We start from the raw sequence: 96,221 nt of genomic DNA on the forward strand, positions 1-96,221 counted from the left end.
GCGAGCCTTTGTGGCGAGGGGGTTTACCCCCCCGCTGGGTCGCAAGGCGGCCCCAGTATTTCATTCGCAATGTGCATTTACAGGACTGATAAGAACAAGTTGAGTAGTGCGTACGTCCAAGGTACAGCCTGCTACGGTATGGACATCGAATCAGTTTGCCGGAGGTCATACTGGCAACGCTTGAACGCATCCGGTACGTGCCACATTATGTTGAGACCATAGCGGGCAAACCCAAATACGAATCCAGTAGCAGCCGACCTGCTATCGAAGGCGTGCCGCAAATCTTCTGGGCTGACTGCAAGCCTTGGAGGGAGGCCCGTAGAACGCATAAGCATCGGCAATACCTCACTGAAGACCGTTGGCGATTTGAAATGAACAACCACTTCATGATCGTTTGCTACAGTGAAATCAATCCCTGTGCCAACGCCACGCCTACCGCTTGCCGACGGCTGAAAGAGCCCAGTTTTCGACTCGCATTGGCGATATGAAAATTGATGGTGCGTTCAGAGCAGCCCAGGATGCAGCTCATCTCCCAAGTCGTTTTACCCACCCCGGACCATTTCAGCACTTCAGACTCTCGCAGGGTCAGGCTGCAGAATTGCTCGCCTGGTTCTTTCAAGTGTTTCTGTGAGCCTTCCAAAAGGAACGGAATCAGCATGAATAGCTTCCCCAGGGGGGCATTCAGGCCATCGTCGAACTCATCATTAGAATTCATGCATTGAGCGACATTGAGTGACCCGGCCATTTCGTTACACCGCAGAGGAATGCTAACCCCTTGTAAAAGGCCATACCCCTCGCGTGCCTTCCAGAATTCATTGGACCTGCCTCGCGCCTGCCTCCGTGCGGTCCCCCAAAAGAGCGGCACAAAGTGGTGACGGCAATGCCTGATTATCGGGTCCACCTGAATAAAGCTCTCCTCCTTGTATCGTCTGAGCCAATCAGAAGGGTAAGTCGTCATGATCCTATTGGAGGGGGCATTCGTTGTAGAGGAACCCATGCTCAGTAAGTAACTGTCATAGCCGATTCGACGCAGTACCTTTCGTAAATGGCTTTCCCAGTCACGCCGATGCAAATCCTTGGCCAGAACGGAGAAGTCGTCCAATACCTCTTCGAAGTTAATCCTCAGGAGCACTTCTTTTTTTCTATATCTATATAAGTCATCCACGATGAATCCCTGCCACTCATAGAAGCTTTTTTTTCGATACGATGCAACATTTAAGACACGGATTGTGGTACAGACAAGCCGTTGTCCGTCGCTTATATCTCTGGTTTGCGACAGTGCTGCCCTATAAAACTTTTAAATATTCCAAGGCCATCCTCCGTCAAAATGCTTTCGGGATGAAACTGGACACCTTCTATCGGATGCTCAAGATGCCGCACTCCCATGATGTATCCGTCATCACTTGAGGTTGATGTCACCACCAGCTCCTCGGACAGGTCTTTGTTATCGATAATCAGCGAATGGTAGCGTGTCGCCTTGATCGACTTGCCATCGGTATGGGCGTAAACACCGCGGCCATCGTTGTTTATCGTGCTGATCTTTCCATGCATGACATGGGCAGTCCGAATAACCGAGCCACCGAAGGCCAGGCCAATAGCCTGATGCCCAAGGCATACGCCCAAAATGGGCAAGCGCCCTTTAAAGTGTTGGATTACCTCGATATAACCGGCGTCCTGTGGATGACCGGGCCCAGGTCCCAGCACGCAAAAGTCCGGGGCATACATTTCAATCCTTTTAATCAAGTCCGGAACATCATTACGCTCTACATGAGTTTCCAGCCCCAACTGCTCAAGGTACTGACTGATAATGAATACAAAGCTGTCATAGGCATCAATCAGGAAAACTTTCATTGCAGCACCTCCTTTCCGGTAACGGCGCGATAAACAGAACCCATTTTGTAGAATGTTTCAGTCCATTCTTTATCCGGAACCGAGTCTGCGACGCCCCCTGCGGAAGCCCTCAAGTAATAGGTGCCCTCTTTATGAACTGCTGACCGAATACACAAAGCCGTATTGACGCTACCGTCGAATCCGATCAGACCGACCGCTCCGGCATATATCCCGCGACGGTTGTTTTCCATACTTTCGATAATCTGCATCGCCCGAATCTTCGGTGCGCCCGTCATGGTTCCCGCCGGAAAAGACGCCTTGATAACATCAAAGGCATCAAACCCTTTTCGCAATAAACCGCGTACGTTTGACACCATGTGATAGAGGTGGGAGTACTCCTCGACCAACATCAACTCGTCGACCTCAAGTGATCCTGGCTGACAGACGCGACCGATATCGTTTCTGCACAAGTCCACTAACATTAGGTGCTCCGCTCGCTCTTTTTCAGAGCGTGTCATGCTCAAGATCAACTCGCTGGAGGGTATACCGGGTGTTTTGCCCACGGTTCCGGCGATGGGTCTCATCTCGATCAGATCGTCCTTGATCCGGACAAACAGTTCGGGGCTGGCGCCGATCAGGTCGACCCCGCCCAGATTGGCCAAGTACATGTAGGGTGACGGGTTGTTTTTGCGCAATGCCCGATACACATCAAAGGGTTTGACCGGTGTATCAACCTGCACTTCGTGACCCAATTGAATTTGATAGATATCGCCTTGGCGAATGTGCTCCAGCGCCTTCTCGACCCAGCCAAGGAACTGCTCTTTTTCCACGGTATCGCGAGCAACCGTAACGGACGGGTAAACAATCGGCGCGTCAGAGGCCGGAATGCCCATGGCATCGGCCAACAGCGCGGCATAGTCATCGGTGCTGCGGAACTTCCATAGAGAACAATTGTTAACCATGACATCCACAGTTCCGTTGGCGTGGAAATACACCAGCGTCTGAAACACCGTCAAGGCAATGATCGGATAGTCATTGGTCCGCTCGGTCAGGTCCGGAATATCTTCGACAAACCGGACACTGTCATAAGAGAGGTAACCAAAAAAAGCGAGGCTGGGATTAGGCTGGCGCGGAACATCAAAGGGTGTTTGTAACGCACGCAACAAATCCCATACGGCATCGTTCGAATCGATGCCGACACGTCCATTGTCGTCCAGAATGATTCCCCGTTCCGACAGCGAACTTCTTAAATGAGCTATCAGTCGCTCATTACCCTCAAGTGTCGCGTACCCCTCATAAATCTTTACCGACAGTAATGGCTCCATCCCGATGATAGTCGCCTTACGATCGCGGCTGGGGCCAGACAGCGATTCAAGAATAAAGGTCCTATCGGGTCCTAATGCTTTTGCAGCCGCTTCATATACAGCCAGCGGATCGCATTTCAAGCGTTCAGTGTGCAGGTGAACACTGACGGGGGCGGTTATCCCACTCATGACATCACTCCTTTATTATTACCAACCGCTCACACAGATGAGCGTCGAACGCACAGGCCGACGCCCCAAACTGCCAAGCAGTTCAATCAGCTTAATTATTGATTTAAAGGATCCGTCAATCAGGCGGGTGCGCGGGTCGCGAACGGGCATAACACCTTGCTGAGCGGTTCCCAACTGCACCGTCAGGCTGTGCAGTTGTACGGTATCGAGAGAAGAGGTAGAAATCATGGCGTCGACTCTGCCAGATTCTCTATTCGGGGTATGTCAGACCTGTCCTTTAAAACATGCGGATTACTCCGTCAGACCCAAGACGCTGCCAGGGAAGTCCGATAACCAACGCCTGAAGTTGCTCGGAACTCAGCTTTAGCTGCGACCCATGTCGGTTGCTCGGCCAGACAAATCGACTTAGTGCATGCGACGTGCCGCCAGCCAACTTACGGCACACGGGTTCACGCAAAGAGCCACCTCGAAAAAGAGACAGAACTTTACCGCACCATTTAGGCAAGAAAGCGCTGGATGGCATCCAGGGTCTGCTCGCCACACTCCAGATACGGAACATGCCCCGCACCCTCAATGATGCAGACACTTGCCTGCGGCAGGAGGCTGTTGACCTCATCCAGGCAGGAAACATCAAACACGCGATCATTGCTCCCCCACACAATCAACGTCCGGGCCTGGACGTCAGCTAGCCGCATTTGAAGCGGGTACAATCCGGCGCTCTTGAAGTCCCCCAGTATTTTCCCGACCCTCTCATAGCGAAACGCGCCCTTGATAGCCAGAGCCTTTGCCAGAAACGCCGGGACCTTGGGCGCTCGAGTAAACACGATATCCCAAAGCCCCTGCATTTCACTGACGGTCCGGTAGCCAAACGGATGCTTGCCAGACTCAAGAAACTGGCTCATGGCCGGACTAAGCCTTGCAGCCGGCAAGCCGGCAGGCGCCATTGCGATTAAACGGGACACCTCTGCCGGATAAGTGGCGGCATAAAGGCAGGCAATGCAGCCACCAATGGAGCTGCCAATCAATACGATGTCCTTGATGGACTGCGCATCGAAAAAAGCCTTCAGCCGCTGCACTTGAGCCACAGGACTGTAGCTTTGCGCTCCGTCAAATGTGGATTCCCCCTCACCTGGAAGGTCCAAGAAAACGCAGTTGTAAGCGTCCACCAACGAGTAAATCTGCGGCCCCCACTGATCTTTACTGGTCCCTAATCCATGGAGAAACACCAGGGTGGGTCCGGCCTCGCGGCCGTTCGAGTGCAAATAGGCGATCTCATACCCATCTGTTTTCCAGCGCCAGACTTTGAGCCTGTAGCGAAACCGGTTTTGCTGACGCAAGGCGAGCAGTACCAACTGACCTAGCCACTTCATGGAAAACAACCTCTCAACAGGTTCGTCGATCAATCAGCTGGGTTGTTGCCTGCACAAGCCTGCCGGGGCAGCAGGCGGACCTGGCAAAGCCCGACACCGACCAAAACCGCCACACCGCCGACAACAAGGCTCAACGACAGACCTTCTTTTAAAAGAAGCTGGCTGACCGCGACCGCAAACACCGGCACCAATAACAGAAACGGCGTCAGGCGCTGGACAGGGTGTCTGCCCAAAAGCCAATACCACAGGCCAAATCCAATCAGCCCGCCGCTGACGGCGGTATACAGCACGGCAGCCCAGGCCGTCGGACTGGCCGTCAGGACAGAACCCCACGCCTGCCCCTCAACCGCAGCCGAAACAATCAGCAACTCCGGCGCAGCAATCAATGCCGTCCACGCGCTTATCGCCACCGGGTTGAAAGGTCCCCACCGCTTGGTGAGCAACGTTCCCACGGCGAAGACAAAAGCCGCAGCAATCACCAGCAATATTCCCGACAACGCACCGCCCTTGCCTACGCCACCCAACACCGTCAGCACGCCAAGCAACGCGATGACAATTCCCCCCACGACGGGTAATGCGATGCGCTCCCCCAATACCGCAAAGGCCAGCAACAGAGTGAAAGGTGTCGCCAGTTGGTAAGCGACAGCAGACGTCGAAGCATCCACTCGCGAAATGCCGCAATACAGCAATCCGAAATGAAGCGCCCCCACCAGGGAAGCGATCCAGAACACTTGAAGCAGTTCGCAACGCTTGGGAATCCCGCAAAAAGGTACTAATACAGCCGCCATCAAGGCGAAGCGCATCGCGACCATGAGGATCGGCGGAAGCTCTTGCCCGCCAATTTTAACCGCCGTCACTTGTGCGCCCCACAGGAACGCCACTAGTACGGCTATCAATGAATCTCGAATAGGCATTTATCCATCATCCCGTTTGAAATTGGACTTGCTTGAGCAGGCGCAAACGCTCGGCGCCGCGACGGGGGCGTTCGTTCAACTTGTGATAGTGCTCCACGAGGCGGTCCAGAGTTTCCCGCAATGCCTGTTCCGCTTCCGGGTCCTGCACCAGTTGTGTGTTGAACGTGGCCGGAAACCCCGAGCCGACCAACACCATTTTGTTCAACAGGACATTGAGCACCACCTGGCCAAATACCGCCGTGTGACCGTATCGACGCCCCACCACCGCCACCGCTGCAAGCTTGTCTCGCAGTGGCCGCTCTCGCGGACGCATAAAGCCATACCCCACCCGCTCCAGAAACGCCTGGAAACGGCTATTGGTTCCATAGGCATGCATTACTGGCAGGTACAGGATGGCGTCCGCCTTGACCATTTCATCGACGATCGCTGCGACATCGTCTGGCAGGGAACAATCGATGTGTGAACAGGCGTTGTCGGCATCGCAGTAGTCAATACGGTAATCGCGAAGCCATAGATCTTCGACCGAGGCGCGCCCTGCCAGGTGGCGTCGAATCAACGACACCACCCGACTGCTGACCCCGTGTGCCCGGCTTGACCCGACAATGACGATCAGCTTCATCAGTTCAGGACGCCTTGGCCAATGGCACGTCGACGAGACGCTCATATTCCAACAGCGACTCCTCCAGCAACTGACCGGTGAGGTACAACGTCACCTTCGCCACTTCTTTGATCAGTGCTCGCTCTTCATCGGTCTTCACCGCACGTTGCATCGCTAGGCGAACTTCTTCGGAGTGTTTTTCATCGATGGTCGAATGGGCGACAAAGAACGTCATCTGCTCGTCTTTAAGTCCCAGGTCTACGCGGAACTTGTTCAGGATGGGCTGGATGTGGTCATACACCTCTTCCGCCCAATAGCTGTACCCCAAGCGGGCAATCGGTCCAAGGCGGATGGCCACATCGTTCAGATAAGCGATCAGCGCCTGAGTGGGGGGAAGCGGCGCAGGCAACGACGCAGGCAACGCACCGATGGACTCCAGGTCACGAATGACCATTTTCTCGTGGCCCAGCTCTTCAAGAGCGTGCTTGTAAACGAAGCGCAGCAGCGTTGTCTGGCCCGGATGCGCGCTGAATGCACAAGCTGCCTGATTGATCGAGTTGAACCGGGTGTAATGGTAAATCTGGAGCATCACCTGCTGATAAAGCTCGACCGTAATCGGCTGCTCAAGACTGTGACTCCAATAGCGACCTTTTTTGATTTTGGCCCAGCCGCTGTCGACAATAGCATCCAGTTCTTTGAAGAAATTATCCATGAGCTACTTTCCCTTTTATGGTGTTAAAGACGGCTTCCAGCTCCAGGTATACCAAACTGTAGTCACGTGACGAGTCACGGCTCGTCCAAGTAATGTCATCGGCTAGAACATGCCCTCCGATATCGACATACAAAGCAGCCAGGCGTCCCCGGCACAAAGCCGAGATGTATCGAAACTGCGTATTGGCCTTCAACCAAATGGCTGTTTGCAGAAGAAAGAACCTCAAGTGCAAACCGCCTCTGTATTTCTCATCCAACACCAGCCGATTGGCGTCAAACGAATCCATTGGATGAGCGAAGTAATGCCCCACATTAACGACCCGTTCGACGAAACTCATGCCATGTCCCAACGGAGTAATCCGGATCGCACCGACAATCTCGTCTCCATCCAGATAAGCCATGTGATACGAGCACGTATCACGTAATGCCTCGGCATCGGGAAAACTTTCTTCACTGGCCGGGTTGTCACCAATGTAGCGAGACCTCAAAACACACACTTTCTGGAACAATTTATTTTTCACCGACACGATTTGCACGGACATGCTCATACAGTGCCCTCGCCTATCGGTTACGCTGATCGACAATCCGCGCTTCTTTCCAACTGAACCAACTGCCCAGGTTTACGTGATCATCAAGGTCATCGACCATCATGATTGTCGCCTCGACCCCCAGGCGCTCGCGTACGCGCTCACGAATCAGCAACGTCAAGTGGCTGCGATCACCTTGGTAAAACCTGGACATTTCCACTTTGGCGATCACCGTATCCCTGCCATCCACGCAGTTGATGACGATTTGATAACCTAGGCACTGCTCGACACCTTCAAGCAGTGCCTGTTCGATATGGCCAGCCGTGAAAGCCTTGCCGTTAAGGGTCATCGCATCTTTGACACGCCCGACCACTTTCATTACTTGCGCCAGGGCGATCGGGGTTTTTGCCGTTTTTTGAATGCAGACCAAGTCGCCCGTGCGATAGCGAATCAACGGTTTCACGCCGTCGATCAGCATGGTGACGCACAACTCCCCTTCACCACTGTCACCCAGACTTTCGCCCGTTTGCGGGTTCAACACCTCAATGATGTAATTGAGTCGATGGGGCATCAGTTGGTCGCTGGTATTGGCAGCGGCAATAATCATCGCTTCTTGCGAGCCATACAGGCTGTTGTAAGATTCACAACCCCAAAGGCTGTACAAGTTGTTCTTCAAGGCTGGCGTACAGAGCTCACCGCTCATCATGAGCGCCCGCAAATGAAAGTCGTCGCGCGGGTTGAAGCCCAGCCGCTCGGCCTCCTTGGCCAATGCCAGCAGCAGTCCCGGGGCCGAGGCGACGACGCCAATACGCAAATCCTTCATCAACTGGAGCGTCTTGGGGTAGCCGATGACCGGGGAATGCGGCCAGATTTTGGCGTTACAGACACCCAGTTGATGACAGACATCACCCACGGTATCGCCGAAGGAATGCACCTCAGTCGGTCCCATGACGCCTACAACGGTTCTCTCTGCGGGGAAATGTTTCTCCAGCATCGCTTGGTAAGCCATAGCGAGTTGTTTGTTACTTGCATAACTTTCTTTTTTATCTCGCGGACAAGGGGTCGCCAGACCGGTCGTGCCGGTGGTTTCATAATAATAAATACTGTCTTCCAGTGTGCCGGACAGGATGTCCAGCATGGACTCTCTCAAATCACCCTTGGTAGTAAAAGGCAGTGAAGAAAGATTCGCCAGCGTGACGCCTTCGATATCAATATCTTTAAAGTGCTTGCTGTAGAAAACGGATTTGCTTTTGACGTGACGCAGAACTGTTTTAAGCCGTTCTTCATGCCAGTGTTGAAGGTCGTCTTCACTTAGCGTATTGGTCCAGTACGCCATATGGATATCGTCATACTTCACGGTAAATTCATCAAACACCTTTCTCGCACCCATGAATTGCTCCCTCATCGACATTTATGTTCTTCGCCATTACGGCTGCTCTCTATGGATGCAGACACTAACAAGCCAAGAAAAACCATATACCTGTCTACTGAATCAGTTGTCGGCGTGAAAAATATATGCTAACGCCGACTTATCAAGAGGGGATGCTTGCCTGTGTAAACGACCAACGACCCTCAACGAGGGGTGCTGGCGTTGTACCTGGCAGGAAGGAGGGATGGTCGGTGGTGTCGAAGGTCAGGCGGTCGAGCTTGTGCAGCAGCTCAACCGGCGCCTGCCGCAAGCAAGAATCCCGACGTCAAGTTGCACCTGAACGACGAACTGCGCGCCGCCGCGCAATTGATCCTGCAAGACGTGATCGACGACTTCGCCCCGCACATCGAAACCGAGATCAAGCGACGGTTGGATGCTCGAATGGAGCGGCTGCTCAGCCAGTACGAATAATCTCCATCTCCCAATGTAGGAGGGGCCGCCCCGTCTTCGACGCCGCGCTGTCGCGCAGAGAACTAGGGGCGCTGCATTGATCCTGAAAAGGAGTAAAAAATTTCCTTTTTAGGATCAATGGTTTAGCGGTTGTTCTATAAGAGCTGCCGCAGGCTGCGATCTTTTGACGTTGATCTTCAGTGTTCTTAAAGACGCCAAAAGATCGCAGCCTGCGGCAGCTCCTACAAGGGAAGCCACCTCGCCATAGATTGCCGCCACATTTGATCTGCGCCCTGTCCGCCCCTGCTCGCCCTTCGCCCCATGCCCCGCTATACTTCCCGGCTTTTCCTGAATAAATGCCAATAGGGTCCCGCCGCGCATGGATAAGACCTACCAGCCGCACGCCATTGAAACTTCCTGGTACAACACCTGGGAGTCAGAGAATTACTTCGCCCCGCAAGGCGCGGGCGAGTCCTACACCATCATGATCCCGCCGCCGAACGTCACTGGCAGCCTGCACATGGGCCATGGCTTCAACAATGCGATCATGGACGCACTGATCCGCTTCCGCCGCATGCAGGGTCGCAACACCCTGTGGCAGCCGGGCACCGACCACGCCGGTATCGCCACGCAAATGCTGGTGGAGCGTCAGCTCGAAGCCAAGGGCCAGAATCGCCACGATCTGGGCCGCGAGAAATTCCTCGAGAAAGTCTGGGAGTGGAAGGATGAGTCCGGCGGCAACATCAGCCGTCAAATCCGCCGCCTCGGCTCGTCCGTCGACTGGAGCCGCGAGCGCTTCACCATGGACGACGGCCTCTCGGAAGCAGTCAAGGAAGCCTTCGTACGCCTGCATGAAGACGGCCTGATTTACCGCGGCAAGCGCCTGGTCAACTGGGACACCAAGCTGCACACGGCGATTTCCGACCTCGAAGTGGAAAACCACGACGAAAAAGGTTTCCTGTGGAACCTGAAGTACCCATTGGCCGACGGCGCCAAGACCGCTGAAGGCAACGATTACCTGATCGTCGCGACCACTCGCCCGGAAACCATGCTCGGCGACGCTGCCGTGGCGGTTAACCCGAACGATGAACGCTACAAAGCCCTGATCGGCAAATTTGTCGTGCTGCCACTGGTTGGCCGCCGCATCCCGATCATCGCCGACGATTACTGCGACCCCGAGTTCGGCACCGGCTGCGTGAAAATCACCCCGGCCCACGATTTCAACGACTATGAAGTCGGCAAGCGCCACAACCTGCCGCTGCTGAACATCTTCGACAAGAACGCCGAGGTGCTGCCAGCAGCCCAGGTCTTCAACCTTGATGGCAGCGTCAACGAAGAAATCGACGGCACACTGCCCGCCGAATACGCCGGCCTCAACCGTTTCCAGGCCCGCAAGGAAATTGTTGCCGCGTTCGAAGCCGCCGGCCTGCTGGTCAGCGTCGACGATCACGCCCTGAAAGTACCGAAAGGCGACCGCTCGGGCACCATCATCGAGCCGTGGCTGACCGACCAGTGGTACGTGTCCACCAAACCGTTGGCCGAGCCTGCGATTGCTGCTGTTGAAGACGGCCGCATCCAGTTCGTGCCCAAGCAGTACGAAAACATGTACTTCTCGTGGATGCGCGACATCCAGGACTGGTGCATCAGCCGTCAGCTGTGGTGGGGCCACCGGATTCCGGCCTGGTACGACGAGTCGGGCAAGGTCTACGTCGGCCGCGACGAAGCCGAAGTGCGTGCCAAGCACAACCTGGGTCCGGACGTTGCGCTGCAGCAGGACAACGACGTGCTCGACACCTGGTTCAGCTCGGGCCTGTGGACCTTCTCCACGCTCGGTTGGCCGCAGCAGACTGAATTCCTGAAGAAGTTCCACTCCACCGACGTGCTGGTGACCGGCTTCGACATCATTTTCTTCTGGGTTGCCCGGATGATCATGCTCACCATGCATTTGGTGAAAAACGAAGACGGCACGCCGCAGGTTCCGTTCAAGACCGTGTATGTGCATGGTCTGGTGCGTGATGGCCAGGGCCAGAAGATGTCCAAGTCCAAGGGCAACGTGCTGGACCCGCTGGACATCATCGACGGTATCGAGCTGGAAGCACTGGTGGAGAAACGCACCTCAGGCTTGATGCAGCCGAAACTGGCGAAGAAGATCGAGAAGCAGACCCGCGACGAGTTCGCCGACGGCATCGCCAGCTACGGCACCGACGCCCTGCGCTTCACGTTCTGCTCGCTGGCCTCGACCGGCCGCGACATCAAGTTCGACATGGGCCGCGTCGAAGGCTATCGCAACTTCTGCAACAAAATCTGGAACGCCGCGCGCTACGTGCTGGACAAGGGCGAAGACTGCGGCCAGAACGGCGAAGCTTACGAGCTGTCGCTGGCGGATCGCTGGATCATTTCGCAGCTGCAACGCACCGAAGCCGAAGTAACCCGTCAACTCGACCAGTTCCGTTTCGACCTGGCGGCACAAGCTTTGTACGAGTTCATCTGGAACCAGTATTGCGACTGGTACCTGGAACTCTCCAAGCCTGTGCTGTGGGATGAAAACGCAGCCGTAGAGCGTCAACGCGGCACCCGTCGCACGCTGGTTCGCGTGCTGGAAGTCGCCTTGCGCCTGGCTCATCCGTTCATGCCGTTCATCACCGAAGAAATCTGGCAGCGCATTGCGCCGCTGGCCGGTATCGAAGGCAAAACGATCATGCTGCAACCTTGGCCAGTGGCCGTTGAGGCACGCATCGACCAGGCCGCCGAAGACGACATTGAATGGCTCAAGGGCCTGATGCTCGGCACGCGTAACATTCGTGGCGAGATGAACATCGGCCCTGGCAAGCCACTGCCTTTGTTCCTGAAGAACGTCAATGCGCAAGACCAGCGTCGCCTCACCGAGAACGAAGTCCTGCTGAAGAAGCTGGCCAAGCTCGAGTCGATCACTGTATTGGCAGCAGGCGAAGAAGCACCACTGTCTGCCACCGCGCTGGTGGGCGAGATGGAAGTGCTGGTGCCGATGGCCGGTCTGATCGACAAAAATGCCGAACTGGCGCGTCTGGACAAGGAAATCCAGCGCCTGCAAGGCGAAGTGCAGCGGGTCGGCGGCAAGCTGTCCAACGCCGGTTTCGTTGACAAGGCCCCGGCCGACGTTATCGAGAAAGAACGCGCCAAACTGGCCGAAGCCGAACAGGCTCTGGGCAGATTGGCCGAGCAGCATGCGCGGATTGCCAGTTTGTAACGGGTAAATCGCACTGAAAGAGGGAGACCCTGATGGTCTCCCTTTTTTATGCCTGCCACATTCCCCCAAACACCAAATATCCGCTTTCTGTAGGAGCAAGGCTTGCCCGCGATGAACGATGACGCGGTCTAACAGGTATACCGCATCATCGTTCATCGCGGGCAAGCCTTGCTCCTACGGGATCCCCGCACGACCATCGTCTGTGGGACAATACCCGTCACTTTTAGCCATACCCGAATCGACCCTGCCCATGAACGCCCCCCGCACACCAAGACCTGCGCGCCAAAAGCCAAAACCCGCGACCCCGGCCAAAGCCGTCGAGCCGCGCGAAAAGGCCAGCCTGCACCCGCGCAACCGCCACCAGGGCCGTTACGACTTCCCGGCGCTGATCAAGACCACGCCTGAACTGGCGAAGTTCGTGATCATCAATCCCTACGGCAAAGAGAGCATCGACTTCGCCAGCCCGGATGCAGTGCGGGTGTTCAACCGCGCGCTGCTCAAGTCGTTCTACGGCATTGCCCATTGGGACATTCCGGCCGATTACCTGTGCCCACCGGTGCCGGGGCGTGCCGACTATGTGCACTTCCTCGCGGACCTGCTGGCCAGCGTCAACGATGGCGAGATCCCTCGGGGCGCACCGGTCAAGGTGCTCGATATCGGCATGGGCGCCAACTGCGTCTATCCGTTGATCGGCTACAGCGACTATCGCTGGCACTTCCTCGGCTCGGAAATCGACCCGACGGCCGTGGCCGCCGCCAAAGCCATCGTGCAGTCCAACGGCCTGAACAAAGCCATTCAGTTGCGCCAGCAATCCAATCCCAAGCACATTTTGCTGGGCCTGCTCGAACCCGGCGAACGCTTTGACCTGACCATGTGCAACCCGCCGTTCCACGCCTCGATGGACGAGGCTACCCGCGGCAGCGAACGTAAATGGCGCGCACTGGGCCGCGCCGACCCGAAGCGCAAGCTGCCGGTGCTGAACTTTGGTGGCCAATCGGCCGAGCTGTGGTGTGAAGGTGGCGAAGCACGGTTTGTGACGCAGCTGATTGCCGAGAGCGCGCACTTCCAACACAAAGTGCTGTGGTTCAGCACCCTCGTCTCGAAAGCCTCAAACCTGCCCGCCATCCAGACCGCACTGAAAAAGGCCGGCGTACTGGAAAGCCAGGTCGTGGAAATGTCCCAGGGGCAAAAGCAAAGCCGTTTTGTCGCCTGGACCTTCCAGACTAAATCCGAGCAGCAGGTCTGGCGCGAACGCTGGGTTCGCAAGAGCTGAGTAACTGACCGACGCAGATCAACTGTGCGAGCAGGCTCGCTCCCACATTGGTTTAGTGGTGTATGAGGGTCAATCGCTGAATTGCAGGTACAAAAAAACCGTGCCCGGGTTGTCCCGGCGCACGGTTTTTTTACTGCGGTCTTACTTGTTAACAGCGTCAGTCAGGCCTTTAGCCACGACCAGCTTGATAACTTTCTTGGCAGCGATTTCGATGGCAGCGCCAGTCGAAGGGTTGCGGCCGGTACGGGCAGGACGCTCGGTCACTTTCAGCTTACCGATACCTGGCAGGGTGATTTCGCCGCCGTTTTCCAGTTGATCAGCAACGATTTGGCCCAGTTGGTCCAGAGCGTTACGCGCAGTGGTTTTTGGCGCGTCGATAGCTTCAGCGATATCGGCGATCAGTTGGTCTTTAGTAAGAGCCATGTGGTGTTCCTTCCCTATCAAATTCATATGGATTGCAGAGTGCAGTGTCAGCCATCGAGCCCGATCTTCTGGATCTGGCACCCTCGGCTACAACACCGACAGGTCGGGGTTATAGATGCCGAAATCAGGGTTTGGTTCGACCTGACAAATGCTGAATGCACGCTTAACGCAGTGACTTCGCGTAAGACCGGGCAAAACTAGCACAGAGACGGGGAAATATCCGCCTCTACCTACCCATTTGGTCAGCTTTATTGCTCTAAATCCGGAAAAAAGCGCATAAGCCCCGCCTGACACGCTTCGAACACCCTTCAAGCACCGCCAAAACCAGCAGGTGCGGTACACTGGGCACTTTTTCGGGGAGCACGCCCTCCTCCCTTCAATCAGCCGAGAAGCCCATGCCGATCCGTCATTGCATCGTCCACCTGATCGACAAAAAACCCGACGGCACACCTGCAGTTCTCCACGCCCGCGACTCGGAACTTGCAGAGTCCACGGCCATCGAGAACATGCTCGCCGACCTCAACGAGAGCTACAACGCCAAACAGGGCAAGGCCTGGGGGTTCTTCCATGCGGAGTCCGGCGCGCATCCGTTCAGCGGCTGGCTGAAGGAATACCTCGACTCTGGCCGTGACTTCACGGCGTTCAGCCGCATTGCAGTGGAACACCTGCAAAAGCTGATGGAAGAATCCAACCTGTCGACCGGCGGCCACGTGCTGTTTGCGCACTATCAGCAAGGCATGACCGACTACCTGGCCATCGCCCTGCTGCACCACAGCGAAGGCGTGGCGGTGACAGAGCAGCTCGACGTGACCCCGTCCCGCCACCTGGATCTTGGCCAGTTGCACCTGGCAGCGCGAATCAACGTCTCCGAGTGGCAGAACAACAAGCAGTCCAAGCAGTACATTTCGTTTATCAAGGGCAAGAACGGCAAGAAGGTTTCCGAGTATTTCCGCGACTTCATCGGCTGCCAGGAAGGCGTCGACGGTCCGGGCGAAACCCGCACCCTGCTCAAGGCGTTCAGTGACTTCGTCGAAAGCGAAGACCTGCCGGAAGAGTCCGCCCGCGAGAAGACCAAAACCCTGGTCGACTACGCCAGCAGCCAGGCCAAGCTCGGCGAGCCGATGGGCCTCGAAGAGTTGTCGGAACTGATCGACGAAGAACGCCCGAAAGCCTTCTACGATCACATCCGCAACAAGGATTACGGCCTGTCGCCAGAGATCCCGGCAGACAAACGCACCCTGAACCAGTTCCGCCGCTTCACCGGCCGCGCCGAAGGCCTGTCCATCAGCTTCGAAGCGCACCTGCTGGGCTCGAAGATCGAATACGACGAAGAAGCCGGCACACTGATCATCAAGGGCCTGCCGACCCAGCTGACCGATCAGCTGAAGCGTCGCAACTGATGCTTAACGGGGTACTGAAGAAATTCCTGCTGATCCTGCTGGTGGTCGTGGTCTACCAGAACTGGGGCAAGATCGAGCGGGTGTTCACCCCCTCGCAAGTGGTGTCCGAGCAGACCCAGGCCAACGCCAGGGTCGTGCTCTACGCCACCGACTGGTGCGGTTACTGCAAACTGACCCGGCGCTTTCTCGACCAGAAAGGCATTCCTTACCGCGAATTCGACATCGAGAAAAACGCCGAAGCGCGCCAGGCCTATGAAGCGTTGGGCGGACGGGGGATTCCGATGCTGGATGTGAACGGCACATTGATTCGCGGTTATGAGCCTGAAGCGATCCTCACCGCCCTCAAATAGACTGTGGCGAGGGAGCTTGCTTCCGCTCGAGTGCGCAGCGCTCGCAAACAGGCAAACCGGTTCTGTCAGGCACAACACGAACACCGCTTCTACGACTGCTTCGCCCGAACGCGGACCGGCCGACGGGAGCAAGCTCCCTCGCCACAAATGCCCGCGCTCGGCTCAACAACTGTCAGCGTGCTTCAATCCGAAAGCCAAGCCGCGGGAAGTGCACGTGCACCAGCCCGCCCCGCTCATCTTCGCGACGCAGGATCAACTCTTCGCGCCCTGCAAACAGCAACTCACCTGCGACCGGATCAACGCCATAGTCAATCGCGGCAACCACCACGTGCTGGCCGGCCTTGAAGCCGTTGGGGTCATTGAATTGTTCATCCGGCAAAGCAGCGGGCGTTGAATGACGCGAAACCTGCAGCGCCTCTTCAGAGGTCATCTCGCTGAACGCACCATGCCCGAAGCCCACGACCCGAGCCAACCACGCCGACACCGCCGGATAAACATCGACCAACGACGCCGTCACTGGTGTGCCCTTGAGGAACCACAACGGGTGAGCCATGGCGAAGTCTGCAATCGAAGGCTCGCCGAACAAATAGTCACCGTCCTCGCGCTCTAACTGCTGCTCAAGCCGCGCCATGATCGTCGGCCATTGGTGCCTGGCCTGCTCGGCCGACAACCGCGTAGCACTGCCGCCACTGAACAACCCGGCACGGTCAGCAACAAAAGCCTTGATCGCTTCTGGAGACAACTTGGCAAAACGCGCCGCCACCGACTCTGGTTGGAACACCAGGCTCACCGCGTGCTGAAACACCACCGAATCAGCCCATGCGGCGAAGCTCGCCGTGATCATCTCCTGACCTTCCGGGAACAATGCAGGCGAAGCTTTTTCCTGTTCCAGGCGGCGGGCAATCAACGCCGTGTCGCAGTAGATATCGGCGCCAATCTGCAACACCGGGGTCTTGCGGTAACCACCGGTCAATGCAGTTAAATCAGGTTTTGGCATCACTGGCGGGATCATCACGGAACGCCAGGACAAGCCTTTGAAGCCGAGCAACAGCCGGGTCTTTTCCGCGAAAGGGGAAGTCGGGTAATGGTGAAGAATCAACTCTGACATGCTGGACCCCGTCGTTGGTGTTAGGAGTCAGCAGCTTAGCGCGCAATCGAATAGCGGCCTACCCATCTGCCTGATGGGCACTTATCAGTCAGATTGATAAGCCCGCGGCGGCGCTTGCCACCAGGCATTCCTTGGCACTTTTCTTGAGTTTTTTGATCAGACGCTCCTGACGCAGTGCTTCGCTTTTATCGCGGCAGACTTCGGTGTACACCAACGCAACAGCCGGGCTGGAAAGGAAGAAACGCGCACCTTTGCCGCTTTGATGAGTGGCAAAACGCCGGACGGGATCGTCGCTGATCCCGCAGTACAGCGAACCGTTGGCCGCGCGAACCAGATAGACAAACCAGGGTTTGCTCTGCGTGGCTGGGGTTGCAGGGGCGCTGACGGAGACTTCGCTCAAGGTGTTCACGTGACGATCAAGGCTTGTAGGAAACAAGCCGCGATCTTATCAGCGACTGGCCTGAAATGCCTTCAGCCCCTTCAAGGCCTGTGCGCGAACGGCATTGCTGACCAACGGCGTCCACCCCAGCAACAGACCTTTGAAACCCAATGCCTGACGCGACCAGCGCCACAGATCGAAATGGTCGTGGTGCTCGCAGATCTTGCCGTCACGGAAAACGAACCGTGCCTGAATGTCATTGACCACCGTGTTGCCGGTCTGGCTGAACAGGTAGGTCGCCACCCAATGCGCACCGCCCGTGCGCTCGTCGGCGCGGACATTGTCGAAGGTCAGGGAAAAGTCTTTGGCGCGAGTCGTGAGCATGCGCCACATGTCGCCAACATCGCGTCCACGCAGTTCGCCAAACGCCGGATCACTGAACACCACGTCCTCGGTGTAGCAGGCACTCATGGCCTCGGCATCCAGCCGCTGAAAAGCTCGATAGAACTCGGTGATCAAGGCGCGGTTGGCATCACTCATGGACAGGCTCCCTGCATTGGTAAAAATGGCTTCGAAAGATGCCTGCACGATAATCTGCAAACGTAGGGAAAACTACCAGCATTCGCCACAGGAATACCGGTAGTACGCAAGCTTTAGAGGCGCTCGCTTTCGACCTGTACGTACAGCGAACGCCCGGCACCGAGACCGGCGACGATCGCGCCAAAGCCAATGACCCCGAAGATCCAGCCCAGCGCGGTCCAGCCACCCGTCCAGTCGTGTACCAGACCGACTGCAAAGGGCCCCATGGAAGCCAGGGTGTAACCGAACCCCTGGGCCATGCTCGACAGGTTGGCGGCGACATGGGCATCGCGCGAACGCAGCACGATCAGGGTCAGCGCCAGGCTGAACGTACCGCCCTGCCCCAGCCCGAGCAGAATTGCCCAGCTCCACAGGCCTTCGATCGGCGCATAGAGGCAGCCGAACAGCCCACTAAGGGTCAGGAGCATGACGACGACAATAGCCAGTCGCTGATCCTTGCCGCGCGTCGCCAGCCACGGCGCCGCCAATGAGCTGGCCAACTGGATGATCACCGAACCGGACAGCACCAGCCCGGCTTGGGTCGGTGTCAGGCCGCGGCCGATCAGGATCGACGGCAACCAGCCGAAGACGATGTAGGCCAGCGAGGATTGCAGGCCCATGTACAGGGTCACTTGCCAGGCCAGTGGATCACGCAGCAAACCGCGTACCCGATACGCCACATTGTGCGCGCCGTGTTTCTGGCCAACTTGCGGCAACCAGAACATCGCCGCGACCAGCGCAGGAATCACCCAGAAGCCCAGGCCGAGCGTCCAGCTTTCGTCGAAATGCTGGCTCAAGGGTACCGTCGCACCCGCCGCCATGGCCGCGCCCAGGCACAGAGCCATGGTGTAAACGCCGGTCATGGTCCCCGCGTGTTTGGCAAAGTCACGTTTGACGATGCCCGGCAGCAGCACACCGATTACGCCAATGCTCGCGCCGGCCAGAACGCTGCCGGCAAACAGGCCGATCTCACCGAACGAACTGCGCAGAATGATCCCGCCAGCCAGTGCCAGCAAAATCCCCAACACCACTCGCTCGGCGCCAAAACGCCGCGCCAGCAGCGGTGCCAGCGGCGCAAACAGCCCCAGACAAAGCACCGGCAAGGTGGTCAGCAAACCCGCCTGAGCGGCCGACAGCCCGAGGCTTTTCGACACATCGCCAAGCAGCGGCGCCATGCTCGACAGCGCCGGGCGAAGGTTCAGCGCCACCAGAATCAGCCCCAGCAGCAACAACCACGGGCGACGTAAAACCGGATGGCTTTGCTGGACCTGTTCGTCATCGGCCTCGGCATCGATCAACAGCTCTTCGAGCTCAGCCGTGCGTTTGAGTTCGGTCGTGCTGTGGGTATTCGCCTGCTGGCTGGACATGAGGTTCTCGGTTTCAAGGTTCATTGATCAACTGCCGGGAAATGGCTTTGGCCCGTTCCGGATCGCGCTGCTCGACGGCATCGAGCAGTTCGATATGCAGGTCGAACACCTCCTGACGTCTGGGAGTGATGTTGAGGGTCTGGCGCAGTTGCGCACCGATGATGCTGGAGAAATAGCGATACAACTCGCTGAGCGTCGGGTTATGCGCGGCATCCACCAAACGACGATGGAACACCAGATCGCAGGCAATGTAGCTGTCGAGATCGCCGTGGTAGTGGCTGCCGCTGACACCCAGGGCTTCACGCAGTGCGACGAGGTCTTCATCGGTACGCCGCAACGCCGCAAGGCCAATGGCCTCGACCTCAAGGATGTGCCGGGTTTCCCGGGCCTGTTCGTGGGAGCAACGGGACAAGGCTTTCATCGTGTCGAGCGGATCGACGACCGCCCGCAGGTAACTGCCGTCACCCTGACGAATCTCGATCAGGCCGGAAAACGCCAACACCCGCATGGCTTCGCGCACGGTGTTGCGGCTGATACCCAGCTCGGTCGCCAGTTCAGGTTCAGTGGGCAGGCGCTGGCCGACTGACCAGGTGCCGTTGTTGATGCGCAGGCGCAGCTGTTCAAGGGCCTGATCGACCAGAGAACGCTTCACCAGTGGAGAGGTGTCTGTCATTAAATTCGCCCTTTCATCCAATCATAGGATGAATTTTCTGACATGTTAGTCAGCTTCGTCCGAGAGGACAAGCTTCTAGGGTTAGGGGGCAGGAAAGGGAGCGGAATTTTCGATTGTTAAAATTACCCTTAAAGGGTAATTTATATCTCAAGGTGCAAGGTGTCTTATGGAAAAGAACACACCTCATTACGACCTGTCCGTGGTCAAGGCGGAGGTTGTCAGGCTAGGTTCCAAAGCGTTTACCGGTAGTGCACGGGAAGGAGGCCGAAGGCTCGATTTGAGTCTTGCCCAGATGCAGCAGATCGTCTGCGCCCTGGAGCAGAGGATGTTCTACAAATCCATGACAACTTACGCGGACTATCAGATCTGGCAGGACGTGTACCACGCAAAAATTCGTGATAGGGAGATTTACCTCAAGGTGACCTACCGCCCAGGCGGTGGTCCGCCGGTAATCTCCTTCAAGGAGAGAGACACATGAAAACACGGCAATGCTTCAGCTGCGGCACCCAGGACGGGATGCAGCATTTCGGCGGGCGAAGCTTCACCATCGACTTCAGACAGTTGACGCGTCAGGTGCACGATATTTCCGGATGGGAGTGCCAAGCCTGTAGTGAAATCGAATTCGATGACGGCAGTGCAGAACGTTACTCCGAAGCGAGTGATCAATTGCTCGAGGACTCCCGGCAGCTCATGGCGGCCGAGATGAAACGCATCCGCCGCAAACTGCACCTTACGCAAAAGGAGGCAGTGAAATTACTGTCGGGCGGCGGGCACAATGCCTTTTCCCGCTACGAGCGTGGCGAAATCGCTCCTCCTCAGCCGCTGTTTATGCTGATGCGTCTGCTTGATCGTCACCCTCACCTGATGGCTGAAGTGCAATCACTGAACGAAGGCCTGGATCTGCGCCAACGTCTGGAAATAAAGGATCAAGAACACGAAGGCATTACCACGCCTTAAACCCCGGACAAAAATAAACCCGGAACAGGTCCGGGTTTATTTCACTGCCTGGCTTTGATCAATGCAGGATCTGGCTCAGGAACAGCTTGGTGCGTTCGTTCTGCGGGTTGTCGAAGAAGTCGTTCGGCGCAGCCTGTTCGACGATTTCGCCCTTGTCCATGAAGATCACGCGGTTGGCCACGGTCCGGGCGAAGCCCATTTCGTGGGTCACGCAGAGCATGGTCATGCCGTCTTCGGCCAGGCCGATCATGGTGTCCAGAACCTCTTTCACCATCTCTGGGTCGAGTGCCGAAGTCGGTTCGTCGAACAGCATGATTTTCGGCTTCATGCACAGCGCACGAGCAATCGCCACACGCTGTTGCTGACCACCGGACAATTGCCCCGGAAACTTGTGCGCCTGCTCTGGAATGCGTACGCGCTCCAGGTAATGCATGGCAATTTCTTCGGCCTTGCGCTTGGGCATCTTGCGCACCCACATCGGTGCCAGCGTGCAGTTCTGCAGGATGGTCAGGTGCGGGAACAGGTTGAAGTGCTGGAACACCATGCCGACTTCGCGACGAATCGCTTCGATCTGTTTCAGGTCGTTGGTCAGCTCTACGCCATCAACCACGATGCGGCCCTGCTGGTGCTCTTCCAGACGGTTGAGGCAGCGAATGGTGGTCGACTTGCCGGAACCCGACGGCCCGCACAGAACGATACGCTCGCCCTGCTTGACGTTCAGGTTGATGTCTTTCAATACGTGGAACTGGCCGTACCACTTGTTCACACCCTGCATCTGAATAATGCCTTCAGGGCTCACAGGCTGTTTGATCGCTTCACTCATAAACTACGCTCCTAACGCTTGTGGCCTGTGTCCAGCTTGCGTTCCAAATGCATGGAATAGCGGGACATACCAAAACAGAAAATCCAGAACACCAGGGCCGCGAACACATAGCCTTCAGTGGCCATGCCCAGCCATTTCGGGTCGGCGGCGGCTTGCTTGACGCTGTTGAGCAAGTCGAACAGACCGATGATGATCACCAGGCTCGTGTCCTTGAACAGCGCAATGAAGGTGTTGACGATGCCCGGAATCACCAGCTTCAGGGCTTGCGGCAGTATCACCAGGCCCATGCTGCGCCAGTAACCGAGGCCCATCGCTGCTGCGGCTTCGTACTGACCTTTGGGAATCGCTTGCAGACCACCGCGCACCACTTCGGCCACGTAGGCCGACTGGAACAGGATCACCCCGATCAAGGCCCGCAACAGCTTGTCGAAGTTCATGCCTTCAGGCAGGAACAACGGCAGCATCACCGAGGACATGAACAGCACCGTGATCAACGGCACGCCACGCCAGAACTCGATGAAGGTCACGCAGACCACACGAATCGCCGGCATGTTCGAGCGACGACCCAGTGCCAGCATGATCCCCAGCGGCAACGCACCGACGATACCGACGGTGGCGATCACCAGGGTCAGCATCAGACCGCCCCATTGACTGGTCGCAACGTTGGTCAGGCCAAGCATGTCACCGTGCAGCAGGATGTAGGTAATGATCGGATAGAGCACCAGAAAACTCAGGCCGTAAACCGCTTTACGCTGAAAACGCGAGATGAACAGCGGTGCGATTCCGATCACTGCCAGAAACACGCTCAGGTCGACGCGCCAGCGCAGTTCAGGCGGGTAGTAGCCGTACATGAACTGGCCGAAACGCTGCTGAATGAACACCCAGCAAGCGCCTTCCTTGGTGCAATCGGCGCGCGTGGTGCCCACCCAGTTGGCATCAAGAATCGCCCAGTGCAGGATCGGCGGCACCACCAGATAAATCAGGTAGAACGCGAACAGCGTGAGCAGCGTGTTGATCCAGCTGGAGAACATGTGCTCGCGCATCCACGCCACGATACCGATTCTGGTACCCGGCGGTGGCATGTCAGGTTTGAAAATATGAGTCGTCATGCGCGTTTCCTCACCGCTCGATCAGCGCAATGCGCTTGTTGTACCAGTTCATCAGCAGGGAAATGCTGATACTGATCGCCAGGTACACGCTCATGGTGATGGCAATAACTTCGATTGCTTGCCCGGTCTGGTTCAGCACCGTGCCGGCAAACAACGAAACCATTTCCGGATAACCGATACCGGCGGCCAGCGAGGAGTTCTTCGCCAGGTTCAGGTATTGGCTGGTCAGCGGCGGAATGATCACCCGCAAGGCTTGCGGGATGATGACCTTGCGCAGGGTTGGGCCGTTGCGCAGCCCCAGCGAACGCGCCGCTTCGGTCTGACCGTGGCTGACCGAGTTGATCCCGGAACGCACGATCTCGGCGATGAACGCTGCGGTGTACACCGTCAGGGCCAGGGTCAGGGCCAGCAGTTCCGGAATCAGCACCCAGCCACCGACAAAGTTGAAGCCTTGCAGCTTCGGCATTTCCCAATGCAGTGGCGCACCGAAGATCAACGCGCACAAGGCTGGAATCACCAGAAACAGTGCCAGGCCGGTCCAGAACTTGTGGAACGGCACGCCGGTCGCTTCGAAACGTTTGTTGGCCCAACGGCACATCAGCACGATGGCGACGATCGCCACCACGAGGCTGATCACAAACGCCCAGAACCCGTTGGCCATCTGCGCGGCCGGCATGTTCAGGCCACGGCTGCTGACAAAGAAGGTGTCGGCGAAGTTATGGCTGTTGCGCGGCCCTGGCATGGTCAGGAACACCGCGAAATACCAGAACAGGATTTGCAGCAGCGGCGGAATGTTGCGGAAAGTCTCAACGTAAACCGTTGCCAGCTTGTTGATGATCCAGTTCTTCGACAGCCGTGCCACGCCAACGATGAACCCCAGAATCGTCGCCAGGATCACGCCGATAAAGGTCACCAGCAAGGTGTTGAGCAAACCGATGACAAACACCCGGGCATAACTGTCCGATTCGGTGTAGTCGATCAGGTGTTGCGCGATGCCGAACCCGGCGCTGCGCTCCAGAAAGCTGAAACCGGAGGTAATGCCCCGGTGTTGCAGGTTGGTTTGAGTGTTGTTGAACAGGTACCAACCCATCGAGATCACCGCGACAATCGTGATGATCTGAAACAGCCACGCACGCACTCGAGGATCGCTGAGGCTGAGCCTCTGCTTTGGTGCGCCGATTGAATTTTGCATGAAGTGCCCCAGAAATAATGGAACAGAACATCACCCGGTGGTTGGCCCACCGGGTGATAGAACCATCAGCGCACTGGTGGTGCGTATTGAATGCCGCCGTTGGTCCACAGCGCATTCAGGCCACGGTCGATTTCCAGCGGAGTGCTCTTGCCGAGGTTCTTCTCGAAGACTTCGCCGTAGTTACCGACCTGCTTGACGATTTTCACTACCCAGTCTTTCGGCAGCTTCAGATCTTTACCGTACTCACCGTCAGTGCCCAGCAGACGGGCGACGTCCGGGTTCTTGGTCGACTTGGCTTCAGCCTCGACGTTTTTCGAGGTGATACCGGCCTCTTCGGCGTTGAGCATTGCGTAACCGACCCAACGAACGATCGCCAGCCACTCATCGTCACCGTTACGTACGACTGGACCCAGAGGCTCTTTGGAGATGGTCTCCGGCAGAACTACGTAATCTTTAGGCGAAGCCAGTTTGCTGCGCTGTGCATACAACTGGGACTTGTCGGAGGTCAGCACGTCGCAACGACCGGACTCCAGCGACTTGGCGCTTTCATCGGAGGTGTCGAAGGTAATCGGGGTGTACTTCAGGCCGTTGGCCCGGAAGTAGTCGGACACGTTCAGCTCGGTGGTGGTACCGGCTTGAATACAGATGGTCGCGCCATCCAGTTCCTTGGCACTCTTCACGCCCAGCTTGCTGTTGGCCAGGAAGCCTACGCCGTCGTAATAGGTGATGAAGCCAGGAAACTTCAGGCCCATGCCCGCGTCACGGGAACTGGTCATGGTGGAGTTGCGCGACAGCATGTCGATTTCGCCGGATTGAAGCGCAGTGAAACGCTCCTTGGCATTCAACTGGCTGAACTTGACCTTGGTCGCGTCGCCGAAAACAGCAGCGGCCACAGCGCGGCAGTAGTCAGCATCGATACCGACGATCTTGCCGGTAGAGTCCGGAACCGAGAAGCCTGGCAAACCATCGCTCACGCCGCACTGCACGAAGCCTTTCTTCTGCACGGCATCCAGGGTTGCACCTGCCTGAGCGAACCCACTGACACCGAGTACTGCGGCCGCAGTCACGACTGCCAGGGTGGATTTCAACATCTTCATTCAAACCTCCAGTTTTGCTCTTGTTGTGTCGGAGCTTGAGTCCTGCCGCACCCTTATGAGGCACTGTTGACCCGTGTTGGCTTTTTGTTGGGTCAAGCGGCGTAAGACCTTAGCTATGAGTCTAGTAGGAGAAAATCCACATCATGGAAAACTCACTTCTCACCAATCGGCCGAACGGGCTGTAGCCCTTTCACGTTCGCGAAGCCCGTAGCGGTCACTGGCGAACATCCATCACCGGATTCTTTGCTATCCCACAGCCAGCAGTACACTGATAGTGTTACCGCCAGACGCAGGATTACTTGCACCGGTTTTTCCATAGCAAGGCCCGTACCAGACCGCTCGCTAAAGCGATTCAGCGAGCGGTCAAGAGAAAAACTTTCATTCTTGCGACATATTCTTAACTGACAAACCAGTCGTGCACTTTGAGCTCGCACTCAAAGAAAGCGAATGCACACATTTGGAGCAAACATGACCCAGCCCCTTATTCTCCAGCCCAGCAAGCCTGTGGACGCCTGCGTAATCTGGCTGCACGGCCTGGGCGCCGACCGCTATGACTTCCTGCCCGTGGCCGAAGCTCTGCAGGAACGCCTGCTGACCACCCGCTTCGTCCTGCCCCAGGCGCCGACCCGCGCAGTGACCATCAATGGTGGTTACGAGATGCCCAGCTGGTACGACATCAAGGCCATGAGCCCCGCCCGGAGCATCAATCACGAAGAGCTGGAAGTGTCGGCCCAAACCGTCATAACGCTGATCGAAGAGCAGCGCGCCAGCGGAATAGACGCCTCGCGGATTTTCCTTGCAGGTTTTTCCCAAGGCGGCGCAGTCGTGCTGCACAGCGCTTTCCTGAGATGGCAGGGACCGCTGGGTGGCGTACTTGCCCTCTCCACCTATGCGCCGACGTTCAGCGATGAGCTGGAGCTTTCAGCCAGCCAGCAGCGGATTCCGGTGTTGTGTCTGCATGGCCAATACGACGATGTGGTGCAGAACTCCATGGGACGCAGTGCGTACGAGCATTTGAAGACCCGTGGTGTCACCGTGACATGGCAGGAATACCCAATGGGTCACGAAGTGTTACCCGAAGAAATCCGCGATATTGGTGTCTGGCTCGCGGACCGCTTGCGCTAATACACAAACTTCCGGTAGCTGTATGAGCAACACACTACGCCGCGCCCGTTTCTTGCATTACACTGGCCGGCGTACATTCCTTAACCAATTGATGAGATGACCGTGCTCAAAGCACTCAAGAAAATGTTCGGTAAAAGCGAGGCTGAGCAGCTCGCGCCCAGCTCCAGCGCACCTTCCCACACACCCGGCAGCCGCACCGACGGTCATCAGCCTGGCCAGACCGCAGCTGTCGCGGCACCGAAACATGCGCCCGCGAACACGCCGGCCACCGAGTCTGTAGCGGAAAAACCGCGCAGCGAGACGCCAAAACCTGCGCAACCGCGCCGCGAACGTGCGCCGAAACCGCCCGTAGTCGCCTGGAAACTCGAAGACTTCGTCGTTGAGCCCCAGGAAGGCAAAACCCGTTTCCATGATTTCAAACTGGCCCCGGAACTGATGCACGCCATCCAGGACCTGGGGTTTCCGTACTGCACGCCGATCCAGGCGCAGGTGTTGGGTTTCACACTCGCCGGCAAAGACGCCATCGGTCGCGCCCAGACCGGCACCGGCAAAACCGCCGCGTTCCTGATCTCGATCATCACCCAGCTGTTGCAAACCCCGCCGCCGAAAGAGCGCTACATGGGCGAGCCACGGGCGCTGATCATTGCACCAACCCGTGAACTGGTGGTGCAGATCGCCAAGGATGCGGCCGACCTGACCAAGTACACCGGCCTCAACGTCATGACCTTCGTTGGCGGCATGGACTTCGACAAGCAACTCAAACACCTCGAAGCCCGCCACTGTGACATCCTCGTTGCGACCCCAGGCCGCCTGCTGGACTTCAACCAGCGCGGCGACGTGCACCTGGACATGATCGAAGTGATGGTGCTCGACGAAGCCGACCGGATGCTCGACATGGGTTTCATCCCACAAGTGCGTCAGATCATTCGCCAGACCCCACCGAAAAGCGAACGTCAGACTCTGCTGTTCTCCGCCACTTTCACCGAAGACGTGATGAACCTGGCCAAGCAATGGACCACCGACCCGTCCATCGTTGAAATCGAATCCGAGAATGTTGCCAGCGAAAACGTCGAACAGCACATCTACGCCGTTGCCGGCGCCGATAAATACAAGCTGCTCTACAACCTGGTCACCGACAACGGCTGGGAACGGGTGATGGTCTTCGCCAACCGCAAGGATGAAGTGCGGCGCATCGAAGAACGTCTGGTGCGTGACGGCGTCAACGCGGCCCAGCTGTCGGGTGATGTTCCGCAGCACAAGCGCATCAAGACCCTGGAAGGATTCCGCGAAGGCAAGATCCGCGTGCTGGTGGCCACCGATGTCGCCGGTCGCGGGATTCACATCGACGGTATCAGCCACGTGATCAACTTCACCCTGCCGGAAGTGCCGGACGATTACGTCCACCGCATTGGTCGTACCGGTCGCGCGGGTGCCGATGGCGTGTCCATCAGCTTCGCCGGTGAAGACGACTCCTACCAGCTACCGTCCATCGAGGCGTTGCTGGGTCGCAAGATCAGTTGCGAAACCCCGCCGACTCATCTGTTACGCCCTGTAGAGCGCAAGCGTCCGTAATTTTCGGTCGCACAGCGCTCCCCCCAAAAGAAGGCGCAGCCGGCAACGGACTGCGCTTTTTTTACGCCTGGATATTGCCAAATAGAACAATAAGTCCACAATGGACAAATTAGTTTACTAGCGAATCCACGGAGCATCCGCATGACCCGCATACCTTATGTGATCGCCAAACTCCAGGCCCGCGAACTGCTTGAGCAGGTCGACGTGCCGAAAATCCTGCGCAAGCTGTTCCGCGATCTGGCCGCGGGTCAGGCCGTGCAACCGGCTCAGCAACGGGTGGAGTTTCCGCAAGGTGCCGGTGATTTCATCAATTACCTCGGGGTGTTGGCCGAAGACGGTGTGTACGGCGTGAAAACCTCGCCCTACATCGTGCGCCAGGAAGGTCCGCTGGTGACCGCCTGGACGCTGCTGATGTCGATGCAAACCGGCCAGCCGCTGTTGCTCTGCGATGCTGGTGAACTGACCACCGCACGCACCGCCGCGACCACTGCCGTCGCCATCGATGCCCTTGCCCTGCCGCACGCCACGCGCCTGGCAATCATCGGCAGTGGCCCGGTCGCCCAGGCTCACCTGCATTACGCGAGAAACGTGCGGGAATGGCAAAGCATCAGCCTCTATTCGCCGAATCTGGCGAACCGGGACCCGCAATTGCTCGCGCAACTCTCGGCCATCGACTCGCGCCTGAAGGTGTTCGATAGCCGCGAAGCCGCGATCCAGGACGCCGACGTGATCATGCTGTGCACCTCGTCTGCCGCCCCCGTCATCGACCCGCGGACCTTGGGCAAACCGACACTGATTACCTCCATCAGTACCAACGCAGTGCGTGCCCACGAGGTGCCGCCTGCAACGCTGAGCGGGATGCAGGTCTATTGCGACTATCGCCTGACCACTCCGGATTCCGCTGGCGAAATGCTGATCGCCAGCGAGCAACACGGCTGGGACAAAAGTACGATCGCGGGCGACCTGGCCGAATTGCTGAGCGAACAGACGCCACGTCCGGCTTATGATCGCCATGTGTTCTTCCGTTCCATCGGTCTGGGCCTGGAAGACATCGCCCTGGCCAATGCCCTTTATCAGTTGCAATACCAGAACTGAAACGAAACGCTTTCCCTGTGGGAGCGAGCCTGCTCGCGATTGCATCACCGCTGTTTGTCTGACGGATTGCGGCGTCTGCATCGCGAGCAGGCTCGCTCCCACAGGGGGTCTCTACAATTTCAGCATTGCGCCCCCCCACACAGGAGACGTTCATGGTCCAGGCAGACTTCATCATCATCGGCGGTGGTATCGCCGGTGCTTCCACCGGTTTTTGGCTATCGCAAAAGGGTCGGGTAATCGTGCTCGAACGCGAATCCCACCCGGCCTATCACTCCACCGGGCGTTCAGCCGCTTTGTACACCGCCGCTTATGGTACGCCGCAAGTGCGCGCACTGACCCAGGCCAGCCGTGAGTTCTTCGATGCACCGCCCGCCGGTTTCTGCGAACACCCGCTGCTGACCCCGCGCGGCGAAATGACGGTCGACTTCACTGGCGATCCGGACGAGCTGAACAATCAGTACCTGAGCGCCAAGGCGACCGTGCCGCAGATGCAACTGCTCAGCGCCGACGAAGCCTGTGCCCGCATCCCGATCCTGCGTCGCGAGAAGGTTCACGGAGCAATCTACGACCCCACCGCCACGGACATCGACACCGACGCCCTGCACCAAGGCTACCTGCGCGGTATCCGCCGCAACCAGGGCGAAGTGCACACCGACAGCGAAGTCCTGAGCCTGACGCGCGATGCCGACAATCTCTGGCAAGTGAAAACCGCCCAACAGACCTTCAGCGCACCGATCATCATCAACGCGGCCGGCGCCTGGGCCGACCAACTCGGTGAAATGGCCGGCGCCAAGCCTCTGGGCCTGGTCCCCAAGCGTCGCGCAGCCTTCATCTTCGCCGGTCCCGAAGGGGTGGATATCCACGACTGGCCGATGCTGGTCAGCCTCGACGAATCGTTCTACATGAAGCCCGATGCCGGAATGTTCCTTGGTTCGCCGGCCAATGCCGACCCGGTCGAGCCGCATGACGTGCAGCCCGAAGAGCTGGACATCGCCATGGGCATTTACCAGATCGAAGAAGCCACCACCCTGACCATCCGCCGACCGACCCGCACCTGGGCAGGTTTGCGCAGTTTTGTCGGCGACGGTGATCTGATCAGCGGCTTCGACCCGCACGTGCCGGGGCTGTTCTGGGTCGCCGCGCAGGGCGGCTACGGCATTCAAACCTCGCCTGCCATGGGCCAGGCCAGTGCCGCGCTGGTTCGTGGCGAAGCCTTGCCGGAGCAACTCAGCCGCTTTGGCCTCAACGCCGCGATGCTCTCCCCTTCCCGCCTTGGCTGAACCTGCCTGCGGGGTGACGTCTGACCCCGATTACGGCAAACTCCCAGCGCCCTTTTTCTACGGGGCGCTGATTGCCTGGAGCAACACCCATGACCCCACCTCTTCAAGATCCCGCACTGGATAACTACCGGGCGATCGCCGACGCCATTGCCACGCTGTTTTTCCCCCACGCCGAGGTGGTGCTGCACGACCTGCGCACGCAAAAAATCGACTACATCGCCAACAACCTGTCCAAACGTGAAGTCGGTGACGATGCCGCACTGGAGGACATGCTCAGCGAAGAGATCAGCGAGCGGAATATCGGCCCGTACGAAAAACTCAATTGGGATGGGCAAAAGATCCGCAGCCTCAGCAGCGTTCTGCGCGACAGCGAAGGGCGTCCGATTGCCGTGCTGTGCATCAACCTGAATATCTCGTTGTTTGAAAACGCCAAGGCCGCGCTGGATCTGTTTCTCTCACCGAGCAAGTTGATCCCGCAACCTGACGCGCTGTTTCGCGACGACTGGCAGGAGCGCATCAACACCTTCCTGCATAACTGGCTGCGAGAGCGGCAATTGGGTCTGAATATGCTGACTCGCGAGCACAAACGTGAGCTGGTGCTGGCGTTGCACGCCGAAGGCGCCTTCAAAGGCAAAAGCGCTTCCAACTATGTGGCCAACGTGCTGAATATGGGACGGGCGACGGTGTACAAGCATTTGAAAGAATTGAAAGGCTGAAACCTTAAAAGGTTGAAATTAGCCATGTGGCGAGGGAGCTTGCTCCCGTGGGCCGGTCCGCGTTCGGGCGAAGCGGCCCTGAATTCAGGCAGTGCGCTCTGTCAGGTACAAAGCGTTTGCCAGGTTCACGACTGCTTTGCAGCCGAGCGGGAGCAAGCTCCCTCGCCACAGATCAATCAATCGCCGTAGATATCCGACTTGAAGTACTTGGCTTCAATCTTCTGGTATTCGCCGTTGGCGCGAATCCCGTCGATGGCATTGTTCAGTTGGCTAACCAATTCGGTGTTGCCCTTGCGCACCGCAATCCCGGCGCCCTCACCCACGTATTTCGGGTCCTTGAGCTCCGGCCCGACAAAAGCGTAGCCCTTGCCGCGAGGCATCGACAGGAAGTCGCTCAGCGGAATGGTATCGGCGAAAACACCGTCCAGACGCCCGGCGGCCAGGTCCATGTAGATCTCTTCATTGTTGCCATAACGCGCCACCTTGATGCCCTTGGGCTCGAAGACTTCCGTGGCGTAACGGTCGGTGGTGGTTGCTCGTTGCACACCAATGGTCTTGCCCTTGAGGCTTGCGTACTGGTCATCAACCACCGCACCGTCTTTCATCACCAGCCGCGATGAGGTGAAGTAGTACTTGTGGGTGAAGTCCACCGACTTTTTACGGTCTTCGTTAATGGTCATGGACGACAGCGCTGCGTCGATTTTCTTCACCTTGAGCGAAGGAATCAAACCGTCGAACTCGCCCTCGACCCACTCGCACTTGACCTTCATCTGCGCGCACAGCGCGTTACCGATGTCGTAGTCGAAGCCGATGATTTTTCCATCCGCGGTCTTGGAGGCAAACGGCGGATATGCCGCTTCGATACCGATGCGCAGGGTTTTCTCGGCGGCAAACAGACTGCTGCACGCCAACAGGCTCAGGGCCAGGCCACCGATCAGGGGGAGCTTCTTCATGTTCGTTTTCTCGCGGGTTGTTGTTGGTTTGGCAAGACAGAAGAAAGTGAAACGGGAAACGCCTTTTTTGTACTTATAATTCCATACTGGACTTTTATGTATTGTCCGTCAATCAGGCGTGCGCAGTTCTTTGCTCCTCTGGTCGGGCGGTGAATCAGAGAGAGTTTGGGCGCATCTGATGGACCCATCGCGGGCAAGAACTAGGCGTCCCCCCGCTCCTACAGGTGCTGAGTCGACCGCGTATTCGCGAACGACATAAAACCGTAGGAGCAAGGCTTGCCCGCGATGACGTACTCAAGAGCGCTGAGGGACTACTTCTTCCAACGATCCGCCGCAGCGTGATCACTGTCGCGCCCTTCAACCCAGCGCGGGCCGTCGCTGGTGTTTTCTTTTTTCCAGAACGGTGCACGGGTTTTCAGGTAGTCCATGACAAAGGCGCAGGCGTCGAATGCTGCCTGACGATGGGCACTCGCCGCGCCGACGAAGACGATCGGCTCGCCCGGCTCCAATGCGCCGATGCGGTGCAGCACTTCCAGTTTGAGCAACGGCCAGCGTTGCTCGGCCTCGACGACAATCTTGCCGAGGGCCTTTTCGGTCATGCCCGGGTAGTGTTCAAGAAACATCCCGGCCACATCGAGCCCGTCGTTGAAGTCTCGGACATAACCGACAAAACTCACCACCGCACCGACGCCGACATTCGCCGCGTGCATCGCATTGACTTCAGCGCCCGGGTCGAACGCCGTGGACTGCACGCGAATCGCCATGGGTCAGCCTCCGGTAACGGTGGGGAAAAACGCCACTTCATCGCCATCGACGAGCGGTTCGTCGAGCTGGCACAAGTCTTCATTACGCGCACACATCAGGTTCTGCTCGCTCAGCACCTCGGCACCCTCGCGTTGCGCCAGCAGCAAACGCACATCGTCGACCGAAGCGAAATCACCTTCGACACTCAACGAATCAACGCCCAGCGCCTCACGGTAACGGGCGAAAAACCTTACCGTCAGCTTCATTGATCGGCCACCTGATAATGCCCGCTCTTGCCGCCAAGCTTCTCCAGCAGGCGCACGGTTTCGATGACCATGCCACGGTCCACGGCCTTGCACATGTCGTAGATGGTCAACGCGGCGATACTGGCCGCGGTCAGTGCTTCCATTTCAACCCCGGTCTGCCCGGACAGTTTGCAGCGGGCGACGATGCGCACGGCATCGAGGCCTTCGGCACTGAGTTCGACCTTGACGCTGGTGAGCATCAGCGGATGGCACAGCGGGATCAAATCGGAAGTTTTCTTCGCCGCCTGAATGCCGGCAATGCGCGCCACGGCAAACACGTCACCTTTGGGGTGACCACCACTGACAATCATTTGCAGGGTTTCAGGGAGCATGCGCACTAGCGCTTCGGCCGTGGCTTCACGGAACGTCACGGCTTTTTCGGTGACGTCGACCATATTGGCGCGACCTTGGGAATCGAGATGAGTCAGCACAGCTTTACTCCTGATCAGGAGCACCGATTGTAAACCCGTGGGTCAAATTTTCGCGAGTTTGATTATCGGCTCACCACTATCTATGTGGGAGCGAGCCTGCTCGCGATGAGGTCATCACATTCAACATTGATGTCGGTTGTTACGCCGCTATCGTCGGAACGCCGCCCGGAGCCGGCTCGCTCCCACAGGGATTTGTGCCAGACACAAAAAACCGGGCGGCTTTGAGGCCGCCCGGTTTGGGTGAAGGTTACAAATGCGATTCGGCGTATTCGGCCAGAATCGAACGTGGCACCCCTTGCAGGGTGATGTGCACACCGTTGGGGAAATCCTTGAAGCGTTCAGTCAGGTACGTCAGCCCGGAGCTGGTCGCGGACAGGTAAGGGGTGTCGATCTGCGCCAGGTTGCCCAGGCACACCACTTTGGAACCGGCGCCGGCACGGGTGATGATGGTTTTCATCTGGTGCGGCGTAAGGTTCTGGCATTCGTCGATCAGGATCAGGCTTTGCTGGAAGCTGCGGCCCCGGATGTAGTTGAGGGATTTGAACTGCAACGGCACTTTGCTGAGGATGTAGTCGACGCTGCCATGGGTGCTTTCGTCATCCATGTGCAAGGCTTCGAGGTTGTCGGTGATGGCGCCCAGCCAAGGCTCCATTTTTTCCGCTTCGGTGCCTGGCAGGAACCCGATCTCCTGGTCCAGTCCCTGCACGCTACGAGTGGCGATGATGCGCCGGTAGCGCTTGCTGACCATGGTCTGCTCGATTGCCGCAGCCAGCGCCAGAATGGTTTTACCCGAGCCTGCCGCACCCGACAGGTTGACCAGGTGAATGTCCGGGTCGAGCAAGGCGTACAGCGCCAGACTCTGATAGATGTCGCGTGGTTTCAGGCCCCAGGCTTCCTGGTGCAACAGAGGTTCCTGATGCAGGTCGAGGATCAGCAGCTTATCGACCTGGATTTCCTTGATCCAGCCGACAAAGCCCTGTTCGTCGATGATGAACTCGTTGATATGCACGGCCGGCAGGTTGTCGATCAACTGGACCTGGTGCCAGGTGCGGCCATGGTCCTGACGGGTTTCGACCTTGCTCACACGGTCCCAGAACGAGCCCGTCATGTTGTGATAACCGTTGGGCAGCAACGACACGTCGTCAACCAACTGGTCAGTGCTGTAGTCCTCGGCCGCAATCCCGCAGGCCCGGGCCTTGAGGCGCATGTTGATGTCTTTGGTCACCAGCACCACACGCAGTTCCTTGTCACGCGAGTGCAGGTCGATCAACTGGTTGATGATGATGTTGTCGTTCAGGTGTTCGGGCAGAACGATGTTCGGCTCGGTACGCTTGCTCATCAGAATCGACAGCAAACCCTTGGGCCCGCTTTTTCCGCGCTGGATCGGTACACCCAGTTCAACGTCTTCGGGAGAGGCGTCGCCCAGCGTGTTGTCGATCAGGCGAATGGCCTGACGACATTCGGCCGCAACGCTGTGATGGCCGCTCTTGAGCTTGTCCAGCTCTTCAAGGACGGTCATCGGGATGGCAACGTGGTGTTCTTCGAAGTTCAGGAGCGCGTTTGGATCGTGGATCAATACGTTGGTATCGAGTACATAAAGGATTGGCAGGTTGGAGGGGCTACGTCCGTGATCATCCATACTCGGTCACCTTTGTGGGAGCCAGTCGACGCAATACCATGACGGTGCTGCGCCTCGAAGTGGCCACCGAATTCACCTGTCGTACTGAAATGAACTGCACGACTCAAGTGAACTGCACACACGGGGTCTTGGAAGACGCCACCTGTGTTGCAGGTTTCGGCGGTCTGTCTTCGTAATACTCCAAAACCTGTGACAGAAAAAAGCACTTTGACGCTTTTTTGAAGTTTATTTTTCAGAGTGACGAAAAGCCCTTGGCGCGCCGCGCCGGCGCCGTTAAAGTCGAAAGTCCGTCTGTATCGAAATCCCTCCTGAAATTCCCCCTGCCCCACTGTTTCCCGGGGTTTCGCGTTTCAGCGAAAAGCGTCCTGACAATCTTCCCAACCGATCCCGCTTTGCGCCGTGTGCGTCAACAGCCAGGGCATTGCCGTTTTCACCACGTCCTGTTTGGCGTTGAAATTGATCACCCCGTGGCGCCACAACAGCATCAATGTCAGCACCCGCTGCGCGCTCTGCTCAGCCGTGAGCTGACGACTGCCGTCCGCAGGATCGATGTCCCACAGCGCAACCTGCAACCCCTGAGCCTTGAAGAAACCCTGCGCATCGGCACGACGCTGGCCATTGGGCGGACGGAACAACGGCACGAAGCTCGAAGGCAGTTTGCTCTTCACCAGTTCGACGCTGCGAGTCACCGAATACTGCCAATCCTGCCAATGGCTGTGGGAGCGGAACTCCCAGCCCTGCACGCCGATGCATTGCTTTGAGTACAACGCTTGCAGCTCGGCCACCGAATGCTGTGCCAAGCGGTTCTGGATATCGCTGCCCAGTACAAAAAAGATCCCGCTCAGGTTCGCCTTGCGCAAGTATTCGGCCACCCACGCCGTGTTGTCCGGCGCGAGGTTGGCAGCGCTGTCGAAGCTCAGCACAAACAAGCGGTCGTTGAGCTCATCGCCGTTACGCTCGTAGTCGCCGAACAGTTCGACTTCGCTGCTGGTCTGCGGAAACAGCGCGGCCTTGCGCATTTGTTCGTCCAGATAGCGCTCATGGAAACGCCGGCTCGGCCCGGCCCATCGGGCGTAATAGGAGTCTTCGCCGAGTTCGAACTTGGCGGCCTGTTCGCGCAGGGTATCCATGTCTTCGACCAGAAAACAGAAGGACGCATCCTGATCGCAACTGCGCTGTGCAAAATTATAGTTGGCGAGCAAACGCTGCCACATGCGCGCGCGCAGGGTGTTGATCGACTCGAGGTTGATCATGCGCAACCCCAGGCGCTGCTTTAAAGCCGCCTCATCCAGCGCTTCACTGGCGAGCAAGGCCCGGGCGAAGGTGAGGATTTCCGCGCGTGAAGCGACATCGAACAGGGTCGGGTTGCCAAGTTGCTCCGGCCAGGTGCTGCGATCCAGCGTGGCGAGGTTGTTGGGCGCAGCATAGGCACCCACGCTGAACAACCAGGCACAAAACAGTAAAGCGATACGCAAAGGGATGTCTCCATAACAAAACCCGCGCGGCACTATAGCTGATCTCGCGATCTTCCCTGCTGCGCCTGCGTACCCAATGTGGCGAGGGAGCTTGCTCCCGTTCGATCGCGAAGCGGTCGCAAAGCCAGCGACCGCGATTTGCCTGACATGATGAAGTTGCAAACTTCAGGGCCGCTTCGCAGCCCAACGGGAGCAAGCTCCCTCGCCACAAAGGACTCAACACCACCGATCAGCTATCACGTCCATAACTGGAGTCAACCGGGACAACCCCCTAGAATCCCCGCACGATTAAAGGAGACGACTTCATGCTGATGGTGATTTCCCCCGCCAAGACCCTCGATTACGAAACACCGCCGGCCACCCAGCGTTTCACTCAACCGCAGTACCTGGACCATTCCCAGGAACTGATCCTGCAATTGCGCGAACTGAGCCCGGCACAAATCAGCGAGTTGATGCACGTTTCCGACAAGATCGGCGGCCTCAACGCCGCGCGCTTCGGCAGCTGGACCCCGGCGTTCACGCCAGCCAATGCCAAGCAGGCGCTGCTGGCGTTCAAGGGTGACGTGTACACCGGCATGAATGCCCAGACCTTCAGCGAAGCCGATTTCGACTACGCCCAGCAACACTTGCGCATGCTCTCGGGCCTCTACGGCCTGCTGCGCCCGCTGGACCTGATGCAGCCGTATCGGCTGGAGATGGGCACCAAACTGGCCAATGCCCGCGGCAAGGATCTGTACGCCTTCTGGGGCACGCAAATCAGCGAATGGCTGAACGAAGCCCTGGCCGCGCAAGGCGATGACGTGCTGCTCAACCTGGCCTCCAACGAGTACTTCTCGGCGGTCAAACGCAGCGCCTTGAACGCCCGGATCATCAACACCGAGTTCAAGGACCTGAAGAACGGCCAGTACAAGATCATCAGTTTCTACGCGAAGAAAGCCCGCGGGATGATGAGCCGTTTCGTGATCCAGGAACGCATCAACGACCCGGCTGCGCTCAAGCAATTTGACGTACAGGGTTACCGCTACAGCGCCGAACAGTCGAAACCCGACAACCTGGTTTTCCTGCGCGACCACGCTCCCGAATAAGGCGATTGCTGAAAAAAAGCCCCCGTCCAGCCGACTGCGCCCCCTGTCTGCAGCAGGTTGGGTGGGGGCTTTTCGTTTCTGCACGCTGGGGGGGAAACGCCCATTTAACGCGGCGTCGCCGCTACGCCATGGTCAATCACATCTACGCTTAGGTAGGATGGCCCTCTCCCCTCCCGAGGTTTCGCTACATGTTCATCGGCGTTCTGCTGGTCGTCACCTGGCTGATCCTGTTGCTGCGCTACCCGGCCAAGGCCTTGCCGGTCTCTCTGGCAGCGGCGATCGGGCTGGGGCTGGTAGCGACGTGGGTCATGTGGCTGGACAACCGCGAGATCAAGCAACTCGCGCGGCTGGAGTTGCGCATCACCTACGCACCGGAACACTGCCCGGCGGATCGCCCGCTGGAACTGAAGCTGAACAACGGCAACGACGTGCCGCTGACCGAGTTGCGCTGGCGGGTCGCCGCCTATGCGCCGGGCGATACGGTCAATCTGGCGGACAATCAATACGCCGCGCCGCGCTACCGTGGTCCCGGCGAACTACAGGCCGGCGCCACGTGGGAAGACTGTTTGCCAATGCCGCCGCTGCGTCCCGGCTATCGCCCGCAAACCCTGGAGTTTCGCGCCGAGCATTTGCAAGGTAGTTTCTCTGACTGATCCTTCTCTGCCCCCCTTCTTCTTGCACAAGGACCGCGCCATGCCCGTCGCGTTAATCACCGGTTGTTCCAGCGGCATTGGCCGCGCCCTGGCCGACGCCTTTAAAAACGCCGGTTTCGAGGTCCTGGCCACAGCGCGCAAGGCTGAAGATGTGGCGACACTCGCCGCAGCCGGGTTCACCGCGGTGCAACTGGACGTCAACGACGAACCGGCACTCGAGCAATTGAGCGAACGGATCAACCAGCAATACGGCGGCCTCGACATCCTGATCAACAACGCCGGTTACGGTGCCATGGGGCCACTGCTCGACGGTGGTGTCGCGGCCATGCAACGTCAATTCGAAACCAACGTGTTCGCCGTGGTCGGTGTCACCCGTGCGCTGTTTCCCGTGCTGCGTCGAGCCAAGGGATTAGTGGTTAATATCGGCAGCGTCTCCGGCGTTTTGGTCACGCCATTCGCCGGTGCCTACTGCGCCTCGAAAGCCGCCGTGCATGCCTTGAGCGACGCATTGCGCATGGAGCTGGCGCCGTTCGGCATCCGGGTGATGGAAGTCCAGCCCGGCGCCATTGCCTCCAGCTTCGCCAGGAACGCAGGCGTTGAAGCCGAACTGTTGATCAGCGAACAATCGCCCTGGTGGCCGTTGCGCGAGGGTATTCGCGCTCGGGCCAAGGCCTCTCAGAACAACCCGACCCCGGCGAGCACGTTTGCCGGCGACCTGCTCAAAGCCGTACAACAACCAAAACCGCCGCGCTTGCTGCGTCTGGGCAATGGCAGCCGGGCGTTGCCGCTGCTGGCGGGATTGCTGCCCAAAGGCTTGCTGGAAAGCGGGTTGATGAAGCGGTTTGGCCTGACAGGCCAGCTTTAAATGTTTAGAACAATGGCCCTCCTACCCTGCGCTCATTTCAAGGAAAGAACATGACCGACTACACCCCTTACTTCAACGAAGTGACCCAGACCCTCGTCGACATCGAGCAATGGCTTTCCGGCACGGCCGACAGAGGCGTACTGACGCAGCTGCTAGCGCGTTTCTCGCCGCAGTTTTCGATGATCGTGCCTGGCGGCAACGCGCTGGATTATCCGGGTTTGAGCGAGCTGTTCGATAAACTCGGCGGCGCCCGCCTTGGCTTGAAAATCGGCCTGAGCGAACTGCGCGGGATTGACCAACACGCAAACGGCGCCACCGTCAGCTATCGCGAATTGCAATCCGATGCGAGCGGCGTGCTGAATGATCGGCGTGCGACGGCGGTGATTGAAAGGCTGCCGTCAGGTGGGCTGTTGTGGCGGCATTTACATGAGACGTATTGCCAGGGTTGAACGATAAACAAGGGTGTTTATGTCGCGTAGCTTTTTGAAAGACAATAGCCCGCGCTTCTGAGGACGGTTCCGACACGTTTTGACGGTTGCGCCGGGTCATGAGGGACGGATAACCTTTTCGGGTCGCTGCCCATTCAGCGATCGGGTGTGGTAGCCCGGATTTCTCATAGGAGTGACTCAGCCCATTGGAGCATCACTATGTCAAAAGCTACCCACAATCCCCCTGATACCGACGGCACCTCCCCCTACGCCTCCCTCGATTCAAAAGAACTCCACGCCGCCGCGCACCGTGCGCTCGACCACTACCTGGTGCTGCCCGAGACCAAGCAGTTGTTGGCCGACCGCCGTCCCGGCTGCATTTTCGTCATTGCCCCCGACGTCGACTCTGAAACTCTGTTGGCCCACGCCTGTGAGACCCTGGCCTCGGTGAATGTCATGGCCAGCGATCTGGCGTTTGAGCTTGAAGGCCCCAAGCGCAATACCGCGCTGGCGATTCAGCAGATGATTTCCCTGGCCGAACTCGCCGTTAATCGCGCACTGGACCACCTCTACCCACCGGATTCGCCGCAGTAACAAGCAACACCTTGGGGCTCTTGTGGCGAGGGGGCTTGCCCCCGTTCGGCTGCGCAGCAGCCGCCCCCCGGCCAACGGAAACTCCTAGATACACCGCGGACACCGGTTTTAGGGTCGCTTCGCGCCCCAACGGGGGCAAGCCCCCTCGCCACAGGTTCTCGGCCGTGTCTGCGAACAACACAAAACCCGCCGCCTTTTCACAAGGCTGGCGGGTTTTGTCGTTTCAACTCAGGCGCTATTGCTGAATGGTCTGATTGACCACCACGGTACACGTAATCCCCGCCGCCAACAGCACCCCCTCCGGCACTTCATCGATGTGAATCCGCACCGGAACCCGTTGTGCCAAGCGCACCCAGTTAAAGGTCGGATTCACGTCGGCGATCAACTCGCGGCTTTCCGGGTTATCGCGGTCGTAGATACCGCGCGAAACACTTTCGACATGGCCCTTGAGCACTTCGCCGCTCATCAATTGCATGTCGGCCTTATCGCCGACCTTCACATGCGGCAGTTTGGTTTCTTCGAAGAAGCCGTAGACCCAGAACGAGTTCATGTCGACCACGGCCATTTTCGCTTCGCCGATGCGCGCATAGTCGCCGCGATAGACGTTGAGGTTGGTGACATAACCGTCCACCGCCGCCAGCACTTTGGTGCGTTTGAGGTTCAACTCTGCGGCCTCAAGCTGCGCCTGGGCCTGTTGGTAGTCGGCCAGCGCCGAGTCGGCGATGTTGCTGGCGTCGTCGCGGTTTTCCTTGGAGATCACCAGGTTGTCGAGGTCGGCGCGGCGGCGCGCGTTGACCTTGCGCATCTCCCAGGTGGCCTTGCGTGAAGCCACCAGCGACTGCGCCTGTTTCACCGCGATCTGGTAGTGCTCGGGGTCGATCTGCATCAGCAGGTCGCCCTTTTTGACCAGTTGGTTGTCACGCACCGGCACGTCGATCACTTCGCCGGTGACGTCGGCGGCGACGTTGATGATGTCGGCGCGCACCCGGCCATCGCGGGTCCACGGGGTGTCCATGTAATGCACCCAGAGGGTCCGGCCGATCCACAGTGCGAGGGCCAGTACCAACAAGGTCGCGAGCAGACTGAAGAGTTTTTTCATCGAATCGGTCTCAAGGGTAAACAGTCAGCGCAAGGGCGCCGAACAAACAGGTGAAGAGGCTCAGGCGCAACAGCGCCGGGTGCCAGAAGAAGCGGTACAGATCGAACCCGGACAAAAACCGGTCGAGTGCCCAGGCCACTGCCGCAGCGATGAAAAACATCAGGGTCATGGTCGGCATATACACGCCGTGGAAGGCGATTTCACGAGGCATGGTCAGGTCCTTGAGCGGCAGCGAGCGCTGCCAGCGGCGATTGCGGATCAAGCAACGAAGTGCGGATGAAATGCAGGTAGCTCTTCACCCGACGCAGGGCCGAAGTGTCGAAGTGCGGGGCGAACGGTTCGTCGGTGGCCTGGGTGCGGCTGATGGCGTGGTCGACCGCCACCAGGCTGCGCTCCAGATTGCTCTGGCTAGGTTGCAGAAATAGCCGCACCAGCGAGCGCCCCATGACCCGGATCGCCTGGCGCCACGGCTGGGTTTCGGCATAGGCCGGGTGCACCGGGAGGATCGCCTGTTCCTTGCGCAACTCGATGATCGCGTGGCCGACTTCCAGCACCACGAACATCCAGCGCAGCAGATCGCGTTGCACCTGAGGCTGTCCGGCGGCCAGGCCATAAGCCTGGTGCACCAGATCGCGGGTGCTGCTTTCAAAACCCGACGCTAGCCCCTTGAGTTTGCCGCTGATGGCGAACACCACTTGCCCACGCAAGTCTTGCTCCAGACGCCACCACAACCAGCGACTGTTGGGCGGCAGGATGATCGCCCCGGCTGCCGCGCACACCAGCATGCCCATGACCATCGCGATGTAGTCGTTGATGAAGGTGTAAGGGTTGTAGACCGTCAGGTTGTCCGGCACTGAACCGGTGCTGAAAAAGATCAGCAACCCCAGGCCGACGCCGGCGTACTGCGGCCGTGAGGTGAGGAACGAGCCGAGCACGATCACCGGCGCCAGCATCACGCACAACAGAGGGAAGCCGTCGATCCACGGGAAGATGAAAAACATCTCGACGAAACCGATCAGCGCCCCGAGTAACGTCCCGCAGGCCATCTGGAACGCCATGCGTTTGGGGTTTGGCGTGGCCGCCGAGAGACCGACCGTGGCGGCCGCGATCAAGGTCATGGTCGCGCCGCTCGGCCACGCGGTAGCGACCCAGTAACTGCCCAGCACAATCAGAATGAACGACGCCCGAATGCCCGCCGCGGCCGACGCCAGCCAATTGGTTTTCGGGGTGTAGGGTTCGTCCCATTGCTCGCGTTCGTGGCGGTGCTCGGCCAGCGAGGCGTGGGTCTGTGCATAGCTGTGCACTTCGTCGACGAAGCGGTAGAGCAGCTCGTACGCGGTGTGGAAATCCAGCTGTTCGGCGTCGCTCGGTTCGCTCTGCTGAAAGCTCGCCCGCAAGCTGCGCACCCGCGCCGGCAAGCCCTCTTTGTAGGCCGCCAATTGCGCCGCCAGACACGCCGCGTCGGCATGCGTCAGTGCACGCCCCGAGAAGCCATCGAGCACTTCGGCCAGGTCCTGCAACCCCGGTTTGATCGCTGCCACCACCTGTTCGGTACCGCTGCTGCGCAAGCGTTCGAGCAATTGGTGCAACGCGTTGAACCGGGTGGTGATGCCCATGAACTCGCTGTTCAAGCGACTGAGCCGACCATTGCGCCGACGCATGTGCGGGTCTTCGAATACGGTGACACTGCGCAAACCCTCCAGGCCCACGGCTTCAGCAATAAACCGCACGTTGCCGGCTTCAAAAGCCTCGCGTTGGCTGCGCCCGCGCAAGCCATCGGTCACGAACAGTGCAAACACCCCGAAGCGCTGATACAAGGCGTTGCGCATCGCGGCACTGGCGGTTTGCGGGAGGATCGCGGCGCTGACCAGGGTCGAACAGAGAATCCCCAGGGAGATTTCCAGCACCCGCCAGACCGCTGCCATGAACGCGCCGTCCGGGTGCGCCAGCGCCGGCAAGCCGACCATCGCTGCAGTGTAACCGGCGAGCACAAACCCATAGGCGCGGAAGTTGCGATAACGCGCCGCACCGGCCGTGCAGATGCCGACCCAGATCGCCAGCGAGCCGAGGAACAGTTCGGTGTTCTGCGCGAACAGGGCAATCAGCGCGACCATCACCGCCGACCCGGCCAGCGTGCCAAGGAAACGATAGAAACTCTTGGCGAACACCTGGCCACTCTGCGGCTGCATGACGATGAACACGGTGATCATCGCTGTACGCGGTTGCGGCAGTTCCAGGCGCATGGCCAGCCAGAGGGTCAGGAACGCGGCGATCAGCACCTTGAAGATGTAGACCCAGGTCACGCCGTCACTGCGTGCCCAGTCGAAAAAACCCCGGCGCCACTCAAGGGAATACAGCCAGCGCAAAGGTGCGGGCAAGGGAGTCATGAAATCCTGCTCGGTGAAATTAAGTCCAGACTCAGGACCTGTGGGAGCGAGCTTGCTCGCGAAGGCAGTGTGTCAGGCGACATGGATGCTGACTGATCCTCCCTCTTCGCGAGCAGGCTCGCTCCCACAGGGTTTGTGTTCAATTCGAGAGGCTCTGCAGAAGGGCCGGAGTTTTCGGCGCCTGGACTTTGCTGTCAGGCGGCACGTCGTTACCGGCACCGAGTCCGCCACCGAGGGCGGTGACCAGTTCGGCATGGGCACTCAAACGTGCAGCCTGAACCTGCTGTTGCACCTGCTGCTGCTTGAACAACAGGCTCTGGGCATTCAGCACATTCAGGTAATCGGTGAGCCCGCGCTGATAGGCGATCATCGCGATGTCGTAGGTTTTCTGCGCAGCCGCCACCGACTCCTCGGCGAAAGCTTGCTGCTTGTCCATGGACTCGCGGCGGATCAACTGGTCGGAAATGCTCTTGAGCGCATTGACCAGGGTCTGGTTGTACTTGGCCACGGCGATGTCATAGCCGGCCGAGGCTTCGCCCAGTTCGGAGCGCAAACGCCCCCCGTCGAAGATCGGTAGCGAGATCGCCGGCCCGACGTTGTAGTTGAGCTTCTTGCCGGTCAGGAACTCCAGCGCCCCGCCACCGGTGGCCATGTAACCAAGGCTGCCGACCAGATCGACGTTGGGGTAGAAGCCGGCGTGCGCCACGTCGATACCGCGCGCCTGGGCCGCGACTTGCCAGCGACTGGCGACCACGTCCGGGCGTTGGCCGAGCAATTGCGCGGGCAATGCCGAGGGCAGTTTCAGTGCGGTGCCAAGGGACAGCGTTGGACGCTGCAACTGTGCGCCCTCCCCTGGTCCTTTCCCTGCCAATGCCGCAAGTTGATTTCGACTCAGGGCGATTTCTTCGTCCAGAGCATCCAGTTGCCGATGGGTTTCCGGCAACGGGGTTTGTGCCTGGCTGACTTCGAAATGGGTGCCGATGCCGCCGTCCAGACGCTTTTGCGCGAGGTCGAGAATTTGCTGTTGCTGCTTGAGGGTCGCGGCCACGATGTCCCGCTGCGCGTAATGCAGCGACAGCTGGATGTAAGCGCGGACCACGTTGTTCTGCAATTCGAGCTGAGCCATGCGCGCTTCGGCGGCGCTCATGTGGGCCATGTCGACAGCACGTTCGGTGGCATTGCTTTCGCGGCCCCAAAGGTCGAGGGCGTAGCTGAAGCCGAGGGCAGCATTGTTGTCCCAGGTGGTGGTGTTGGCCAGCTCGCCCGGACCGTAGAACTGATCGGTGGGCCAGTTATGGCGTTTGAGCGTGGACTGACCATTGACCTGCAACGACTCGGCCGACTCGGCAACACCGGCCATGGATTTGGCCTGACGCACACGAGCAGCGGCCATGGCCATGCTCGGGCTGCCTTGCACGGCGAGGTCGACCCAGTGATTGAGTTGCGGGTCGCCATAGGCCTGCCACCACTGCGCGGTGGGCCAGTGAGCGTCCTTGGCGGCGCTCTGGATGGCCTCGTCGGTGGCCAATGTATTGGCATCGAATGCCTTGCCCTGCGGGGCAATACCTCCGGTTCCGATGCAGCCGCTGATTGCTAACGATAAAGCCCAAACACTGAGAGTCTTCAGCTCTCTGCTGATGCGACGCGGCACTGCTGCAAATTCCTGGAATTAGGGGAGGCACGAGGTCCTGTGGACACTGATTTAACTGTGGGAGCAGCCAGTAACGGCGTAATTCTAGGGGTGGGCCCGAGCGGCGATAAGCCGGGATTCCTGTGAATCTTTGTTACCGTTCACGAGATAATCCCTTGGTCGGGCTCACAGCACTCCGTAACTTCGTGTCACAATTTGTCATCGCACCCGAGAGCACCCCATGGACACTTTGCAAAACATGCGCGCCTTCAGCTGTGTCGCCGAAGCTGGCAGCTTCACTGCCGCTGCCGTGCAGCTGGATACCACGACGGCTAACGTCTCGCGCGCGGTCTCCAACCTGGAAGCCCACCTGCAAACCCGTTTGCTCAACCGCACTACCCGTCGCATCGCCCTGACCGAGGCCGGCAAACGTTATTTGCTGCGCTGCGAGCAGATCCTCGCCTATGTCGTGGAAGCCGAAGCCGAGGCCAGCGACGCCCACGCGCGCCCGGCCGGGCAACTCAAGGTGCACACCATGACCGGGATCGGTCAGCACTTCGTGATCGATGCGATCGCCCGTTATCGCAAGACCCACCCGGACGTGACCTTCGACCTGACCATGGCCAACCGCGTGCCGGACCTGCTGGACGAGGGCTACGACGTATCGATCGTGCTCGCCAGCGAACTGCCGGATTCCGGTTTCGTCTCGCAACGGCTGGGCATCACTTACAGCATCGTTTGCGCATCGCCGGCCTATGTGAAAGCCAACGGCTGCGCGCAGAAACCCAGCGACCTGCTGAATCACGCCTGCCTGCGCCTGGTCAGCCCGGTGATTCCGCTGGAAAAGTGGCTGTTCGACGGCCCGGAAGGCCAGGAAATGGTCACCATCAACAGCTCCCCGTTTCTGGTGAACTCCGCCGACGCCATGAAAACCGCGATTATCAGCGGCATGGGCGTCGGTGTGCTGCCGGTCTACGCTGCCATCGAAGGCCTACGTAACGGTAGCCTGGTGCGGGTCATGCCCAACTACCGCTCGCAAGAGCTGAACCTGTACGCCATCTACCCGTCGCGCCAGTACCTGGATGCGAAGATCAAGACCTGGGTCGAGTACCTGCGTGGGTCGCTGCCGGAGATTCTCGCGGCGCATCAGGCGGAATTGGCGGCGTATGAGTTGAGCGGGAGTCTGGGCGGGGCTCGGGTGGCCAATTGATCGTAAGGATTGACCCGATCCAGTGTGGCGAGGGAGCTTGCTCCCGCTCGAGTGCGCAGCGCTCGCAATCGTGTCAATGAGCTAATTCAGGCAAATCGAAATTGGAAGGCTGACGACTGCTGCGCAGCCGAGCGGGAGCAAGCTCCCTCGCCACAGGGTTTGTGTTCGCCCAAAGCCTGTGGCTCTCGCAAAAACCCGTCAGAGAATGTTAGCGTGCTTGGCATTCTCCTCCGCCTGACGAGCCTTCCCGCGATGAAAAAGACCGTACTTGCCTTCAGCCGTGTCTCGCCCGAAATGGTCGAGTCCTTGCGACACGACTTCGATGTGATCGTGCCCAACCCCAAGCTGGGTGACATCAATGCGCAGTTCAACGAAGCCCTGCCCCATGCTCACGGCTTGATCGGCGTCGGTCGCAAGCTCGGTCGGGCCCAATTGGAAAACGCCAGCAAACTCGAAGTCGTGTCCAGTGTCTCGGTCGGCTACGACAACTATGACCTGAACTACTTCAATGAACGCGGGATCATGCTCACCAACACCCCGGACGTGCTGACCGAAAGCACCGCCGACCTGGCCTTTGCCTTGCTGATGAGCAGCGCCCGACGTGTCGCCGAGCTGGACGCCTGGACCAAGGCCGGGCAATGGCAGGCCACGGTCGGTGCGCCGCTGTTTGGTTGCGACGTGCATGGCAAAACCCTGGGCATCGTCGGCATGGGTAACATCGGTGCGGCGATCGCCCGGCGTGGTCGGCTGGGCTTCAACATGCCGATTCTGTACAGCGGTAACAGCCGCAAGACCAACCTTGAACAGGAACTCGGTGCGCAGTTTCGCAGCCTTGATCAGTTGTTGGCCGAAGCCGATTTCGTCTGTCTGGTGGTGCCGCTCAGCGACAAGACCTGGCACCTGATCAGCCATCGCGAACTGGCGCTGATGAAGCCGAGCGCGATTCTGGTGAATATTTCCCGTGGTCCGGTGGTCGATGAACCGGCGCTGATCGAGGCCTTGCAGACCAACCGGATTCGCGGGGCGGGGCTGGATGTCTACGAGAAAGAGCCCTTGGCCGAGTCGCCGCTGTTCCAGTTGAAGAACGCCGTGACCTTGCCGCACATCGGTTCGGCCACCCATGAAACCCGCGAAGCCATGGCCTGCCGCGCCTTGGCCAACCTGCGCAGCGCGCTGTTGGGCGAGCGGCCGCAGGATCTGGTGAATCCGCAGGTGTGGAAGGGTTGATCAACTGACAGGCACGCCAATCAAGGCGTGCCTGTTGTTTTAAACTCATGCATGAGCAGAACAGTTCAGACCTGCATAACCATTCATATTAATGCTCATACCCCGACCCCGCACTTGACTTGCCACTCAACAGCACAACTTACCTTGTGACACAACTTGCAATTCAGTCCTCTGCCCGTCATTTTTTTTGCGTTATAAACTCCAGCCCCAACTGCCTGCACAGTGCAGGATCCGGATATGGAGAGTATGCAACATGATAAATTTCACAACGGCCTGCCTGATCAGGCGCAGTAAGTTGGCGCTGGTTTTAATGGCGGGAGGATTTGGCCTGTTTGTTGTATTCAGCAATGTGACTGACTACGCCACCAACTACGAATTCGTTGGACATGTCCTCAGCATGGACACGACCCACCCTAACGATACCCTGCGCTATCGCGCCATCACCTCCCCTATACTGCACCATAGAATCTACTGGATGATCATCACCCTGGAGACAACCTATACCGCTTGCTGTTTATTGGGCGCCTATCAGCTTTACACAAAGCTCAATGCGCCACGCAAGGAGTTCCACGAAGCAAAGAAATACGGAATTGTCGGCTTGATGATTGGCATTTTCGTGTACTACTTCTGCATACAGGTGGTCGCTAATGAATGGTTCGACATGGACTCTTCCGCCAAGTGGAATGCCACGGCATGGACCAGAAGCATTATCACTTACATGATGATGACGCTTATTTATCTGTCACTGAAAACCGACAACTAACCAACACCATACGGATCAACCCGACAAGGCAAAGTGTCACTTGATCGATCACGCCAACTTGCCACCGACCACCGCCACCCGTGCCTTGGGTTTGCGAAACACCAACACGTTACCCAGCATGACCAGCACCAATCCGGCCAATGCCGGTGTGGTCCATTGATAGCCTTCGGCGAAGGCCGACACGTTCAATGCCACCACCGGGAACAGCACTGTGCAATACGCCGCGCGTTCAGGGCCCATGCGCCCGACCAGGGTCAGGTACGCGGTGAAACCAATCACCGAGCCCGGAATCACCAGGTACAACAACGAGCCGATGTAACGCGTGTTCCATTCAATGTCGAAGGGAATACCTTTGACCAGGCAGTACATCGACAGCATCGCAGCACCATAGGCCATGCCCCAGGCGTTGGTCGTCAGCGGCTTGAGGCCGGCTTTCTGTTGCAGGCTCGAGAGCATGTTGCCCGCCGAAAAACACAGGGTGCCGAGCAGCGCCAGAGCCAGGCCAAGCAGGGTTTGCGGGCTGGCGGTATGGCCGACCAGTTCCGGCCAGAACAACAAGCCCAGCCCACACAGGCCCAGCGCGCCGCCCATCAGCACATTGCGCGCGACTTTCTGACCGAAGAACACCCGCGCATTCAGCGCATTCCACAGCGTGGCGGTGGAAAACACCACGGCGACCAGACCGCTGGGGATCCACTGACTGGCGCTGAGAAAACACATGAAATTGATGCAGAACAGACAGAGTCCCTGGGCCAGACAGATCAGATGACCGCGCCGGTTCATCACTTGCAAGCGTCGGCTGAGCAGTAGCATCACGAACAACACCAGAGAGGCCAGGCCGAAGCGATAAACGATCGACACCGGAATCGCCACCCCCCCCAGTTGCAGTTTCAAGGCGATCCAGGTGGTGCCCCAGATCAGCACGGTCAGCAGGTATAACGAGAGGTTCATGACGGCAACTCCTGAAGATGGCCTTCAGTCTGTGCCCGAGGCAGACCGTGTGCTTGCATAAACTTGCGCTTTTATCCGGCGACAGGCTGGCAGCGTCGAGGCGACGGAGTAGGATGCAAGGCGTTGGAGAGAACCGATCATGCCCGCACTGGAAACCCTGCAAGTCTTTCAAGCCCTCAACCGCTCGCCCAATGCTCGCCTTGAGCACAGCGCCGAGCTCGGTGACGGCATGGCTGCAGCCCTGTGGAGCAACCATCACGACGCCCAGGACTATGAAGCGCCGGGGCATCACACCCTCTCCTGCTACATCGCCGGTGGCACCGGGACCTTTCGCCGCGAGCAGCCCGACACCAAGGGCGGCCCGGACAAACTCTGCATCCTGCCCGCCGAGCACCAGTCAGCCTGGGTGATCAACGGTGAAATCCGTCTGGCTCACTTGTACTTCAGCTCCGAACAATTTGCCCTCGGCTGCGTCACCTTGCTCGACCGTGAACCCCGTGAACTGCAATTGCAGGAAAGCACCTTCCTCGAAGACCCGGTGCAGGCCCGACGTTTCCGTCAGTTGATTGAATTGAACTGGGACGAGCCCGGCGAACGCCTGCTGACCAGCAGCCTCGCCCATGAAATGCTCAGCCACACGTTGCTCAGTCAGGTCGGCCTGCGTCAGGGTTTGCGTCTCAAGGGTGGACTGGCCGCCCATCAACGCCGGCAACTGGTCGAGTACATCGACCAGCAATTGGCCGAGCCCATCAGCCTCGGTCAGCTGGCCGGTCTGTGTGCGTTGTCGGAGTACCACTTCGCACGGATGTTCCGCGAAAGCTTCGGCCTGCCACCGCATCAATACCTGTTGGCCCGCCGCCTGGCTCACGCCCGGCATTTGCTGCGCAGCACCTCACAGCCGCTCGGTGAAATTGCCCTCGCCTGCGGTTTTGCCAGCGCCAGTCATTTCACCAACCGCTTTCGTCAGGCCATGAAGGGCACGCCCGGTGAATACCGCCAGGCGTTTTTGCGTTAGCGCAGCCACTATGACTGAGCGTTCACTCCCATGCTCTGCATGGAAATGGCCCAGCGCTCATCAGAACTCCAGGGTGCTGGATAGCGAGATCTGGCGCGAGTCGCCCATCGACACGAAGAACCGGCTGACGGCGGAGGTGTAGTAAGTACGGTCGAAGAGGTTTTTCACGTTGAGCTGGAACTTGACCTTCTGCCCGTCGAGCCTGGTGTCGTAGGTGGCGAAGGCGTCGGCCACGGTGTAGCCCGGCAGGTCGAAGTCGTTCACCGCGTTACCGGCCCGCTCGCCGACATACCGGGCGCCCGCGCCCACCCGCAACTGGTCGCCACCGACGATAGTGCCGACGTCATAGACCGCCGACAGCGAGCCGGTGTTTTTCGCCACGTTTTGCAGTCGTTTGCCTTTGTAGGTCGGGTCTTCGGTGACCTCGGCGTCGGTGTAGGCGTAGCTGCCGATCATGCTCCAGCGGTCGCTCAACTGGCCGGTCAGGTCGATCTCCAGGCCACGGGAACGCACTTCACCGGCGGCGCTGTAAGTGGTGACCAGCGGGTTCTCGGCGTTGGCCACCAGCACGTTGCGTTTCTTGATGTCGAACAGCGCGATGTTGCCGGTCACGCGGCCCGGCATGTCGAGCTTGGCCCCCAGTTCCCAGGACTTGGCTTCTTCCGGTGCAATGCTGCCATCGAGAACGATCGTGCTGCCGCTCAATGGCGCGATGGTCGAGTTCGGTTTGAAGGACTCGGTGTAGCTGCCGTAGAACGACAGCTCATCGGTGTAGCGATACACCAGACCGGCGCGCGGCACCCACTTCTGACCGTTGCCGTCGGTGTTGGCCTTGAACGGACGACCCTTGCCGGCGTACTGGTCGTATTCCTGGAAGCGTCCACCGGCCACCAGAATCCACTGGTCGTTCAGGTGGATCGAGTCCTGCAGGAACACCGAATCGCTGCGCAGCAGATCGGTCTGATTGCTGTCCGCAGCGCTGACCGTGGTGCCCGCCACCTCACGACCGTAGACCGGATCCAGATAGCTGAAGGACGGGAACCGGCTCTTCTGGCGGATCAGGTCGGCGCGGTAGATCTTGCGGTATTCGTCATCCACGCCGAACACCAGATCGTGCTGCATGCCGGCCACATCGACCTTGCCTTCGAGGCTGGCGGTGGTGAAACGGTCGGTGGTCAGGGCGCCTTGAGTGCCGTCCATGCTGCGGGTCAGCGTGCCTTTTTTCGGGTCGATGTCGGTGATGCGAACCTGGCTGGCATCGTAGGTTTCGCGGTTCCAGCTGTAGCCGAAGCGGGCTTTCCAGTTGTCATTGAGTTCGTGGTCGGCTTCGAAATGGTACAGGTCCGAACGGCCTTCCATGCTGTTGAACGGTTCGTCGAGACGTCGATCGCTGGGGATGTCCAATGGGTGATTGGTGCGCGGGTCGATGGCCGTGCCACGGTCGAATGGCGTCAGGAATTCACGGTGCTCGTAGGCGAACAGCAGCTTGGTGCTTTCGCCATACCAGGCCAGCGAGGGTGCAATCAGGGTCTGGCGATTGGTGCCGAAATTGCGCCAGTAATCCTCATCTTCGTGGTCCAGCACCATGCGGTAGGCCAGCCCCGAATCCCCCAGTGCGCCAGTGCTGTCGAGACTGCCGCCGCTGCCATTCTTGCCGCTGCCATAGGTTGAACCACGCAAGGTCACGGCATTGTATTGCTGTAACTCAGGCTTCTTGCTGACCAGATTCACCACGCCACCCGGGTCCTGAATGCCGTAGAGCAACGAGGCCGGCCCCTTCAGGACTTCAACCCGATCCACCGCGGCGTTCAGGCCACGACCCTGCACCAGCGGCATGCCGTCGCGCATGATCGAGCCGTTGCGGTTGTCGCCGAAACCGCGGGTCATCACCGAATCCTGAGTACTGCCCAACGTGTTGCCCTGGGTGATGCCGCTGACGTTGGCCAGCGCATCGTCCAGATTACGCGGCACCTGGTCACGCAGTACCTGAGCCGGAACGACGTTGATGGTCTGGGGGATTTCCTGGAGCGAGGCCGATGAACGTGCCACTGAGGTGGTGGACGGCGGCTGATAGCTCATCGGTTGCTCAACCGTCGAGGTGATGGTGGTCGCGCCGAGATTCAGCGCGCCCTCAGTGGGTTGTGGTTCAAGGACCAGGGTGTGGGCGTCGGTCTGGCGGAAGGTGAAACCGGATTTGCTCAACAAGCGTTGCATGGCTTGCTCGGCGCTCATCTGGCCATTGATAGGCGGTGCGTTGAGACCGTAGGGCGCTTCATCGGTGTAAACCACACTGATGCCGGTCACCCGGCTGAAATCGCTCAAGGCCTGGGGCAAGGGTTTGGCAGCGATGCTGAAGCTGAACAGCGCGCTGTGCTGCTCGCTGGACTGCGCGGCGCCAGCCACGCTCAGCGGCAACAAGGCCAACGCCGAAACGGCCAGCGCAGAAGCGCCAAACCACTGTTTAACCGAACCGCCTGCCGCCGATTTTGCCCTGGACTTCATTGCTTGTGACCTGTGTGTAGAAACGCTACGGATGCGAATGAATCGCACTTTCACCACTACACGGATGTCACTCGGGTTTACCTCACTCCTTTTTTGAAATTATTTTCTCCTGCTGCTGATCGTTCAGAGCATGGGAACGATCATTATGCGACACGTGCCTGGCAGCCCTATTTCACCTTCACGATGCGCCCTGCACTCTTGGCCGAACCAACGGGTTTGCCTTGTTGCTCCATGCGGTGCAGGTAGTCGATCAGACTATCGAGGTCCGTCACGCCCAAATCGCTGCGGTTGATTCCCTGCTTGAACAGACTGAAGCGATCGCCGCCGTCGGCCAGAAAGCCGTTCACCACCAGTCGATAATTGCGCTCGGGCTGCACTGGCTTACCGTTAAGGCGAACACTGCCGGGGATCACGCGACTGCCCAGCGGGCGCGTGGAGTCCCAGCGATAACTGAAGCCCCTGGAAACTTGCAGCGCATTGAAATCGCCTGCGGTTTTCCATTGCTGATTGAGCAATTGTTCGAGTTGCCGCCCCTTCAGGTCGAAGGCGATCAGGGTGTTGTTAAACGGCTGCACCGTCGCCAGCTGTCCATAATTCAGGCGTTTGAGACCCGGCTCCAGGGCCAGGTCGCCACGAATGCCACCACTGTTCATGAAGGCGATCTGTGCGCCATGCGCCGCGCCAGCCGCCAGTTGAGCATCGGCGATCAAGTCACCCAACGGCGCCTCCCCCGCAGCATTGGCACGTCGAGTGATCGGTGACGCCGCGATGGCCCCGACGGGTTTGAGCAGTATGTTATTGCTGCGTGCTTCGACTTCCCGCTGCAAGGCGAGCATCTGCGGGTCGGCCGGATAGTGCGCCGGATCAGCCAGCAGGTTGGTTGCGTGAATGCCCGTGACCCGATGCTGACCGGGGGTCACGTCGAGCGTCAGGCGGGTCATCAGATGCCCATAGGAACTGCCCTGAGTCACCAGCAGAGGACCGACCTTGCACAGATAACCTTGATGCGAATGCCCGGAAATCAACACATCGACCGCCGGATCGAGTCGCTTGGCCACCTCAACGATATCGCCGCTCAGTTGGCTACAGTCCTGTTTGTCGTAGGGTTCGGGGGTCGAGCCGCCCTGGTGGATCACCGCGACAATCGCATTGACGCCCTGGCGGTTGAGTTCAGGAATCAGCCGATTGATCGAGTCGGCTTCGTCCTCGGTACGCAACCCCTGCAGGCCCTTGGCGCTCACCACGGAGGCAACATCACGCAGTACCGCGCCGACAAAGGCGATCTTCTGGCCTTTGACCTCTTCGATACGGTACGGCGGCAACAGGGTTTTGCCGGTATCGGTGTCGATCAGGTTCGCCGCCAGGTACGGGAAACCGCTGCCGGGATAGCGGGCGCGAAACTGGCAGGCCCTGGTCGGACGAGTCGATTCGCAGCCGCCGTTGAGCTGGCGCAGGAACTCCGCCTTGCCGTTGTCCAACTCATGATTGCCGATGGCGCTGAGTTTCATGTCCATGTACCGCAGCGCTTCTAGCGTCGGTTCGTCGGCCCACATCGCCGACAGCGGCGGACTGCCGCCCACCAGGTCACCGGCACCGATGAACAACAGCTGCGGATCGTCCTTGCGCAGTTGCGTCAGCATCCCGCCGAGGGTCGCGATGCCCCCGGCCTTGAGCACGTGCACACCGTCAGCGGCCGTGCTGTCACGAAACGAATACGGGTTGGCCTGCAAGTAACCGTGCAGGTCGTTGATCGCCACGATGTTCACGGCAACCGGAGGCGCTGGCGGCTGAACATGAGTGCAACCGCCCAGCGCGGCAATGGCCAGGGCAACTGCACTGAGTAGCCTTGGCAGGGAATGGCGTGTCATGGGCTCATCCTTGTTCGCTAATCGTTATCCGCAGAAGTGTGGCGATCAGACCGGTTGCAGCTGGCCGTGTATCGCTTGCGGCACTTCAACCTGTTTCAGCGTAGTACCCATCCCTGCACGCAGCAGGAGGATTTTCAGGTGGTCGGTCATGCGCTCGACCCTCAGCGCAAAATGATCACCCGTCCCAACAGGTTGTGCTGCTCGAACCCCAATACCCCTTGCAGGGAATCGAGCACCGCTTGCGGGTCTTGGCTTGGAAAGCTGCCACTGATCCGTCGTGCGGCCAGGTCGTCGTTAAGCACGACGATCCGTCCTGGGTAATAGCGATCGAGGTCTTTCACCACATCAGCCAAGGGTGACTTGTAATAGTTGAGCCAGCCCTGACGCCACGCCAGTTGCGCTTCACTGTCGACCGCGTGGAGTTTTGCCGCGCTGGCGCCGCCGTAGGCCACTTGTTGGCCAGCCGTCAGCACCTGCTGCCCGGCGCCCTTGATCGGCGTGACACCGACGCGTCCCGAGAGCACCGTCACCTGTGCGCCTGCCGGATGCAGTCGTACTTCGAACTGCGTCCCGAGCACCCGCGCCTCGCCCTGTTCAGCGTCGACCACAAAGGGCTCGCCAGTATGGCTCACACTGAAAAAGGCCGCACCGCGACGCACTCGAACATGCCGCTCACCGTGGCTGAAATCCACGGCAATGGCGCTGTCGGCATCGAGGGTGACTCGAGACTGATCGGCCAGGGTCACGCTGCGCACCTCACCCGGCGCCGACACATAGTCCGCCGCTAAATCATCGAACCAACGCGACGGTTGCCAACCGGCGCCTATCGAGACCATCAGCAGCAAGCAGGCGGCCATGGCCAAACCGCCAGACCAGCGCCGCACGCTGGAACGCCTGGAGCGGTTCATCGCATTGAGGTAACCCTGCAAGGCAAAGGCCTCTTCCTCGGCCAGGGTGCGGGCCGGTACTTCGCTCAATTCCCAGACCACGTGCGCCTGGGCGTAGGCTTCGGCATGCGCCGGATCGGCCTGCAACCAACGGCTGAACGTGGCGTGATCGCCGCTGCTCGGCTGGTCGTGCAACAGGCTCAACCAGGCCAGCGCGGCCTGCTCCTGAGCCGGCGTCGGAGTGACGTTGGCGGTGTGATTCACGGGGCTGTCCCTGGCGTGCGTGATTCAGGTTCTCGCAGACTGGCCTTGCAGGCTTCGAGGGCGCGCATCATATGTTTTTCCACGGCACTTTGGGAAAGCCCCATGGCCTTGGCGATTTCGGCGTACGTGCGCCCGTGAATGCGATTGAGCAAAAAAATCTGCCGGGTACGTTCGGGCAAACCGCGCAACGCTGTTTCGACATGACGCAGGTCATTGCCAGCTTCCAGCGCTGCTTGCGGCTCGACGCTGAGGGTGTGCTGTTGCTCTGGCAACCAGCCTTCGTTGAGCTTTACCCGAGCACCTTCGCTGCGCAGATGATCGATAGCGATGTTGCCGGCGCAGCGCAGCAGGTAAGTGCTGAGCTCTTCGACCTGCACCAGCGGTCGGCGCCAGAAACGTAAAAACAGGTCCTGCACCAGATCTGCGGCAGTCGCCCGACAGCCCACGCGCCGACTGACCAACGCTTCCATTTGTGGCCGCTGGGACAAGAATACCTGCAGAAAATACGCGCGACTGTCCGGGCTGTCGGAGCCGTCGATGTTCCGGGATTCGGGTGGAGTATTGATCATCAAAGGTCGGCTCAACGTGGTCCATGCCCTACGCAGGGTCAACGGTGCGCCAATATTAATGATAAATATTCTCATGCGCAAAAGACTCTTATGAGAGCCTTCTACTCAGTCAGTCTGCGCTGATTGCCGGATGCTGTGATTTACGGCACTGGAGCCAGGCAGCTCCCGCGTGATGGGTGACAACAAGGGTCAATACGCAGAGTCAGGAACAGGCGGTTTTCAGCGCAGGGGGATCCAGCTGATCACGAAACGCCAGGTAGTGTTTGAGCACCTGGATCGGCGCCTCGATTTGCGGGTAATGACCAATTCCGTGTAGCAACACCGTGTCCGGATTGGGGATCAACTGGCGGTAGCGTTCGACCATGTGCACGCCCGACACCGGGTCGACTTCGCCATCGATCACCCGCATTGCAACGGTGCCCGCTTGCATGGCCTTGACCCACCTGTCCCGCTGCATGCGGCGTTGCGGGATATAGTTGATCAGTTTGTGCATGATCCGCGTGCCGCGGTTGTTGTCGATCAGGCTCCAGAAATCGTCCAGTTCGCTTTCACTCGGACGGGTCCGGGGACCAAAGATCTGCCGGAAACTCTTGACCAGCCCATCCCGGCTGAACGCCCGTCCAATCATCCAGCCCAACGGGCTGAGCAACAGTTTTTGCATCAACACCGGCCGATGGGTTTCGGGAAACAGGCCACCATTGAGGAACACACAACTGCCAATCTCGACACGCGCTTCACTATGCCGGGCCAATAATTCCTGAGCCACGCTGTCACCGTAATCATGCGCCAGCAGGTGCACCGGCTGCCGGACGCCCAGGTAGTCCAACAGTGCCTGCTGTAAATCGGCCTGTTCCAACAGGCAATATTCATGGTCCAGCGGCTTGGCCGAGTCGCCAAAACCGAGCATGTCGCAGGCGATCACCCGATACCGCTGGGTCAAGGGTTGCCAAAGGTAATGCCAGTCCCAGCTGGCGGTGGGGAATCCGTGAATCAGCAACAAGGGCTCACCCTGCCCGGCTACCCAATAGCGAATAGTTTGACCACGGAACACAAAACTCTGGCCGCGTTTGCGCCAGACGCACAGAGGGATCTCGGTGAGTCGCATTAGAGTCTGTAACCCGGAGCTTGTAGATCGAGTTTACGCAGCAACGCCGGCCATGCCAGCGCGCCGCCCATCCCTTGAGCACTTTTGATGTGGGTGAAGATCAGATCGTCCCACCCTTGCAGCGCCACCATTCGATAGCAGGCCGCCAGATCGACACGGGTTTGCCACTCGGCAGCGCTAACCTGGTCTTTCGCATCGGATGTCGATTGAACGGGGGTCACGCTCACAGCAAGGACCTCTGGTTCTTATTATTTTGTGGGTGTGAACGCAGTCTAGTCAGCTGTCGGGATTCGTATAGTTGCATTCGCAGCCAGCTTACTGACCCAACGAGTCAGCAAGCCTTGGGCCGCGAAATGACGTGAGCGATGTCACAACACCCAGGCCGCTAGCGGCGCAGCAAACAGGTGCGAGCATCCGATCAGTCGCGCAGCGCGCTGATCAGTTCCGCCAGCCAAGGTTCGGCGTCAGTTTCCGGGGTCACGCTTTCGCTGGCGTCCAGGCGCAGCATGGGCAGCACTTCGCGCACGCCCAATTCACCGAACAGCTCGCGCATTTGTTCGCCACCACCACAGAAGGTATCGCCGTAGCTGGCATCCCCCAGACCAATCACTGCACCAGGCAAACCGCGCCAGGCAGCGGGCAGTTGATCGCGAATCATCGAATACAGTGGTTGCAGGTTGTCCGGCAACTCGCCCATACCCGTGGTCGAGGTTACGGCCAGGAAGGCTTCGGGAGCGAACGCCTGGACATCGGCCAGGGTTGCACGCGGGTTGTGCCAGGTTTCAAAACCTGCAGCCTTTAGAAGGTTGGCCGCATGCCGGGCGACTTCTTCAGCCGTGCCGTACACCGAGCCGGAAAGGATGGCGACTTTCATCAATCTGATCCTGAAGCAAAATAAAAGACCCGGATATTAACAGCTGACGCAAAAAAGCTGCGATTGCCTCGCAATTAGCACCGATGGCCAGTGGACAGTGGACAGTTCACAGCCATGTCATAGAATGCAGCTCATCATTCGATGCAGAAAGGACTCTCCGATGATCAATGCCCAGCTGATGCAACTGGTAATCAACGCTTCAAACGATGGAATCGTCATCGCGGAAAGGGAAGGCGAAGACAACATCCTGATTTACGTTAACCCCGCCTTCGAAAAACTGACCGGTTACAGCGCTGAAGAAATCCTGTATCAGGACTGTCGCTTTCTTCAGTCAGGGGATCGCGATCAGGCCGCACTGGAGCTGATCCGCGAAACATTGCGTGATGGGAAGTCCTGCCGGGAAATTCTGCGCAACTACCGCAAGGACGGCACACATTTCTGGAATGAGCTGTCGCTTTCAACGGTGTACAACGAATACGACAAGCAGACTTATTTCATCGGTGTGCAGAAAGACGTCACTGTTCAGGTCAAGGCGCAACAGCGGGTTGAACAACTTGAAGCCCAACTGACCGAAGCTCAAGCAGAGCTTCAGGCACTCAAAGCGACAAACGGTTAAAACCAGCTGTCGAATTAATGGTCATTAACTACAATCACCAATGGCTTTGTAATTATTTCTTTCGAGCTAATCATGCACCGCGACACCCTCCTGACTCAGGATGAACTGGACTTCATCCAGACCATGCAGCACAACCCGCAGCTCAACGTTCGCGATGCGACGTCGAGCCTGCTGGTTAATGGGGGCTCGCAAATCCGCGATTTATTGACACGTCTGGCGGCCAATGAGCAGGTCACCATTCAGGCACACTTCGACAATCAGCAAATGACCTTTCCACTGCACCTGGTAGAAGATGAGTTTCATGCGCTGCACTTGCGCCTGGGCGTACCCAGCATCTACGAGGACGGGCCGATGGTTCGCCCCTGGCGTCTGGCGCTCGCAGAGCCCGTAGCCCTGGAGAACGCCAAAGGCCAACCCGGCACGCTGTGGGTGCACGAAGTGTCGTTCAAAGGCGTTTTGCTGGAAGTACGCAACCGCACCAAGCCGCCGAAAAGCTTCGTGCTGTGGTTCAGCCCTTCAGGCTACGAACGCATTGCGTTGCGCGGGGCTTTCGAGCGAGAAACCGAACAAGGCTATTACGCCTATCGGCTCAACCAAAGCGACAAGGATGAAACCGAACGCCTGCGTCAGTTCATCCTTCAGCAGCATCGCCTGACACATCCCGCGCTGCACATCTGAATATCAGGTATCGAGCGTTCCCGCGAGGAACTGCTGCAATCGCTGCTGCATCAACACCCCTTCACTTCCAATACAGCCAATCGACGATCCTGCCAGGCTCTCTTGCGCCAGATCCGCCGAATCTCCGGCCAGCATCAGGCGGCAATCCAGGCCCATAGCCAAGCGATTCAGACGGCGAATGAAGTCAGGCGTAGGCACTTGATTGGAAAACAATACCAGCGCGTGCGGTTTGATCTTGTCACAGACCAGGGTCAGTTCATCAAATGGCTGCCCCAGTGCCAGTGCCCTGATACCTACCTGCGTACTGCCCATATACAAAGCCGTCAATAGCAACTCAAGCTTATGGCAGTGCGAATCAATGGCAGAAACGATCACCTGCAACGGCTGCCCACCTTGCAACAATGCCAGCCGCTGGAGAACTCTGGCACGAAGAAACATATCCAGCATCGCCCACTCACTGGTTTGTCCAAACAATTCATGATGCCGAAGCAATTGCATCCACAGCGGCATGAAAATGTCCTGGAACGTCACCGTCAGTGAATAAGTGGAAAATACCTGACCGTAAATCCGCCCCAACTCCGCATCGTCAAAATTGCAGATCGCCGCGGTGATCTGCGCTTGCCACTGGGCATAGTCGGCCTCAACCAATTCATCCGGGATGATACTCGGCAACGCTTGCACTTCGCGGGCCTTCGCCAGAATCTTGCCCACCTTGCCCACCTTGCCCACCTTGCTGACTGCCACGCCCCGTCCGATCCAGCCAACAACGCACTGAACCCGCTCAATATCGTGCATGGAATATAGCCGATGCCCACTTTCGGTGCGCGTCGGTTGAATCAACCCATAGCGCCGCTCCCACGCACGCAAGGTCACCGGATTGACGCCCGTCAGGCGCGCCACTTCCCGGATCGGGAACAGTTGCTCCTGCTTTTCCAGACGAGAAGATTGCAAGGTCTGGGAAGGTTCAGTGGTAGCCAGCATGAACATTGGAACGTCCGTATCAGATTGGATCCCATTTATCTCTCATCATCTTCCTACATTGCAAGAGGCATATATCCGACAAGCACTTTTGATGCATTTGGTAAAACCAGGAATAATCCTTGCTTGCTTTTAAACGCAGCCCTTTACCCCGGTGCTGCGTTTTGTACGCCTCCTACCCGGAGTCGCGTGCGTGTCCTACGGAGATACACAATGTCTACCTCCCCCGTCACCCTGATGGTTGCACGTCGCGTTGCCAACGGACGTTATCAAGACCTGATCGCCTGGTTGCGCGAAGGCGAACAACTGGCCACTGATTTTCCTGGTTATCTCGGCTCTGGCGTGCTCGCACCGCCGCCTGGTGATAACGAATTCCAGATTATTTTCCGCTTCGCCGATGAGCAGACCTTGCATGCCTGGGAGCACTCCGCCTCGCGCACGGCGTGGCTGGCACGTGGCAGCGAGTTGTTTGCCCACCCTTGCGAACATCGGGTCAGCGGCATCGACGGTTGGTTCGGTGCCGTCGGGCAACGTCCGCCTCGCTGGAAACAGGCCGTGGCGATCTGGTTGGCGTTCTTCCCAGTTTCGTTGCTGTTCAACTTTGTACTCGGCCCGCTGCTGAGCGACATGAGCCTGCTGCCCCGAGTGTTCGTCAGCACCCTGGCCCTGACGCCTTTGATGGTCTACTTCTTCATCCCGTTGTCGACCCACCTGCTGGCCGGCTGGTTGAACAACACACCGGGGCGGCCATTGCCCGCGGCACCATCCACCCGGAATCGCTAGCCCTCCTGTAGGAGCATGGCTTGCCTGCGATGAACGATAACTCGTTGTAACAGATAGACCAGGTCGCCCTCATCGCGGGCAAGCCTTGCTCCTACGGGGGGAGTAGTGCATGACATAGGTATGCAACACGCGTCGCTGGTATAGTTTTGCCATACCCGCGATGCGAGCCATCCATGACCTCTTCCTCAGCCCCGATCCTCATCACCGGCGCCAGCCAACGCGTCGGCCTGCACTGCGCGCTGCGGCTGCTGGAAGAAGGTCACCGCGTGATCATCAGCTACCGCAGCGAACGCCCGGGCGTGCAAACACTGCGCGACCTTGGCGCGATTGCACTGTTTGCCGACTTCTCCGGTGAGACCGGAATCCTGGCGTTCATTACGCAACTCAAAGCCCAGACCCAAAGCTTGCGGGCGATTGTGCATAACGCTTCCGCCTGGCTGGCCGAAACCCCTGACACCGAAGTGGCTGCGTTCACCCAGATGTTCAGCGTGCACATGCTGGCGCCCTATCTGATCAATCTGCATTGCGCTGACTTGCTGGAGCGCTCCAGTCCCGCCGATATCGTGCATATCAGCGACGATGTCACGCGCAAGGGCAGCAGCAAGCACATTGCCTACTGCGCCAGCAAAGCCGGGCTCGACAGCCTGACCTTGTCCTTCGCCGCGAAATACGCACCGAAAATCAAGGTCAACGGTATCGCGCCAGCCCTGCTACTGTTTAACCCCGACGACGACGCGGCGTACCGCGCCAAGGCCCTGGCCAAGTCTGCGCTGGGTATCGAACCCGGCAGCGAGGTCGTCTACCAGAGCCTGCGCTACTTGCTGGACAACCCTTATGTCACCGGCACGACCCTGACCGTCAATGGCGGACGGCACGTCAAGTAGGCCGCCCCCGCGAGGATGTTCCATGACGTTATCCCTGCCCCAGAACTCCCTGTCCCAGAGCTACCGTGAAATCCTTATCGGCCTGGGCGAAGACCCCGACCGCGAAGGTTTGCAAGACACCCCGATGCGTGCGGCCAAGGCCATGCAGTACCTGTGTCATGGTTACGAGCAGAGCGTCGACGAGATCGTCAATGGCGCACTGTTCGCCTCTGACAACGATGAAATGGTGATTGTCGACGACATCGAGCTCTACTCGCTCTGCGAACATCACCTGCTGCCCTTCATCGGCAAGGCCCATGTGGCTTATATTCCTACTGGCAAGGTACTGGGGCTGTCGAAGATCGCGCGAATCGTCGACATGTTCGCCCGGCGTTTACAGATCCAGGAAAACCTCACCCGGGAAATCGCCGAGGCGGTGCAGCGCGTCACCCAGGCCGCCGGTGTTGCGGTAGTGATCGAGGCCCAGCACATGTGCATGATGATGCGCGGCGTCGAGAAACAGAATTCGACCATGAACACCTCGGTGATGCTCGGCGCCTTCCGCGAGTCGAGCAACACCCGTCAGGAGTTCCTGCAATTGATTGGACGGAGCAAGTAGCAATGCCACAACTTCAACCAGGAATGGCTCGTATTCGGGTCAAGGACCTGTGTCTGCGGACCTTTATCGGTATCAATGAGGATGAAATCCTCAACAAGCAGGATGTGCTGATCAACCTGACCATCCTCTATGCCGCGCAAGACGCCGTGCGCGACAACGATATCGATCATGCGCTCAATTACCGCACCATTACCAAGGCGATCATCGCCCATGTGGAAGGCAACCGGTTCGCCCTGCTCGAACGCCTGACCCAGGAGATACTCGATCTGATCATGGCCAACCAAAACGTACTTTACGCCGAAGTCGAAGTCGACAAACCCCACGCCCTGCGCTTCGCCGAGTCGGTATCGATTACCCTCGCCGCGAGCCGTTGACTGTGCCTGGCGCATAAACCGCCAGGCTTTTATTATCCGCGCCACGATTTGATAGCACCGAGCCCATCATGACCGAACAACAACGCCTGGAACTTGAAGCTGCTGCTTTCCGCCGACTGGTCGCGCACCTGGACAGTCGCAAGGATGTGCAGAACATCGACCTGATGAACCTCGCGGGTTTCTGCCGCAACTGCCTGTCCAAGTGGTACAAGGCCGCCGCCGATGAACGCCAGATCGAGGTCAGCCTCGATGACGCCCGCGAAGTGGTCTACGGCATGCCGTACGCCGAGTGGAAAGCCCAATACCAGCAAGAAGCCAGCGCCGACCAGCAAGCGGCGTTCGCCAAAGGAAAACCCCATGACTGATCTGAACACCCTGCGCGCCAGCCTCAAGAGCGGCGAACATACCTTCGCCGATACCCTGGCGTTCATCGCCGCTGGCTATGATTACCAGCCACAAGCTTTCAACAACGGCGGCGTGGAAAACGCCGCCGGACAGAACGAAGGCTCGTGCAAAACCCTGGGCCTGGCGCTGCTGGAAGGCTTGAGCGATGAAGAAGCGCTACTGGCGTTTGGTGAGCATTACCGCTCGGTGGTTGCGACGCCTGAAGGCAGCGATCACGGCAATATCCGGGCGTTGATCGCTCACGGCTTGGCCGGCGTGAAATTCACGCAGCAGCCACTGACCCGCCGCTAACAGGCGATTGACTCGATCACTGTGGCGAGGGAGCTTGCTCCCGCTCGAGCGCGAAGCGGTCGCAAATCAGACGGTTCATTGCATCTGACAGAACTCGTTCGCAGATTTTACGACTGCTGCGCAGCCGAACGGGAGCAAGCTCCCTCGCCACAAAAGCTCATTCGCCACACTGCCGTGCTGATCGACAGGCACAAAAAACCGGCCGAAGCCGGTTTTTTTCATTTCAACGATTTCAGTGCGAAGCGTTCTGCAGGTCGTCCAGGTAACGCTCGGCGTCCAGGGCCGCCATGCAGCCAGCGCCGGCCGAGGTGATCGCCTGACGGTAAACGTGATCAGCCACGTCGCCGGCAGCGAAGATCCCTTCGAGGCTGGTCGCCGTCGCGTTGCCTTCACGACCGCCCTGCACCACCAGATAACCGTCTTTCAAGGTCAACTGGCCTTCGAACAGCGAAGTGTTCGGCGTGTGGCCGATGGCGATGAACACGCCGTCGACTTTCAGCTCGTCGAAACTGCCGTCGTTGTTCTTCAAACGTGCACCGGTCACGCCCATGTTGTCGCCCAGCACTTCGTCGAGCGTCGAGTTCAGCTTCAGGACGATCTTGCCTTCGGCAACCCGTGCGTGCAGCTTGTCGATCAGGATTTTCTCGGCGCGGAAGGTTTCGCGGCGGTGAATCAGGGTTACTTTGCTGGCAATGTTAGCCAGGTACAGCGCCTCTTCAACAGCGGTGTTGCCGCCGCCGACAACGGCCACTTCACGGTTGCGGTAGAAGAAACCATCGCACGTTGCGCAGGCCGACACGCCTTTGCCCATGAAGGTTTCTTCCGACGGCAGGCCCAGGTAACGAGCGCTGGCACCGGTCGCGATGATCAGTGCGTCGCAGGTGTAAGTGGCGCTGTCGCCCGTCAGGGTGTACGGCTTGGAGGCGAAGTCGACGGCGTTGATGTGGTCGAAAACGATTTCGGTCTCGAAACGCTCGGCGTGCTCTTTCATCCGGTCCATCAGTGCCGGGCCGGTCAGGCCGTGTACATCGCCCGGCCAGTTGTCGACTTCGGTGGTGGTGGTCAGTTGACCGCCAGCCTGCATGCCAGTGATCAGCAATGGCTTGAGGTTAGCGCGGGCAGCATAGACCGCCGCGCTGTAACCGGCAGGGCCGGAACCGAGAATAATCACTCGCGAATGACGTACATCAGACATGACTCACTCCTATCGACCGGCCGGTACCACCTGGCGCGGAATGCCGGATGACCGGCTGGAATTAAAAAAGGACTGTGCAAGCACTTGGGGAAGCGCCGTAGTTGGACAGCCCTGAAAAATAATGGGTGCAGCGTATCGAGGAGGCGAAGATTAAGGAAATACGGAATAACAATCCAGCTCATAGGCGGTCTCTATCCCCAAGAGGCTGATTTAAAGGCGCCTTTGTTACAGTTAATGTCGATGTCATTACCGCGCTTTCGCCTGTGTGGCAAAGCCGGTAAGGTCGGCGCGTTTTCCCATTGCTCGGAGCCCACTATGCCCGCCCCCGTTCTGTCCGGCCCGCAATACCTGCGCGAAGGCCTGAAGCTGGTCTTGAGTCCTGGCCTGCGTTTGTTCGTGTTGTTGCCGCTGGTCATCAACCTGGTGCTGTTCGTCGGATTGATTTACTTCGCCGGCCATCAGTTCAGCCTGTGGGTCGACACCCTGATGCCTTCACTGCCGAGTTGGCTGAGTTTTCTCAGCTATGTACTTTGGCCGCTGTTCGTCGCTCTGGTGGCGCTGATGGTGTTTTTCACCTTCACCATGATCGCCAACGTGATCGCCGCGCCCTTCAATGGTTTTCTCGCGGAAAAAGTCGAAGTGGTGGTGCGTGGCACTGACGACTTCCCGACCTTCAGTTGGGGCGAACTGATCGCGATGATCCCGCGCACGTTCGCCCGGGAGATGCGCAAACTCGGCTACTTCCTGCCCAGAGCCCTCGCGCTGCTAATCCTTTCATTCATCCCGGTGGTCAACCTGGTCGCTGCGCCGCTGTGGTTGCTGTTCGGCGTGTGGATGATGGCGATCCAATACATCGATTATCCGGCGGATAACCACAAACTGGGCTGGAACGAGATGCTCGCCTGGCTGCGCCAGAAACGCTGGCAGAGCATGAGCTTCGGCGGCATCGTCTATCTGGCGCTGCTGATTCCGCTGGTCAACGTCCTGATGATGCCGGCGGCGGTGGCTGGTGCGACGCTGTTTTGGGTGCGCGAGCGCGGGGCCGAGGCGCTGGAGAAGAGCACCGCCTGAGTAAAAACCACAGCCCCGGAAAGCGTAAATTCAACATCGGCGCCGCACAATCATGCAGGCGAAGGGAAACGGCAGATAATCAATCTGCCGTGCTGTGCGCAATGCACTGAGTGCTATCTGGTGACGCGCAATTCACGCTGCTGATTTCTTTCGGTAGCGTGCCTCAAATATCCGGTATCCATTGAGCAGTAGCCAGCCTAAAGCGTCAGGTATCCAATGAGTCGCGGGCTCACCCACGTCGAGAACCTGCAAGCCATCACGGAAGAGCCACGACCTCAACTTATGGAAATCCGATTCAATGACAACGTCCATCCAAAGCCCTGTCGCAGCCTCGCTGACCATCCCCGAAGATCAACACAAACAATTTCCCTGGACCCACCTGAGTCCGGCCGTACGACACGCTGCACCTGATGTCGGTTTAGTCTACGAAATCAGCGCGAGTACACGCATCCTCATCGACAATGAGAGCCTGCGTCCTTTGGCGACACGGTTGGCATTCGGCTTAGCCGGTGCCGCTGAACTCACACAGCCACCCGCCATTGTGGTTGCGTCAGGGAATGCCCCCCAGTCGGGTGATGTAGCGCTGACACTGTCTGCCCCGGATACCGCTGATGTTCCGATTCCCGTCAAAGGTAAACCCGAGACCTACCGGATCGATATCACCAATACCCTGCGCGTCACCGCGCAAACCCTGGAAGCCATGGCCCGAGCGCTGACTACCCTGAATAAAGCTGTGCTGGTGTCTAGCACTCTTGAGGCAGGGGTTGTAATCGATGCCCCCGTCTATGCCGAACGCTCGGTGCTGATTGATGTGGGCCGCAAGTATTACAGCCCTGAATGGATGATAAACCTGCTGCAGGAGATGGCCTGGAACCAGCTCAACACCCTGTATTTGCACCTCACCGACGATCAGGGAGTACGGGTCATCTTCCCTTCCGCTCCGGACACCGCGAGCCCCGATGCCTGGAGCGCAGAGGAGCTCAAGAAAATCCTCGATGCAGCAGCCGCCCTTCACATTGAGGTCGTCCCGGGGATGGAATGGCCTGGGCATATGGACTTTATTCTGAAAAACAGGCCGCAGTTTCAACTTCAGCTCACAAGCGGCACGGTCGTGTCAAAAGCGCTCGATTTCAGCATCCCGGCCGCTCGCCACTTTCTCATGGCGCTTGTCGGCGACCTTCTCGATATGTTTCCCAATTGCACCCGTTACAATTTGGAGGCCGACGAATACTTCATCCCTCCGACCAGCCCGTACAACACACCGCAACTGGCTCGGTACGCACAGGAAAATTCCGGGCCATCCAACGCAGACTCACGGGATGGTGCAAGGAAATTCGTCAACGAAGTCTCGAGCTTTGTGCAGCAAAAAGGCAAGGTTGCGCGAATGTGGAACGATGCAGTCGTTGAAAGAAATCAAATGATTTCTGTAGATAAAAAAGTTGTAATCAAGTGTTGGAGTATCTGGGGCAGCAAGCGCAGCGAGATGAATGTGCAAGCACTGATCGATGCCGGGTACCGCGTGCTAAATGCCCACGGTGACTTTTATTTCGTCATTCTGACTGGCTGGGAAAACCTTTTTCATCCCCTGCACTCACCCCACGGTCTTTATGATCACTGGCGCCCCAACATTTTCATGGACGACGCGGGTGCTGGGCAGACAGTCATAGATCCAGCCCATCCCGCCGTGCTGGGAGGAGGCATACAGATATGGGCTGACGGAGCGGCGCATATGTCACCTGAAAAGGTCTGGTCGCATCTGATTGAGTGGATGTTGCCACTGGGGCAGCGCACATGGGGGTCACCGAATGCAGCTCCAGACTATAAATCCCTGTCACTGATCGCCCGTTCGGTTCGCTATGCCTCGCCACGCCCTTGATACCTCGGTGGCCAGCTAGAGACTCAGCGCCGCCGAACGCGCTCATCGTCATAAATCCATCATCGCACTGACACAACGGCGACATGGCCTCAGCCGACACTGAGGTCATGACGACAGCTCTGCATATCACCCTGATCACCGAAACCTTCCCTCCGGAAATCAACGGCGTGGCCAATACCCTTGGCCGTTTGTGCGATGGCTTGCGCGCGCGCGGGCATCAGGTAGAACTGGTGCGACCGCGCCAAAGCAGCGATCAGACCCGCCTCAGCGACGATGAGCTGCTGCTCTGCCGCGGCTGGCCGCTGCCGGGTTATCCGGGGCTGCAATGGGGCCAGTCGTCGATGCACAAGTTACTCAGGCGCTGGCAGCGTCATCGCCCGGACGTGCTCTACATCGCCACCGAAGGACCGCTGGGTTTGTCGGCCTTACGGGCAGCACGGCGGCTGGGTATTTCGGTGGTGAGCGGTTTTCACACCAACTTCCAGCAGTACTCCAACCAGTACGGCCTCGGACTGTTGACCCGGTTACTGACGCATTACCTGCGCTGGTTCCATAACCGCTCCAAGCTGACCCTGGTGCCCAGCGCCAGCCAGCGAATGGAGTTGGAGCGGCGGCACTTCGAGCGCCTGGCGCTACTGTCCCGTGGCGTCGACAGCCAACTCTTCCACCCGGCTAAACGGCTGGGTTCGCTGCGTGAAAGCTGGGGTCTGGATAACGACGACATCGCGCTGATGCATGTCGGCCGGCTCGCTCAGGAAAAAAACCTCGGTCTGCTCAAACGTTGCTACCAGGCTTTGCAGTCAAGTTATCCACAACGACGAATAAAGCTGATTGTGATCGGTGATGGCCCGCAGCGTGCGCTGCTGGAAAAAGAACTGCCTGACGCAATCTTCTGCGGTTCACAACGCGGCGAAGCCCTGGCTTGTCACTATGCGTCCGGGGATCTGTTTCTGTTTCCGAGCCTGACCGAAACCTTTGGCAACGTGGTGCTTGAAGCTCTGGCGTCCGGATTGGGCGTGGTGGCCTACGATCAGGCAGCCGCAGCTCAACACATTCGCCATGGTTACAACGGCGTGTTGGCGATGCCGGGGGACGAAGAGGCGTTTTGCGATGCCGCCCGTTGGTTGCTGGAAGAAGCAGAAACCTTGCGCTGCATACGACTCAACGCACGCCAGCACGCCAGTCGGCAGGGCTGGGGCGCAATCGTCGAGCAATTTGAAGGGCAATTGCGCGGGGCCTGTCATGACCCTTGTGGCGAGGGAATGTCTGTGCCGTTTAAACCAGCGTCATCAACGCCTCACGACTGAACGGCAGGATATCCTGCTCGCGACCTTCGCGGACCTTCTGCGCCCAGTCCGGGTCGACCAGCAAGGCGCGGCCCACGGCCACCAGGTCGAACTCTTCGTTGTTCAAACGCTCCAGCAGGTTCTCCAGGCTGGCCGGCTGCGCGACTTTGTCGGTGTTGACCATGAACTGCAGGAACTCACCGTCCAGCCCCACGCTGCCCACAGTGATGGTCGGCTTGCCCGTCAGCTTACGGGTCCAGCCCGCCAGGTTCAGCTCGGAACCGTCGAACTCAGGCTCCCAGAAACGCCGCGTCGAACAGTGGAAGATATCCACCCCGGCATCGGACAGCGGCTGGAGAAATTCGCCCAACGCCTCCGGGGTTTGCACAAGACGTGCGGTGTAGTCCTGCTGCTTCCACTGCGAGTAACGGAAGATGATCGGGTAGTGCGCACCGACCGCCGCACGCACGGCCTGAATCAGCTCAATGGCAAAGCGCGAACGATTGGCCAGGCTGCCACCGTATTCGTCGGTGCGCTGGTTGCTGCCTTCCCAGAAGAACTGGTCGACCAGATAGCCGTGAGCACCGTGGATCTCCACACCATCCATGCCAATGCTCTGCGCGTCTTTGGCGGCCTGGGCGAAAGCTGCGATCACCTCCTGAATGTCTTGTTTGGTCATGCCGTGAACCACGACCTGACCGTCCTTGAGTTTTTCCGATGGCCCGTAGCCCGGCACGCTGGCGTCCGGTTCGGTGCCGATGCGCCGTACGCTGCCGACGTGCCACAACTGCGGAACGATCTTGCCGCCTTCAGCGTGCACCGCGTCCACGACTTTTTTCCAGCCGGCCAACGCCGCTTCGCCGTAAAAGTGCGGGACGTTCGGGTAACCGTTGGAAGCCTTGTGGCCAACCGTGGTGCCCTCGGTGATGATCAGTCCCACACCTGCGGCAGCGCGACGGCGGTAGTACTCGATGACATTCGAATTCGGCACGCCGCCCGGGGAAAACGAACGGGTCATCGGCGCCATGACCACACGGGTCGACAGCTCCAGGGCCCCGAGGTTGAACGGTTTGAACAAGGCTTTGACTGGCATGCGGCACTCCATAGAGAGGCGAGGTTTATGACGGCGATAATATGGAGAGTGCAAGGCTTTGCGAAGCACTATTGATTTGGGTGATTAAGATTCAAAACGACAGAGGGGGTCTGTAGGAGCACGGCTACCAGCGATGGCGTCCTTGAGATCGCTATCGTCGGCAAGCCGTGCTCCTACGGGAGACAGGTTCAGACCAGGGCTTTTTCGATTGCCTGAACGATCGTCGGATCATCCGGCGCAGTACGTGGCGAGAAACGCGCCAGCACGCGACCATCTTTACCGAGGAGGAATTTCTCGAAGTTCCAGGTGATGTCACCTGGGAATTCTGCGCCCTCGCCCGCCAACAACCGGTACAGCTGATGACGGTCGTGACCGTTGACTTCCAGTTTGCTGGACAGCGGAAAGGTCACGCCATAGTTGAGACTGCAGAACTCTTTGATCTCGCTTTCAGTGCCTGGCTCTTGCCCGGCAAACTGGTTGCACGGCAAACCCAGCACACTGAAACCTTTGCCCTTGTATTGCTGGTAGAGGTTTTCCAGAGCCGCGTACTGTGGGGTCAAACCACACTTGGAGGCGACGTTGACCACCAGCACGACGTGCCCTTTGAAGGGCGCCAGAGGCAACTCCTGGCCATCCAAAGCTTTCAATGTAAGGTCGTGAAAAGCACTCATGACGAACTCCAAATTTCCCGTGTTCTTCTCGAAACAGCCACTGGGCGATGTCGCCAAGGACAGCCGCGGACTAAAAAGGCGCCCCTCGGGCGCCTCTCCAGCTCTCGAAGCTTAGCGCAGAAAATCAGTGGTGATGGCCACCTTCGCCATGGACGTGACCATGAGCGATTTCTTCCTGGCTGGCATCACGGATGTCGACGATCTTGACCTGGAAGGTCAAACGCTGGCCGGCCAACGGGTGGTTGCCGTCAACGGTCACGTCGTCGCCGTCCAGATCACGGATGGTGACGATTTGCATCTGGCCGTCTGGTGCGGAAGCGTGGAACTGCATGCCCACTTCCAGCTCGTCGACGCCTTCGAACATGCTGCGGCTCAGGGTGCTGACCAGTTCGGCAGCGTATTCGCCGTAGGCATCTTCAGGTTCTACGCAGACGTTCAGTTCATCACCGACGGCTTTACCTTCCAGGGCTTTTTCCAGGCCAGGGATGATGTTACCTGCGCCTTGCAGGTAAACCAGCGGTGCGCCGCCGGCAGAGCTGTCGATGACCTCACCAGCGTCGTTGGTCAGGGTATAGTCGATGGAGACAGCCTTATTGGCGGCGATCAGCATGGGGCGAGACCTTTTGCATAAGAATATGGAAAGACCAAGTTTAGCGAAGCCATCGCCCGAAAGCGAACAGAACCCGGACAGACGGGTCGCTTCGACAGGGTCGACGATCCAGGGCTTCCATCTGGACGAGGATGGACACTGGGTTGTCGAGCTTTCCTGCGGCCATACCCAGCATCTGCGCCACCAGCCACCGTGGCAATCACGAGCCTGGGTGCAGGACCCTGCCAAACGCACTGAAAAAATAGGCCAACCCTTTGATTGCGGTTGGTGCGCTCAAGGCTCGGTTAGCGATAACCTTGACGTCTGAAATATCGGTAGAAGGCCAGTCATAGGCGTTCACCCTTGCCATGCACCTCCAGAGAATCCGCATGCAAACTTTTTTTATTGCGCCCACCGATTTTGGTGTGGGTCTGACCTCCATCAGCCTCGGGCTGGTGCGTACCCTTGAGCGGGCCGGGCTGAAAGTCGGTTTCTTCAAACCGATTGCCCAGCCACACCCTGGCGACACCGGCCCTGAACGCTCCACCGAACTGGTGGCCCGCACCCACGGCCTGAAGCCGCCGCAGCCGCTGGGCCTGGCTCACGTCGAGCGGATGCTCGGCGACGGTCAGCTGGATGAGCTGCTGGAAGAAATCATCACCTTGTACCAGCAAGCCGCCATCGGCAAAGACGTGCTGGTCGTCGAAGGCATGGTCCCGACTCGCAGCGCCAGCTACGCCGCGCGGGTCAACCTGCACCTGGCGAAAAGCCTGGATGCCGAAGTGATTCTGGTGTCGGCACCGGAAAACGAAGTGCTCACCGAATTGTCCGGCCGGGTCGAGTTGCAAGCGCAATTGTTCGGCGGTCCAAAAGACCCGAAAGTGCTCGGCGTGATCCTTAACAAGGTCAAAACCGATGAAAGCATGGAGGCTTTCGCCGCACGCCTGAAGGAACACTCGCCCTTGCTGCGCAGCGGCGACTTCCGGCTGCTTGGCTGCATTCCGTTCCAGCCGGAACTGAACGCCCCGCGCACCCGCGACGTCGCGGACCTGATGGGCGCTCAGGTGCTCAATGCCGGCGACTATGAAAGCCGGCGCATGAGCAAGATCATCATTTGCGCCCGCACCATGCGCAACACGGTCGAATTGCTCAAGCCCGGCGTGCTGGTGGTGACCCCCGGGGATCGCGACGACATCATCCTCGCCGTCAGCCTCGCCGCGATCAATGGCGTGCCGCTGGCCGGGCTGCTGCTGACCAGCGGAACCCTGCCCGACCCACGGATCATGGACCTCTGCCGAGGCGCCTTGCAGGCCGGTCTGCCCGTCTTGTCGGTGAGCACTGGCTCCTACGAAACCGCCAACCAGTTGAACGGTTTGAACAAGGAAATCCCCATCGACGACCGCGAGCGTGCGGAGATCATCACCGATTTCGTCGCCAGCCACCTCGACGCCAACTGGCTGCACCAGCGCTGCGGCACACCGCGTGAAATGCGCCTGTCGCCGGCGGTGTTCCGCTATCAACTGATCCAGCGCGCCCAGGCGGCCAACAAACGCATCGTCCTGCCCGAAGGCAGCGAACCGTTGACGGTGCAGGCGGCAGCGATCTGCCAGGCACGTGGCATTGCTCGCTGCGTGTTGCTGGCCAAACCTGAAGACGTGCAAGCGGTTGCGCGCGCCCAAGGCATCGAGTTGCCTGAGGGCCTGGAGATTCTCGACCCGGACCTGATCCGTCAGCGGTATGTCGAACCAATGGTCGCGTTGCGCAAAACCAAAAGCCTCAACGCGCCAATGGCCGAGCAGCAACTGGAAGACACCGTGGTGATCGGCACCATGATGCTCGCGCTGGATGAAGTCGACGGGCTGGTGTCCGGGGTCATCCACTCCACCGCCAATACCATTCGTCCGGCATTGCAACTGATCAAGACCGCACCCGGCTGCACGTTGGTGTCGTCGGTGTTTTTCATGCTGTTCCCGGAGGAAGTGCTGGTCTACGGCGACTGCATCATGAACCCGCACCCAAGCGCCAGTGAGCTGGCCGAGATCGCCCTGCAAAGTGCCGACTCTGCCGCCGCCTTCGGGATCACACCACGGGTGGCGATGCTCAGCTATTCCAGCGGTGAGTCGGCCAGCGGCGAAGAAGTCGAGAAAGTTCGCGAGGCCACTCTGCTCGCCCACGAAGCGCAAAACGCGCTGCTGATCGACGGGCCGTTGCAGTACGACGCCGCCGCCAACGAAGACGTGGCTCGGCAGCTGGCGCCGAACAGTCAGGTCGCCGGTCGGGCAACCGTGTTCATTTTCCCCGACCTGAACACCGGCAACACCACCCACAAAGCCGTGCAACGCAGTGCCGACTGCGTCAGCCTCGGACCGATGCTGCAAGGCCTGCGCAAACCGGTGAATGATTTGCCGCGCGGCGCTCAGGTCGACGACATCGTCTACACCATTGCCCTGACTGCGATTCAAGCCGCCAACCGACCTATGGATGTTTAAATGCTGGATTTTCTACCTGCACCCTTGCGAGGCGTAATCGCCTCGCTGTTGTTGGCGCTGAACACGATCGTCTGCTGCACACCGCTGTTTGTCGTGGCAATCTTCAAATTACTGCTGCCCTTCCCTATCGCACAGCGCTTCACCGACTGGCTGATGAGCCACATCCATGAAGCCTGGATCAGCAACAACAAGGCCTGGATGGACTTGCTCGGGCACACGCGCTGGACGCTCAGCGGGCTAGAAGGTCTGGACTATCAACACTCGTACCTGATCACCAGCAACCACCAGAGCTGGGTCGACATCATGGTGTTGCAGTACGTGCTCAACCGCCGGATTCGTCCGCTGAAGTTCTTCCTCAAGCAAGAGCTGATCTGGGTGCCGGTAATCGGTCTGGCGTGGTGGGCGCTGGGTTTCCCGTTCATGAAACGCTACTCCAAGGCCTATCTGGAAAAGCACCCGGAGAAGAAAGGCAAAGACCTGGAAACCACTCGCAAGACTTGCGACAAGTTTCGCAATAACCCGGTGGGGATTTTCAACTTCGTCGAAGGCACGCGCTTTACCGAAGGCAAGCATGCGCAGCAGCAATCACCGTTCCGTCACCTGCTCAAGCCCAAGGCGGGCGGTATCGCGTTTGTGCTGGATGCCATGGGCGAGCAACTGGAAGCCATCGTCAACGTGACCATTCACTACCCGGCCGGGCGCCCCGGTTATTGGGACCTGCTGTGTGGCAACGTGAAAGACGTGGTGGTGCACTTTCAGGAGCTGAAGATCCCGCCGCAGTTCATCGGCAAGAACTACGACCAGGACGGCGTGTACCGCCTGGAGTTCCAGGGCTGGATCAACCAGTTGTGGGAAGACAAGGATGCGTTGCTTGCGCAGATGCATCGCGAATATCCCGGAAAACGCTGACTTCCTGTGGCGAGGGAGCTTGCTCCCGCTCGGTCGCGCAGCGGCCGCAAAACCAGCCGACGCACTCTTACAGAAAGAATGCGTTCGCTGATTTCAGGACCGCTTCGCGCTCCAGCGGGAGCAAGCTCCCTCGCCACAAAAGCGGATCAACAAAAAGCCCGCAACCGATCACTCGGTTGCGGGCTTTTTAGTGCGCGTGAAGCTTAGATCGCGCCGCGTTTACGCAGCAGCTCCAGCACTTGCTTGACGCTTTCTTCCAGCGACAACGTCTGGGTGTCGACCACAAGGTCGGCGTCCAGCGGCACGTCGTACGGGAAGGAATCGCCCGGGATGTTGTCGCCACCCGCAGCGTACAAACCTTGCGGATCACGCGCGGCGCAGACCATCGGCGATGCTTGCACGTAAACGGTCAGCAAGCGATCACCGCCAATCAGTGCCTTGGCCTGCTCGCGACCTTCGGAGTCCGGTGCAACAAACGCCGCCAGGGTCAGCAAACCGGCTTCGTTGAACTGACGGGCGATGTGAGCCGCACGGCGCCAGTTCTCGGTACGCCCGGCGCGATCCAGCGGCAGACCTTTGTTCAGGTCGTGACGCAGGTTCTGGCCATCAAGCACAAACACCGCACGGCCCATGTCGAACAGCTTGCGTTCAACCGCATAGGCCAGGGTGCTTTTGCCCGCGCCCGAGAGGCCGCTGAACAGCACGGTAGCCGGTTGCTGGCCGAAGCGCTGGGCACGCTCCTCGGTGGCTACATGGGCCAACTTGCCATGGTGCGTGGAGCTGCTATGAGCCAAAGGCTGGGCGACGATCATGCCCGCGCCGACGGTGCCGTTGGTCAAGCGGTCGATGATGATGAACGAACCCGTGGTGCGGTTGCTCTCATACCCATCGAGGGCAATCGGCGCGTCGAGGCTGATCTTGACCTTACCGATCTCGTTCAGCTGCAAGGCGCTGGCCGGGCCTTCTTCCAGGGTGTTCACGTCGACCTTGTTGACGATGCTGGCGATCGAGCCCGGCACGTAACTGGTGGCGCGTTTGATGTCGTATTTCTTGCCCGGCAGCATCGGCTCTTCAGCCATCCACACCAGCATCGCTTCGAAGCTGTCGGTGACCGGCGGCACGTTGTCGGCATGCACCAGCAGGTCGCCACGGGAGATGTCGATTTCGTCTTCCATGGTCAGCGTCACCGCCTGACCCGGGCCGGCATGCTCCAGCTCACCTTCGAAGGTGACGATGGATTTCACGCGGCTGCTCTTGCCCGACGGCAGCACCACGACTTCGTCGCCCTTCTTGACGATGCCGCTGGCCAGGGTGCCGGCGAAACCGCGGAAGTTCAGGTTCGGCCGATTGACGTACTGCACCGGGAACCGCAGGTCGGTGAAGTTACGGTCGCCCGCGACTTCCACGGTTTCAAGAATCTCCATCAGCGACTGGCCGGTGTACCACGGCGAGCGCTCGGACTTGTTCACCACGTTGTCGCCCTTGAGCGCCGACATCGGCACGAAGTGCATGCTGGTAGGCTTCATCTTCAAGCCTTCAGCGAACTTCAGGTAATCGGCCTTGATCGACTCGAACACGCCCTGATCGAAGTCCTTGAGGTCCATCTTGTTGATGGCGACGACGATGTGCTTGATACCCAGCAACGAGGCGATAAAGCTGTGGCGACGGGTCTGGGTTTGCACGCCGTAACGGGCGTCGACCAGGATGATCGCCAGGTCACAGGTGGATGCACCGGTGGCCATGTTGCGGGTGTACTGCTCATGGCCAGGGGTGTCGGCAATGATGAATTTGCGCTTGGCGGTGGAGAAATAGCGGTACGCGACATCGATGGTGATGCCTTGTTCGCGCTCGGCCTGCAGGCCGTCGACCAGCAACGCCAGGTCGATGTCGTCACCGGTGGTGCCGACTTTTTTCGAGTCGCGGGTAATGGCTTCCAGATGATCCTCGTAGATCATCTTGGAGTCGTGCAGCAGGCGCCCGATCAGGGTGCTCTTGCCGTCGTCGACGTTACCGCAGGTCAAAAAGCGCAGCAGCTCTTTACGTTCGTGCTGGCCCAGGTAGGCGAGGATGTCCTCGCTGATCAAATCAGATTGATGCGACATGACAGCCCCTTAGAAATAACCTTGACGTTTTTTGTCTTCCATCGAGCCGGCGCCATCGTGATCGATGACCCGGCCCTGGCGCTCGGAAGTTCGCGTCAGGAGCATTTCCTGAATGATGTCCGTGAGGCTTTCGGCCTCGGACTCCACCGCGCCCGTCAACGGGTAGCAGCCAAGGGTACGGAAACGCACTTTCTTTTTGACGATACGGGCTTTGTCTTCGTCGCTCAGGTGCTCGAGGATGCGCTCGTCGTCGATCATGATCAGCGTGCCGTTCTTCTCGATGACCTCGCGCTCGGCGGCGAAGTACAGCGGGACGATCGGGATGCCTTCAAGGTAGATGTACTGCCAGATGTCCAGCTCGGTCCAGTTCGACAGCGGGAATACGCGGATCGATTCGCCTTTGTTGACCTTGCCGTTGTAGACGTTCCACAGCTCCGGGCGCTGGTTTTTCGGGTCCCAGCGGTGCTTGCTGTCGCGGAACGAGTACACGCGCTCTTTGGCGCGGGATTTCTCTTCATCACGGCGCGCACCACCGAAGGCTGCGTCGAAACCGTACTTGTCCAAAGCCTGCTTCAGGCCTTCGGTCTTCATGATGTCGGTGTGCTTGGCACTGCCGTGGGTGAAGGGGTTGATCCCTTGCGCCACGCCTTCCGGGTTGACGTAGGTAATCAGGTCGAGGCCCAGCTCTGCGACCATCTTGTCGCGGAAGCTGTACATCTCCTGAAATTTCCATTGGGTGTCGACGTGCATCACCGGAAACGGCAGCTTGCCCGGGAAGAACGCCTTGCGTGCCAGATGCAGCATCACGGCGGAGTCTTTACCGATGGAGTACAGCATCACCGGGTTGTCGAACTCGGCGGCCACCTCGCGGATGATGTGGATGCTTTCCGCCTCCAGCTGTTTCAGATGCGTCAGTTTGTCGACCATGGCTACTCACGAAAGCTTTCTTATGAACGGCCAGCGGGCCGTGTTCGAGCGACGAATGCTAGCACAGCGACCTCTTCTAATCAGGACGCTGACTAGATCGAAAGAGCATATGAATATACCGCCCCGTTAGGGCGCCGCAGGCCCTTGTGGGAGCGAGCCTGCTCGCGATAGCGGTGGGTCAGTCAACACTGCTGTTGAATGTAAATCCGCCTTCGCGAGCAGGCTCGCTCCCACATTGAATGCCTGCGTCAAATCGGATTCGGGCAATCGATGAAGATGTGTTCGAGGGCAAACCGTCGCGCCAGATAATCCCCCAGCGCCTGTACACCGAAGCGTTCGGTGGCGTGATGGCCGGCGGCGATGAAACTGATGTCGTTTTCCCGGGCGCTATGGAAGGTTTGCTCGGACGCTTCACCGCTCAGGTACAGGTCGACACCGGCCTGCACCGCCTGATCGATATAGCCCTGGCCACCGCCCGTGCACCAGCCGACGCGCCGGACCATTTTGCTGCCCTCGATCAGCAACGGCTCGCGGCCCATGACCTCTTGCACATGACGGGCAAAGTCGCGCGCGGTCATGGGTTCGGCGAGCGAACCGACCAGCCCGACCACTTTGAGGTTTTCCGGGTCCAGCGGGCCTTCGACGGTAATGTCCAGTTGGCGAGCCAGTTGCACGTTGTTGCCCACTTCCGGGTGCACATCCAGCGGCAAGTGATAGGCCAGCAGACTGATGTCGTGCTTGAGCAGGGTTTTGAGCCTACGCTGCTTCATACCGGTGATGCAGGGGTTTTCACCTTTCCAGAAGTAGCCGTGGTGAACCAGCACCAGATCGGCCTTGGCTTCGACCGCGGCATCGAGCAACGCCTGGCTGGCCGTGACGCCGCTGACGATGCGCATGACCTGCGGCCGACCTTCGACTTGCAGGCCATTGGGGCAATAGTCGGCAATCCGCGAACTGGCAAGGTAACGATCCGCTTCTTCTACCAGGGTGCTCAGGGCGACGGCCATAAAAGACTCCTAAATATCCCGTTCAGAGGCGCGCGCGGCCTCGTATAATGCGCGACATTATGGGCCGTCCATGGCCCTTCGTAACCTCCCAGGATTTGTTCAATGCTCAAGGGTCTGCGTTTTTTTGGCTGGCCGCTGCTGGCCGGCGTGCTTATCGCGTTGTTGATCATCCAGCGTTACCCGCAATGGGTCGGGCTGCCAAGTCTGGATGTGAACCTGCAGCAAGCCCCACAAACCACTCAGACCCAACAGGGGCCGGTGTCTTACGCCGATGCCGTGGTCATTGCCGCACCGGCAGTGGTCAACCTCTACACCACCAAAGTGGTCAACAAAACCAGCCATCCGCTGTTTGAAGACCCGCAATTCCGGCGGTTCTTCGGCGACAACGCGCCCAAGCAGAAACGCATGGAGTCGAGCCTCGGTTCCGGGGTGATCATGAGCCCGGAAGGCTATTTGCTGACCAACAACCACGTGACCACCGGCGCCGACCAGGTCGTTGTCGCGCTCAAGGATGGCCGTGAAACCCTGGCTCGCGTGATCGGCAGCGACCCGGAAACCGACCTCGCGGTGCTGAAAATCGATCTGAAGAACCTGCCGTCGATCACTGTCGGCCGCTCGGAAAACATCCGCGTCGGCGATGTCGCGCTGGCCATCGGCAACCCGTTTGGCGTCGGCCAGACCGTGACCATGGGCATCATCAGCGCCACCGGGCGCAATCAGTTGGGCCTGAACAACTACGAAGACTTCATCCAGACCGACGCCGCGATCAACCCGGGCAACTCCGGCGGTGCACTGGTAGATGCCAACGGCAATCTTACCGGGATCAACACCGCGATTTTCTCCAAGTCCGGCGGCTCACAAGGCATCGGTTTCGCAATCCCGATCAAGCTGGCGATGGAAGTCATGAAGTCGATCATCGAACACGGTCAGGTGATTCGCGGCTGGTTGGGGATTGAAGTGCAGCCGTTGAGTCAGGAACTGGCGGAGTCGTACGGCCTGTCCGGGCGTCCGGGGATTGTCGTTGCGGGGATTTTCCGCGACGGCCCGGCACAAAAAGCCGGCCTGCAATTGGGCGATGTGATCCTCAGCATTGATGGCGAACCAGCCGGCGACGGCCGCCGTTCGATGAACCAGGTGGCGCGGATCAAGCCGACCGACAAAGTGACTGTTCAGGTCATGCGCAATGGCAAGGAACTCAAGCTGACCGCAGAAATCGGCCTGCGTCCGCCACCCGCACCGGTCAAAGAAGAAGAGTAAACAGCCACCACCAATCAATGTGGGAGCGAGCCTGCTCGCGATAGCGGTTTAAGCGTCAACGATGATGTTGAAGGCTATGACCTCATCGCGAGCAGGCTCGCTCCCACAGGCGCGGCGGTGGTTTACAAGTCGCCGAGCCCGTCGATCAACGCCTGGTTCTGCTCTGGCGTACCGATGGTGATGCGCAGGAACTGGGCAATCCGTTCCTGCTTGAAGTGCCGGACGATCACGCCTTGCTCGCGCAACTTCGCCGCCAGGCCTGCCGCGTCATGCTGCGGGTGACGGGCGAAGATGAAGTTCGCTGCCGACGGCAACACCTCAAAGCCCTTCTCCTGCAATTGCTTGACCACCCACTCGCGACTGTCGATCACCAGCCGGCAGGTCTTGTCGAAGTGCTCGCGATCGGCAAACGCCGCTGCCGCACCCACAATCGCCAGGCGATCCAGGGGGTAGGAGTTGAAGCTGTTCTTGATCCGCTCCAGCGCCTCGATCAGGTCCGGATGCCCCACCGCCAGGCCCACGCGCAAACCGGCCAACGAACGCGACTTGGAGAGGGTCTGCGTCACCAGCAGGTTCGGGTAACGGTCGACCAGGCTGATTGCAGTTTCGCCGCCGAAGTCGATGTAGGCTTCGTCGACCACCACCACCGAATCAGGGCTGGCCTTGAGGATTTGCTCGACGGCGTCCAGCGCCAACAGGCAACCGGTCGGTGCATTCGGGTTGGGGAAAATGATCCCGCCGTTCGGCCTGGCGTAGTCCGAGACGCGAATCTGGAACTGCTCGTCCAGCGGCACCGCGTCGAATGGAATGCCGTACAAGCCGCAATACACCGGATAAAAGCTGTAGCTGATGTCCGGGAACAGCAGCGGTTGGCCGTGCTGGAACAGGCCGTGAAAAACATGCGCCAGCACTTCATCGGAACCATTGCCGAGGAACACCTGATTGCCCTGTACGCCGTAATACTCAGCCACTGCCTGCTTGAGCAGGTCGCTGTTGGGGTCCGGGTACAGACGCAGGTTGTCGTTCAGTTCGGTCTGCATCGCCGCCAGTGCTTTAGGCGATGGGCCGTAAGGGTTTTCGTTGGTGTTGAGCTTGACCAGCTTCGCCAGCTTCGGCTGCTCGCCCGGTACGTATGGCACCAGATCCTTGACGAACGGACTCCAGAATTTACTCATGCTCATTTCCCCTGCCCTTCAATAAAGCTCTCGTCAACGATGCGGTATTCGGCGCTGCGGGCGTGAGCGGTCAGCGACTCGCCACGGGCCAGCACGGAAGCGGTCTTGCCCAGTTCGGAGGCACCCTGCTCGGAGCAGAAGATGATCGACGAACGTTTCTGGAAGTCATACACACCCAGCGGCGAGGAGAAACGCGCGGTGCCGGAAGTCGGCAGCACGTGGTTGGGACCGGCGCAGTAATCGCCCAACGCCTCGGACGTGTGACGGCCCATGAAGATCGCACCGGCGTGGCGGATCTGCGGCAACCAGGCTTGCGGATCAGCGACCGACAGCTCCAGGTGTTCCGGCGCAATGCGGTTGGCCACGTCGATGGCCTGCTGCATGTCACGAACCTGAATCAGCGCGCCACGGCCATTGATCGAGGTGTTGATAATTTCGGCGCGTTCCATGGTCGGCAGCAGTTTAGCGATGCTCGCCGCTACCTGGTCGAGGAACCCGGCGTCGGGGCTGACCAGAATCGCCTGGGCGTCTTCGTCGTGCTCGGCCTGGGAGAACAGGTCCATGGCGATCCAGTCCGGATCGGTTTGGCCGTCGCACACCACGAGGATTTCCGAAGGGCCGGCAATCATGTCGATACCGACCTGGCCGAACACATGACGCTTGGCGGTGGCGACATAGATGTTGCCCGGGCCGACGACCTTGTCGACCTTCGGCACGCTTTCGGTGCCATAGGCCAGCGCGGCAACCGCTTGCGCGCCACCGATGGTGAACACCCGGTCGACGCCAGCGATGCACGCTGCGGCCAGCACCAGTTCGTTGACTTCACCGCGTGGCGTCGGTACGACCATGACCACTTCGGTCACGCCGGCAACCTTCGCCGGAATGGCGTTCATCAACACCGAAGACGGATAAGACGCCTTGCCGCCCGGTACGTACAGACCGGCGCGATCCAGCGGCGTGACTTTCTGGCCCAGCACCGTGCCGTCGGCTTCGGTGTAGCTCCAGGAGTCCTGCTTCTGTTTTTCATGGTAGCTGCGCACCCGCGCCGCGGCTTTTTCCAGCGCTTCACGCTGAGGCACGGTGATCCGGGTCAGTGCCAGTTCCAGGCGCTCGCGCGGCAGGATCAGGTCGGCCATCGACGCCACTTGCAGGCCGTCGAACTTCTGGGTGAATTCAACCAGCGCCGCGTCGCCGCGCTCACGCACAGCCTTGATGATGTCCAGCACCCGCTGATTGACCGAGTCGTCAGACACACTTTCCCAGCTCAGCAGATGATCCAGATGATGTGCGAAATCCGGATCAGCAGCGTTGAGTCGGCGAATTGCAGTCGGTGCGGTCATAGCGAGAGCCTCATAGGATTGGCAAAAACTCAGGCACCCGAAGCTAGCACTCCATCCGCTTGGGCACCTGAGAATTCTGGCTATGAGGCGGATAGACGGGCGCGACTTAACGTCGCGCAGGTGAATCAGCCGCGGTGTCGAGACTCCACTGCCTTGCGCAGGGTGTCGATCAACGCCTGGATACGGGCGTGCTGCATTTTCATCGAAGCTTTGTTGACGATCAGCCGGGAGCTGATGGCAGCAATGAAATCCTGTGGCTCCAGGCCGTTGGCCCGCAGCGTGTTACCGGTATCGACCACGTCGATGATCTTGTCCGCCAGACCGATCAGCGGTGCCAGCTCCATCGAGCCATATAGCTTGATGATGTCGACCTGACGACCCTGCTCGGCGTAATAACGCTTGGCAACGTTGACGAACTTGGTGGCGATGCGCAGACGGCCCTTGGGCTCGACCGCACCGACTTTGCCCGCGGTCATCAGCTTGCACTGGGCAATTTGCAGGTCCAGTGGCTCGTACAGGCCCTGGCCGCCGTACTCCATCAGCACATCTTTACCGGCGACGCCCAGGTCAGCGGCACCATGTTCGACGTAGGTCGGCACATCGGTGGCGCGCACGATCAGCAAGCGCACATCGGCCTGGGTCGTGGGGATGATCAGCTTGCGGCTCTTGTCCGGATTCTCGGTCGGCACGATGCCCGCTTCAGCCAGAAGCGGCAGGGTGTCGTCAAGGATGCGGCCCTTGGACAGTGCGATGGTCAACATGGGAAACGTCAGTCCTTATCAAGGTACTCATGCCCGGTCGCAAACGGCGCCGGACACACATCGAGGGTAAAACACCCCCGACTTCAACAAATCAACGGGCACGTCCCTGTGCCCATGAAGCAGGAACTAGCCCGGTACGCGGCGGATTTTCGCGCCGAGCATCTGCAGTTTCTCTTCGATGCACTCGTAACCACGGTCGATGTGGTAGATGCGATCGATCAGCGTGTCGCCTTCGGCGATCAGCGCCGAAATCACCAGGCTGGCCGAAGCCCGCAGGTCGGTGGCCATGACTGGCGCGCCCTTGAGCTTTTCGATGCCGGTGACGATCGCGGTGTTGCCTTCGACCTGGATGTGAGCGCCCATGCGGTGCAATTCGTAGACGTGCATGAAGCGGTTTTCGAAGATCGTCTCGATCACAGCGCCAGTGCCTTCGGCAATCGCGTTGAGGGAGATGAACTGTGCTTGCATGTCGGTCGGGAACGCCGGGTACGGAGCGGTACGCACGTTGACGGCTTTCGGCCGCTTGCCGTGCATGTTCAGTTCGATCCAGTCTTCGCCGGTAGTGATTTCAGCGCCGGCTTCCTTGAGTTTTTCCAGAACGGCTTCAAGGATGGTCGGATCGGTGTCCTTGACCTTCACGCGCCCGCCAGTCACGGCAGCAGCCACCAGGTAAGTACCGGTTTCGATACGGTCCGGCATCACCTTGTAAGTGGTCGTGTGCAGACGTTCGACGCCGTCGATGGTGATGGTGTCGGTGCCGGCACCGGAAACCTTCGCGCCCATGGCGTTCAGGAAGTTCGCCAGGTCGACGACTTCAGGCTCGCGCGCGGCGTTTGCCAGAACGCTGCGGCCCTTGGCCAGAGCAGCGGCCATCATGATGTTCTCGGTACCGGTCACGCTGACGGTATCGAAGAAGAAGTTTGCACCGCGCAGGCCGCCTTCTGGCGCCTTCGCCTTGATGTAGCCGCCTTCCACGTCAATGGTTGCCCCCATGGCTTCAAGGCCACGGATGTGCAGGTCGACCGGACGCGAACCGATGGCGCAACCGCCAGGCAGTGCGACTTCAGCTTCACCGAAACGCGCGACCATCGGGCCCAGAACCAGAATCGACGCACGCATGGTTTTAACCAGCTCGTACGGAGCGATCAGGGTCTTGATGGTGCGCGGGTCGATTTCGACGCTGAGTTTTTCGTCGATCACCGGTTCGATGCCCATGCGACCGAACAGCTCGATCATGGTGGTGATGTCGTGCAGGTGCGGCAGGTTGGCGACCGTAACCGGGCCATCGCACAGCAGCGTTGCAGCCAGAATCGGCAGGGCAGAGTTCTTTGCCCCGGAGATGCGGATTTCGCCATCAAGACGAACGCCGCCGGTAATAATCAGTTTATCCATAAGAATCTCGACGCCCTTGGGCTCAGGTGCGCTCGGCCCAGGCCGCGCTGCTGAAAAATTTCATAGTGACCGCATGGATGCTGCCATCGGTGATCCATGGGTTCAAATGGGCATAGATCTGCTGCTGACGCTTGACCGGGCTCAATGCCGCCAGTTCATCGCTAATCACGTTCAGCTGAAAGTTGCAGCCTTCGCCCTCAACTTCTACCTGTACTGATAAAAGAGTCTCGGACAGCTTTCCTTCAAGAAAGCTCTTCACTTCGTTGGCCTGCATGCTCAACCTCAATCGGCGCCCTGTGCGCGCGGGTCGGACATCATACAAAAAAGCCCCGCGCCTGCGAACCCCGCATAGCAGGACTCTGACGGGGGGCTTCTTTATAGATGATAGTTAGGGGTGTGCCAACAACTCAGTCAATTCGCTGACCTGAGCGATTTCACGCATGTCGTCAGGCAAGGCACGGATGCTCAGCGCCTTGCCCGCCGCTTGCGCATCACGCATGAAACACAGTAACAACGACAAACCGACGCTGCTGGACTTTTGCACACCCGAGCAATCAAGTACCAGGGCTGGCGCTGTGCTCGACTTGATCAAGGCCTGGCCCTGCTTGCGCAAGGCTGGCCCAGTACGGTAATCGAGTACACCGCTGAGCATCAGCTCACCGGCCTCGCCCATGCTGACAGCCGACTCACTCATTGGGCGGGCTTCTTCTGAGTCGCTTCTGCGTCGGTTTTTTCCTTGGCCTTGGCGACTTCACCGGCCCAACCATTGATGGTCGCGTCCAGGTTATTGCCATTGCGCTGCATCGCGTCGCTGAACTGATCACGGAACAGCTTGCCGATGTTGATGCCGTTGATGATCACATTGCGCAACTTCCACTCGCCATTGATCTTTTCGAGTGTGTAGGACACAGGATAGATCGCGCCATTGCTGCCTTTGACCGTCATGCCAACGCTGGTACGGTCTCCCGACTCATCCTTGGCCGCGTCAACGGTAATGCCCTGATTGTTGTATTCGAGCAAAGCATTGCCATAGAACTGGAAGAGGCCGCGCTTGAAGTTATCTTCAAAGGTTTTCATTTGCGCAGGTGTGGCATTGCGCGAGTACTTGACCGTCATGATGCTCCTGGAGATGCCCTCGGCATCCACCACCGGCCCGACGATGGTGTTCAAGGCATCGTAGAAACCGTTCGGGTCCTGTTTGTACTTCGCTTTATTGGCCGACAGATCGGCGAGCAGCCGATTGGTGGTGTCCTGCACGATATCGTGCGCGGACTGCGCAGCCACGGCGTTACCCATGAATGGCAAGACTGCAAGTAATACCAACAGGCCACGTCGCAAGGTAGAGATCATGAAAAAAACTCCTTATTTAGCGTCTTTGCTAACGGTATTGAGCAGGAATTTACCGATCAGGTCTTCGAGCACCAGCGACGACTGCGTGTCATGAATGGTCCCACCATCCTTGAGCAGGGACTGTTCCCCGCCCACGCTGATACCGATGTATTTTTCGCCCAACAGGCCCGCCGTGAGGATAGATGCAGTGGAGTCAGTCGGCAGATTATCTACGCGCTTTTCCAGTTGCATGGTCACTCGCCCGGTGAAGCTGTCGCGATCCAGATCGATAGCCGTGACCTTGCCGATAGTCACACCGGCCATGGTCACTTTTGATCTGACCGTCAAACCGGCGATATTGTCGAAATACGCATACAGTTTATAGCTGTCGGTGCTCGAAACAGGGGACAGTCCACTGACCCGCAGGGCAAGCAACACTAAAGCCAGGATGCCAGCCAGCAAGAAAAGGCCGACACCGATTTCCAGGGTGCGGTTTTGCATCAGAAATCTCCAAACATCAAGGCAGTCAAAATAAAGTCCAGGCCGAGGATGGCCAATGAGGCATACACCACGGTTTTGGTGGTGGCACGACTGATCCCTTCGGAAGTGGGCTCACAGTCGTAGCCTTGGAATACGGCGATCCAGGTCACGACAAAGGCAAATACAATGCTTTTAATGATGCCATTGAATACATCACCGTCGAACGTCACGCTGTTTTGCATGTTCGACCAGTAGGAACCTTCATACACACCCAACCAGTCGACAGCTACCCAGGAACCGCCCCAGATACCGACCACGCTGAAAATCATCGCCAGCACTGGAAGGGAAATGAAGCCGGCCCACAAACGGGGGGCAATGATGTACTTGAGCGGGTCGACGCCAATCATTTCCAGACTGGACAACTGCTCGGTGGACTTCATGTTGCCGATCTCGGCGGTCAATGCGGAACCGGCACGCCCGGCGAACAGCAACGCAGTCACCACCGGCCCCAGCTCACGCAACAGCGTCAGCGCAACCATCTGCCCGACCGCCTGTTCCGAACCGTAGCTGGACAAAATGTTGAAGCCTTGCAGCGCCAGCACCATTCCGATGAATATCCCGGAGACCACGATAATCACCAGGGACATCACGCCGACCGAGTGCAGCTGCTTGACCAGCAAGCCAAATGCGCCACTGACACCACCACGTCCCAGCAGGACATGAAACAGGAACAGTGATGAACGACCGAGCACCGCGATGCTGTCGATGCCGGCCTGGCCGAATCGACGAACTCTCTCTATTAGTGAAATCTTGCGCATCAGCGCTTCCCCAGAAGATCTGCGCGGTAATCCGTCGCTGGATAGTGGAACGGTACCGGCCCGTCTGGATCACCCTTCATGAATTGGTGAATCCGCGGATTATCGGAATTCATCAGCTCATCGGGAGTCCCCTGCCCCAACACCTGCCCATCGCCTACCACGTACAGGTAATCGGCAATGCTCGCGGTTTCGGCCAGATCATGGGAAACCACGATGCTGGTGATGCCCAAGGCGTCGTTAAGCAGGCGGATCAGGCGCACCAGAACGCCCATGGCGATTGGGTCCTGCCCGACAAAAGGCTCGTCGTACATCAGAATTTGCGGATCGAGGGCAATCGCCCGTGCCAGCGCGACACGACGCTTCATGCCGCCGGACAACTCATCGGGCATCAGGTCGATGGCACCGCGCAACCCCACTGCCTGCAACTTGAGCAAGACGATGTCACGAATCATTTCATCCGGAAGCCGGGTATGAACACGCAGCGGAAAGGCGATGTTTTCGAAAACATCGAGGTCCGTGAACAGCGCGCCGCTCTGAAACAGCACACCCATATGCTTGCGCGCATCGAACAGGTCGCTACGAGACAGCGTGGGCAAATTTTGCCCGTTGACCCACACTTCGCCACCTGAAGGGCGCAACTGCGCGCCCATCAGGCGCAGCAGTGTAGTTTTTCCGCAACCGGAAGGTCCCATGATGCCGGTAACCTTGCCGCGCGGAATGCGAATATCGACATTGTTGAAAATGCTGCGCGCGCCGCGCTTGAAGGACACTCCCTTCAGCTCGACCGCGTAGGCGTTATCGGCACTCATCTAAACTCCTTGCGATGCAAGCCTCTCACTCGGACGCCGGGCTCCCTGCCGAGAGCACATAATATCCAGGCCGAACTGGCGACGAACTATATCACTGCTAATGCAAACCGCCCAAGGCCGAAGCCCGCGGCGTTCAGCATCAAGACAGGCAAAAAGACACGAGTTTCAGCGTTTGCGGGAGTCGCCTGAATAAAGCACGACGAACTAACGTGAGGGATTTGCTCATTACCGCTATAATCGCCGCCTTTTCTCAGGCTATACGATTTCTGACATGAGCCAATCCAGCGACCTGATTCAATCAGCACAACGCACCATCCGCCTCGAGCTTGAAGCCGTAGAAGGCTTGCTGCCCCACATCGACGCAGATTTCGTACGCGCTTGCGAGATGATTCTGGCCAGCAAAGGCCGCGTGGTCGTGGTCGGCATGGGCAAGTCCGGGCACATCGGCAACAAGATTGCCGCCACCCTCGCCAGCACCGGCACCACGGCTTTTTTCGTACACCCGGCCGAAGCCAGTCACGGCGACATGGGCATGATCACTCGCGATGACATCATCCTCGCGCTGTCGAACTCCGGCTCCACCAACGAAATCATCACGCTGCTGCCGCTGATCAAGCGTCTGGGCATCAAACTGATCAGCCTGACCGGCAATCCTGATTCGCCGTTGGCCAAGGCTGCCGAAGTGAACCTCAATGTTCATGTCGAGCACGAAGCCTGCCCGCTGAACCTGGCACCGACCTCCTCCACCACGGCGGCGCTGGTAATGGGTGATGCACTGGCCGTTGCCTTGCTGGAAGCCCGCGGCTTCACTGCCGAAGATTTCGCGTTTTCACACCCTGGCGGTGCTCTGGGTCGACGTTTGTTGCTGAAAGTCGAAAACGTCATGCACGCAGGCCAGGAACTGCCGCAAGTCGTGCGCGGCACGCCGCTCAAAGACGCGCTGATGGAAATGACCCGCAAAGGCCTGGGCATGACCGTGGTACTGGATGCTGATGGCAAACTCGCCGGCATTTTCACGGACGGCGACCTGCGTCGCACACTGGACCGGACCATCGACATCCATCAAACCACCATTGACGACGTCATGACGCCTCATGGCAAGACTGCGCGCGCCGAAATGCTCGCCGCCGAAGCCCTGAAAATCATGGAAGACCACAAAATCAGTGCACTGGTGGTGGTCGACAGCGAGGACCGTCCGGTGGGCGCCTTGAACATGCACGATTTGCTGCGTGCGGGAGTAATGTAATGAGCGCGGACCTGCTGCAACGCGGCAAAAACATCAAGCTTGCGGTTTTCGACGTCGATGGTGTGCTGACCGACGGCCGCCTGTACTTTCTCGAAGACGGCAGCGAATTCAAGACCTTCAACACCCTCGACGGCCAGGGCATCAAGATGCTGATGGCCTCTGGCGTGACGACCGCCATCATCAGCGGACGCAAGACCCCGGTGGTCGAGCGACGCGCCAAAAACCTTGGCATTCCTCACCTGTATCAGGGCCGCGAGGACAAACTGGTGGTGCTCGACGAGCTTCTGGCACAGCTGGGCCTAAGCTATGAACAGGTTGCCTACCTGGGTGACGACCTGCCGGATCTGCCGGTGATTCGCCGCGTGGGCCTGGGCATGGCAGTGGCCAACGCCGCCAGCTTCGTCCGCGAGCAGGCTCACGGCATCACTCAGGCCCGTGGTGGCGAAGGTGCTGCTCGCGAGTTCTGTGAACTCATCCTGCGCGCCCAGGGCAACCTTGAAGCGGCTAATGCCGCGTACCTGTGAGCCACTTATGCTGAGCAAGAAGATTCGCAACATACTGTTTTTCGGGGTCATTGCCGCGTTGTTCGCGGCGGTTGGCTACTGGAACATCAGCCCGGAACGTTTTCTCGACAAGCCGGTAGCGCACGTCGACGAGAGCCAGATCGACTACTACGCCATCAACGCCCACAGCGTGCAGTACCTGCCCGATGGCAAATTGCAGTACGACATGACGTCCGACAAGGTCGAGCATGTCAAAGCGACCGACATCACCCTGCTGACCAAGCCTGACCTGAACATGTATCGGGGCACCGCGTACCCCTGGCACGTCCAGAGCGAACGTGGCGAAGTCAATTCGGGCGGCACTGAGGTTGAGTTGATCGACTCGGTACGTATCGCACGCACCGACGAACAGAACCGCCCGATGCTGATTACCAGTAGTCGTATGACGGTATTCCCGCAACAGCAATATGCGCAGACCGAGCAAGCCGTTAGAATCGACGGCGCTGGTGGTGTATCGACGGGTAACGGAATGAAAGCGTATTTGAAAGACAGCAGGATACACCTGCTATCGAACGTAAGAGGACAGTATGAGGCTCGTTAAAACTCTCCCTATTTTGCTCAGTCTGGGCGCAGCACTGGGAAGCGTGAGCGCCTGGGCTCTGCCGAACGATAGCCAGCAACCCATTCGCATTCAGGCTGACGATGCTCAGCTGGACGACAAGAATGGCGTGGCCACCTACAAAGGCGACGTGATCATTACCCAGGGCTCGATGATCATCAAAGGCAACACCGTGACCATCACCCGCACCAAGGCCGGCGACATCGATGTCGTGACCTCGGTGGGCAACCTGGCGTATTTCGAGCAGTTGCAAAAGCCAACCGACACGAAACCCGTCCAGGGCTATGGGGTGACTATCCAGTACCATGCCGCGCAAAACCGCATCGTACTGATTGACCGCGCCAAGGTGATCAACGAAGGCAACACCACCGAAGGCGAAAAAATCGTCTACGACACTGTCAAGCAGGTTGCTAACGCAGGCCGCGCTACCGGTGCCTCGGTGACCGCGCCGCGCCCACGGGTCGATATGGTTATCCAGCCGAAAAAGAAAACCGACGAGCAGAAGGCCCAGTAATGGCAACTCTGAAAGCCCAGCATCTGGCCAAGAGCTACAAGAGCCGCCAGGTCGTGCGTGACGTCAGCCTGTCGATCGACAGCGGCCAGATCGTCGGCCTGCTAGGCCCGAACGGTGCCGGCAAGACGACCTGCTTCTACATGATCGTGGGCCTGGTCCAGGCTGATCAGGGGCGCGTTCTGATCGACGACCTCGACGTCAGCCACCAGCCAATGCACGGTCGTGCACGAGCGGGGATCGGCTATCTGCCACAAGAAGCGTCGATCTTTCGCAAACTCTCGGTTGCCGACAACATCATGGCCATCCTCGAGACCCGCAAGGAACTCGACAAGGCCGGTCGTCGCAAAGAGCTGGAAAGCCTGCTGCAGGAATTCCACATCAACCACATCCGCGACAACCTCGGCATGAGCCTTTCCGGTGGCGAACGTCGCCGTGTGGAAATCGCTCGCGCCCTGGCCACGGCACCGAAATTCATCCTGCTTGACGAACCTTTCGCCGGCGTGGACCCGATTTCGGTGGGCGACATCAAGCAGATCATTCACCACCTCAAGGCCAAGGGTATCGGCGTGCTGATCACGGACCACAACGTTCGTGAAACCCTGGACATCTGCGAAACCGCCTACATCGTCAACGACGGCCAACTGATTGCCGAAGGCGACGCCGAAACCATCCTGGCCAATGATCTGGTCAAGGAAGTGTATCTGGGCCATGAGTTCCGTCTGTAAGCACTGAGGTGCCTGGTCAGTCGTCGGAGCGCTTGCCCCAATAAAACTATACGTATTTATTGTTACAGCGCTCTAGGCAAACACTTCAGTTTCAGGCATATAATTTGCTTATGTTTGGCGCTTCGGCGCCCTGTAGTGGATGGCGCATGTGCGCCGGCGAATAAGGTGTTAAGCCCCTGCCATGAAACCATCGCTAGTCTTGAGAATGGGCCAGCAGCTGACGATGACACCGCAGCTGCAACAGGCCATCCGCCTGCTCCAATTGTCGACCCTGGACCTGCAACAGGAAATCCAGGAGGCACTGGAGTCCAATCCAATGCTCGAACGCCAGGAAGATGGCGACGACTTCGATAACGCCGACCCGATGGCGGACAACATCGAGCAGAAACCCAACACCGACATCCAGGAACCCTCCTACCAGGAAACCACGCCTACGGTAGATAACCTCGATGAAGGCGACTGGAACGAGCGCATCCCTAACGAGCTGCCGGTCGACACCGCCTGGGAAGACGTTTACCAGACCAGCGCCAGCAGCCTGCCGAGCAACGATGACGACGAATGGGATTTCACCACCCGCACGTCCGCCGGCGAGAGCCTGCAGAGCCATCTGCTCTGGCAATTGAACCTGGCGCCGATGTCCGATACCGATCGACTGATCGCGGTGACCCTGATCGACTGCATCAACAATCAGGGCTATCTGGACGAAACCCTCGAGGAAATCCTCGAAGCCTTCGATCCGGAACTGGACATCGAGCTCGACGAGATTGAAGCCGTCCTGCATCGCATCCAGCAATTCGAGCCGGCCGGTATCGGCGCACGCAACCTCAGCGAATGCCTGTTGCTGCAACTGCGTCAATTGTCCGCCAAGACCCCTTGGCTGGCCGAGGCCAAGCGCCTCGTCATCGATTACATCGACCTGCTGGGCAGCCGCGACTACAGCCAGCTGATGCGCCGCATGAAGCTCAAGGAAGATGAGCTGCGCCAGGTCATCGAACTGGTGCAGAGCCTCAACCCGCGTCCTGGTTCGCAAATCGAGTCCAGTGAAGCCGAATATGTGGTGCCCGATGTCATCGTGCGCAAAGACAACGAGCGCTGGCTGGTGGAGCTGAACCAGGAGTCGGTTCCGCGCCTGCGCGTCAACCCGCAATACGCCGGCTTCGTCCGGCGCGCCGACACCAGCGCCGACAACACCTTCATGCGCAATCAGTTGCAGGAAGCGCGCTGGTTCATCAAGAGCCTGCAAAGCCGCAACGAAACCCTGATGAAAGTCGCCACCCAGATCGTCGAGCACCAGCGCGGCTTCCTTGAGTACGGCGATGAGGCCATGAAGCCGTTGGTCCTGCATGACATCGCCGAAGCGGTCGGCATGCACGAGTCGACGATTTCACGGGTGACCACGCAAAAATTCATGCATACCCCACGCGGTATTTATGAACTGAAATATTTTTTCTCCAGCCATGTCAGTACCTCTGAGGGCGGTGAATGCTCGTCCACAGCGATCCGCGCGATCATCAAAAAACTGGTTGCCGCGGAAAATCAGAAAAAGCCGTTGAGTGACAGCAAGATCGCTGGTTTACTGGAGGCACAAGGCATTCAGGTGGCCCGCCGCACCGTCGCCAAGTACCGCGAGTCCCTGGGGATCGCGCCTTCGAGCGAACGCAAGCGGTTGATGTGACGGGCTACGCCATAGCGTTCCAGGGTGTGTTCGAAAGCTTTTCGGACACGCTCTAGTGGCAGGCAAGCCAGCCTGCCGCCTTATGCACTGGCAACGAAGGAGAAGCTGTATGCAAGTCAACATCAGTGGACACCAACTGGAAGTGACCGAACCCCTGCGCATCTATATCGGCGAAAAACTCGAACGATTAGAAAGGCATTTCGACAAGATCACCAATGTGCAGGTCACGTTGACCGTCGAGAAGCTGCTGCAGAAAATCGAAGCCACGCTGCATATCCCCGGTGGAGAAGTGGTCGCCAACGCTGAGCATAACGACATGTATGCCGCGATTGACGCCCTGACCGACAAACTGGATCGCCAACTCAAAAAGCATAAGGAAAAGACCCAAAGTGTTCTCCAGGGCGCAACGGGTCGTTAACACTCCCAACCCATGATCCGACTTGAAAACATCCTGACCCCCGGCCGTTCTTTGGTGAACGTGCCGGGCGGCAGTAAAAAGAAAACCCTCGAACAAATTGCCAACCTGATCGCCCGCGAAGTGCCGGGTCTGGCCATGCAGGACGTCTTCGAGAGCCTGGTCGCCCGCGAAAAACTCGGCTCCACCGGTTTTGGCAACGGCATCGCCATCCCCCACTGCCGCCTCAAAGGTTGCGAGTCGCCCATCAGTGCCTTGATCCACCTGGACGCGCCAATAGATTTCGACGCCATCGACGGTGCTCCGGTCGACCTGCTGTTCGTTTTGCTGGTCCCGCAAGCCGCTACCGATGCGCACCTGGAACTGCTCCGCCAGATCGCCAGCATGCTCGATCGTAAAGAAGTCCGCGATCGCCTGCGCAGCGCAAAAAGCAATGAAGCCTTGTACCAGGTTGTCCTTGACGAGCAGAACGGTCACTAATCATGCGCTTGATCATCGTCAGCGGCCGTTCTGGCTCAGGTAAAAGCACCGCCCTCGATGTATTGGAGGACAACGGTTACTACTGCATCGACAACCTCCCGGCCGGCCTGTTACCGGAACTGGCCGAGCGCGCACTGATTCACACCGAGTTGGCGCAACCACTGGTCGCGGTTTCCATCGATGCACGCAACCTGCCGAGTCACCTCTCACGTTTCCCCGAGCTGCTGGAAGAAGTACGCAGTCGGCACATTCAATGCGATGTGCTGTACCTGGACGCTGACGAAGAAACCTTGCTCAAGCGTTTCTCGGAAACCCGTCGTCGCCACCCGCTGAGCAATGCCAACCGCTCGCTGGCCGAAGCCATCAATGATGAGACCAATCTGCTGGGGCCGATTGCTGACCTCGCAGACCTCAAGGTCAACACCACCAACCTGAACCTGTATCAACTGCGCGATACCATCAAGTTGCGCCTCTTGAACCAGCCAGAGCCGGGCACTGCGTTTCTGGTGGAATCCTTCGGCTTCAAGCGGGGCATGCCGGTGGATGCCGATCTGGTGTTCGACGTACGTTGCTTGCCGAACCCGTACTGGAAACCGGAACTGCGCGCGCAATCCGGGCTGGACCTGCCGGTTGCCGAGTACCTGGCGGCTCAGCCGGATGTCGAAGAGATGTTCCAGGACATCTCCACTTACCTGCTCAAATGGCTGCCGCGCTTTGCCGCCAGCAACCGCGCTTATGTCACCATTGCCATTGGCTGCACCGGCGGGCATCACCGCTCCGTCTACCTGACCGAACGTCTGGGCCAGGTCCTGCAACAATCCCTGAAGAACGTCCAGGTTCGCCACCGCGACCTTAGCTAAAGGATTCACACCGCGATGCCTGCTCTGGAAATTGAAATCATCAACAAACTGGGTCTGCATGCCCGTGCTTCCGCCAAATTCGTTGGCGTCGCGGGTCAGTTTCCCTGCCAGATCAGAGCCGGACGCACCCCGCAATCCATGGTCGACGGCAAAAGCATCATGGCCATGATGATGCTCGCGGCGGGCAAAGGCACCAAGATCCACCTGAGCACTGAAGGTGAGCAGGAGCAGGAAGCGATGGATGCATTGGTGGCGCTGATCAACAACTTCTTCGACGAAGGCGAGTAAGCGCATACCCTTTTGGCGAGGGAGCTTGTGTGGCGAGGGAGCTTGCTCCCGCTCGATCGCGAAGCGGTCGTAATCCGGCAATCGCGTTCCATCTGAATACTCGCGATGGCTGATTTTAGGGTCGCTTCGCAACCCAGCGGGAGCAAGCTCCCTCGCCACGGGGTTTGCGTCAGGCAATAAAAAA

Annotated in this window: 100 protein-coding genes and 2 pseudogenes; 46 read left to right on the plus strand and 56 right to left on the minus strand. The window is 58.7% G+C overall.

Features of this window, described 5'->3' with window-relative positions:
- Nucleotides 1-397: 397 nt before the first annotated feature.
- The 10 genes from HK44_RS09670 to HK44_RS09715 all read right to left on the minus strand — a co-directional run bounded on the left by HK44_RS09670 (nt 398) and on the right by HK44_RS09715 (nt 8,833).
- Complete coding sequence (locus tag HK44_RS09670; RefSeq protein WP_052014737.1) at nt 398-1,165, minus strand: LuxR family transcriptional regulator; 768 nt, start codon at nt 1,163-1,165, stop codon at nt 398-400.
- Nucleotides 1,166-1,257: 92 nt separating this feature from the next.
- Entirely contained in the window at nt 1,258-1,851 is a 594-nt protein-coding gene (locus HK44_RS09675) for an anthranilate synthase component II (RefSeq protein ID WP_019691988.1), read from the minus strand.
- A complete protein-coding gene (locus HK44_RS09680) occupies nt 1,848-3,323 on the minus strand; it encodes an anthranilate synthase component I family protein (RefSeq protein ID WP_019691987.1) in 1,476 nt (491 codons plus the stop codon). Before HK44_RS09680 ends, HK44_RS09675 begins: the two co-directional genes overlap by 4 nt.
- An 18-nt stretch (nt 3,324-3,341) precedes the next feature.
- Entirely contained in the window at nt 3,342-3,551 is a 210-nt protein-coding gene (locus tag HK44_RS09685) for a hypothetical protein (RefSeq protein WP_141651689.1), read from the minus strand.
- 269 nt (nt 3,552-3,820) lie between these two features.
- On the minus strand, nt 3,821-4,693 hold the full coding sequence (locus HK44_RS09690) for an alpha/beta fold hydrolase (RefSeq protein WP_024264828.1): 873 nt from the start codon (nt 4,691-4,693) through the stop codon (nt 3,821-3,823).
- A 29-nt stretch (nt 4,694-4,722) separates the two neighbouring features.
- On the minus strand, nt 4,723-5,607 hold the full coding sequence (locus HK44_RS09695) for a DMT family transporter (protein ID WP_019691985.1): 885 nt from the start codon (nt 5,605-5,607) through the stop codon (nt 4,723-4,725).
- Between the two features lie 7 nt (nt 5,608-5,614).
- Nucleotides 5,615-6,226 (minus strand): flavodoxin family protein, encoded by a 612-nt coding sequence (locus HK44_RS09700; RefSeq protein ID WP_019691984.1) that lies wholly within the window; start codon nt 6,224-6,226, stop codon nt 5,615-5,617.
- A gap of 4 nt (nt 6,227-6,230) precedes the next feature.
- A complete protein-coding gene (locus HK44_RS09705; RefSeq protein WP_019691983.1) occupies nt 6,231-6,917 on the minus strand; it encodes an iron-containing redox enzyme family protein in 687 nt (228 codons plus the stop codon).
- Entirely contained in the window at nt 6,910-7,464 is a 555-nt protein-coding gene (locus HK44_RS09710; protein ID WP_019691982.1) for a hypothetical protein, read from the minus strand. Before HK44_RS09710 ends, HK44_RS09705 begins: the two co-directional genes overlap by 8 nt.
- A 13-nt stretch (nt 7,465-7,477) precedes the next feature.
- Complete coding sequence (locus HK44_RS09715; protein WP_019691981.1) at nt 7,478-8,833, minus strand: phenylacetate--CoA ligase family protein; 1,356 nt, start codon at nt 8,831-8,833, stop codon at nt 7,478-7,480.
- Nucleotides 8,834-9,097: 264 nt separating this feature from the next.
- Here HK44_RS09715 and HK44_RS09720 point away from each other — a divergent pair.
- From HK44_RS09720 to rlmF, 3 genes and pseudogenes are all read left to right on the plus strand, one after another.
- Nucleotides 9,098-9,283 (plus strand): annotated as a pseudogene (locus tag HK44_RS09720) (DNA polymerase III subunit chi); the annotation flags it as partial.
- A gap of 358 nt (nt 9,284-9,641) precedes the next feature.
- Entirely contained in the window at nt 9,642-12,488 is a 2,847-nt protein-coding gene (locus tag HK44_RS09725) for a valine--tRNA ligase (protein WP_019691977.1), read from the plus strand.
- 250 nt (nt 12,489-12,738) lie between these two features.
- Entirely contained in the window at nt 12,739-13,761 is a 1,023-nt protein-coding gene (gene rlmF, locus HK44_RS09730) for a 23S rRNA (adenine(1618)-N(6))-methyltransferase RlmF (RefSeq protein WP_019691976.1), read from the plus strand.
- Nucleotides 13,762-13,902: 141 nt separating this feature from the next.
- On the opposite strand, the gene HK44_RS09735 is transcribed toward rlmF, so the two are convergent.
- Entirely contained in the window at nt 13,903-14,184 is a 282-nt protein-coding gene (locus HK44_RS09735) for an HU family DNA-binding protein (protein WP_007905514.1), read from the minus strand.
- A 395-nt stretch (nt 14,185-14,579) separates the two neighbouring features.
- On the opposite strand from HK44_RS09735, the gene yejK reads away from it, so the two are divergent.
- Both yejK and HK44_RS09745 read left to right on the plus strand, forming a co-directional pair.
- Nucleotides 14,580-15,584, plus strand: a complete 1,005-nt coding sequence (gene yejK / locus HK44_RS09740) for a nucleoid-associated protein YejK (RefSeq protein WP_019691975.1) — start codon at nt 14,580-14,582, stop codon at nt 15,582-15,584.
- The gene (locus tag HK44_RS09745) at nt 15,584-15,934 is read left to right on the plus strand and encodes a glutaredoxin family protein (RefSeq protein WP_019691974.1); all 351 of its coding nucleotides are present in this window, start codon (nt 15,584-15,586) and stop codon (nt 15,932-15,934) included. The genes yejK and HK44_RS09745 overlap by 1 nt, the downstream gene beginning before the upstream one ends.
- Before the next feature lie 172 nt (nt 15,935-16,106).
- Here HK44_RS09745 and HK44_RS09750 read toward each other — a convergent pair whose 3' ends face one another.
- The 5 genes from HK44_RS09750 to HK44_RS09770 form a co-directional block, all read right to left on the minus strand.
- A complete protein-coding gene (locus HK44_RS09750; RefSeq protein WP_019691973.1) occupies nt 16,107-17,042 on the minus strand; it encodes a glutathione S-transferase family protein in 936 nt (311 codons plus the stop codon).
- 88 nt (nt 17,043-17,130) lie between these two features.
- Entirely contained in the window at nt 17,131-17,451 is a 321-nt protein-coding gene (locus HK44_RS09755) for a GIY-YIG nuclease family protein (protein ID WP_019691972.1), read from the minus strand.
- A 39-nt stretch (nt 17,452-17,490) separates the two neighbouring features.
- Nucleotides 17,491-17,961, minus strand: coding sequence for a nuclear transport factor 2 family protein (locus tag HK44_RS09760; RefSeq protein WP_019691971.1), 471 nt, complete (start codon nt 17,959-17,961; stop codon nt 17,491-17,493).
- Between the two features lie 113 nt (nt 17,962-18,074).
- On the minus strand, nt 18,075-19,391 hold the full coding sequence (locus HK44_RS09765) for a CynX/NimT family MFS transporter (RefSeq protein WP_019691970.1): 1,317 nt from the start codon (nt 19,389-19,391) through the stop codon (nt 18,075-18,077).
- Nucleotides 19,381-20,040 (minus strand): FadR/GntR family transcriptional regulator, encoded by a 660-nt coding sequence (locus HK44_RS09770; RefSeq protein ID WP_019691969.1) that lies wholly within the window; start codon nt 20,038-20,040, stop codon nt 19,381-19,383. Before HK44_RS09770 ends, HK44_RS09765 begins: the two co-directional genes overlap by 11 nt.
- A gap of 166 nt (nt 20,041-20,206) precedes the next feature.
- On the opposite strand from HK44_RS09770, the gene HK44_RS09775 reads away from it, so the two are divergent.
- Entirely contained in the window at nt 20,207-20,518 is a 312-nt protein-coding gene (locus HK44_RS09775; protein ID WP_019691968.1) for a type II toxin-antitoxin system MqsR family toxin, read from the plus strand.
- A complete protein-coding gene (locus tag HK44_RS09780) occupies nt 20,515-20,997 on the plus strand; it encodes a type II toxin-antitoxin system MqsA family antitoxin (protein ID WP_019691967.1) in 483 nt (160 codons plus the stop codon). The genes HK44_RS09775 and HK44_RS09780 overlap by 4 nt, the downstream gene beginning before the upstream one ends.
- 58 nt (nt 20,998-21,055) lie before the next feature.
- Here HK44_RS09780 and HK44_RS09785 read toward each other — a convergent pair whose 3' ends face one another.
- From HK44_RS09785 to HK44_RS09800, 4 genes are all read right to left on the minus strand, one after another.
- Nucleotides 21,056-21,820, minus strand: a complete 765-nt coding sequence (locus HK44_RS09785; RefSeq protein ID WP_010444394.1) for an amino acid ABC transporter ATP-binding protein — start codon at nt 21,818-21,820, stop codon at nt 21,056-21,058.
- An 11-nt stretch (nt 21,821-21,831) separates the two neighbouring features.
- Complete coding sequence (locus tag HK44_RS09790; protein WP_019691966.1) at nt 21,832-22,929, minus strand: amino acid ABC transporter permease; 1,098 nt, start codon at nt 22,927-22,929, stop codon at nt 21,832-21,834.
- Nucleotides 22,930-22,939: 10 nt separating this feature from the next.
- Nucleotides 22,940-24,121, minus strand: a complete 1,182-nt coding sequence (locus HK44_RS09795; RefSeq protein WP_019691965.1) for an amino acid ABC transporter permease — start codon at nt 24,119-24,121, stop codon at nt 22,940-22,942.
- A 65-nt stretch (nt 24,122-24,186) separates the two neighbouring features.
- Nucleotides 24,187-25,218, minus strand: coding sequence for an amino acid ABC transporter substrate-binding protein (locus HK44_RS09800; RefSeq protein WP_019691964.1), 1,032 nt, complete (start codon nt 25,216-25,218; stop codon nt 24,187-24,189).
- Between the two features lie 468 nt (nt 25,219-25,686).
- Here HK44_RS09800 and HK44_RS09805 point away from each other — a divergent pair, with 468 nt between their 5' ends.
- The 5 genes from HK44_RS09805 (at nt 25,687) to HK44_RS09825 (ending at nt 31,006) form a co-directional block, all read left to right on the plus strand.
- The gene (locus HK44_RS09805) at nt 25,687-26,343 is read left to right on the plus strand and encodes an alpha/beta hydrolase (protein WP_019691963.1); all 657 of its coding nucleotides are present in this window, start codon (nt 25,687-25,689) and stop codon (nt 26,341-26,343) included.
- 96 nt (nt 26,344-26,439) lie between these two features.
- Entirely contained in the window at nt 26,440-27,915 is a 1,476-nt protein-coding gene (rhlB, locus tag HK44_RS09810) for an ATP-dependent RNA helicase RhlB (RefSeq protein WP_019691962.1), read from the plus strand.
- A 141-nt stretch (nt 27,916-28,056) separates the two neighbouring features.
- Complete coding sequence (locus HK44_RS09815) at nt 28,057-29,010, plus strand: ornithine cyclodeaminase family protein (RefSeq protein ID WP_019691961.1); 954 nt, start codon at nt 28,057-28,059, stop codon at nt 29,008-29,010.
- A 152-nt stretch (nt 29,011-29,162) separates the two neighbouring features.
- Nucleotides 29,163-30,290 carry an NAD(P)/FAD-dependent oxidoreductase gene (locus HK44_RS09820; RefSeq protein ID WP_019691960.1) on the plus strand — a complete coding sequence of 376 codons (1,128 nt, stop codon included), beginning with the start codon at nt 29,163-29,165 and terminating at the stop codon, nt 30,288-30,290.
- A gap of 89 nt (nt 30,291-30,379) precedes the next feature.
- Complete coding sequence (locus HK44_RS09825; protein WP_019691959.1) at nt 30,380-31,006, plus strand: helix-turn-helix transcriptional regulator; 627 nt, start codon at nt 30,380-30,382, stop codon at nt 31,004-31,006.
- A gap of 176 nt (nt 31,007-31,182) precedes the next feature.
- On the opposite strand, the gene HK44_RS09830 is transcribed toward HK44_RS09825, so the two are convergent.
- The 6 genes from HK44_RS09830 to HK44_RS09855 form a co-directional block, all read right to left on the minus strand.
- Nucleotides 31,183-31,959: an ABC transporter substrate-binding protein gene (locus HK44_RS09830; RefSeq protein ID WP_019691958.1), complete on the minus strand. Its 777-nt coding sequence runs from the start codon at nt 31,957-31,959 to the stop codon at nt 31,183-31,185.
- A 311-nt stretch (nt 31,960-32,270) separates the two neighbouring features.
- On the minus strand, nt 32,271-32,723 hold the full coding sequence (gene moaE, locus HK44_RS09835; RefSeq protein ID WP_019691957.1) for a molybdopterin synthase catalytic subunit MoaE: 453 nt from the start codon (nt 32,721-32,723) through the stop codon (nt 32,271-32,273).
- Between the two features lie 3 nt (nt 32,724-32,726).
- Complete coding sequence (locus tag HK44_RS09840) at nt 32,727-32,969, minus strand: MoaD/ThiS family protein (RefSeq protein WP_019691956.1); 243 nt, start codon at nt 32,967-32,969, stop codon at nt 32,727-32,729.
- Complete coding sequence (moaC, locus tag HK44_RS09845) at nt 32,966-33,439, minus strand: cyclic pyranopterin monophosphate synthase MoaC (RefSeq protein WP_019691955.1); 474 nt, start codon at nt 33,437-33,439, stop codon at nt 32,966-32,968. Before moaC ends, HK44_RS09840 begins: the two co-directional genes overlap by 4 nt.
- A 247-nt stretch (nt 33,440-33,686) precedes the next feature.
- Nucleotides 33,687-35,078 (minus strand): PhoH family protein, encoded by a 1,392-nt coding sequence (locus HK44_RS09850; protein ID WP_019691954.1) that lies wholly within the window; start codon nt 35,076-35,078, stop codon nt 33,687-33,689.
- Between the two features lie 350 nt (nt 35,079-35,428).
- The gene (locus tag HK44_RS09855) at nt 35,429-36,553 is read right to left on the minus strand and encodes a polysaccharide deacetylase family protein (RefSeq protein ID WP_019691952.1); all 1,125 of its coding nucleotides are present in this window, start codon (nt 36,551-36,553) and stop codon (nt 35,429-35,431) included.
- Nucleotides 36,554-36,858: 305 nt separating this feature from the next.
- Between HK44_RS09855 and yaaA the strand changes: the two genes are divergently transcribed.
- The 5 genes from yaaA (at nt 36,859) to HK44_RS09880 (ending at nt 40,178) form a co-directional block, all read left to right on the plus strand.
- On the plus strand, nt 36,859-37,638 hold the full coding sequence (yaaA, locus tag HK44_RS09860; RefSeq protein WP_019691951.1) for a peroxide stress protein YaaA: 780 nt from the start codon (nt 36,859-36,861) through the stop codon (nt 37,636-37,638).
- Nucleotides 37,639-37,826: 188 nt separating this feature from the next.
- Nucleotides 37,827-38,291 (plus strand): hypothetical protein, encoded by a 465-nt coding sequence (locus tag HK44_RS09865; protein ID WP_019691950.1) that lies wholly within the window; start codon nt 37,827-37,829, stop codon nt 38,289-38,291.
- Nucleotides 38,292-38,331: 40 nt separating this feature from the next.
- Nucleotides 38,332-39,156 (plus strand): SDR family oxidoreductase, encoded by an 825-nt coding sequence (locus tag HK44_RS09870; protein ID WP_019691949.1) that lies wholly within the window; start codon nt 38,332-38,334, stop codon nt 39,154-39,156.
- A gap of 50 nt (nt 39,157-39,206) precedes the next feature.
- Nucleotides 39,207-39,605 (plus strand): hypothetical protein, encoded by a 399-nt coding sequence (locus HK44_RS09875; protein ID WP_019691948.1) that lies wholly within the window; start codon nt 39,207-39,209, stop codon nt 39,603-39,605.
- A gap of 198 nt (nt 39,606-39,803) precedes the next feature.
- Complete coding sequence (locus HK44_RS09880; protein WP_019691947.1) at nt 39,804-40,178, plus strand: DUF6124 family protein; 375 nt, start codon at nt 39,804-39,806, stop codon at nt 40,176-40,178.
- Nucleotides 40,179-40,413: 235 nt separating this feature from the next.
- On the opposite strand, the gene HK44_RS09885 is transcribed toward HK44_RS09880, so the two are convergent.
- From HK44_RS09885 to HK44_RS09900, 4 genes are all read right to left on the minus strand, one after another.
- Nucleotides 40,414-41,277 (minus strand): efflux RND transporter periplasmic adaptor subunit, encoded by an 864-nt coding sequence (locus HK44_RS09885; protein WP_019691946.1) that lies wholly within the window; start codon nt 41,275-41,277, stop codon nt 40,414-40,416.
- A 10-nt stretch (nt 41,278-41,287) separates the two neighbouring features.
- On the minus strand, nt 41,288-41,488 hold the full coding sequence (locus HK44_RS09890) for a DUF1656 domain-containing protein (RefSeq protein ID WP_019691945.1): 201 nt from the start codon (nt 41,486-41,488) through the stop codon (nt 41,288-41,290).
- Entirely contained in the window at nt 41,478-43,664 is a 2,187-nt protein-coding gene (locus HK44_RS09895) for an FUSC family protein (protein WP_019691944.1), read from the minus strand. The genes HK44_RS09890 and HK44_RS09895 overlap by 11 nt, the downstream gene beginning before the upstream one ends.
- Before the next feature lie 139 nt (nt 43,665-43,803).
- Nucleotides 43,804-45,315, minus strand: coding sequence for an efflux transporter outer membrane subunit (locus tag HK44_RS09900; protein ID WP_019691943.1), 1,512 nt, complete (start codon nt 45,313-45,315; stop codon nt 43,804-43,806).
- A gap of 220 nt (nt 45,316-45,535) precedes the next feature.
- Here HK44_RS09900 and HK44_RS09905 point away from each other — a divergent pair, with 220 nt between their 5' ends.
- The 3 genes from HK44_RS09905 to HK44_RS09915 all read left to right on the plus strand — a co-directional run bounded on the left by HK44_RS09905 (nt 45,536) and on the right by HK44_RS09915 (nt 48,494).
- Entirely contained in the window at nt 45,536-46,504 is a 969-nt protein-coding gene (locus HK44_RS09905) for a LysR family transcriptional regulator (protein WP_019691942.1), read from the plus strand.
- Nucleotides 46,505-46,756: 252 nt separating this feature from the next.
- The gene (locus HK44_RS09910; protein ID WP_019691941.1) at nt 46,757-47,731 is read left to right on the plus strand and encodes a 2-hydroxyacid dehydrogenase; all 975 of its coding nucleotides are present in this window, start codon (nt 46,757-46,759) and stop codon (nt 47,729-47,731) included.
- Nucleotides 47,732-47,984: 253 nt separating this feature from the next.
- The gene (locus tag HK44_RS09915; protein ID WP_019691940.1) at nt 47,985-48,494 is read left to right on the plus strand and encodes a DUF2165 family protein; all 510 of its coding nucleotides are present in this window, start codon (nt 47,985-47,987) and stop codon (nt 48,492-48,494) included.
- Between the two features lie 48 nt (nt 48,495-48,542).
- On the opposite strand, the gene HK44_RS09920 is transcribed toward HK44_RS09915, so the two are convergent.
- Nucleotides 48,543-49,445: a DMT family transporter gene (locus tag HK44_RS09920; RefSeq protein WP_019691939.1), complete on the minus strand. Its 903-nt coding sequence runs from the start codon at nt 49,443-49,445 to the stop codon at nt 48,543-48,545.
- 139 nt (nt 49,446-49,584) lie between these two features.
- Here HK44_RS09920 and HK44_RS09925 point away from each other — a divergent pair, with 139 nt between their 5' ends.
- Nucleotides 49,585-50,460 (plus strand): helix-turn-helix domain-containing protein, encoded by an 876-nt coding sequence (locus HK44_RS09925; protein ID WP_019691938.1) that lies wholly within the window; start codon nt 49,585-49,587, stop codon nt 50,458-50,460.
- Nucleotides 50,461-50,520: 60 nt separating this feature from the next.
- Here the strand turns inward: HK44_RS09925 and HK44_RS09930 are convergent, their stop codons facing one another.
- From HK44_RS09930 to HK44_RS09965, 7 genes and pseudogenes are all read right to left on the minus strand, one after another.
- Entirely contained in the window at nt 50,521-52,962 is a 2,442-nt protein-coding gene (locus tag HK44_RS09930) for a TonB-dependent siderophore receptor (RefSeq protein ID WP_019691937.1), read from the minus strand.
- A 167-nt stretch (nt 52,963-53,129) separates the two neighbouring features.
- Nucleotides 53,130-54,830 (minus strand): bifunctional metallophosphatase/5'-nucleotidase, encoded by a 1,701-nt coding sequence (locus HK44_RS09935; RefSeq protein WP_019691936.1) that lies wholly within the window; start codon nt 54,828-54,830, stop codon nt 53,130-53,132.
- Between the two features lie 161 nt (nt 54,831-54,991).
- A complete protein-coding gene (locus tag HK44_RS09945; protein ID WP_019691934.1) occupies nt 54,992-55,981 on the minus strand; it encodes a FecR family protein in 990 nt (329 codons plus the stop codon).
- Nucleotides 55,978-56,550 (minus strand): RNA polymerase sigma factor, encoded by a 573-nt coding sequence (locus HK44_RS09950; RefSeq protein ID WP_019691933.1) that lies wholly within the window; start codon nt 56,548-56,550, stop codon nt 55,978-55,980. Before HK44_RS09950 ends, HK44_RS09945 begins: the two co-directional genes overlap by 4 nt.
- Before the next feature lie 202 nt (nt 56,551-56,752).
- Nucleotides 56,753-57,655 carry an alpha/beta fold hydrolase gene (locus HK44_RS09955; RefSeq protein WP_019691932.1) on the minus strand — a complete coding sequence of 301 codons (903 nt, stop codon included), beginning with the start codon at nt 57,653-57,655 and terminating at the stop codon, nt 56,753-56,755.
- A gap of 80 nt (nt 57,656-57,735) precedes the next feature.
- Nucleotides 57,736-57,882 (minus strand): annotated as a pseudogene (locus HK44_RS09960) (class II aldolase); the annotation flags it as partial.
- 191 nt (nt 57,883-58,073) lie between these two features.
- Nucleotides 58,074-58,529 (minus strand): flavodoxin, encoded by a 456-nt coding sequence (locus HK44_RS09965; RefSeq protein WP_019691930.1) that lies wholly within the window; start codon nt 58,527-58,529, stop codon nt 58,074-58,076.
- Between the two features lie 160 nt (nt 58,530-58,689).
- On the opposite strand from HK44_RS09965, the gene HK44_RS09970 reads away from it, so the two are divergent.
- Complete coding sequence (locus tag HK44_RS09970; protein WP_019691929.1) at nt 58,690-59,145, plus strand: PAS domain-containing protein; 456 nt, start codon at nt 58,690-58,692, stop codon at nt 59,143-59,145.
- 72 nt (nt 59,146-59,217) lie between these two features.
- Entirely contained in the window at nt 59,218-59,823 is a 606-nt protein-coding gene (locus tag HK44_RS09975; RefSeq protein WP_019691928.1) for a hypothetical protein, read from the plus strand.
- A 3-nt stretch (nt 59,824-59,826) separates the two neighbouring features.
- Here HK44_RS09975 and HK44_RS09980 read toward each other — a convergent pair whose 3' ends face one another.
- A complete protein-coding gene (locus HK44_RS09980; protein WP_024264831.1) occupies nt 59,827-60,804 on the minus strand; it encodes a MerR family transcriptional regulator in 978 nt (325 codons plus the stop codon).
- A 210-nt stretch (nt 60,805-61,014) separates the two neighbouring features.
- On the opposite strand from HK44_RS09980, the gene HK44_RS09985 reads away from it, so the two are divergent.
- The 6 genes from HK44_RS09985 to HK44_RS10010 all read left to right on the plus strand — a co-directional run bounded on the left by HK44_RS09985 (nt 61,015) and on the right by HK44_RS10010 (nt 64,136).
- A complete protein-coding gene (locus HK44_RS09985) occupies nt 61,015-61,584 on the plus strand; it encodes an antibiotic biosynthesis monooxygenase (protein ID WP_019691926.1) in 570 nt (189 codons plus the stop codon).
- Between the two features lie 173 nt (nt 61,585-61,757).
- On the plus strand, nt 61,758-62,468 hold the full coding sequence (gene folM, locus HK44_RS09990; protein WP_019691925.1) for a dihydromonapterin reductase: 711 nt from the start codon (nt 61,758-61,760) through the stop codon (nt 62,466-62,468).
- 22 nt (nt 62,469-62,490) lie between these two features.
- A complete protein-coding gene (gene folE, locus HK44_RS09995) occupies nt 62,491-63,066 on the plus strand; it encodes a GTP cyclohydrolase I FolE (RefSeq protein WP_019691924.1) in 576 nt (191 codons plus the stop codon).
- A 2-nt stretch (nt 63,067-63,068) separates the two neighbouring features.
- Nucleotides 63,069-63,440, plus strand: coding sequence for a dihydroneopterin triphosphate 2'-epimerase (folX, locus tag HK44_RS10000; RefSeq protein ID WP_019691923.1), 372 nt, complete (start codon nt 63,069-63,071; stop codon nt 63,438-63,440).
- Nucleotides 63,441-63,508: 68 nt separating this feature from the next.
- Nucleotides 63,509-63,805: a DUF1244 domain-containing protein gene (locus HK44_RS10005; protein ID WP_019691922.1), complete on the plus strand. Its 297-nt coding sequence runs from the start codon at nt 63,509-63,511 to the stop codon at nt 63,803-63,805.
- Nucleotides 63,798-64,136 carry a HopJ type III effector protein gene (locus HK44_RS10010; RefSeq protein ID WP_019691921.1) on the plus strand — a complete coding sequence of 113 codons (339 nt, stop codon included), beginning with the start codon at nt 63,798-63,800 and terminating at the stop codon, nt 64,134-64,136. Before HK44_RS10005 ends, HK44_RS10010 begins: the two co-directional genes overlap by 8 nt.
- A gap of 232 nt (nt 64,137-64,368) precedes the next feature.
- On the opposite strand, the gene trxB is transcribed toward HK44_RS10010, so the two are convergent.
- Entirely contained in the window at nt 64,369-65,331 is a 963-nt protein-coding gene (trxB, locus tag HK44_RS10015) for a thioredoxin-disulfide reductase (RefSeq protein WP_019691920.1), read from the minus strand.
- A 315-nt stretch (nt 65,332-65,646) separates the two neighbouring features.
- Between trxB and cysZ the strand changes: the two genes are divergently transcribed.
- From cysZ to HK44_RS10030, 3 genes are all read left to right on the plus strand, one after another.
- Nucleotides 65,647-66,402 carry a sulfate transporter CysZ gene (gene cysZ, locus HK44_RS10020; RefSeq protein ID WP_019691919.1) on the plus strand — a complete coding sequence of 252 codons (756 nt, stop codon included), beginning with the start codon at nt 65,647-65,649 and terminating at the stop codon, nt 66,400-66,402.
- A gap of 298 nt (nt 66,403-66,700) precedes the next feature.
- Nucleotides 66,701-68,278, plus strand: coding sequence for a family 20 glycosylhydrolase (locus HK44_RS10025; RefSeq protein WP_019691918.1), 1,578 nt, complete (start codon nt 66,701-66,703; stop codon nt 68,276-68,278).
- Between the two features lie 83 nt (nt 68,279-68,361).
- Nucleotides 68,362-69,585 carry a glycosyltransferase family 4 protein gene (locus HK44_RS10030; protein ID WP_019691917.1) on the plus strand — a complete coding sequence of 408 codons (1,224 nt, stop codon included), beginning with the start codon at nt 68,362-68,364 and terminating at the stop codon, nt 69,583-69,585.
- Here HK44_RS10030 and HK44_RS10035 read toward each other — a convergent pair.
- The 3 genes from HK44_RS10035 to HK44_RS10045 form a co-directional block, all read right to left on the minus strand.
- Nucleotides 69,554-70,657, minus strand: coding sequence for an NADH:flavin oxidoreductase (locus HK44_RS10035; RefSeq protein ID WP_019691916.1), 1,104 nt, complete (start codon nt 70,655-70,657; stop codon nt 69,554-69,556). The genes HK44_RS10030 and HK44_RS10035 overlap by 32 nt on opposite strands.
- Before the next feature lie 188 nt (nt 70,658-70,845).
- Nucleotides 70,846-71,328: a glutathione peroxidase gene (locus HK44_RS10040; protein ID WP_019691915.1), complete on the minus strand. Its 483-nt coding sequence runs from the start codon at nt 71,326-71,328 to the stop codon at nt 70,846-70,848.
- Between the two features lie 124 nt (nt 71,329-71,452).
- Nucleotides 71,453-71,938 carry an FKBP-type peptidyl-prolyl cis-trans isomerase gene (locus tag HK44_RS10045; RefSeq protein ID WP_019691914.1) on the minus strand — a complete coding sequence of 162 codons (486 nt, stop codon included), beginning with the start codon at nt 71,936-71,938 and terminating at the stop codon, nt 71,453-71,455.
- Here HK44_RS10045 and HK44_RS10050 point away from each other — a divergent pair.
- From HK44_RS10050 to HK44_RS10060, 3 genes are all read left to right on the plus strand, one after another.
- The gene (locus HK44_RS10050) at nt 71,907-72,245 is read left to right on the plus strand and encodes a DUF3565 domain-containing protein (RefSeq protein ID WP_080690603.1); all 339 of its coding nucleotides are present in this window, start codon (nt 71,907-71,909) and stop codon (nt 72,243-72,245) included. The genes HK44_RS10045 and HK44_RS10050 overlap by 32 nt on opposite strands.
- A gap of 61 nt (nt 72,246-72,306) precedes the next feature.
- Entirely contained in the window at nt 72,307-74,406 is a 2,100-nt protein-coding gene (gene pta / locus HK44_RS10055) for a phosphate acetyltransferase (RefSeq protein WP_019691913.1), read from the plus strand.
- Nucleotides 74,407-75,315, plus strand: coding sequence for an acyltransferase (locus HK44_RS10060; protein ID WP_019691912.1), 909 nt, complete (start codon nt 74,407-74,409; stop codon nt 75,313-75,315).
- A 203-nt stretch (nt 75,316-75,518) separates the two neighbouring features.
- On the opposite strand, the gene cysN is transcribed toward HK44_RS10060, so the two are convergent.
- The 3 genes from cysN to HK44_RS10075 form a co-directional block, all read right to left on the minus strand.
- A complete protein-coding gene (cysN, locus tag HK44_RS10065; RefSeq protein ID WP_019691911.1) occupies nt 75,519-77,417 on the minus strand; it encodes a sulfate adenylyltransferase subunit CysN in 1,899 nt (632 codons plus the stop codon).
- 9 nt (nt 77,418-77,426) lie between these two features.
- A complete protein-coding gene (gene cysD, locus HK44_RS10070; RefSeq protein ID WP_019691910.1) occupies nt 77,427-78,344 on the minus strand; it encodes a sulfate adenylyltransferase subunit CysD in 918 nt (305 codons plus the stop codon).
- 248 nt (nt 78,345-78,592) lie between these two features.
- Nucleotides 78,593-79,351: a Nif3-like dinuclear metal center hexameric protein gene (locus HK44_RS10075; RefSeq protein WP_019691909.1), complete on the minus strand. Its 759-nt coding sequence runs from the start codon at nt 79,349-79,351 to the stop codon at nt 78,593-78,595.
- A 102-nt stretch (nt 79,352-79,453) separates the two neighbouring features.
- On the opposite strand from HK44_RS10075, the gene algW reads away from it, so the two are divergent.
- Entirely contained in the window at nt 79,454-80,608 is a 1,155-nt protein-coding gene (algW, locus tag HK44_RS10080; RefSeq protein ID WP_019691908.1) for a Do family serine endopeptidase AlgW, read from the plus strand.
- A gap of 122 nt (nt 80,609-80,730) precedes the next feature.
- Here the strand turns inward: algW and hisC are convergent, their stop codons facing one another.
- The 10 genes from hisC to HK44_RS10130 form a co-directional block, all read right to left on the minus strand.
- Nucleotides 80,731-81,783: a histidinol-phosphate transaminase gene (hisC, locus tag HK44_RS10085; RefSeq protein ID WP_024264834.1), complete on the minus strand. Its 1,053-nt coding sequence runs from the start codon at nt 81,781-81,783 to the stop codon at nt 80,731-80,733.
- Nucleotides 81,784-81,785: 2 nt separating this feature from the next.
- A complete protein-coding gene (gene hisD, locus HK44_RS10090) occupies nt 81,786-83,123 on the minus strand; it encodes a histidinol dehydrogenase (RefSeq protein ID WP_019691906.1) in 1,338 nt (445 codons plus the stop codon).
- A gap of 125 nt (nt 83,124-83,248) precedes the next feature.
- On the minus strand, nt 83,249-83,884 hold the full coding sequence (hisG, locus tag HK44_RS10095) for an ATP phosphoribosyltransferase (RefSeq protein ID WP_007941260.1): 636 nt from the start codon (nt 83,882-83,884) through the stop codon (nt 83,249-83,251).
- A gap of 126 nt (nt 83,885-84,010) precedes the next feature.
- Nucleotides 84,011-85,276 carry a UDP-N-acetylglucosamine 1-carboxyvinyltransferase gene (murA, locus tag HK44_RS10100; RefSeq protein ID WP_019691905.1) on the minus strand — a complete coding sequence of 422 codons (1,266 nt, stop codon included), beginning with the start codon at nt 85,274-85,276 and terminating at the stop codon, nt 84,011-84,013.
- 22 nt (nt 85,277-85,298) lie between these two features.
- A complete protein-coding gene (locus HK44_RS10105; RefSeq protein WP_019691904.1) occupies nt 85,299-85,550 on the minus strand; it encodes a BolA family protein in 252 nt (83 codons plus the stop codon).
- A gap of 114 nt (nt 85,551-85,664) precedes the next feature.
- Nucleotides 85,665-85,970 (minus strand): STAS domain-containing protein, encoded by a 306-nt coding sequence (locus HK44_RS10110; RefSeq protein ID WP_019691903.1) that lies wholly within the window; start codon nt 85,968-85,970, stop codon nt 85,665-85,667.
- Nucleotides 85,967-86,626 carry an MlaC/ttg2D family ABC transporter substrate-binding protein gene (locus HK44_RS10115; RefSeq protein ID WP_019691902.1) on the minus strand — a complete coding sequence of 220 codons (660 nt, stop codon included), beginning with the start codon at nt 86,624-86,626 and terminating at the stop codon, nt 85,967-85,969. The genes HK44_RS10110 and HK44_RS10115 overlap by 4 nt, the downstream gene beginning before the upstream one ends.
- 12 nt (nt 86,627-86,638) lie before the next feature.
- On the minus strand, nt 86,639-87,106 hold the full coding sequence (mlaD, locus tag HK44_RS10120) for an outer membrane lipid asymmetry maintenance protein MlaD (RefSeq protein ID WP_019691901.1): 468 nt from the start codon (nt 87,104-87,106) through the stop codon (nt 86,639-86,641).
- Nucleotides 87,106-87,903, minus strand: a complete 798-nt coding sequence (mlaE, locus tag HK44_RS10125) for a lipid asymmetry maintenance ABC transporter permease subunit MlaE (protein WP_019691900.1) — start codon at nt 87,901-87,903, stop codon at nt 87,106-87,108. Before mlaE ends, mlaD begins: the two co-directional genes overlap by 1 nt.
- Nucleotides 87,903-88,712, minus strand: coding sequence for an ATP-binding cassette domain-containing protein (locus HK44_RS10130; protein WP_019691899.1), 810 nt, complete (start codon nt 88,710-88,712; stop codon nt 87,903-87,905). The genes mlaE and HK44_RS10130 overlap by 1 nt, the downstream gene beginning before the upstream one ends.
- A 271-nt stretch (nt 88,713-88,983) precedes the next feature.
- On the opposite strand from HK44_RS10130, the gene HK44_RS10135 reads away from it, so the two are divergent.
- The 10 genes from HK44_RS10135 (at nt 88,984) to HK44_RS10180 (ending at nt 96,037) form a co-directional block, all read left to right on the plus strand.
- Nucleotides 88,984-89,958, plus strand: coding sequence for a KpsF/GutQ family sugar-phosphate isomerase (locus HK44_RS10135; RefSeq protein WP_024264835.1), 975 nt, complete (start codon nt 88,984-88,986; stop codon nt 89,956-89,958).
- Entirely contained in the window at nt 89,958-90,482 is a 525-nt protein-coding gene (locus tag HK44_RS10140) for a KdsC family phosphatase (protein ID WP_019691898.1), read from the plus strand. Before HK44_RS10135 ends, HK44_RS10140 begins: the two co-directional genes overlap by 1 nt.
- 7 nt (nt 90,483-90,489) lie before the next feature.
- Nucleotides 90,490-91,062: an LPS export ABC transporter periplasmic protein LptC gene (gene lptC, locus HK44_RS10145; RefSeq protein WP_024264836.1), complete on the plus strand. Its 573-nt coding sequence runs from the start codon at nt 90,490-90,492 to the stop codon at nt 91,060-91,062.
- Nucleotides 91,049-91,594, plus strand: coding sequence for a lipopolysaccharide transport periplasmic protein LptA (gene lptA / locus HK44_RS10150; protein WP_019691896.1), 546 nt, complete (start codon nt 91,049-91,051; stop codon nt 91,592-91,594). Before lptC ends, lptA begins: the two co-directional genes overlap by 14 nt.
- Entirely contained in the window at nt 91,594-92,319 is a 726-nt protein-coding gene (gene lptB, locus HK44_RS10155; RefSeq protein ID WP_019691895.1) for an LPS export ABC transporter ATP-binding protein, read from the plus strand. Before lptA ends, lptB begins: the two co-directional genes overlap by 1 nt.
- A 181-nt stretch (nt 92,320-92,500) precedes the next feature.
- Complete coding sequence (locus HK44_RS10160) at nt 92,501-93,994, plus strand: RNA polymerase factor sigma-54 (RefSeq protein WP_019691894.1); 1,494 nt, start codon at nt 92,501-92,503, stop codon at nt 93,992-93,994.
- A gap of 109 nt (nt 93,995-94,103) precedes the next feature.
- Entirely contained in the window at nt 94,104-94,412 is a 309-nt protein-coding gene (hpf, locus tag HK44_RS10165) for a ribosome hibernation-promoting factor, HPF/YfiA family (protein WP_019691893.1), read from the plus strand.
- Between the two features lie 12 nt (nt 94,413-94,424).
- Nucleotides 94,425-94,889, plus strand: a complete 465-nt coding sequence (gene ptsN / locus HK44_RS10170; protein ID WP_019691892.1) for a PTS IIA-like nitrogen regulatory protein PtsN — start codon at nt 94,425-94,427, stop codon at nt 94,887-94,889.
- Between the two features lie 2 nt (nt 94,890-94,891).
- Nucleotides 94,892-95,749, plus strand: a complete 858-nt coding sequence (gene rapZ / locus HK44_RS10175) for an RNase adapter RapZ (protein ID WP_019691891.1) — start codon at nt 94,892-94,894, stop codon at nt 95,747-95,749.
- A gap of 15 nt (nt 95,750-95,764) precedes the next feature.
- A complete protein-coding gene (locus HK44_RS10180; RefSeq protein ID WP_019691890.1) occupies nt 95,765-96,037 on the plus strand; it encodes an HPr family phosphocarrier protein in 273 nt (90 codons plus the stop codon).
- Nucleotides 96,038-96,221: the final 184 nt, after the last annotated feature.

The organism is Pseudomonas fluorescens HK44 (assembly GCF_000217955.3).
GTDB lineage: Bacteria > Pseudomonadota > Gammaproteobacteria > Pseudomonadales > Pseudomonadaceae > Aquipseudomonas > Aquipseudomonas fluorescens_AQ.

Excerpts from the sequence above, each read along its gene's own strand:
- HK44_RS09675 (WP_019691988.1), bottom strand. The coding sequence starts at position 1,851 with ATGAAAGTTTTCCTGATTGATGCCTATGACAGCTTTGTATTCATTATC.
- HK44_RS09680 (WP_019691987.1), bottom strand. The coding sequence starts at position 3,323 with ATGAGTGGGATAACCGCCCCCGTCAGTGTTCACCTGCACACTGAACGC.
- HK44_RS09685 (WP_141651689.1), bottom strand. The coding sequence starts at position 3,551 with ATGATTTCTACCTCTTCTCTCGATACCGTACAACTGCACAGCCTGACG.
- HK44_RS09690 (WP_024264828.1), bottom strand. The coding sequence starts at position 4,693 with ATGAAGTGGCTAGGTCAGTTGGTACTGCTCGCCTTGCGTCAGCAAAAC.
- HK44_RS09695 (WP_019691985.1), bottom strand. The coding sequence starts at position 5,607 with ATGCCTATTCGAGATTCATTGATAGCCGTACTAGTGGCGTTCCTGTGG.
- HK44_RS09700 (WP_019691984.1), bottom strand. The coding sequence starts at position 6,226 with ATGAAGCTGATCGTCATTGTCGGGTCAAGCCGGGCACACGGGGTCAGC.
- HK44_RS09705 (WP_019691983.1), bottom strand. The coding sequence starts at position 6,917 with ATGGATAATTTCTTCAAAGAACTGGATGCTATTGTCGACAGCGGCTGG.
- HK44_RS09710 (WP_019691982.1), bottom strand. The coding sequence starts at position 7,464 with ATGAGCATGTCCGTGCAAATCGTGTCGGTGAAAAATAAATTGTTCCAG.
- HK44_RS09715 (WP_019691981.1), bottom strand. The coding sequence starts at position 8,833 with ATGGGTGCGAGAAAGGTGTTTGATGAATTTACCGTGAAGTATGACGAT.
- HK44_RS09725 (WP_019691977.1), top strand. The coding sequence starts at position 9,642 with ATGGATAAGACCTACCAGCCGCACGCCATTGAAACTTCCTGGTACAAC.
- rlmF (WP_019691976.1), top strand. The coding sequence starts at position 12,739 with ATGAACGCCCCCCGCACACCAAGACCTGCGCGCCAAAAGCCAAAACCC.
- HK44_RS09735 (WP_007905514.1), bottom strand. The coding sequence starts at position 14,184 with ATGGCTCTTACTAAAGACCAACTGATCGCCGATATCGCTGAAGCTATC.
- yejK (WP_019691975.1), top strand. The coding sequence starts at position 14,580 with ATGCCGATCCGTCATTGCATCGTCCACCTGATCGACAAAAAACCCGAC.
- HK44_RS09745 (WP_019691974.1), top strand. The coding sequence starts at position 15,584 with ATGCTTAACGGGGTACTGAAGAAATTCCTGCTGATCCTGCTGGTGGTC.
- HK44_RS09750 (WP_019691973.1), bottom strand. The coding sequence starts at position 17,042 with ATGTCAGAGTTGATTCTTCACCATTACCCGACTTCCCCTTTCGCGGAA.
- HK44_RS09760 (WP_019691971.1), bottom strand. The coding sequence starts at position 17,961 with ATGAGTGATGCCAACCGCGCCTTGATCACCGAGTTCTATCGAGCTTTT.
- HK44_RS09765 (WP_019691970.1), bottom strand. The coding sequence starts at position 19,391 with ATGAACCTTGAAACCGAGAACCTCATGTCCAGCCAGCAGGCGAATACC.
- HK44_RS09770 (WP_019691969.1), bottom strand. The coding sequence starts at position 20,040 with ATGACAGACACCTCTCCACTGGTGAAGCGTTCTCTGGTCGATCAGGCC.
- HK44_RS09775 (WP_019691968.1), top strand. The coding sequence starts at position 20,207 with ATGGAAAAGAACACACCTCATTACGACCTGTCCGTGGTCAAGGCGGAG.
- HK44_RS09780 (WP_019691967.1), top strand. The coding sequence starts at position 20,515 with ATGAAAACACGGCAATGCTTCAGCTGCGGCACCCAGGACGGGATGCAG.
- HK44_RS09785 (WP_010444394.1), bottom strand. The coding sequence starts at position 21,820 with ATGAGTGAAGCGATCAAACAGCCTGTGAGCCCTGAAGGCATTATTCAG.
- HK44_RS09790 (WP_019691966.1), bottom strand. The coding sequence starts at position 22,929 with ATGACGACTCATATTTTCAAACCTGACATGCCACCGCCGGGTACCAGA.
- HK44_RS09795 (WP_019691965.1), bottom strand. The coding sequence starts at position 24,121 with ATGCAAAATTCAATCGGCGCACCAAAGCAGAGGCTCAGCCTCAGCGAT.
- HK44_RS09800 (WP_019691964.1), bottom strand. The coding sequence starts at position 25,218 with ATGAAGATGTTGAAATCCACCCTGGCAGTCGTGACTGCGGCCGCAGTA.
- HK44_RS09805 (WP_019691963.1), top strand. The coding sequence starts at position 25,687 with ATGACCCAGCCCCTTATTCTCCAGCCCAGCAAGCCTGTGGACGCCTGC.
- rhlB (WP_019691962.1), top strand. The coding sequence starts at position 26,440 with ATGACCGTGCTCAAAGCACTCAAGAAAATGTTCGGTAAAAGCGAGGCT.
- HK44_RS09815 (WP_019691961.1), top strand. The coding sequence starts at position 28,057 with ATGACCCGCATACCTTATGTGATCGCCAAACTCCAGGCCCGCGAACTG.
- HK44_RS09820 (WP_019691960.1), top strand. The coding sequence starts at position 29,163 with ATGGTCCAGGCAGACTTCATCATCATCGGCGGTGGTATCGCCGGTGCT.
- HK44_RS09825 (WP_019691959.1), top strand. The coding sequence starts at position 30,380 with ATGACCCCACCTCTTCAAGATCCCGCACTGGATAACTACCGGGCGATC.
- HK44_RS09830 (WP_019691958.1), bottom strand. The coding sequence starts at position 31,959 with ATGAAGAAGCTCCCCCTGATCGGTGGCCTGGCCCTGAGCCTGTTGGCG.
- moaE (WP_019691957.1), bottom strand. The coding sequence starts at position 32,723 with ATGGCGATTCGCGTGCAGTCCACGGCGTTCGACCCGGGCGCTGAAGTC.
- HK44_RS09840 (WP_019691956.1), bottom strand. The coding sequence starts at position 32,969 with ATGAAGCTGACGGTAAGGTTTTTCGCCCGTTACCGTGAGGCGCTGGGC.
- HK44_RS09850 (WP_019691954.1), bottom strand. The coding sequence starts at position 35,078 with ATGGATGATCACGGACGTAGCCCCTCCAACCTGCCAATCCTTTATGTA.
- yaaA (WP_019691951.1), top strand. The coding sequence starts at position 36,859 with ATGCTGATGGTGATTTCCCCCGCCAAGACCCTCGATTACGAAACACCG.
- HK44_RS09865 (WP_019691950.1), top strand. The coding sequence starts at position 37,827 with ATGTTCATCGGCGTTCTGCTGGTCGTCACCTGGCTGATCCTGTTGCTG.
- HK44_RS09870 (WP_019691949.1), top strand. The coding sequence starts at position 38,332 with ATGCCCGTCGCGTTAATCACCGGTTGTTCCAGCGGCATTGGCCGCGCC.
- HK44_RS09875 (WP_019691948.1), top strand. The coding sequence starts at position 39,207 with ATGACCGACTACACCCCTTACTTCAACGAAGTGACCCAGACCCTCGTC.
- HK44_RS09880 (WP_019691947.1), top strand. The coding sequence starts at position 39,804 with ATGTCAAAAGCTACCCACAATCCCCCTGATACCGACGGCACCTCCCCC.
- HK44_RS09885 (WP_019691946.1), bottom strand. The coding sequence starts at position 41,277 with ATGAAAAAACTCTTCAGTCTGCTCGCGACCTTGTTGGTACTGGCCCTC.
- HK44_RS09890 (WP_019691945.1), bottom strand. The coding sequence starts at position 41,488 with ATGCCTCGTGAAATCGCCTTCCACGGCGTGTATATGCCGACCATGACC.
- HK44_RS09895 (WP_019691944.1), bottom strand. The coding sequence starts at position 43,664 with ATGACTCCCTTGCCCGCACCTTTGCGCTGGCTGTATTCCCTTGAGTGG.
- HK44_RS09905 (WP_019691942.1), top strand. The coding sequence starts at position 45,536 with ATGGACACTTTGCAAAACATGCGCGCCTTCAGCTGTGTCGCCGAAGCT.
- HK44_RS09910 (WP_019691941.1), top strand. The coding sequence starts at position 46,757 with ATGAAAAAGACCGTACTTGCCTTCAGCCGTGTCTCGCCCGAAATGGTC.
- HK44_RS09915 (WP_019691940.1), top strand. The coding sequence starts at position 47,985 with ATGATAAATTTCACAACGGCCTGCCTGATCAGGCGCAGTAAGTTGGCG.
- HK44_RS09920 (WP_019691939.1), bottom strand. The coding sequence starts at position 49,445 with ATGAACCTCTCGTTATACCTGCTGACCGTGCTGATCTGGGGCACCACC.
- HK44_RS09925 (WP_019691938.1), top strand. The coding sequence starts at position 49,585 with ATGCCCGCACTGGAAACCCTGCAAGTCTTTCAAGCCCTCAACCGCTCG.
- HK44_RS09930 (WP_019691937.1), bottom strand. The coding sequence starts at position 52,962 with ATGAAGTCCAGGGCAAAATCGGCGGCAGGCGGTTCGGTTAAACAGTGG.
- HK44_RS09935 (WP_019691936.1), bottom strand. The coding sequence starts at position 54,830 with ATGACACGCCATTCCCTGCCAAGGCTACTCAGTGCAGTTGCCCTGGCC.
- HK44_RS09950 (WP_019691933.1), bottom strand. The coding sequence starts at position 56,550 with ATGATCAATACTCCACCCGAATCCCGGAACATCGACGGCTCCGACAGC.
- HK44_RS09955 (WP_019691932.1), bottom strand. The coding sequence starts at position 57,655 with ATGCGACTCACCGAGATCCCTCTGTGCGTCTGGCGCAAACGCGGCCAG.
- HK44_RS09965 (WP_019691930.1), bottom strand. The coding sequence starts at position 58,529 with ATGAAAGTCGCCATCCTTTCCGGCTCGGTGTACGGCACGGCTGAAGAA.
- HK44_RS09970 (WP_019691929.1), top strand. The coding sequence starts at position 58,690 with ATGATCAATGCCCAGCTGATGCAACTGGTAATCAACGCTTCAAACGAT.
- HK44_RS09975 (WP_019691928.1), top strand. The coding sequence starts at position 59,218 with ATGCACCGCGACACCCTCCTGACTCAGGATGAACTGGACTTCATCCAG.
- HK44_RS09980 (WP_024264831.1), bottom strand. The coding sequence starts at position 60,804 with ATGCTGGCTACCACTGAACCTTCCCAGACCTTGCAATCTTCTCGTCTG.
- HK44_RS09985 (WP_019691926.1), top strand. The coding sequence starts at position 61,015 with ATGTCTACCTCCCCCGTCACCCTGATGGTTGCACGTCGCGTTGCCAAC.
- folM (WP_019691925.1), top strand. The coding sequence starts at position 61,758 with ATGACCTCTTCCTCAGCCCCGATCCTCATCACCGGCGCCAGCCAACGC.
- folE (WP_019691924.1), top strand. The coding sequence starts at position 62,491 with ATGACGTTATCCCTGCCCCAGAACTCCCTGTCCCAGAGCTACCGTGAA.
- folX (WP_019691923.1), top strand. The coding sequence starts at position 63,069 with ATGCCACAACTTCAACCAGGAATGGCTCGTATTCGGGTCAAGGACCTG.
- HK44_RS10005 (WP_019691922.1), top strand. The coding sequence starts at position 63,509 with ATGACCGAACAACAACGCCTGGAACTTGAAGCTGCTGCTTTCCGCCGA.
- HK44_RS10010 (WP_019691921.1), top strand. The coding sequence starts at position 63,798 with ATGACTGATCTGAACACCCTGCGCGCCAGCCTCAAGAGCGGCGAACAT.
- trxB (WP_019691920.1), bottom strand. The coding sequence starts at position 65,331 with ATGTCTGATGTACGTCATTCGCGAGTGATTATTCTCGGTTCCGGCCCT.
- cysZ (WP_019691919.1), top strand. The coding sequence starts at position 65,647 with ATGCCCGCCCCCGTTCTGTCCGGCCCGCAATACCTGCGCGAAGGCCTG.
- HK44_RS10025 (WP_019691918.1), top strand. The coding sequence starts at position 66,701 with ATGACAACGTCCATCCAAAGCCCTGTCGCAGCCTCGCTGACCATCCCC.
- HK44_RS10030 (WP_019691917.1), top strand. The coding sequence starts at position 68,362 with ATGGCCTCAGCCGACACTGAGGTCATGACGACAGCTCTGCATATCACC.
- HK44_RS10035 (WP_019691916.1), bottom strand. The coding sequence starts at position 70,657 with ATGCCAGTCAAAGCCTTGTTCAAACCGTTCAACCTCGGGGCCCTGGAG.
- HK44_RS10040 (WP_019691915.1), bottom strand. The coding sequence starts at position 71,328 with ATGAGTGCTTTTCACGACCTTACATTGAAAGCTTTGGATGGCCAGGAG.
- HK44_RS10050 (WP_080690603.1), top strand. The coding sequence starts at position 71,907 with ATGGAGACAGCCTTATTGGCGGCGATCAGCATGGGGCGAGACCTTTTG.
- HK44_RS10045 (WP_019691914.1), bottom strand. The coding sequence starts at position 71,938 with ATGCTGATCGCCGCCAATAAGGCTGTCTCCATCGACTATACCCTGACC.
- pta (WP_019691913.1), top strand. The coding sequence starts at position 72,307 with ATGCAAACTTTTTTTATTGCGCCCACCGATTTTGGTGTGGGTCTGACC.
- HK44_RS10060 (WP_019691912.1), top strand. The coding sequence starts at position 74,407 with ATGCTGGATTTTCTACCTGCACCCTTGCGAGGCGTAATCGCCTCGCTG.
- cysN (WP_019691911.1), bottom strand. The coding sequence starts at position 77,417 with ATGTCGCATCAATCTGATTTGATCAGCGAGGACATCCTCGCCTACCTG.
- cysD (WP_019691910.1), bottom strand. The coding sequence starts at position 78,344 with ATGGTCGACAAACTGACGCATCTGAAACAGCTGGAGGCGGAAAGCATC.
- HK44_RS10075 (WP_019691909.1), bottom strand. The coding sequence starts at position 79,351 with ATGGCCGTCGCCCTGAGCACCCTGGTAGAAGAAGCGGATCGTTACCTT.
- algW (WP_019691908.1), top strand. The coding sequence starts at position 79,454 with ATGCTCAAGGGTCTGCGTTTTTTTGGCTGGCCGCTGCTGGCCGGCGTG.
- hisC (WP_024264834.1), bottom strand. The coding sequence starts at position 81,783 with ATGAGTAAATTCTGGAGTCCGTTCGTCAAGGATCTGGTGCCATACGTA.
- hisD (WP_019691906.1), bottom strand. The coding sequence starts at position 83,123 with ATGACCGCACCGACTGCAATTCGCCGACTCAACGCTGCTGATCCGGAT.
- hisG (WP_007941260.1), bottom strand. The coding sequence starts at position 83,884 with ATGTTGACCATCGCACTGTCCAAGGGCCGCATCCTTGACGACACCCTG.
- murA (WP_019691905.1), bottom strand. The coding sequence starts at position 85,276 with ATGGATAAACTGATTATTACCGGCGGCGTTCGTCTTGATGGCGAAATC.
- HK44_RS10105 (WP_019691904.1), bottom strand. The coding sequence starts at position 85,550 with ATGCAGGCCAACGAAGTGAAGAGCTTTCTTGAAGGAAAGCTGTCCGAG.
- HK44_RS10110 (WP_019691903.1), bottom strand. The coding sequence starts at position 85,970 with ATGAGTGAGTCGGCTGTCAGCATGGGCGAGGCCGGTGAGCTGATGCTC.
- HK44_RS10115 (WP_019691902.1), bottom strand. The coding sequence starts at position 86,626 with ATGATCTCTACCTTGCGACGTGGCCTGTTGGTATTACTTGCAGTCTTG.
- mlaD (WP_019691901.1), bottom strand. The coding sequence starts at position 87,106 with ATGCAAAACCGCACCCTGGAAATCGGTGTCGGCCTTTTCTTGCTGGCT.
- mlaE (WP_019691900.1), bottom strand. The coding sequence starts at position 87,903 with ATGCGCAAGATTTCACTAATAGAGAGAGTTCGTCGATTCGGCCAGGCC.
- HK44_RS10130 (WP_019691899.1), bottom strand. The coding sequence starts at position 88,712 with ATGAGTGCCGATAACGCCTACGCGGTCGAGCTGAAGGGAGTGTCCTTC.
- HK44_RS10135 (WP_024264835.1), top strand. The coding sequence starts at position 88,984 with ATGAGCCAATCCAGCGACCTGATTCAATCAGCACAACGCACCATCCGC.
- HK44_RS10140 (WP_019691898.1), top strand. The coding sequence starts at position 89,958 with ATGAGCGCGGACCTGCTGCAACGCGGCAAAAACATCAAGCTTGCGGTT.
- lptC (WP_024264836.1), top strand. The coding sequence starts at position 90,490 with ATGCTGAGCAAGAAGATTCGCAACATACTGTTTTTCGGGGTCATTGCC.
- lptA (WP_019691896.1), top strand. The coding sequence starts at position 91,049 with ATGAGGCTCGTTAAAACTCTCCCTATTTTGCTCAGTCTGGGCGCAGCA.
- lptB (WP_019691895.1), top strand. The coding sequence starts at position 91,594 with ATGGCAACTCTGAAAGCCCAGCATCTGGCCAAGAGCTACAAGAGCCGC.
- HK44_RS10160 (WP_019691894.1), top strand. The coding sequence starts at position 92,501 with ATGAAACCATCGCTAGTCTTGAGAATGGGCCAGCAGCTGACGATGACA.
- hpf (WP_019691893.1), top strand. The coding sequence starts at position 94,104 with ATGCAAGTCAACATCAGTGGACACCAACTGGAAGTGACCGAACCCCTG.
- ptsN (WP_019691892.1), top strand. The coding sequence starts at position 94,425 with ATGATCCGACTTGAAAACATCCTGACCCCCGGCCGTTCTTTGGTGAAC.
- rapZ (WP_019691891.1), top strand. The coding sequence starts at position 94,892 with ATGCGCTTGATCATCGTCAGCGGCCGTTCTGGCTCAGGTAAAAGCACC.
- HK44_RS10180 (WP_019691890.1), top strand. The coding sequence starts at position 95,765 with ATGCCTGCTCTGGAAATTGAAATCATCAACAAACTGGGTCTGCATGCC.